The 115,343-nt window shown below is 62.4% G+C and carries 109 protein-coding genes and 2 pseudogenes (1 of these 111 running past the window's edge); 35 read left to right on the plus strand and 76 right to left on the minus strand.

Going from position 1 to position 115,343, the window contains the following annotated elements; translation table 11 throughout:
• Positions 1–377: 377 nt before the first annotated feature.
• Together NKI16_RS10375 and NKI16_RS10380 are read right to left on the minus strand one after the other, a co-directional pair.
• Positions 378–1,439 carry a tyrosine-type recombinase/integrase gene (locus NKI16_RS10375; RefSeq protein ID WP_245274606.1) on the minus strand — a complete coding sequence of 354 codons (1,062 nt, stop codon included), beginning with the start codon at positions 1,437–1,439 and terminating at the stop codon, positions 378–380.
• A complete protein-coding gene (locus tag NKI16_RS10380; RefSeq protein ID WP_352757347.1) occupies positions 1,436–1,867 on the minus strand; it encodes an excisionase in 432 nt (143 codons plus the stop codon). Before NKI16_RS10380 ends, NKI16_RS10375 begins: the two co-directional genes overlap by 4 nt.
• A 508-nt stretch (positions 1,868–2,375) precedes the next feature.
• On the opposite strand from NKI16_RS10380, the pseudogene NKI16_RS10385 reads away from it, so the two are divergent.
• Positions 2,376–2,687 (plus strand): annotated as a pseudogene (locus NKI16_RS10385) (ArdC-like ssDNA-binding domain-containing protein); the annotation flags it as partial.
• Here NKI16_RS10385 and NKI16_RS10390 read toward each other — a convergent pair.
• Positions 2,604–4,229, minus strand: a complete 1,626-nt coding sequence (locus tag NKI16_RS10390; protein ID WP_352922704.1) for an AfsR/SARP family transcriptional regulator — start codon at positions 4,227–4,229, stop codon at positions 2,604–2,606. The pseudogene NKI16_RS10385 and the gene NKI16_RS10390 overlap by 84 nt on opposite strands.
• Before the next feature lie 228 nt (positions 4,230–4,457).
• Here NKI16_RS10390 and NKI16_RS10395 point away from each other — a divergent pair, with 228 nt between their 5' ends.
• The 6 genes from NKI16_RS10395 (at position 4,458) to NKI16_RS10420 (ending at position 10,590) form a co-directional block, all read left to right on the plus strand.
• Positions 4,458–6,113 carry a vanadium-dependent haloperoxidase gene (locus NKI16_RS10395; protein ID WP_352922706.1) on the plus strand — a complete coding sequence of 552 codons (1,656 nt, stop codon included), beginning with the start codon at positions 4,458–4,460 and terminating at the stop codon, positions 6,111–6,113.
• On the plus strand, positions 6,113–6,541 hold the full coding sequence (locus NKI16_RS10400; RefSeq protein WP_023680785.1) for a hypothetical protein: 429 nt from the start codon (positions 6,113–6,115) through the stop codon (positions 6,539–6,541). The genes NKI16_RS10395 and NKI16_RS10400 overlap by 1 nt, the downstream gene beginning before the upstream one ends.
• A gap of 78 nt (positions 6,542–6,619) precedes the next feature.
• The gene (locus NKI16_RS10405) at positions 6,620–6,979 is read left to right on the plus strand and encodes a hypothetical protein (protein ID WP_031213365.1); all 360 of its coding nucleotides are present in this window, start codon (positions 6,620–6,622) and stop codon (positions 6,977–6,979) included.
• Between the two features lie 73 nt (positions 6,980–7,052).
• Positions 7,053–7,988, plus strand: a complete 936-nt coding sequence (locus NKI16_RS10410) for a phosphatase PAP2 family protein (RefSeq protein WP_198023675.1) — start codon at positions 7,053–7,055, stop codon at positions 7,986–7,988.
• 12 nt (positions 7,989–8,000) lie between these two features.
• Positions 8,001–9,446 carry a S8 family serine peptidase gene (locus NKI16_RS10415; protein ID WP_352839371.1) on the plus strand — a complete coding sequence of 482 codons (1,446 nt, stop codon included), beginning with the start codon at positions 8,001–8,003 and terminating at the stop codon, positions 9,444–9,446.
• A 37-nt stretch (positions 9,447–9,483) separates the two neighbouring features.
• A complete protein-coding gene (locus NKI16_RS10420; protein ID WP_352922709.1) occupies positions 9,484–10,590 on the plus strand; it encodes a hypothetical protein in 1,107 nt (368 codons plus the stop codon).
• A gap of 111 nt (positions 10,591–10,701) precedes the next feature.
• On the opposite strand, the gene NKI16_RS10425 is transcribed toward NKI16_RS10420, so the two are convergent.
• The 10 genes from NKI16_RS10425 to NKI16_RS10470 form a co-directional block, all read right to left on the minus strand.
• Positions 10,702–11,751: an L-idonate 5-dehydrogenase gene (locus NKI16_RS10425; RefSeq protein WP_352571217.1), complete on the minus strand. Its 1,050-nt coding sequence runs from the start codon at positions 11,749–11,751 to the stop codon at positions 10,702–10,704.
• Complete coding sequence (locus NKI16_RS10430; protein WP_023674276.1) at positions 11,748–13,154, minus strand: TRAP transporter large permease; 1,407 nt, start codon at positions 13,152–13,154, stop codon at positions 11,748–11,750. Before NKI16_RS10430 ends, NKI16_RS10425 begins: the two co-directional genes overlap by 4 nt.
• 3 nt (positions 13,155–13,157) lie before the next feature.
• Entirely contained in the window at positions 13,158–13,730 is a 573-nt protein-coding gene (locus tag NKI16_RS10435; RefSeq protein WP_352571215.1) for a TRAP transporter small permease, read from the minus strand.
• Positions 13,731–13,868: 138 nt separating this feature from the next.
• A complete protein-coding gene (locus NKI16_RS10440; RefSeq protein ID WP_502894239.1) occupies positions 13,869–14,843 on the minus strand; it encodes a sialic acid TRAP transporter substrate-binding protein SiaP in 975 nt (324 codons plus the stop codon).
• A gap of 51 nt (positions 14,844–14,894) precedes the next feature.
• Positions 14,895–15,614: a FadR/GntR family transcriptional regulator gene (locus tag NKI16_RS10445; RefSeq protein ID WP_352452148.1), complete on the minus strand. Its 720-nt coding sequence runs from the start codon at positions 15,612–15,614 to the stop codon at positions 14,895–14,897.
• A gap of 194 nt (positions 15,615–15,808) precedes the next feature.
• Positions 15,809–16,714, minus strand: coding sequence for a DMT family transporter (locus NKI16_RS10450; RefSeq protein ID WP_023674272.1), 906 nt, complete (start codon positions 16,712–16,714; stop codon positions 15,809–15,811).
• A gap of 88 nt (positions 16,715–16,802) precedes the next feature.
• Positions 16,803–19,403: a TRAP transporter permease gene (locus tag NKI16_RS10455; RefSeq protein ID WP_352839380.1), complete on the minus strand. Its 2,601-nt coding sequence runs from the start codon at positions 19,401–19,403 to the stop codon at positions 16,803–16,805.
• A 56-nt stretch (positions 19,404–19,459) separates the two neighbouring features.
• Positions 19,460–20,413 (minus strand): TAXI family TRAP transporter solute-binding subunit, encoded by a 954-nt coding sequence (locus NKI16_RS10460; protein WP_023674270.1) that lies wholly within the window; start codon positions 20,411–20,413, stop codon positions 19,460–19,462.
• Between the two features lie 93 nt (positions 20,414–20,506).
• On the minus strand, positions 20,507–21,838 hold the full coding sequence (locus NKI16_RS10465) for an aspartate aminotransferase family protein (protein ID WP_352839383.1): 1,332 nt from the start codon (positions 21,836–21,838) through the stop codon (positions 20,507–20,509).
• Complete coding sequence (locus tag NKI16_RS10470; protein WP_352839386.1) at positions 21,835–22,740, minus strand: MurR/RpiR family transcriptional regulator; 906 nt, start codon at positions 22,738–22,740, stop codon at positions 21,835–21,837. Before NKI16_RS10470 ends, NKI16_RS10465 begins: the two co-directional genes overlap by 4 nt.
• A 96-nt stretch (positions 22,741–22,836) precedes the next feature.
• Here NKI16_RS10470 and NKI16_RS10475 point away from each other — a divergent pair, with 96 nt between their 5' ends.
• Both NKI16_RS10475 and NKI16_RS10480 read left to right on the plus strand, forming a co-directional pair.
• Positions 22,837–23,685, plus strand: a complete 849-nt coding sequence (locus NKI16_RS10475; protein ID WP_352839388.1) for a beta-keto acid cleavage family enzyme — start codon at positions 22,837–22,839, stop codon at positions 23,683–23,685.
• Positions 23,686–23,852: 167 nt separating this feature from the next.
• A complete protein-coding gene (locus tag NKI16_RS10480; RefSeq protein ID WP_352571209.1) occupies positions 23,853–24,245 on the plus strand; it encodes a GFA family protein in 393 nt (130 codons plus the stop codon).
• A 384-nt stretch (positions 24,246–24,629) separates the two neighbouring features.
• On the opposite strand, the gene NKI16_RS10485 is transcribed toward NKI16_RS10480, so the two are convergent.
• Positions 24,630–24,995 (minus strand): DoxX family protein, encoded by a 366-nt coding sequence (locus tag NKI16_RS10485; protein ID WP_352571207.1) that lies wholly within the window; start codon positions 24,993–24,995, stop codon positions 24,630–24,632.
• Positions 24,992–25,354: a VOC family protein gene (locus NKI16_RS10490; RefSeq protein ID WP_031211108.1), complete on the minus strand. Its 363-nt coding sequence runs from the start codon at positions 25,352–25,354 to the stop codon at positions 24,992–24,994. Before NKI16_RS10490 ends, NKI16_RS10485 begins: the two co-directional genes overlap by 4 nt.
• Positions 25,355–25,742: 388 nt before the next feature.
• On the opposite strand from NKI16_RS10490, the gene NKI16_RS10495 reads away from it, so the two are divergent.
• The 3 genes from NKI16_RS10495 to NKI16_RS10505 all read left to right on the plus strand — a co-directional run bounded on the left by NKI16_RS10495 (position 25,743) and on the right by NKI16_RS10505 (position 26,931).
• The gene (locus NKI16_RS10495; RefSeq protein ID WP_352922712.1) at positions 25,743–26,210 is read left to right on the plus strand and encodes a hypothetical protein; all 468 of its coding nucleotides are present in this window, start codon (positions 25,743–25,745) and stop codon (positions 26,208–26,210) included.
• Entirely contained in the window at positions 26,170–26,391 is a 222-nt protein-coding gene (locus tag NKI16_RS10500) for a helix-turn-helix domain-containing protein (RefSeq protein ID WP_352922713.1), read from the plus strand. Before NKI16_RS10495 ends, NKI16_RS10500 begins: the two co-directional genes overlap by 41 nt.
• A 108-nt stretch (positions 26,392–26,499) precedes the next feature.
• Complete coding sequence (locus NKI16_RS10505; RefSeq protein WP_352571204.1) at positions 26,500–26,931, plus strand: VOC family protein; 432 nt, start codon at positions 26,500–26,502, stop codon at positions 26,929–26,931.
• Between the two features lie 142 nt (positions 26,932–27,073).
• Here the strand turns inward: NKI16_RS10505 and NKI16_RS10510 are convergent, their stop codons facing one another.
• From NKI16_RS10510 to ehuB, 5 genes are read right to left on the minus strand one after another with little or no spacing between them, the layout of a single operon-like run.
• Positions 27,074–27,805: a GntR family transcriptional regulator gene (locus NKI16_RS10510; RefSeq protein WP_023674261.1), complete on the minus strand. Its 732-nt coding sequence runs from the start codon at positions 27,803–27,805 to the stop codon at positions 27,074–27,076.
• The gene (gene ehuA, locus NKI16_RS10515; protein ID WP_023717024.1) at positions 27,802–28,581 is read right to left on the minus strand and encodes an ectoine/hydroxyectoine ABC transporter ATP-binding protein EhuA; all 780 of its coding nucleotides are present in this window, start codon (positions 28,579–28,581) and stop codon (positions 27,802–27,804) included. Before ehuA ends, NKI16_RS10510 begins: the two co-directional genes overlap by 4 nt.
• Complete coding sequence (ehuD, locus tag NKI16_RS10520) at positions 28,578–29,237, minus strand: ectoine/hydroxyectoine ABC transporter permease subunit EhuD (protein ID WP_023674259.1); 660 nt, start codon at positions 29,235–29,237, stop codon at positions 28,578–28,580. Before ehuD ends, ehuA begins: the two co-directional genes overlap by 4 nt.
• On the minus strand, positions 29,234–29,962 hold the full coding sequence (gene ehuC / locus NKI16_RS10525) for an ectoine/hydroxyectoine ABC transporter permease subunit EhuC (protein WP_023674258.1): 729 nt from the start codon (positions 29,960–29,962) through the stop codon (positions 29,234–29,236). Before ehuC ends, ehuD begins: the two co-directional genes overlap by 4 nt.
• 54 nt (positions 29,963–30,016) lie before the next feature.
• Entirely contained in the window at positions 30,017–30,886 is an 870-nt protein-coding gene (gene ehuB / locus NKI16_RS10530; RefSeq protein WP_023717021.1) for an ectoine/hydroxyectoine ABC transporter substrate-binding protein EhuB, read from the minus strand.
• A 237-nt stretch (positions 30,887–31,123) separates the two neighbouring features.
• On the opposite strand from ehuB, the gene NKI16_RS10535 reads away from it, so the two are divergent.
• The 6 genes from NKI16_RS10535 (at position 31,124) to NKI16_RS10560 (ending at position 38,546) form a co-directional block, all read left to right on the plus strand.
• The gene (locus tag NKI16_RS10535; RefSeq protein WP_352839393.1) at positions 31,124–32,314 is read left to right on the plus strand and encodes a M24 family metallopeptidase; all 1,191 of its coding nucleotides are present in this window, start codon (positions 31,124–31,126) and stop codon (positions 32,312–32,314) included.
• Between the two features lie 74 nt (positions 32,315–32,388).
• A complete protein-coding gene (locus NKI16_RS10540; protein WP_352571200.1) occupies positions 32,389–33,537 on the plus strand; it encodes a M24 family metallopeptidase in 1,149 nt (382 codons plus the stop codon).
• 10 nt (positions 33,538–33,547) lie between these two features.
• Positions 33,548–34,804 carry a sarcosine oxidase subunit beta family protein gene (locus NKI16_RS10545; protein WP_352571198.1) on the plus strand — a complete coding sequence of 419 codons (1,257 nt, stop codon included), beginning with the start codon at positions 33,548–33,550 and terminating at the stop codon, positions 34,802–34,804.
• Positions 34,805–34,817: 13 nt separating this feature from the next.
• Positions 34,818–35,099 (plus strand): sarcosine oxidase subunit delta, encoded by a 282-nt coding sequence (locus NKI16_RS10550; protein ID WP_352839398.1) that lies wholly within the window; start codon positions 34,818–34,820, stop codon positions 35,097–35,099.
• Complete coding sequence (locus NKI16_RS10555; protein ID WP_352571195.1) at positions 35,096–38,050, plus strand: sarcosine oxidase subunit alpha family protein; 2,955 nt, start codon at positions 35,096–35,098, stop codon at positions 38,048–38,050. Before NKI16_RS10550 ends, NKI16_RS10555 begins: the two co-directional genes overlap by 4 nt.
• Entirely contained in the window at positions 38,043–38,546 is a 504-nt protein-coding gene (locus tag NKI16_RS10560) for a sarcosine oxidase subunit gamma family protein (protein WP_352839400.1), read from the plus strand. The genes NKI16_RS10555 and NKI16_RS10560 overlap by 8 nt, the downstream gene beginning before the upstream one ends.
• Positions 38,547–38,611: 65 nt before the next feature.
• Here NKI16_RS10560 and NKI16_RS10565 read toward each other — a convergent pair whose 3' ends face one another.
• From NKI16_RS10565 to NKI16_RS10665, 21 genes are all read right to left on the minus strand, one after another.
• On the minus strand, positions 38,612–39,076 hold the full coding sequence (locus NKI16_RS10565; RefSeq protein WP_352571191.1) for a cupin domain-containing protein: 465 nt from the start codon (positions 39,074–39,076) through the stop codon (positions 38,612–38,614).
• Positions 39,077–39,263: 187 nt separating this feature from the next.
• The gene (locus NKI16_RS10570; protein ID WP_352678314.1) at positions 39,264–40,139 is read right to left on the minus strand and encodes an aldose 1-epimerase; all 876 of its coding nucleotides are present in this window, start codon (positions 40,137–40,139) and stop codon (positions 39,264–39,266) included.
• 5 nt (positions 40,140–40,144) lie between these two features.
• The gene (locus NKI16_RS10575) at positions 40,145–40,945 is read right to left on the minus strand and encodes a FadR/GntR family transcriptional regulator (RefSeq protein WP_352678312.1); all 801 of its coding nucleotides are present in this window, start codon (positions 40,943–40,945) and stop codon (positions 40,145–40,147) included.
• 2 nt (positions 40,946–40,947) lie between these two features.
• On the minus strand, positions 40,948–41,949 hold the full coding sequence (locus tag NKI16_RS10580; RefSeq protein ID WP_352922716.1) for an ABC transporter permease: 1,002 nt from the start codon (positions 41,947–41,949) through the stop codon (positions 40,948–40,950).
• The gene (locus NKI16_RS10585) at positions 41,946–43,466 is read right to left on the minus strand and encodes a sugar ABC transporter ATP-binding protein (RefSeq protein WP_352678307.1); all 1,521 of its coding nucleotides are present in this window, start codon (positions 43,464–43,466) and stop codon (positions 41,946–41,948) included. The genes NKI16_RS10580 and NKI16_RS10585 overlap by 4 nt, the downstream gene beginning before the upstream one ends.
• 96 nt (positions 43,467–43,562) lie before the next feature.
• Entirely contained in the window at positions 43,563–44,546 is a 984-nt protein-coding gene (locus tag NKI16_RS10590; protein ID WP_023674245.1) for a substrate-binding domain-containing protein, read from the minus strand.
• Positions 44,547–44,576: 30 nt separating this feature from the next.
• On the minus strand, positions 44,577–45,353 hold the full coding sequence (locus NKI16_RS10595; protein WP_352571181.1) for an SDR family oxidoreductase: 777 nt from the start codon (positions 45,351–45,353) through the stop codon (positions 44,577–44,579).
• A 5-nt stretch (positions 45,354–45,358) separates the two neighbouring features.
• The gene (gene dgoD, locus NKI16_RS10600; RefSeq protein ID WP_352756904.1) at positions 45,359–46,531 is read right to left on the minus strand and encodes a galactonate dehydratase; all 1,173 of its coding nucleotides are present in this window, start codon (positions 46,529–46,531) and stop codon (positions 45,359–45,361) included.
• A 207-nt stretch (positions 46,532–46,738) separates the two neighbouring features.
• Positions 46,739–48,244, minus strand: coding sequence for an aldehyde dehydrogenase family protein (locus tag NKI16_RS10605; RefSeq protein ID WP_352839408.1), 1,506 nt, complete (start codon positions 48,242–48,244; stop codon positions 46,739–46,741).
• Positions 48,241–48,729 carry a (2Fe-2S)-binding protein gene (locus NKI16_RS10610; protein ID WP_352839411.1) on the minus strand — a complete coding sequence of 163 codons (489 nt, stop codon included), beginning with the start codon at positions 48,727–48,729 and terminating at the stop codon, positions 48,241–48,243. The genes NKI16_RS10605 and NKI16_RS10610 overlap by 4 nt, the downstream gene beginning before the upstream one ends.
• The gene (locus tag NKI16_RS10615; RefSeq protein WP_352839414.1) at positions 48,726–51,875 is read right to left on the minus strand and encodes a molybdopterin cofactor-binding domain-containing protein; all 3,150 of its coding nucleotides are present in this window, start codon (positions 51,873–51,875) and stop codon (positions 48,726–48,728) included. Before NKI16_RS10615 ends, NKI16_RS10610 begins: the two co-directional genes overlap by 4 nt.
• The gene (locus NKI16_RS10620) at positions 51,872–52,738 is read right to left on the minus strand and encodes an aromatic ring-hydroxylating dioxygenase subunit alpha (RefSeq protein ID WP_352839753.1); all 867 of its coding nucleotides are present in this window, start codon (positions 52,736–52,738) and stop codon (positions 51,872–51,874) included. The genes NKI16_RS10615 and NKI16_RS10620 overlap by 4 nt, the downstream gene beginning before the upstream one ends.
• A gap of 14 nt (positions 52,739–52,752) precedes the next feature.
• Positions 52,753–54,126, minus strand: a complete 1,374-nt coding sequence (locus NKI16_RS10625) for an amidohydrolase family protein (protein WP_352839417.1) — start codon at positions 54,124–54,126, stop codon at positions 52,753–52,755.
• Positions 54,127–54,165: 39 nt separating this feature from the next.
• Positions 54,166–55,728 (minus strand): GMC family oxidoreductase, encoded by a 1,563-nt coding sequence (locus NKI16_RS10630; protein WP_352922718.1) that lies wholly within the window; start codon positions 55,726–55,728, stop codon positions 54,166–54,168.
• Positions 55,729–55,735: 7 nt separating this feature from the next.
• Complete coding sequence (locus tag NKI16_RS10635; RefSeq protein WP_352839423.1) at positions 55,736–56,344, minus strand: thiamine pyrophosphate-dependent enzyme; 609 nt, start codon at positions 56,342–56,344, stop codon at positions 55,736–55,738.
• Complete coding sequence (locus NKI16_RS10640; RefSeq protein WP_023674235.1) at positions 56,341–56,841, minus strand: thiamine pyrophosphate-binding protein; 501 nt, start codon at positions 56,839–56,841, stop codon at positions 56,341–56,343. Before NKI16_RS10640 ends, NKI16_RS10635 begins: the two co-directional genes overlap by 4 nt.
• 87 nt (positions 56,842–56,928) lie before the next feature.
• Positions 56,929–57,849: a LysR family transcriptional regulator gene (locus tag NKI16_RS10645; RefSeq protein WP_352839426.1), complete on the minus strand. Its 921-nt coding sequence runs from the start codon at positions 57,847–57,849 to the stop codon at positions 56,929–56,931.
• Positions 57,850–59,652 carry an adenine deaminase gene (locus tag NKI16_RS10650; protein WP_352839429.1) on the minus strand — a complete coding sequence of 601 codons (1,803 nt, stop codon included), beginning with the start codon at positions 59,650–59,652 and terminating at the stop codon, positions 57,850–57,852.
• Between the two features lie 32 nt (positions 59,653–59,684).
• Entirely contained in the window at positions 59,685–60,317 is a 633-nt protein-coding gene (locus NKI16_RS10655; protein ID WP_352839431.1) for a glutathione S-transferase family protein, read from the minus strand.
• A complete protein-coding gene (locus tag NKI16_RS10660; protein ID WP_352839434.1) occupies positions 60,314–61,036 on the minus strand; it encodes a Rieske 2Fe-2S domain-containing protein in 723 nt (240 codons plus the stop codon). Before NKI16_RS10660 ends, NKI16_RS10655 begins: the two co-directional genes overlap by 4 nt.
• Positions 61,033–61,335 carry a hypothetical protein gene (locus NKI16_RS10665; protein ID WP_023674230.1) on the minus strand — a complete coding sequence of 101 codons (303 nt, stop codon included), beginning with the start codon at positions 61,333–61,335 and terminating at the stop codon, positions 61,033–61,035. Before NKI16_RS10665 ends, NKI16_RS10660 begins: the two co-directional genes overlap by 4 nt.
• A gap of 223 nt (positions 61,336–61,558) precedes the next feature.
• On the opposite strand from NKI16_RS10665, the gene add reads away from it, so the two are divergent.
• The 8 genes from add (at position 61,559) to guaD (ending at position 71,232) form a co-directional block, all read left to right on the plus strand.
• Positions 61,559–62,599: an adenosine deaminase gene (add, locus tag NKI16_RS10670; RefSeq protein WP_352839436.1), complete on the plus strand. Its 1,041-nt coding sequence runs from the start codon at positions 61,559–61,561 to the stop codon at positions 62,597–62,599.
• A gap of 27 nt (positions 62,600–62,626) precedes the next feature.
• Positions 62,627–63,748, plus strand: coding sequence for a BMP family ABC transporter substrate-binding protein (locus NKI16_RS10675; RefSeq protein ID WP_352449822.1), 1,122 nt, complete (start codon positions 62,627–62,629; stop codon positions 63,746–63,748).
• Between the two features lie 115 nt (positions 63,749–63,863).
• Positions 63,864–65,468 carry an ABC transporter ATP-binding protein gene (locus tag NKI16_RS10680; RefSeq protein ID WP_352839754.1) on the plus strand — a complete coding sequence of 535 codons (1,605 nt, stop codon included), beginning with the start codon at positions 63,864–63,866 and terminating at the stop codon, positions 65,466–65,468.
• A gap of 2 nt (positions 65,469–65,470) precedes the next feature.
• Positions 65,471–66,523, plus strand: a complete 1,053-nt coding sequence (locus NKI16_RS10685) for an ABC transporter permease (protein ID WP_502897577.1) — start codon at positions 65,471–65,473, stop codon at positions 66,521–66,523.
• 10 nt (positions 66,524–66,533) lie between these two features.
• On the plus strand, positions 66,534–67,469 hold the full coding sequence (locus NKI16_RS10690) for an ABC transporter permease (RefSeq protein ID WP_023674225.1): 936 nt from the start codon (positions 66,534–66,536) through the stop codon (positions 67,467–67,469).
• Between the two features lie 7 nt (positions 67,470–67,476).
• Positions 67,477–68,877, plus strand: a complete 1,401-nt coding sequence (locus NKI16_RS10695) for an 8-oxoguanine deaminase (protein ID WP_352839439.1) — start codon at positions 67,477–67,479, stop codon at positions 68,875–68,877.
• Positions 68,878–68,900: 23 nt separating this feature from the next.
• On the plus strand, positions 68,901–69,764 hold the full coding sequence (locus tag NKI16_RS10700) for an aromatic ring-hydroxylating dioxygenase subunit alpha (RefSeq protein ID WP_352839442.1): 864 nt from the start codon (positions 68,901–68,903) through the stop codon (positions 69,762–69,764).
• A gap of 100 nt (positions 69,765–69,864) precedes the next feature.
• On the plus strand, positions 69,865–71,232 hold the full coding sequence (guaD, locus tag NKI16_RS10705; protein WP_352839445.1) for a guanine deaminase: 1,368 nt from the start codon (positions 69,865–69,867) through the stop codon (positions 71,230–71,232).
• Between the two features lie 77 nt (positions 71,233–71,309).
• Here the strand turns inward: guaD and NKI16_RS10710 are convergent, their stop codons facing one another.
• Both NKI16_RS10710 and NKI16_RS10715 read right to left on the minus strand, forming a co-directional pair.
• Positions 71,310–72,365, minus strand: a complete 1,056-nt coding sequence (locus NKI16_RS10710; protein ID WP_352783533.1) for an alpha/beta fold hydrolase — start codon at positions 72,363–72,365, stop codon at positions 71,310–71,312.
• Positions 72,366–72,703: 338 nt separating this feature from the next.
• Positions 72,704–73,288 carry a glutathione S-transferase C-terminal domain-containing protein gene (locus NKI16_RS10715; RefSeq protein ID WP_352839449.1) on the minus strand — a complete coding sequence of 195 codons (585 nt, stop codon included), beginning with the start codon at positions 73,286–73,288 and terminating at the stop codon, positions 72,704–72,706.
• A 461-nt stretch (positions 73,289–73,749) separates the two neighbouring features.
• Between NKI16_RS10715 and petA the strand changes: the two are divergent.
• The 5 genes and pseudogenes from petA (at position 73,750) to NKI16_RS10740 (ending at position 77,828) form a co-directional block, all read left to right on the plus strand.
• Positions 73,750–74,225, plus strand: a pseudogene (gene petA, locus NKI16_RS10720) (ubiquinol-cytochrome c reductase iron-sulfur subunit).
• A gap of 15 nt (positions 74,226–74,240) precedes the next feature.
• A complete protein-coding gene (locus NKI16_RS10725) occupies positions 74,241–75,536 on the plus strand; it encodes a cytochrome b (RefSeq protein WP_352922720.1) in 1,296 nt (431 codons plus the stop codon).
• 23 nt (positions 75,537–75,559) lie between these two features.
• Complete coding sequence (locus NKI16_RS10730; RefSeq protein ID WP_352839455.1) at positions 75,560–77,077, plus strand: mechanosensitive ion channel family protein; 1,518 nt, start codon at positions 75,560–75,562, stop codon at positions 77,075–77,077.
• A gap of 138 nt (positions 77,078–77,215) precedes the next feature.
• A complete protein-coding gene (locus NKI16_RS10735; RefSeq protein WP_352678261.1) occupies positions 77,216–77,524 on the plus strand; it encodes a pirin family protein in 309 nt (102 codons plus the stop codon).
• Entirely contained in the window at positions 77,460–77,828 is a 369-nt protein-coding gene (locus NKI16_RS10740; RefSeq protein ID WP_352678258.1) for a pirin-like C-terminal cupin domain-containing protein, read from the plus strand. The genes NKI16_RS10735 and NKI16_RS10740 overlap by 65 nt, the downstream gene beginning before the upstream one ends.
• Positions 77,829–77,895: 67 nt before the next feature.
• Here NKI16_RS10740 and NKI16_RS10745 read toward each other — a convergent pair whose 3' ends face one another.
• From NKI16_RS10745 to NKI16_RS10830, 18 genes are all read right to left on the minus strand, one after another.
• Complete coding sequence (locus NKI16_RS10745; RefSeq protein ID WP_352678255.1) at positions 77,896–78,327, minus strand: DUF1810 domain-containing protein; 432 nt, start codon at positions 78,325–78,327, stop codon at positions 77,896–77,898.
• A gap of 41 nt (positions 78,328–78,368) precedes the next feature.
• Positions 78,369–78,656 (minus strand): GNAT family N-acetyltransferase, encoded by a 288-nt coding sequence (locus NKI16_RS10750; protein WP_352724096.1) that lies wholly within the window; start codon positions 78,654–78,656, stop codon positions 78,369–78,371.
• Between the two features lie 48 nt (positions 78,657–78,704).
• Positions 78,705–79,376: a sensor histidine kinase gene (locus NKI16_RS10755; RefSeq protein WP_352839462.1), complete on the minus strand. Its 672-nt coding sequence runs from the start codon at positions 79,374–79,376 to the stop codon at positions 78,705–78,707.
• Positions 79,377–79,568: 192 nt separating this feature from the next.
• Positions 79,569–80,135 carry a CBS domain-containing protein gene (locus NKI16_RS10760; protein WP_352922722.1) on the minus strand — a complete coding sequence of 189 codons (567 nt, stop codon included), beginning with the start codon at positions 80,133–80,135 and terminating at the stop codon, positions 79,569–79,571.
• 8 nt (positions 80,136–80,143) lie between these two features.
• On the minus strand, positions 80,144–80,665 hold the full coding sequence (locus tag NKI16_RS10765; RefSeq protein ID WP_023674208.1) for a carboxymuconolactone decarboxylase family protein: 522 nt from the start codon (positions 80,663–80,665) through the stop codon (positions 80,144–80,146).
• Between the two features lie 267 nt (positions 80,666–80,932).
• Positions 80,933–81,580: an HD domain-containing protein gene (locus NKI16_RS10770; protein WP_352571134.1), complete on the minus strand. Its 648-nt coding sequence runs from the start codon at positions 81,578–81,580 to the stop codon at positions 80,933–80,935.
• Between the two features lie 51 nt (positions 81,581–81,631).
• Positions 81,632–82,033: a cupin domain-containing protein gene (locus tag NKI16_RS10775; protein ID WP_352449836.1), complete on the minus strand. Its 402-nt coding sequence runs from the start codon at positions 82,031–82,033 to the stop codon at positions 81,632–81,634.
• A 46-nt stretch (positions 82,034–82,079) separates the two neighbouring features.
• Complete coding sequence (locus NKI16_RS10780; RefSeq protein ID WP_023674205.1) at positions 82,080–82,838, minus strand: SDR family oxidoreductase; 759 nt, start codon at positions 82,836–82,838, stop codon at positions 82,080–82,082.
• Positions 82,839–82,905: 67 nt separating this feature from the next.
• Positions 82,906–83,697: an alpha/beta fold hydrolase gene (locus NKI16_RS10785; protein WP_352592496.1), complete on the minus strand. Its 792-nt coding sequence runs from the start codon at positions 83,695–83,697 to the stop codon at positions 82,906–82,908.
• 436 nt (positions 83,698–84,133) lie between these two features.
• Positions 84,134–84,883 (minus strand): glucose 1-dehydrogenase, encoded by a 750-nt coding sequence (locus tag NKI16_RS10790; protein ID WP_352678246.1) that lies wholly within the window; start codon positions 84,881–84,883, stop codon positions 84,134–84,136.
• Between the two features lie 113 nt (positions 84,884–84,996).
• A complete protein-coding gene (locus tag NKI16_RS10795) occupies positions 84,997–85,359 on the minus strand; it encodes a hypothetical protein (protein ID WP_352592493.1) in 363 nt (120 codons plus the stop codon).
• Between the two features lie 50 nt (positions 85,360–85,409).
• Complete coding sequence (locus NKI16_RS10800) at positions 85,410–86,390, minus strand: alpha/beta fold hydrolase (RefSeq protein ID WP_502894826.1); 981 nt, start codon at positions 86,388–86,390, stop codon at positions 85,410–85,412.
• Between the two features lie 560 nt (positions 86,391–86,950).
• Positions 86,951–87,634, minus strand: coding sequence for a response regulator transcription factor (locus NKI16_RS10805; RefSeq protein ID WP_352678711.1), 684 nt, complete (start codon positions 87,632–87,634; stop codon positions 86,951–86,953).
• On the minus strand, positions 87,624–88,013 hold the full coding sequence (locus NKI16_RS10810) for a response regulator (protein WP_023716983.1): 390 nt from the start codon (positions 88,011–88,013) through the stop codon (positions 87,624–87,626). The genes NKI16_RS10805 and NKI16_RS10810 overlap by 11 nt, the downstream gene beginning before the upstream one ends.
• A gap of 2 nt (positions 88,014–88,015) precedes the next feature.
• Positions 88,016–88,657, minus strand: a complete 642-nt coding sequence (locus tag NKI16_RS10815; RefSeq protein ID WP_352455787.1) for a response regulator transcription factor — start codon at positions 88,655–88,657, stop codon at positions 88,016–88,018.
• A complete protein-coding gene (locus NKI16_RS10820; protein WP_352678709.1) occupies positions 88,654–91,491 on the minus strand; it encodes a sensor histidine kinase in 2,838 nt (945 codons plus the stop codon). The genes NKI16_RS10815 and NKI16_RS10820 overlap by 4 nt, the downstream gene beginning before the upstream one ends.
• A 374-nt stretch (positions 91,492–91,865) precedes the next feature.
• Positions 91,866–94,994: a PAS domain-containing protein gene (locus NKI16_RS10825; RefSeq protein WP_352839468.1), complete on the minus strand. Its 3,129-nt coding sequence runs from the start codon at positions 94,992–94,994 to the stop codon at positions 91,866–91,868.
• Positions 94,995–95,398: 404 nt separating this feature from the next.
• Positions 95,399–95,851 (minus strand): hypothetical protein, encoded by a 453-nt coding sequence (locus NKI16_RS10830; RefSeq protein ID WP_352756351.1) that lies wholly within the window; start codon positions 95,849–95,851, stop codon positions 95,399–95,401.
• Positions 95,852–96,137: 286 nt separating this feature from the next.
• Here NKI16_RS10830 and NKI16_RS10835 point away from each other — a divergent pair, with 286 nt between their 5' ends.
• Positions 96,138–96,284: a hypothetical protein gene (locus NKI16_RS10835; protein ID WP_352678236.1), complete on the plus strand. Its 147-nt coding sequence runs from the start codon at positions 96,138–96,140 to the stop codon at positions 96,282–96,284.
• Here NKI16_RS10835 and NKI16_RS10840 read toward each other — a convergent pair.
• From NKI16_RS10840 to bglB, 7 genes are all read right to left on the minus strand, one after another.
• Positions 96,281–97,369: an ABC transporter ATP-binding protein gene (locus NKI16_RS10840; protein WP_352692168.1), complete on the minus strand. Its 1,089-nt coding sequence runs from the start codon at positions 97,367–97,369 to the stop codon at positions 96,281–96,283. The genes NKI16_RS10835 and NKI16_RS10840 overlap by 4 nt on opposite strands.
• Before the next feature lie 7 nt (positions 97,370–97,376).
• Entirely contained in the window at positions 97,377–98,429 is a 1,053-nt protein-coding gene (locus NKI16_RS10845) for a carbohydrate ABC transporter permease (protein WP_023674192.1), read from the minus strand.
• A complete protein-coding gene (locus tag NKI16_RS10850; RefSeq protein WP_502897578.1) occupies positions 98,426–99,448 on the minus strand; it encodes a carbohydrate ABC transporter permease in 1,023 nt (340 codons plus the stop codon). Before NKI16_RS10850 ends, NKI16_RS10845 begins: the two co-directional genes overlap by 4 nt.
• Positions 99,445–100,713, minus strand: a complete 1,269-nt coding sequence (locus tag NKI16_RS10855) for an ABC transporter substrate-binding protein (protein WP_352592478.1) — start codon at positions 100,711–100,713, stop codon at positions 99,445–99,447. The genes NKI16_RS10850 and NKI16_RS10855 overlap by 4 nt, the downstream gene beginning before the upstream one ends.
• An 89-nt stretch (positions 100,714–100,802) precedes the next feature.
• The gene (locus NKI16_RS10860) at positions 100,803–103,322 is read right to left on the minus strand and encodes a hypothetical protein (RefSeq protein WP_502897579.1); all 2,520 of its coding nucleotides are present in this window, start codon (positions 103,320–103,322) and stop codon (positions 100,803–100,805) included.
• Complete coding sequence (kduI, locus tag NKI16_RS10865; protein ID WP_352839473.1) at positions 103,319–104,152, minus strand: 5-dehydro-4-deoxy-D-glucuronate isomerase; 834 nt, start codon at positions 104,150–104,152, stop codon at positions 103,319–103,321. The genes NKI16_RS10860 and kduI overlap by 4 nt, the downstream gene beginning before the upstream one ends.
• Positions 104,149–105,249: a beta-galactosidase BglB gene (gene bglB, locus NKI16_RS10870; protein ID WP_352839475.1), complete on the minus strand. Its 1,101-nt coding sequence runs from the start codon at positions 105,247–105,249 to the stop codon at positions 104,149–104,151. Before bglB ends, kduI begins: the two co-directional genes overlap by 4 nt.
• 111 nt (positions 105,250–105,360) lie before the next feature.
• Here bglB and NKI16_RS10875 point away from each other — a divergent pair, with 111 nt between their 5' ends.
• The gene (locus tag NKI16_RS10875) at positions 105,361–106,428 is read left to right on the plus strand and encodes a LacI family DNA-binding transcriptional regulator (RefSeq protein ID WP_352839478.1); all 1,068 of its coding nucleotides are present in this window, start codon (positions 105,361–105,363) and stop codon (positions 106,426–106,428) included.
• Here NKI16_RS10875 and NKI16_RS10880 read toward each other — a convergent pair.
• Both NKI16_RS10880 and NKI16_RS10885 read right to left on the minus strand, forming a co-directional pair.
• A complete protein-coding gene (locus tag NKI16_RS10880) occupies positions 106,413–106,895 on the minus strand; it encodes a flavin reductase family protein (protein WP_023674185.1) in 483 nt (160 codons plus the stop codon). The two genes, NKI16_RS10875 and NKI16_RS10880, sit on opposite strands and share 16 nt — an antisense overlap.
• Positions 106,895–108,052: an LLM class flavin-dependent oxidoreductase gene (locus NKI16_RS10885; protein WP_352922726.1), complete on the minus strand. Its 1,158-nt coding sequence runs from the start codon at positions 108,050–108,052 to the stop codon at positions 106,895–106,897. Before NKI16_RS10885 ends, NKI16_RS10880 begins: the two co-directional genes overlap by 1 nt.
• Positions 108,053–108,277: 225 nt before the next feature.
• Here NKI16_RS10885 and NKI16_RS10890 point away from each other — a divergent pair, with 225 nt between their 5' ends.
• On the plus strand, positions 108,278–108,934 hold the full coding sequence (locus NKI16_RS10890; protein WP_352839483.1) for a GntR family transcriptional regulator: 657 nt from the start codon (positions 108,278–108,280) through the stop codon (positions 108,932–108,934).
• Between the two features lie 60 nt (positions 108,935–108,994).
• Positions 108,995–110,068: a Gfo/Idh/MocA family protein gene (locus tag NKI16_RS10895; protein ID WP_502897585.1), complete on the plus strand. Its 1,074-nt coding sequence runs from the start codon at positions 108,995–108,997 to the stop codon at positions 110,066–110,068.
• 30 nt (positions 110,069–110,098) lie between these two features.
• On the opposite strand, the gene NKI16_RS10900 is transcribed toward NKI16_RS10895, so the two are convergent.
• From NKI16_RS10900 to NKI16_RS10925, 6 genes are all read right to left on the minus strand, one after another.
• Positions 110,099–111,157: an ABC transporter ATP-binding protein gene (locus NKI16_RS10900; RefSeq protein WP_352839487.1), complete on the minus strand. Its 1,059-nt coding sequence runs from the start codon at positions 111,155–111,157 to the stop codon at positions 110,099–110,101.
• Positions 111,158–111,197: 40 nt separating this feature from the next.
• Positions 111,198–112,019: a carbohydrate ABC transporter permease gene (locus tag NKI16_RS10905; protein WP_023674179.1), complete on the minus strand. Its 822-nt coding sequence runs from the start codon at positions 112,017–112,019 to the stop codon at positions 111,198–111,200.
• Entirely contained in the window at positions 112,020–112,922 is a 903-nt protein-coding gene (locus tag NKI16_RS10910; protein WP_245274609.1) for a carbohydrate ABC transporter permease, read from the minus strand.
• 35 nt (positions 112,923–112,957) lie between these two features.
• Positions 112,958–114,295: an extracellular solute-binding protein gene (locus NKI16_RS10915; protein WP_352571379.1), complete on the minus strand. Its 1,338-nt coding sequence runs from the start codon at positions 114,293–114,295 to the stop codon at positions 112,958–112,960.
• A 61-nt stretch (positions 114,296–114,356) separates the two neighbouring features.
• Positions 114,357–115,016, minus strand: coding sequence for a GntR family transcriptional regulator (locus NKI16_RS10920; protein ID WP_023674176.1), 660 nt, complete (start codon positions 115,014–115,016; stop codon positions 114,357–114,359).
• Between the two features lie 39 nt (positions 115,017–115,055).
• Positions 115,056–115,343 carry the 3' end of a dihydrodipicolinate synthase family protein gene (locus NKI16_RS10925; RefSeq protein WP_031211068.1) on the minus strand. Its footprint extends 597 nt past the window's final position, so the window shows 288 of its 885 coding nt (coding positions 598–885); its start codon lies beyond the right edge, outside the window; it ends in the stop codon at positions 115,056–115,058.

Consider the following 115,343-nt stretch of genomic DNA (forward strand, 5'->3'; position numbering starts at 1 on the left):
TCGGAGGACAGCCAGCCGGCCAGATGTTCGAACATCGCCGCCACATCTCAGGTGGCCACCGCTTCCGCGATTACTTCATGTTCGTGCATCGGGCGCAAAGCGGTCATTTTAGGGTACGTTCCGAAGTGACATCACACCATCGATCGCCACCAAGGTAACGTTCAGGTCGATAGCCAGCGTTCGTTACAGAAAAGCCTTGGGTCTAAAGCTCGATCTGACACGGCGCGTTCACAAGCGGTTCTGTTGTTCGCTCAACCGCTCGCCCCGTGGTCGCTCAGACAGGAGGGACCTGAGCGCGCTCAGGATTTGAACCTGCGATCCCATCGTCCCGAACGATGTGCGCTACCGGCAAAGCCGCAGGTTCCCGGGTTCCTTCGTCACGCTCGCTCCGCAATGATTGCATTTCCTTTCGGGCTTTGTGTGGGGAACCTGTGGTGCGATCGGGCCAAGTTCACGTTTTCATCGCCACCTATCCTGAGCGAGGTTTTCGTCGCCTTGGCGGCGACGTGCTTCTTCGCGATCTTCTCGGCGGCGTCTGCCTGGAAGTCGGGATGATGGTGACCATAAGTATCGATCAGAACATCCACGGTGATGCCGAGAAAGCCCGCGGCCTGCCACATGTCGGCGCCGGCCCGCATCAGCCAGGTCGCAGCGGTGTGGCGAAGCGTGTGCGAAGTGACGTCGGGACCGAGGCCGGCAGCGTCGCGAGCTCTCCTAAAGCTCTTCTTGACCGACCCCACCGGCTTTCCATTCCACTCCACCACAAAGTCTTGCGATATCTTGCGACCAATATTTGCGCTCTTGCCGCGCGCCTTGGTCCTGATATCGAGATCTGTGCACGCCCAGCGGCGGAGATGCGCCAACAGCCTGTCCGGCAAGCGCACAGGCGGCTGGCGTTTTTTGGTCTTCTTTGCGCTATCGGCGCGGCGGTAAAAGATGCCGCGGTCGAGGTCCACATAACCACGCCCTTTGGTGGGACGGATGGCGGCACCGCAAACTGCGGCAGAGCGCGTTCCTGTATAAAGCGCGACAAGCATGAAGCGGGCGAGGTGTCGCCCGGTACGCCGGTCGCTCTCCTGGCCCTTCCATTTCTGCTTCATACGCCACGCGGCCCAGATAAGGGCGGCCGCCTCACTGCGCGTCAACCAGCGCTCGCGCGCACCGGCCTTGTCAGGCAGGACAATCGTCGGTGCGGCAGTCGTGTGGCCTTCCCTGCGGTAGTAGTTGATGGCCGCACGAAGATCCTCGAGTTGGCGGCGCGCAACGGCTTCGGTGGGACAGAACGCGACGTAGTCGCGGCAAAGCTTGCCGTTGATAGCGGCGAGCGTCTTTTCACCGAAGAAATCGAGGATGTTGTCCAGCCGAGCCGCCGTCTCTTCCGGCGCGGCATGCTTCGGTGCAACCTCTCTCAGGTAGACGCTGACGACATCGGCTATCAAGACATCTTCGGCACCGCGCGCTCGGTGGTACTTGCCGGCGATGTAGACCGCGAGCGCCTTTTCAGCTTCAGGTCCTGGATGGCCTTTTTCGCCGCTGCCAGCGCTGATGAACGTTGTTCGATCGCGGATAAACCATCCAGCTTTGTTTCGGAGTGTTCCGTCCTTTTTCCAGCTTTCGCCGCGCCAGACGAGGCGTGGCCCTTTCGACGCCCGCGGCATAGTTCCCTCATTCTGGTGATCGCCAGCAAGGTGACGTACTCCTTTCCTGCGATTAGCTCGGTTTCAAGTCGGCCGGCGTCACGTTCCTTGCGTAGGCCTGCTGCGCACATCGAGCCATCGGGAAAGGCAATTCGTGCTGCAATCGCGACGCGCAGGGGCGTGGTCTCGTCGAATTGTTCGGGGATTTTCAAAACGGAGCCCTCAGCCAATCTCTATGGTCCGATAGTTTCGCTCGGAAACAGACGGATCGCGGGTCGCATTGAGCACACTTTTCTGTCTCGCCATTCCGGATGCCCTGCCGCACGATCTTTTCTCTGAATATACGGCTGCGAAAAGCGCCGACTGGAGCGCCTGCGGCAAAGATGCTCCTTTGACCTGCTAATCGGAGCGGTTGCGCTGACGCGCACTCCACGAGCCTTTCGGCTGGCTCCCCACTTCCGTGGCCGGTGAAACCGCTCCTGACTGGCTTCGGCTATCTGTGCGGCTTCCGTTTCCATGGACTCACTGCCGGGTCGCTTGGGCCTACTCCCGTGCGCCCGGCTTAGTGGGTTCTGCTGATCGCCTCACGCTGCGGTTTCGAACGGTGTCTTCCACCTCGGAGTTGGTCAGCAACCGCAATCTTCGTTCGAGTCCATAGAGTTAGAGGGCCCGCGCTTGGCGCACTGACGGGTTGAAGGCTGGGAGAGAGGCTCCCGGCGCCCGGCGCGGAGACTAGCAATGACCAAGCATCGGCACCAGGCTGCCCCGACCCGGGCCAGCGTATATGACGATATCACCAACAAGATCATCGGCGAGCTGGGGGCCGGTCGGCTGCCCTGGGTTCAGCCATGGGGAATGGCAGCTGCGAAGGCGCCGCTCGCCATGCCGAAGAACGCCGCCACTGGCCGGCGATACTCTGGAATCAATGTCCTGATCCTCTGGGGTTCGGTGATCGAGCAGGGTTTTTCAGGACAGAGCTGGCTGACCTTCCGCCAGGCGCTCGCGCTTGGCGGTAGCGTCCGCAAGGGTGAGCATGGAACGACAGTCGTCTAACAGTTCGCGGGCCTCGTCCTTGAGGCCGAGATGCGCCAACGCAGCCCCATAATAGCGGAGTGTCGGGGGATACGAAATCTCGCGCCCCCCCGGTTCAAGCGCGAGAGCGCGACGCCCCTCGCGGGCGGCCGCTTCGAAATCACCCGACATCGCCTCAATCATGCACAGTGACGTCGCGAAGCAATATCGAAACGTCAAGTTCTTTCCAAGTATCTCTGCCTTCTTAGCCGCTGCCCTAGCCTCTGAATAACGTCCAGTATAGAAGTTTAGCATAGAGAATGCGTCGTAGTACATGACATTTTGTGTACCCGTCTGCCTTGCTTTTTCCAAATATTCTCCGGCAGTAGTGAAATCTTGAAGGAGGAACGCGTGTACGTGGGCGCATAGAGACAGGGCTGCGCCATTAAATGGATCAAGGTCCATAGCCACGCGCATGTCGTCCTTGCACTCTTCGATCGTAAGGCGATAGTCGTAGGCATGCGAACGGTCGTAAAGAAATACAGCCTGATACGCGCGCCAAGCATGAAAGATGCCCTGGCGGCTGAGTCCATTTGCTTCGGTCAGCGTCGCACGGCTGGCTCTGACGTCGGACGGGCTAAGGCTGAACATCTGCGCTGTAGCAGTCAGAAGCCGTTTTCGGCTGAGATGGGAATCGTCCAGCGCATCGAGCGAGAGAATGTTCCGGTGCAGGAGACGGTCAACACAGTTGGTTGCGAAGGCCTGAAGATCCCGCTCCAGTGCCAGCGTCTTTCCGCCAAGCTTTACCACCGTACTCATGCTGACCATAACGTCCCGGTTGGTCGAACCGACGCACATAATGGCAACCGCCAGAGTATCGTAGGCGCTCTCCGTCTTGATCAGCAGATCCAAGTCCTGCGCGTCGGCAGCACTTCGCGGCCCGTTGCGAGCGGGATCCGGGACGGAAACCCGAAAGCAGCCCGTTTCCTCAAGGCCGGAGATGACGGCCTGCCGAAAGAGTTCAGGCAAAATCATGGCGCCGACCGCACCATTGTGCCAAGCATCCAAGCCGATGCTCACGACCAGACGCCTGTCGGGCTGCGCGCCACTGCGTCGAGTGTCGTCGGCCCCCGGACTGGTCACTCTCGGCGCCGCCGTTTGCCGCTGGCTTCGCCTCTCGCGCAGCCATTCCTCGAACCCTTCCTCTCCAGCAATGTCGAGGCCTTCAAGAAGCGTTCCGTTCGTCTGAGCGCTTTCACCCTCGCCCAATGCGTCGACGTCACACCGGTCGAGCCGAAGGCAGACGGTTTCGCGATCGATATGAAGCAGATCGGCCAAGTCCCCCGCGAGCAGCGCGCGCAACGATGACAGCTCGCGTCGAAGGCTGTTTTGAGACTCCGTCTTCTCGCATCGCCCCCATAGCATGTCCTGCAGCGAGGCTCGGGAACGCTCCCCGTTCCGGGAAAACGCAAGAATCGCAAGCAAGGCACGTGCCTTCTTGCTCGGCACGGCAATCTGACGGCCGTGCATATCCTCAAGTCGAAAGATGCCCCGCAGCGTAAGCCGCGCGATGAGTTGCATGGCCATTTCCAGCCTACCCTCGAAACCCCGGCCATCTCTATAGCATAGACCGCAAAAGAATACACAATCTCACTCGATCGCGCGTTCAGTGATGGTCTTTTCACGCATTTTTCACGCAACAACGACGGAAATTCGGACGGTTTTGGAACGCGGGCATGGTCATTTCCCGCGTCGGCGGCGCACTGAAATCAAAATCTTGCTTGCGCTACCAAGATGGAGGCTAAAAAAATGTTAGATCAATTTGATCCGATCTTGTTCTGGAGCAGGGCTTCACTCGAAGCGCAACGCCAGGACTATACGTTCGGCGATGGAACGGGCATCGACGAGGCCGGAAAAGGCCGAACAAAGCTTGAACCGAAAGTGGGCGGGCCGACGCGTGCGTCCCGCGCGCTGGCAATCGTGCATATCGCCATGTACGACGCCCTGCTGATGGCCGATCCGGCTTCATTCCACAACAACCATCATCGGTTTGCTCGGCTGGCCGCATATCAGCCCATGCTCCCTGCCGCGCCTGCCGTGATCAGCCGTGAAGCCGCTGTCGCCGGAGCGGCGTCGGTCACGATCCGGCTGTTGTTCGAAGACGCCTTCGTTGAGCAGCTCGTTACGGAATACCGACTGCATCTGTATGAAAAGGGCCAGTCGGCGCAGGCGATCGAAAACGGGCTCGAGTATGGCGCTGCCATCGGCCGGATGCTCGCGGACGCTCGGTCCGCCGACGGTTCGGGAACACGGGATAGGCAATACCGCGCCTTCGGCCTACCAGGAACCTTCAGCCTTGACCCCTATTCGCCCCTGGGCGCCGCCGTGCTGGGTGCGACATGGGGTTTCGACGTTAGGCCCTTCGTCACCTACCCTGCCGGCGCGATACAGTTTGTCGGGCCAAGCGAGGCCCTTGGAGAGCGGCCGCCGCAGCCGGGCCAGACAGAGCCCCTGGGGGCGTTTCTCGAAGCAATGAACTGGCCGGCGGATCGCGACCTGGTCGCCGGCAAAGGCGCTGCTCCAGGGACCGACCGGTTGACACGAACAGCCGAGGAAACGCTCATCGGAACCTTCTGGGCCTATGACGGGGTTCGCGGGATCGGCTTGCCGCCGCGCCTCTACAATCAATGTCTTCACGCGATCGCGGAGCAGGCGAACTTCTCGACGGAGGCGTTGGCCGTTCTGCTGGCCATCTGCAACCTGGGAATGGCCGATGCCGGCATTGCCGCGTGGCGCGAAAAATTCACCTATCATGTCGCACGGCCGGCAACCTTGCTTCGCACCAACGAGGCCGGATTCAGGGAGGGTACCGCGTCCGTGCCGACCTTCGATCAGGCCAGGCTCTCAATGCCCGCCGGAGAGGCCGGCAAACCGGACTATACCTCCATCAAGGCATGGCTCGAATTGCCACCCGACACACCTTCGCTGGTCGAATCGGATGCGCATTGGGCCCCCCTCGGGGCACCACAGACGAATTCCGTCCCGCGTGGCGGCGATGGTCCGAAGTCACGAACGCCGCAGTTTCCGGCCTATCCATCGGGGCATGCGACCTTCGGTTCAACCTGCTTCGGGCTCGCAAGCGAGCTGCTTGAAGCTCTGGGCGGCGGCAAAGATCTCGTCTTTGCCTTCGTATCCGATGAGTATGATGGCCGCGCCATCGACCCGGACGGGTCCGTGCGTCCCCACCATGTCCGCCAGATGACGCTTGCCCAGGCAATCCATGAGAATGCCGTCAGCCGTCTCTATCTCGGTGTGCATTGGCAGATGGACGCTGTCGAAGGTGTGCGTCTTGGCCGCAACCTGATCGACGTCATGAAGTCCAACCCCGTTGGGCCTCTGCACGCGATCATCCCCGACGATCCTTTCGAGTCTGAACTCGCCGCCAAAGCAAAGGAGATGATGTGATGAACAACTTTCGCACGCGTATGGCGAACCAACTTAGTCATAGCCGCTGTGAAGATCCAGCTCGGCCGATCACGCCGGCCTCGTCAGAGACGTTAATCGTCGAGCTCAAGGACGACACGCTCTCGATCAGCGACACGCATCTGTTCGACTTCCCGAATAGCAAGCATGGGCTATTTGCCGCCAATAACCGCATTCACGCACGCAAGGTCAAACAGGACGGCGACGACACCGTGTTCGAAATGCTGGAAAAAATCGATCAGCCGGACGCCAAGCCGTTTCTAGTCCTTGCAGGCCGGCCGCATGACTGCCGCCTAAGCATCGGGGCCGACGGGATTCGCCGATTGCGAGCCTACGGCACCGATGATGGAAACGGACGCCTGAACTGCGGCGGGTGGATATTCGACGCCCTGCAGTCGTCTTCCGCCTGACATTCCCCAAATCAATGGACGCCATCGGTTGCGGTGGCGTCCACACCCGAAACGCGATCACTCTGTGGGAGAAATAAAATGGACAATTATCCGGTATGGGGACTTTTGATTGCTTTCAACGGAGCGACTATATTTCTTCTGCGCTCCGTATTCACAAGCATTGACTACAAATCGATTATGTTGGAGAAGAATATCCAGGACGACAACGGCGTAGCTCCTGTCGAGAGCTACAGTCGTGTAGCCGGCATGCTTGGGGCATCTTTGATGGTTACGCTATTCTGGGGCGCGAGCAACGTCGTCCTCTACTTTGCGATCGTGCGGCCCGATCAGGTTTCTGGAATCGTCACCAGTGTCGGGAATTTTCTTTTCTACGGCGCATCGCTCTTTCTTCCATACGCGGCCAACCAACTGAAGGCGATGTTCCAGAAGCCGGCATGACGACCGCTTGCAGAAATTATAACACGGGGCAGCCTTTTCGAAGAAGGCTGCCGGGCAAATGGGGGACAAAGAGATGGGACTTCAACCTGTTGACCAACTGGATTTTAGGATCAGTTCGAATATCGTCCTGACAAGACGCGGCGAAATCGGCTTTCTTCAAACAGACAACGCTCTCTTCACGGAATTTTTTAAAGATCTGCCCAATGCGAACAAGTTCGCTGCGGCCTTTGCGGGATCCCTATCGCGTTCCCGCAGCAGCTTCGAAGTCCTTTCGCGCTCACGGTCCCGCTCGCGGTCAAGATCGCGATCGCGATCACGTTCAAGATCAACTGCGCAGGTGGAGCGCGGCGGCGGCGCAGTCGGCGAGGTTCTCGCGTCCTGGGACGTCGTGAGGCGGCTTTACGCTGCGGGGATGTTGGACGGGACTTACCCTTTCGAGGCCCTGCAGATAAAACCGCCGCCGGGTCCGTCGGAAGCTGCCGCCGAAATTGCAGCGCTTCACGTTCACCAACTGAGCCTTGTCAACGATCGCGCCAGGCAGGAAGAGATCCTGTCGCAGGCCGACACATCCAATCTGTCGGACATCTTTGCCCCTCTCGGCATCGAAAGCGGCGGCTTCGACAGTACTGAGAGGATGATCGAACTGATCCTGCAGGTCGCCGAGCGCGTTGGCTACTTTTACAAGGCCGTCTTCAATCGCCAGCGACCGAACCAGGTGGACTCCCGGTTGAGGCCATTCATCCCCGTTCCGCCTCATGCGGCATTTCCAAGCAACCATTCGTTTCAAATGTTCTGCATCGCCGAGGTTCTCACGCGCCTGATACCGGAACATCCCGGCACAACCGAACTGTTCTTCGTTGCCGAGCGCGTCGCCGAAAACCGTGAGCACGCGGGGCTACATTACCGTTCGGATACGGAGGCCGGCCAGGCTCTGGCCAGGCAGTTCGCACCGTTTTTCATCAATTTGTGCAGCCGCGAGATGCGTCAAGCTCTCCTGGAATGGCACTGAGGGAGGGGAGCTATGGAACCGGACACTGCACCAGGACAGGAGCGGACCGAGTCCCCTCTTTTCTATCTCTGGCATCTTGCCAGCATTGGCTTGCTCGACGCGCAAAGACCAGGCGTTGTGCCGCCAATCTGGTCAAAGGGCCTGCCTGAGAGCCGGGTCGCCATTATCGACAGCGGCTGCACATCGAGGCATCCAAATCTGCCAGCTAGCTGCATCGAAGCCCGGCTGGACGTGGCGGTGTCGACCGACGGAGTAGTCTATCGCGAGGAGGACCGGCGCGCCGCCCGGGATGGCTGGCAGAACCTTGAAGCGACGATGGCTCCAATATTGAAAATGATCGCCGACGACGCCGTTCGCGACGATATTGCCCGGCGCATCAAAGCGATGTCCGAAGGGGAGCCCCGGCTTGTCAACGCTGCCGATCCGGCAGAGCGTTTTGCCGGACACGGCACCTCTTGCGCCGGTCTTATAGCAGGCCGGACACTGAAGGAGCCGCCGGCGGGGTCGGCGCCTGCGCTCGATGGCGCCGTTTTGCCGTACTTTGGCGTGAATCCGTTTGCGACGATTATTCCGGTCGCCACCCCCTACAGCCATGAAATCGCTCCACTTGTCACCGCGCTTCTGCACGCGGTCGCCTGTCGCGCCGATGTCATTCTGCTGCCGCGATCGGTGAACGATCTCGGCAGGTTGGCCAGAGGGAAGAACGCGTCTGGGACGGGTGTTCGCATGACGCGGTTCGACGACGACGAGGCGTTGGCCACCGACAAGAAGATCTTTGAGCATCTCCTGGCAGCGATCGCAGCGGATCGTCCGGTCATTCTCGCGGCCGGGAATGACGGAATGGCCGAACCGGCCTATCCCGCGGCATTGGCGACTGCGACGGAGGCACCCTTCGGAGCGACATCTCTGATCGTTGTTGGCGCGGGCAATCAGCTGGGGTGGCGTTCCGCCTACTCGAGCGGCACCTACGCTTCAGGCGTTACGATCTACGGCCCGAGTGACGACGAGGCTATGATCACCGACCATGTCGTACGAATTGACCTCGCCGCTGAGATGGGCAGCGCAATTGCCAGGTCGGTTGGGCCAGCACGTGCGAAGGCCGGAGCCGAATATTCACCCTTCAGTGTTCTGGCGATTGACGTACCTGCCCGCCTGGCCGGCGATGCGGACGTCATCGACGAAACAACACCCCTGCCGACCGGGCTTCTCTATACCCGCTTCGGCGGAACCTCGGCCGCATCGGCGCTGATTGCAGGTCTGGCTTCGTTGATTCAAGCGAAGGCACTTGCCGACAGCAGCAAACGACACTCCGGCAGCCAATTGCGCGAGCTGCTGCTGAGCAAACGTCCAGCTGAACTGGTGCTTACCTCATCAGGCTCGTCGCGCTCGAAACTTAATAAGGGAGACCAGCCACCCCCTTACGTCCAGATCAGCGACGTCGTGCCAAACAAACCATGAAGGCACGACTGTAAGTCGCGATTATTTGGAGGCAAGCATGGAAGACGGCACAGAGAAGGCAACGGCAGCGGCCGACCCGAGATCTGTATTCCCCGGCTCTGGGAGGCAATGTCCGAAATGTGACGAGCCGATCTCCTTAAAAGCCATTCGATGCCCTCACTGCCTGGCAGATCTCGGTAGAGGGGCAACCGGATGGCAAAAGGTGACACTTGGTGCAAAACTCGTACGCGACTGGATCGGGTTTCCTGCGGCAGTGGCTGCGCTATTAACTGCATTCTTCACCCCGACGGTCGCTGCCATGCTGAGTTGGTTCGACCAAGACAGAGCCTATGTGACGGCCGAGCTATTTAATCCCGACATTGTCAATGTAGGTCTAGACGATCGCGGAGTGAGCGACCAAACGGACAGGGTGACGCAATACATCTCTTTGATCCGCGTCGGCGGAAAGAATACCGGCTATTCTACCGCCTCGATCAGATCGAATTTTCGCTGCGCATTGCAGACCTCCGACGGCGCCGGCATGGATTATTATTTCGACTTCTATGACATTCAATCCCAGAGGAAGTTTTTTCCAACCTTGGACGCCGGACAGTCGATCATCACTTTCGGAAAGCTTACTGGTTCTCAAGAACACGATTCAGCTACGGGTATGAATACCTGTGAATTTTCTTATGTTGACCGGTACGGCCCGCGGCCCCCTTACATCGTGTCACTTTCCGACCGCGCAAGGTCAGAGATTGCAGGGCTCGCAATCGGAGATGAGCAAGCGGAACTACAGTCGCAATTCTGTGCTGGAATGGTGACGCAGATGCGGCTGAGCGACAAAACCATAGCCGACTGTGTAAACGACACACATGCAATCGCGATTGAGCCGATATATTTGTGGAAAAGCGCGGTCGCACGCGCAATGCAATTCTCAACGGCGTTCGGCACGATGACCGGCCAGCAGTCGAAACGTGCCGCGGGCGCTATCCTCGTCTGTAACGACAGCCCAGACAACTGCAAGCAGACAGATGCGAACATGTTGTCCGAAATGGACACGGCACTTAGTCGCTTCCAGCCGCCCATAACAACTTGGTTCTGCAGTTCAAAGCCAGGACTATCTTTGGCGGACTGCACACGGCGTGATTTCCCTCTTCCCTGAGCCGGCGTTCCATCTGAGCGACCCGTTCCACGAAACGTCAGCACAGAACAAGTGATTGAGTTTGACTGCCAACGTTCTCGCGCGGCTCAATGCGTTTGGGCCGTTTCCCGATCAGTCCGCAGTGAGCACGACCTTGACGCTTTGTGAACGGTCGGCGGCAAGAAGGAAGGCGTCGGGCGCGGAAGAAAGCGTGCGCTCGGCGGTCACCAGCTTGAGGACATCCACCTCCCCCGAAACGATGAGATCGACCGCCCGGCCGAACTCCGTGCCGAAGCGGAATGTGCCTTTGAGGTCGATCTCCTTGGCCATCACTGCATTGGCAGGCAGCGGGATCTGGCCACCGGGAAGATTGCCGACCTGGACCACCGTGCCGCCGCGCTGGACGCTGGCGATCGCCGCGGCAAGGCCGGCGGCAGTACCTGAAATCTCGAACGCCACATCAAGCGAACCGCCGGCAGCAAGCGCCTGGAGCTCGGCGTCGCCGCCGGAAAGGTCGATCGTCCTGTCGGCGCCCAAACTGCGGGCGAAGGCGAGCGGAGCGGCGGCGATATCGGCGACCGTAAGCTCAGCGCAGCCGGCAAGCCTGGCCGCAAGCATGGCCAAGAGACCGATGGGGCCGGCACCGAACAGGATGACGTTGCGGCCCCTGATGTCGCCCGCCCGCGCAACGGCGTGCAGGCTGACCGCCAGCGGCTCGGCAAGTGCGGCCGCCTGGTAGGCCACGTCAGATGGAACCTTGAAACATTGCGCGGGCGTGGCGTCGAACAGGCTGGCGAAGCCGCCCTGCATATGTGGCGTCTTCGATGCCGAACCCATGAAGTAGATGTTTTCGCAGAGATTGGCGCGCTCTTCCAGGCATCGCGCGCAATGCCCGCACCAGCGCGACGGATTGACCGCGACATGGTCGCCGACGCCCAGGCCGGGTGCCGCGCCGTTGATCTCGACGACTTCGCCGGAGATTTCATGGCCGAGGACAAGCGGCGAGGTGACGACGAAGTCGCCGGTCCGGGCATGGCGGAAATAATGCAGGTCGGAGCCGCAGATGCCCCCTGCCCCAAAGCGCACCCGCACCATGCCTGGTGCCAGCGGTTCGAGCGGATGCTCCACGACGCGCAGGTCCTGCGGGCCGAACAGCGTCGCCGCAGTCACCTGGCCGCTCACCGGATCAGTCCCATCTCGGTCGGCAGCCAAAGCGTGATGGCGGGTATGAAGGTGATCAGAAGCAGCGCCACGATAAGCGGCACCAGCCACGGCAGGATCGCCATGGTGGTGCGCTCGACCGAAAGCTTGGCGACGCGCGACAGCACGAACAGCACCATGCCGAGCGGCGGGTGCAAAAGCCCGATCATCAGGTTGAGCGTCATGATCAGGCCGAAATGCACCGGGTTGATGCCGTAGACGGCGGCGACCGGCAGCAGGATCGGCACCAGAATCGTGATCGCGGCGATCGTATCGAGGAAGCAGCCGACCACCAGCATCAGGATGTTGACCAGGATCAGGAAGACCCATTTGTTTTCGGTGAGCGCGAAAATGAAGTTCGAAAACAGCTGTGCCGCCTGGCTGACGGTGAGCAGCCAGGCGAAGATCGATGCGGCGGTAACGATGAACAGCACCGACGCGGTCGTTTCGATCGTGTCGAAGCTGGCCTTGGCAAGCAAACGCAGCGTCATCGTGCGGTAGCGCACCAGCCCGAGGAAAAGCGACCAGATCACGGCCGCCATCGCCGCCTCGGTCGGCGTGAACCAGCCCATCGTCATGCCGCCGATCAGGATGACCGGCGTCATCAGCGCCATGACCGCGGAGAAATCGAAATACCAGTCCGCGGCGATCAGCAGCAGCAGCGCGATGCCGACCGCGATGTTGATCGACAGGCCAAGCTGCACAAGCACATAGCAGCCAATCGGAAAGGCAGCCACCACCAGCACCTCGCCCGCCGCTTCGGCGAGCCGCCGAAGCTCGAAAGGCGTGTCGGAACCCCAGCCGCGATTGTACGCAAAGATGGCAACCGTAATCATCATCAGCACGGTCATGACCACGCCGGGCAGGATGCCGGCCATGAACAGCGCGCCGATCGAGACATTGGCCATCATGCCGTAGATGACGAAGGGCAGCGAGGGCGGAAAGATCGGCCCGAGCGTGGCGGAAGCGGCGGTAACCCCGACCGCGGCGTCGATAGGATAGCCGTGGTCCTTCATCGCCTTGATCTCGATGGTGCCGATGCCGGCGGCGTCGGCGAGCGCGGTGCCCGACATGCCGGAAAAGATCACCGATCCGATGATGTTGACCTGCGCCAGGCCGCCCTTCATCCAGCCGACCAGGGCAAGGGCGAAGGAATAGATGCGCCCGGTGACGCCGGCGATGTTCATGAGGTTGCCGGCCAGGATGAAGAAGGGCACGGCGAGCAGCGGAAAGCTCTCCACCCCGGCGATCATGCGCTGGGCTGCGATGATATCGGGCGCCACGCCGTAGATGACGAGGTAAAGGATCGAGGCGGCCGCCATCGAAACAGCGACCGGCACGCCGATGAGCATCAGGACAAGAAAGCCCCCTACCAGAAGCAGCATCGCTCAGACCCCCGCTGTCTCGAACGCACCGGGACGCTCGAGCACCGAATAGCCGCGCCGGTAATTGCCGATAAAGACCTGGATCGAGCGCAGAAGCATCAGCACGAAGCCCGCCAGTACGGCGTAGAAGAACCAGCGCCGCGGCAGGTTGACGGTGACCATGCGCTCATGCGCCACGATCGTGACGTAGCGCCACATCAGCCACGATCCGTAGGCGAAGAATGCGATGCGGACAATATCGACGGCGAGCGCCAGCCAGCGGCCGACACGCTCCGGCAGATAGTGGTAAAGCACGTCGACATGGATATGGCGCGAAAGGCGCACGCACATGGCGGCACCGAGAAAGACAACGACGACGAGCGCGTTGATGGCGATCTCCTCGGTCCAGGCAAAGCTGTTGTTCAGCGCATAGCGGGTGAAGAACTGCAGGAAGACACAGACGACCATGCCCCAGAACACGGCAAGCGTGACCCAATCCTCGATACCGTGGTCCGACAGGTCGACGTCGACCGGCACCTCCTCGAAGGCGTGCGCGATCTCTTCGACGGTGATCTCGGTGTGGTGTTCCTCGGCCATTGGCGCGGGCTCCCGAAGCTGGTGGGTCGTCAAGGATTGGAAAGGCCGTCCGGCGCAATTTGAAGCCGGACGGATGGGCAAGTGGCGAATCCGATTGCCGCCCTATCCTCTTGGTTGAGCATCCGATTTCCCGATGCCCTACTTGATGGCGCGGATCGCTTCCCAATCGGCCTTGTTGTAGCCGAACTCCTCGAAGGTGACCTTCTCCAGCACATTCTTCTCGAAGTCGGCACGGTCGACATCGGTTACGGTGATGCCGCGATCCTTGAATACCTGCACCAGTTCCTTTTCGCGGGCGACGATCTTCGCCGTGGCGCGGGCGGCGGCCTCCTGCATCACCTCGGTGAAGATCTTCTTGTCCTCGTCGGACAGCGAGGCCCAGCGCGACGCCGATATGATGGTGTTGAGATGATCGACGATGTGGCCAGTCAGCACGATGTTCTTCTGCACCTCGTAGAATTTCTTCGCTTCGATGGTGGTCAGCGGGTTCTCCTGGGCCTCGACCGTGCCGTTCTGCAGAGCCAGGTAGACCTCGGCGAAGGCAATCGGCGCCGTGTTGGCGCCGCAGGCACGCGGCATGGCCAGGTAGGCCGGCACGTCGGGAACGCGCATCTTCAAGCCCTGCATGTCGGAGCACTTGGCGATCGGCCGGTTCGAGGTGGTCTGCCGCGTCCCGTAATAGGTGGTGGCGACGATATGATTGCCGGTCTTGTCCTCATAGCCCTTGGTCAGGGCCTTGTAGACGTCGCTCTTTGTGTATTTCAGCAGATGGTCGGCATCGCGGAAAGTGTATGGGAAATAGGTGACGCCGATCGGTGGATATTCGCGCGCCGCGAAGCTCGATCCGGAAATGATGATGTCGACGGTGCCGAGCATCAGGCCCTGGTTGATGTCCGCTTCCTTGCCAAGCTGCGAGGCCGGATAGACGTCGATGGCGTAGCGGCCCTGGGTGCGCTTCTTGATCTCGTCGGCCGCCCACACGGATTCGGTGTGGAAGGGCTCCGTCGTCTCGTAGACATGCGCCCATTTCAGGACCGTTTCCGCCGAGGCCGACGCCATGGGTATAGCAATTGCGGCGATCGCACCGAGCAGAACTGCGTATTTTCTCAGCATCTAATTCCTCCCTGGTTGAATTTGACGGCCGGATCTCCCCCCGGCCAACTGCTATTCCGCAACCTCCTTGGCTGCGGCTCTCTCATCGAAATTGCGTGAGAATCTGATTTGGGACTGGCGCAGATGCTGCTGCATGGCGGCCTTGGCCCGCTCGGGGTCGCGCGCGGCAATTGCATCGCGCACGGCACGATGTTCCTTTGCCGCGACCTGCCAGGAATCGCTGGTCTCGAAATAGATTGACAGGCGTTCGAAGTACGGGTTCATGCGCTGGTCGAAAAGCTCGCCGATGAAGCGCACCAGCACCGCGTTCTCGAGAATGCCGGCGACAGCGGTGTGGAATTCCCGGTCGAGCGCAATGGTCATCTTGTTGGGGTGACGCATGGCCTCCATCCGGCGCAGCACGTCGTCGAGCCGTTCGATATCTGCAGGCCGGACATGGAGGGCCGCTTCGGCGGCGATCGCGCCTTCGACGAATTCGCGCGCGCGCAACAGCTCGAACGGGCCTTCCTCGACTTCGGGTTCGGAGGCGGCGGCGCTCGGCGGATCGGTGACGTAGATACCCGAGCCGACGCGGATGCGTATGCGGCCTTCGACCTCCAGCGCTATCAGCGCTTCACGGACTGTCGGGCGGGAAATTCCGAGCTGGTCGGCCAGATCCCGCTCGGTCGGCAGGCGGTCGCCGACGGAAAACTCGCCGGCATCGATCAGCTGCCTGAGCTGATCGGCTACCTGTCGGTAAAGCCGGCGTGGTTCAACGGCCTGGATCGGCATGCGCGTTTAGTTCCCTCCCGGGCCAACCCTGGTACATTGGTCTGACCCATTGACCGCAGCCTAAACTGACGACCAAGAGAGTCAAGCTGGATAAAAAAGACAGAAGAAGAAGGCGCCCTGACCCATCTATCCGGTGCACCTATGTGGCGCGGCCCGCGCAGCGGAAGGCGGCGCATTGCGAAGTATTGCATGCGTCAGCGCCGTCCTCCGCGAATGACCAGGACGTTTCCGGCGGCAACGAGGACGAGCCCGATGATCGCGTACGCAGTCCAGTCATAACCTTCCAGCGCCGTGGAGATCAAAAGCGCAAAGACGGGAAATATGACGGTCGCATAGCCGGCGCGGGCGCCGCCAATGCGTCCGAGCAGCGTCAGGTAGGCGGCGAAAGCCATGACCGTCGATATGACGGCGAGGAAGACCAGCGAGCCGATATAAGGGGCGGTCGTCGCGAACACGAACGGCTCACCAAGCAGGAAGGCCAGGAACGCCGACCACAAAGTGCCATAAAGCATGCCCCAGGCGCTCGTTGAAACGAGCGGCAGGTCGCGGCGCTGGTTTGCGACGGAGACGAGATTGCCGGCGCAGAAGCTCAGCGTGCCGCAGAGGCACAGGAGAAGGCCCACCAACGTGCCGCCGGAAAGCCCGTTGGCAGCGATTTCGGGAAAGAACATCAGCGCTATTCCGGCGAAGCCGATGATGCCGCCGGCGAGAATGCGCGGCGCCGGGCGCTCGCCGATGACCAAGGCACCGAGCAGCATGTTGATGACCGAGGCGAGCGAAAAGACGACCGAGAGCAAGCCGCTGACGAGATAGCCGGCGCCATAATAGAAAAACAGGAAGTTCGACGAGAAGATAAGGATGCCAAGCACAGCAAAGCGCAAATGATCGGCGATCGGAAAGCGGAGCCGCCGACCGGAAAAACCCGCCCAGGCAAACATCAGCAGCGTGGCGATGGCGAAGCGCCAGACCAGATTGACCTCGTTCGACACGCCGCTGCCGACCTGAAGTTCGATCGCGAACCACGATGCGCTCCAGGCAATGACCGTCAGCGCGTAAAGCCCGTAGTCGACGGGTTCGAAGGGGCGGTCGCGCGTCGTCATGCGCATTTCCGCGTTAGCCGGCTCCAGGGCGTCGTTTGGTTCTTTGGTTACCGACATGCTGGCCAAGACGCTTCCGCTCACAAGACGTTTACAGACCAACCGCCCGCCTTCGCCGCTTCTGGCCCCAGACGACGAGACCGAGCAACAGCAGAGCCGGAATGGCGAACCAATAGCGCGACGTCCGTTCCGCAGGGACAAGCACCTGGTTGATTTCGTCGCCGGGCTGCAGGCCGAATTTGGCCGCCTGGCTGCCCAGTCGCACGACGCCGACTGTCACGCTATCGCCAAGCGCACTGACGTCCAGGCCCGCAGCCTTCAGGCGTTCGGCCGATGAATTTGCGGGCCCGAGTTGTAGCCGAACCAGCTTCGATATCTCATCGCCGTTGAGGTTCAGTGTCGTCAGGCGCAGGCGAACCGCTCCGCCTTCGGCTGTCTCGTCGACGATACGGCTGAGTTCGGAGGCAGGCACTGCCCGATAAGGTTCGCTCACCTGATCGAGCAACAATCCCGGTCTGAACAAGATGAAACAGGCCACAAGCAACGCAATCGTCTCGTACCAGCGGTTGCGCACGAGCATCCAATTCTGCGTCGCTGCTACAAACGAGACCATGGCGAGCGTCGATGTGACCACCATCGCGACGAAGTCGAACGGCCCTTCGAGATCGATCATCAGCAGTCCGGTGTTGAAGATGAAGATGAATGGCAAGAGGCCGGTACGGATCTCGTACTTGAAGCCCTGAATGCCGGTCTTCACCGGATCGGCGCCTGAAATTGCCGCAGCAGCATAAGCCGCCAGCCCCACTGGCGGCGTCACGTCCGCCATCAGCCCGAAATAGAAAACGAACATGTGGACGGCGACCAGCGGCACGGCAAGATCGTTCTGCGCCGCCAAATCGACGATGACCGGCGCCATCAAAGTGGCGACGACGACATAGCTCGCAGTGGTCGGCATGCCCATGCCGAGAATGATGCAGATCACCGCGGTGAACAAAAGCATGACGATGAAGCTGCCGCCCGAGATGAATTCGACCAGCTCGGTCATTACCAGCCCGATGCCCGTGAGCAGAACCGTGCCGACGATGATGCCGGCCGTCGCAGTGGCAATGCCGACCGTCGTCATGTTGCGTGCGGCGGCGGACAGGCCACCGACCAGATCGTCGAAACCGTGAAGCCAATGCTGCGCCAGCGCTCGGTCCTTGCGGAAAAAGGCGGTGAGCGGCCGCTGCGTGACGATCAGCGCCATAAGGGCGACAGCGCCCCAGAATGCCGACAGGCCGGGCGACAACTCCTCCACCATCAGGCACCAGATCAGCAGGATCACAGGCAGCAGAAAATGCAGGCCGGTGCGCGCCGTCTCGCCGAAGTGGGGAATCCTGACGATCTCGCCCTCCAGATCCTCCAGCGGCAGGTCGGGATAACGCGCCCGGTAGGCGACAAGGCCGATGTAAACGGCGATCAGCGCGGCAGTGATCATCCAGGTCGCGGCCGCGCCGAAAACGATCTTCGTCCAGCCAATGCCGTAATAGACAAGCCCTGCGAGGACGATGAAGCCGCATACGCCCATCAGCCCGCGCAGCGCACCCTGATAGGCCGAATGGGCGCTGCGCGACGGCAGACCCTTCAGCCCCATCTTCATCGCCTCGATATCGACGATGTAGAACAACGAGCCGTAGGTCAGCAGCGCCGGGTAGAAGGCGTGCTTGACCACCTCGGCATAGGAGATGCCGACATATTCCGCGATCAAGAACGCGGCGGCGCCCATCACCGGAGGCATCAGCTGACCATTGACGCCGGCCGCGCATTCGATGGCGCCCGCCTTCACCGCAGAATATCCGACGCGACGCATCAGCGGGATGGTGAAGGTTCCGGTGGTCACGACATTGGCGATCGACGACCCGGAAATCATGCCGGTCAGGCCGGAAGCGACGACACCGGCCTTGGCCGGACCGCCGCGGTATTTGCCGAGCAGCGAGAAGGCAAGCTGGATGAAAAAGCCGCCGGCGCCGGCGCGCTCCAGCAATGTTCCGAACAGAACGAACATGAAGACGACGTTGGTGGACACACCGAGGGCAACACCGAAGACCCCCTCCGACGTCAGCCACATCTGCGAGGCTGCGCGCGATAACGTCGCGCCCTTGTGGCCGAGCAGGCCAGGTAGGTGAGGTCCGGCGAAGATATAGATCAGCATGATCGCCGCGATGACGGTGATGGCAGGCCCGACGGCGCGACGGGCGGCCTCGAGCAGGATGAGGACGCCGGCGATCGAGACGATCAGGTCAGCCGTAGTAGGAAGGCCCGGCCGATGGGCGATATCGCTGTAAAAGACCAACAGATAGAGGGCGGACGCCGCCCCGGCGATGCCTAGCACCCAGTCGGGCAGCGGCACCCGGCTGCGCGACGAGGTCTTGAAGGCCGGAAACGTCAGCATCGCCAGAAACAGGGCGAAGGCCAGATGGATGGAGCGGGCGATGCCGTCGCTGACGACACCAAAATTGAGCATGAACGGAAGGGGCGAGGCATACCAGAGCTGGAACAGCGACCATGCCAGCGATACGCTGAGGATCAGCTTCGCGGTGCGGCCGGTCGGCTTGCGCCCACCGGTGTCGGCTTCGGCGACGATCTCGCTAAGCTTGTCAATGTCGATAACGGGTTGGTCAGGCCCTGCCGCCCGCTGGCTTTGATCTGTCATCGTTCCCCACAATTATTTGCGATGCGAGGCGCCTGTGGCGCCTCGCATTGAAGGCCTCAGAGCCAGCCCTTCTCCTTGTAATAGCGCTCCGCGCCCGGATGCATTGGCGCCGACAGACCGGTCTTGATCATCTCCTTGGGATCGAGATTGGCGAAAGCCGGATGCAGTTTCTTGAAGTCATCGAAATTTTCGAAGACCGACTTCACCAGTTCGTAGACCACCTCATCGGGTGTGCTGGCATTCGTCACCACTGTCGCGCGGACGCCGAATGTCGTCACGTCGTCCGGATTGTTGGCGTACATGCCGCCCTTGATGGTGGCGACTGAATAGTACGGATGAGCTGCCAACAGCGCGTCCACTGCCGGACCGGTCAGCGGGATGAGTTTGGCGCCACAGGCCGTGGTCGGATCCTGGATCGCGGCGGAAGGATGACCGACGCCGTAGAAGAAACCGTCGATCTTGTTGTCGCACAGCGCGCTGCCCTGCTCGTCCGCCTTCAGCTCCGCGGCAAGCGAGAAATCGCCAAGCGTCCAGCCCATCTGCTTCAGCAACTCCTCCATGGACGAGCGGGTGCCTGACCCGGGATTGCCGACGTTGAAGCGTTTGCCTTTGAAATCCTCGAATTTGGTGACGCCGGCGTCCGGCCGCGCCAGCACGGTGAACGGCTCGGGATGGACGGAAAACACGGCCCGCAGATCCTTGAACGGCTTGCCGTCGAAATTTCCGGTCCCCTCATAGGCCTGGTATTGCACGTCCGATTGGGTCAGGCCGAAATCGAGGTCGCCGGTCTGGATGGAGTTGACGTTGAAGACCGAACCGCCGGTCGACTCCGTCGAGCATCGGATGCCGGTTTTCTGCCGGTCCTTGTTCATCAGCCGGCAAATGGCGCCGCCGACGGCGTAGTAGACGCCGGTGACCCCGCCGGTGCCGACCGTGACGAAGCGCTGCTCGGCTCCGACGGATGGCAGCGCCAGCAGCATGCAGGCCGCCGCGCCGATCAGGGTTTTCATTGAACTGTACATGGTCGCTACCTCTCTGGTGGGTGTCCCGGCCCGTCGCCGATGACGCGTTGGAACTAGTTGAGGCGGTCCGCGTCGTGCGGGTCAGGCCGCTGAAGCGATCGCAGCGTCGATCGCCTCACCGAGCCGTTCGACGATCCGATCGATATTCTGTTTGGAAATGATGAATGGCGGCGCCACAAGCACATGAACGCCCCGCACACCATCAATCGTCCCGGCCATCGGATAAATCATCAGGCCGCGGGCCATTGCTTCGCGCTTGATGCGGGCGTTGAGTTCAAGCCTCTGGTCGAATGGTTCCTTGCTGGCGCGATCAACCACCAGCTCGATTCCCCTAAATAGACCCCGCCCGCGAATGTCGCCGACGTGATCGTGGTTATCGAAGCGTTGGTGCAGGCGTTCGTCCAGCTGCGCGCCCATTGCGCTGACGTTGTCGAGCAGACCGTCACGCCGGATGACCTCCTGCACGGCAAGGCCGGCCGCCGCTGCCATTGGATGGCCCATATAGGTATGCCCATGCTGGAAGAAGCCCGAGCCTTGGGCAAAGGCATCGAAGATATGCCGGCCGAGCAGCACCGCGCCAATCGGCTGGTAGCCACCGCCAAGTCCCTTGGCGATGGTCAGCAGGTCGGGAGCGATGCCGTCCTGCTCGCACGCATGCAGAGTGCCGGTACGGCCCATGCCGCACATCACCTCGTCGAGAATGAGCAGCACGCCGTAGCGGTCGCAAATCGCGCGAATGTGCTTGAAGTAATCCGCGACCGGCGGCACCGCGCCGAGCGTGGCACCCACCACCGGCTCGGCGACAAAGGCGATGACCTCGTCCGGGCCGAGTTCGAGGATCTTGTCTTTGAGCTGCTGGGCGGCGCGCGCCGCATAGGCTTCGTCGCTTTCGCCATGCTTTTGATAGCGATAGGCGTAACAGGGGTCGATATGGTGGGTCTCGATAAGCAACGGCCTGAACTGGGCGCGGCGCCATTCGTTGCCGCCGGTGGCGAGAGCGCCGAGCGTATTGCCGTGATAGCTCTGCCGGCGTGCGATGAGATGGCGCCGTTGCGGCTCGCCTTTCTCGACAAAATATTGCCTGGCCATCTTGAGCGCGGCCTCGACCGCCTCCGAGCCGCCGCTGACTAGATAGACGTGGTCCAAGCCTTTCGGCGCGTCCTCGACCAGCCGATCCGCCAAGCGCTCCGCCACCTCGGTGGTGAAGAAGCTGGTGTGGGCGTAGGCGATGCGGTCAAGCTGGGTGTGCAGTGCAGCGATCACGTCGGGATGGCCGTGGCCGAGACAGGACACGGCCGCGCCGCCCGACGCGTCGATATAGGACTTGCCCTCGGCATCGAACAGTTCGATGCCTTGGCCGCGAATGGCGACCGGCAGCGTCGAGTGGATGGTTCGATGAAGAATGTGTGTCATCGACGGTCCCTCATGGGCATTTTCTTCGGCGGACGTTGGTTCAGATGGGTCTTGAGAGCGGCGCCCTGCTCATCGAAACGTCGCAGCGACTCAACAGCGCCCTCGCCTGCCTGCCCTGCGACAAGAGCACCGAGGACCTCGGCAACGATGAAAGCTGGCGTCATGGTGTGGAAAAAGGACGGGCTGCCGGTCGGCACGACGACTAGGTGATCGGCAAGCAGCGCCAAGGGCGCTACCCCGCTGTCGGTGATCGCAATGACCGGTACGCCGCGGCCGGCAGCGTACTCGACAAGCTCGATGGTGAAGCGCGTGTAGGGCAGGACGCTGGCGGCGATCAGCACGTCGTCCTTGGTCGCATGGGCCAGAGCGTCGCCATCGGTTCCGCCGATGCCGTGCAGCAGCACCGACTTCTCGCCGATCAGTGACAGGATGTAATGCAGATGCCAGGCGACTGCGTGGCTCGAGCGCAGGCCGAGGCAATAGACGCGCCTTGCCGCACTCAGCGCCCTGGCCGTCTCGACCAGACGGTCGATCGACCTGCCTTCGGCGAGATGGGAAAGCTGGCTGGAAATCGAATCCAGAATATCGGCCGCCAGCGCGTGGTCGCCCTTGAGCTTTTGGCTGGCCACCTGAAGGCCCGCCTTGCCGGCGAAACCGATTTCGCCGTCCCGGATCGCGGCGGCGTAGATATCGCGTACCGCCTCGTAGCCATCAAGGCCGAGATGCTGGGCCAGCCGCGTCATCGTCGCCGGCTGCACTCCTGCGTGCCGAGCCTGCTCGCGCATAGACAACAGCGCGACATCATACGGCTTATCAAGGACATAGCGCGCAGCGGACCGAAGCTGCGCCGACATGCCGTCGAAGGCACTGACGATCTGTCCAGCAAGCTCTCCCTGGTCCATGGATATTGCTAGCTCGCCAGACCAGCGATTGCAACGTCTGTTTCAGTGTGATCAAAGATCGATTCATATGAATCTTGTCACTCACAGAACGTCCCCATGAAGCCGGCCCATGGTCTCGACCGCATCGCCATAGCCGTCGCCCCGAACGGGGGACGTCGCAGCAAGGCCGACCATCCGGCGATTCCGCTGACACCAGCCGAACTTGCGAGGACGGCCGCGGAATGCGCCGATGCCGGTGCGGCTATGATCCACGTTCATGTCCGTGACAGAAGCGACAATCATCTGCTCGACGCCGACGCCTACCGCCAGGCGATCGCCGCCATCCGCGGTGCTGCCGGCGACCGCTTGGTAATCCAGATCACCTCCGAAGCGCTCGGTATCTATTCGCCGGCCCAACAGATGGCCGTCGTACAAGATGTAAAGCCGCAAGCTGTCTCCCTGGCGCTTCGCGAAATCGTTCCTGATGCCGGATCGGAACTCGCCTTCGTGCGCTTCATGGCCTGGCTGCACACCGAGGGGGTTGCGCCGCAGATCATCCTCTATTCGCCCGAGGAGGCCGTCAGGCTTTCGGACATGCAGCAGCGCGGACTGATCCCGTGGGCAAGCATACCGGTTCTCTACGTGCTGGGCCGCTACACGCCGGGACAGACGTCCGTTCCTGCCGATCTCTTGCCATTCCTTGCGGCGAACATGCCGCGCTTCGACCATTGGAGCGTCTGCGCCTTCGGCCGCAACGAAGCGGCGTGCGTGACCGCCGCCGCGTTGCTTGGCGGCCATGTCCGGGTCGGCTTCGAAAACAATCTTTTCCTTCCGGACGGCAGCATAGCCTCGTCCAACGCCGAACTGGTAGCGACCGTCGCACGCATACTCGCCGACTGCGGTGTCAAGATCGCCTCGGCCGCCGAGTTGGCGGCTCAATGGAACGCGCCGTTTCGTTCCATATGACAAACCAAAGCCTATTTTCGGCGGCAAGCTCGCGCAAGGCATAGAGAGGCGGCTGCAATGTCATCGCCACGGAAGAACGACGTGTCCCCGCCCGCGGCGCGGCGATTGCAACAACAGTGCCGGTCGTTGTAACCATTCCGGCCGCTTGATTTTGGAGGAGACGCAGCATGGACCGATTCACCGGCGGTTGCCTGTGCGGCAACGTCCGAATTATCGCGTCGGGGCGCCCATACCGGGTCGGCCTTTGTCACTGTCTTGACTGCCGCAAGCATCATGGCGCCCTTTTTCACGCTTCCGCGATTTTTCCTGAGGATGCGGTGACGATCGACGGCGAAACACGCGACTACGCCGGGCGGTTTTTCTGTCCCCGCTGCGGCTCCTCCATTTTCGGACGCACCGCAGACGAAATCGAAGTAAACCTGGGGTCCCTGGATGCGCCTGACCAACTGATGCCAACCTACGAAAGCTGGATCATCCGACGCGAGTCCTGGTTGCCGCCGTTTCCGCTCACGAGACGGTACGAGCGCGATCGTGACGCCACGGGTCGCTTTGAGGAATAGGTCGCACGAACGGTGCCGAGGAGGCAACGACATCAGAACACGGATTTTCAGGGACCGCCTGCTCACGCCGCTAAAAATGTGAACTTGCATGTTTACGAGGTGCGCTGCCTTCATCCACATTGCCCAAGGCATTCGTGAGCGCCTAAGGCGACCCGTGACAGCCAAGGCGCCGTTACCTTAGAGGAGGACCGCAGGGGATGGGACTCATCGTCGCCGCGATCTTGAAGTAGGCTTTGTACAGAGCGCCGCGTTCAATGCTGGCCGTTTGGGAGGTCACGCCGGAAGACCGGCCTTGCGGAAGCCATCAATGAACTGCTCAAGCAGCGCAGCGTCATGGAATGGCTCTGACGTGGTGTCCAGTGGCCCGCCGCCTCGAAACGATGATCACAGGCTAGTGGTCGCGGCGACAATCAACCCGCCCAAGACGGCAACATTGATGGTGAAGCCGGTACGAAGCGCTTCGCATTCATCACCGCTGTAGCGCCAGAAGTTGAGCGCCATGAAAGACGCCGCAATGGTGAATACGGCCAAGGCCGCGCCGGGAAAGGGTCCACCAAGGCCCGTTGCTAGGCAAAAGCCGCCTGCAATCTCCAGCACCGATCCGGCCGCGAGAAGAGGCCTGGGAGCAGGAAAGCCCCGCTCGGCCAGGGACGCTGCAACCGCCCGGAACCTGAGGAAATGCTCGGCGCCCGCCCAGATAAAGACGCTGCCGAGCAAAACCAATCCGAGGTGGTGGAAGAACGCGATCATTCCTTGCTGCCGTCCTCGGTGTAAACCGCAAGCTCGTAACCATCCGGGTCCGCGAAATGGAAGCGCCGGCCGCCCGGGAATCCATAGATCGGCCTGACGATCTTGCCTCCCGCCTGCTCGACCCGCTTGACCGTTCCCGGCAAATCATCTGCATAGAGGATGACGAGCGGGCCTCCTCCGGACCTCGCTGGGCCAGCGGCAAAGCCACCTGACAAGCGCCCGTCGTTGAACTCGCAATATTGCGGGCCGTAGTCGGTGAAGGTCCAGCCGAAGGCCTTTCCGTAGAAGTCGCGTGACCGCTGAATGTCTTTCACGTTGAATTCGACGTAGTCGATCCGTTGATCGTTGTTGTTGCTCATGACGCATACCTCTCGTGTGATGTACGACGCCGAAAGATAAGCACGCATCTCGCTTACCGGATTAAACGAAACGGCCATCGACGTATGGCTTCACACGGCGCTGCCGAGGCGATGCGCGTGGCATCACCCCTAACCTGCCCTCTTCATTCCGGCCGGAAGAAAACGACCGATTCTTGCAACCGTTCTCGATTGGAAGACGTTGTCGGTCGTGCAGATTGTTGCCTCGAGCGACGGCCGGGCGCAGCCGCTGCGCCGTAGGTTCACCGCCGCTAGTCCGAAGAGGAGCGAGATGAGCGATCCCGTCCCAGCACAGGCAACGGGTTCATTTCAGCAACGTCCAGCGTCGGCGCGGCTTCACGGGAGCTTTGCTTCGGTGTGGGTGCATCGAATGGACCCGGCGGGCGCACCGCCAATCGTCATCATGCCCGACGCAACGATCGATCTGCAATGGATCGGAGGCAGCTTCCGAGTTGCCGGCCCCGATAAGGAGCCGCAGACCGAGGTTCTGGCGGCAGACGAGGTCGTGATCGGCTTGCGCTTCCATCCTGCCACGGCGGCGGCATGGCTCGGCGTGCCGCAAATCGAGCTTGTCGGCCAGAGGCTGTCGCTCGAGGATTTGTGGGGCGCGCGAGCTCGCCGCCTCGCCAGCCGCGTGCGCGCTGGCGACAATCTCGAGGATCTGGCCTGCTCGCTCCAACAGGTCGTCGCCGAGGAGGCGGCCTCCCGCGCGCCAGACGTTCCCATGCAGGCGGCATATCGCTTGATTGAGCGCGGGCCGCCACCCGACGCGCGCGCTCGAGATGAGCGAAAGGACGTTGCGCCGGCGCTTCGACACGAGCTTCGGCTATGGCCCTAAGACGATTGACCGTATCCTCCGCTACCAGCACTTTCTGAGGCTTTCGAGCCACTCCAACAGCTCCACCGCCATGCTGGCGGCCGAGGCGGGCTATTCCGATCAGGCGCATCTTGTCCGCGAGAGCCGCCGCCTGACGGGAAGCACCCCGCGACAGATTCATCACCTGCTGCACAACGAGTGAAACCTCGGCGCGTTCTTCGACTTGGCGGCACGCTGTTGGCCGTTTTGTTCAAGTCTTCACTGTCGCCCGACTTTATCCTGGTATCTCCGACAACCAGAGGAGACTGCCATGAAACCGCGCATTTCGGTTTTGACTATCGCCGTCGCCGACCTCGAGAGTTCTCTCGCATTCTACCGCGACGGTCTCGGCTTGCCGACGGAAGGGATCATCGGCCGCGAGTTCGAGCATGGCGCCGTCGCGTTCTTCACGCTGTCCGGCGGGTTGAAGCTCGCGATCTGGGCTCAGGACGACCTCGCCTACGACACCGGCCTGCCCAAGGCGCCGATTACCTCGACCTCGTTCACAATCGGCCACAACGTTGTGCGCCGCGAAGAAGTCGATCAAGTGATGGATGAGGCCGCCCGCGCCGGAGCCGAGATCATCAAGCCTGCCCGGGACACGTTCTTTGGCGGATATGCCGGATATTTCCGCGACCCGAACGGACATCTGTGGGAGGTCGTCTGGAATCCCGCCAACATACCGAGTGAGGATCCTCTTTAAGGGCGGCGCCGGCCTGCAGTATCGAACCGCGTTAGTCATCGCCGGTGCTGGCAAATTCTGTCGGCATCGGGCTGGCGGCCATGCTTTCCCTGGCAAACGCAGCGCGACGGCAGTCCACCAGCAAAAATCTTACGGGGGCTGATTATGTAGCTCTATCCAGATTCGCCTCGCCTGCGTGACGCATCATGCGGCGGAAGCTCATTGAGATATGCGCCCGCCTTATGTGCCCGATGGACTCCCAGTCGCCGATTTCGGCCGCGGCAAGGACCTCTTCCATTTCGCGGCGGAACGCGGTGAATTCCTCGACAAGGCCCAATTGCGGCATCAGCTTCAGGACGACGCGCGCGACCTGAAAATACAGGCGCTCGCTGATCTCGCGCAGCGGCTGGTTGCCGGTCATGGCTGTGAGTTCGTAGAAAAAGTCCATGTTGAGGCGCAGGAAAGCGCGCTGGTCGGGATTGAGTATATCGGAATCGCAGCGCGCGATGAGCGCCCGTATCCGGTCGAGGTCGTCCGCCGTGCGCGGGATCGGCGAAAGCTTGCCGACGAGGAGCGCCAGCTCCAGGCGCAGATGATAGACCTGCTGTAATTCCTCGATGTCGACGTCGGTGACGATCGTGCCGACGCCGTGGACGGATTGAACCAGACCCTCGGATTCAAGGCGCGCCAGCACGCGCCGGACCGGCGTGCGGCTGATCTCGAATTCCTGGGCAAGTTCTTCCTCGGAAAGGTGGCTTCCCGGCGCATAATCGAGCAGGCAGATGCGGTCGCGCAATATCCGGTAGATGCGCTCGAACCGCTCCCGCGCGGAGAGCGGGCGCGGCGGCGCGGCGGTCACCGTCGTGGGCGGCTTGGCCTCTGTCTCGATCGTCACCCAGCCTCCAGGACAGCGTGCAGGAATTGCCGTGTCCGCTCGTTCTTGGGAGCACCAAACAGTTCGCTTGGCGGTCCCTGCTCGCAGATCTTGCCTTGATAGAAGAAACAAACGCGGTCGGAAAACTCCTTGGCGAAGCCCATCTGATGGGTGACCATCAGCATGGTGAGATCATGCTCGCGCCCGATTTGCCTTATCACCTGCAGCACTTCGCCGACAAGCTCCGGGTCGAGCGCCGACGTCACCTCGTCGAACAGCATGATCTTGGGCCGCATTGCCAGCGCCCTGGCGATGGCGACGCGCTGCTGTTGGCCACCAGAAAGCTGTGACGGATAGTGGTCCTTCTTCTGGGCCAGACCGACCAGCTCCAGCAGCTCGGCCGCTCGTGCCTCGGCGTCCGCCCGCTTCATTCCGAGCACCGTTATCGGCGCCTCGATGCAGTTCTGCATCGCCGTCATATGCGGAAACAGGTTGAACGACTGGAACACCATGCCGATCTTGGCGCGGATCTTGCGGATGTGGGCGAGATCGGCGGGAACAAGCTTGCCGTTCCTTTCCATATGGGTCAGCGGCTCGCCTTCGACCCAGATGACGCCGTCATTGATCGTCTCCAGCGTCATCAGCATGCGCAGCACCGTCGTCTTGCCCGAACCCGACGGACCGATGACCGAGACTTTTTCGCCGCGCGCTATTTCGAGATTGAGCCCGTCGAGAACGGTTAACGTGCCGTAGCGTTTCGATACATTGTCGAAGCGGACCATCGGTTGTTCAGTCATCGGGTGGTCCTCCGGTTGAGCAGCCCTTCGAGGGAGCGGATGAGCGCCGCCGAAACCAGGCTCATGGCAAGGAAAAACAGGCCGACCAGCGTGATCGGCTCGGTGTAGCGGAACGTTTCGGAGCCGATGATCTTGGCGGTCTGCATCAGTTCCATCACGGCGATTGCGGAAAGCAACGGCGTTTCCTTGAACAAGGCCACCAGATAATTGCCGAGCGCCGGAACGATCGGCGGGATCGCCTGCGGAATGATGATGTCGCGAAACGTCGTCCAGGACGAGAGATTGAGCGCGATCGAAGCTTCCCACTGGCCGCGATGGATGTTGTCGAAACCGGCGCGATAGACCTCGGAGCAATAGGCGGCGTAGTGGATGCCGATGGCCAGCACCCCGGCGGTGAAAGCGTCGAGCACGACACCGAATTTCGGAAAGACGAAATAGAGAAAGAATATCTGGATGAGCAGCGGGGTCGAGCGGATCAGCTCGACCAGCACCGAAATCGTCCAGCTGGTCCATGGCACGGCAATGCGGACAACGGCCAGCACCAGGCCGAGCGAGGCGGCAAGCGCAAAGCCGATCAGCGTCGCTTCGATGGAAATGACGGCGGCGCGGGCAAGCACCGGCAGGATTTCCAGGGCAAATCCCCAATCCCAGATCATGCCGCCTTCCCCCGCGCCAGTCCGAGCGACGCCCGCCTTTCAAGAAGCCGCATGCCGATGGTCACAACCAGCGACATTGCCAGGTACATCAAAAGAACGAGGGTGAAGATCGGAATGGTCTTGAACGTGTTCTGGTTCATTTGCTGCGCCTTGAAGGCGAGATCCGAAAGCGTGATCAGCGAGACCAGCGCCGTCGATTTCAGAAGCTCGATGAACAGATTGCCCCAGGGTGGGATCATCGCGACAAAGGCCTGCGGCAGGATGATCCGACGCAACATCTGCGGGCGGCTCATGTTCAATGCCGTACACGCTTCCCACTGCCCGCGGGCGACGGACAGGATCGCGCCGCGCACGCACTCCGATCCATAGGCGCCGACATTCAGGCCGAGCGCGAGCACCGCCACCACGAACGCGTTGATCGTGACGCCGAATTGCGGGAGCACGAAAAACAGCCAGAACAATTGCACCAGTGCCGACGTTCCGCGGAAGATCTCGACATAGACCGTGGCCAGCCATCTGAGCGGCGTCGGGCCGTACATCCTTGCAAGTGCCGCAAGCACGCCCATGACAATTGCCAGCAGGCTGCCGAGGACGGCGATCTCGATTGTCAGGACCGCGCCTTGCAGCAGCCCCGGCATAAACACTTGATATGATTCCTGTGTTGCCAAGGCACCGATCACGACAAGCGCGATGACCAGCATGGCAACGAGCGTACGGATACCCATGCGATTCCCCCAAGGAAAAAGGGCGGCGCTTTCGCGCCGCCAGCAGTTGGGAACCTATTTGCCAGCGCAGAGCTCTGCGGTGGTCTTGTTGGGGAGATAATCCTTGCCGAAGCCGAGTGGCTCGACCAGCGCGATATGCTCCGGCGAACCGAGGAACTTCTTCAGCTCGGCGTTGAAAGCCTCCTGCAGGTCGGTGTCTTCCTTTCGGAAGCCGAAGCCGCCATGACCTTTTACCGATTTGCCGGCGACCTCGCCGAAGGGCTTGGTCGATTCGACGCCGTCGGCTTTCTTGGCCATGTCGGCGATCGAAAGAGCGGTCAGCGCGGCCGCATCGGCGCGGCCCGACTGGACGGCGGCGACCAGGCTTGACTGGTCGGGCAAGGAGACGATCTGCCCACCGGCAACGCCCGCTTCCTTGGCGAAGCCGCCTTCGACGGCGCCGGCCATCACGGCAAGCTTGAGATCCGGATTGTCCTTGATGCTGGAAAAATCCTTGATGCCTTTCGGATTGCCTTTTGCCACCAGCATAGCCTCGCCGATGCCGTAGGACGGCTCGGAGTAGTTGATCTCGGCGCAGCGCTTCGGAGTGATGAACATGCCGGCGGCGATGATGTCGAAGCGGCCGGCCTTGAGACCCGGAATGAGCGAGCCGAATTCGGTCAAAACACCGTCGACCTGCGGTATGCCCATCTTGGCGAGCACCGCCTTGGCGACTTCAGGGGCCTCGCCGGTCAGCTTGCCGTCTGGCGTGGCGTAACCGAACGGCGCCTCGTTGGCGAAACCGACGCGGATGTAGCCGTCCTTCTTGGCCCGTTCGAGGGTGGTTTCCGCGTGAGCGGACAACGAGGTCAATGACGTCGCGGCGAGCGCGATGCAGGCAGCCGCCTTCACGACCATACGGCGCGATATCGATGATTTGAGCATGCTTTTCTCCCATTGGACAACTGTGGATGGTTCCCAGGGCGCGGCCTTCTTCGAGGTCGACGCCTGCTTGATCAGACGTATACAACTGCCCTAGACATTTCGCAAGCAGAGATATAGAAACCATGAAAATTCGACGATAGTTCGCAGTTAGCCAGCAAATTGACGTCGAGTTGTGCACAATTTGGCCTAGTTGCCATTTACAAAAGGCAAACGGCGTACCTGGAAGGCAGGATTTCGGTGGCGACCGCGAACGGCTTCGGGACATTCACGCAAGCGGAGTATGGGCAACGCCTCGCCGGCGTGAAGACACGCATGCAAAAAGCCGGCTTCGATCTCATCGTTTGTCAGGATCCCGCCAACATGTGCTGGCTGACCGGCTATGATGGATGGTCGTTCTACGTTCCGCAGTGCGTGCTCGTCCATCTGGAGGAAGACCGGCCGATCTGGTTCGGCAGGGCACAGGATGCCAAGAGCGCACGCCTGACCACCGGCCTGCCCGAGAAAAACATCGTGCCGTTCTCGGAACGGTTGGTGCAGCAGCCCGTCGAACACCCTTATGACGAACTCGCCCAACTGATCCGGTCGCGCGGTTGGGGAAAGGCCCGCATCGGCGTCGAGATGGACGCGCACTATTATACGGCGCGCTGCCACGCCCATCTGGTCCAAGGGCTGCCCGACGCGCACTTCGCCAACAACCACGATCTCGTCAACTGGGCGCGGCTGGTCAAATCCGAGGCCGAGCTGGTGCTGATCCGCGAGGCGGGTGCGATCTGCACGCATGCCATGAACCGCGCCATCGAGAAAATGCGGCCTGGCGTGCCGCAGAACCATGTCATTGCCGAAATCTATCACGCACAGATCATGGGCGTGCCCGGAGCGGGCGGCGACTATGCCGCGATCTGTCCGCTGATGCCCGTTGGCGAGGGCACCAGCACGCCGCATCTGACGTGGTCCGACGCGCCGCTGCCGGACAGCGGCCTCGCCATTCTGGAGATCGCCGGCGTGCGGCGCCGCTATCATGCGGCGCTGACCCGGACGGTACATTTCGGCAAGCCGCCGCAAGCCATCCTCGACATGGCCAAGGTGATCGTCGAGGGCGTCGACGCTGGCCTCGAGAAGGCGCGCCCCGGCAACACCGCCGAACAGGTGGAAGCCGCCTGGCAGGCAGTGTTGAGGAAGAACGGGCTGAAGAAGGAAAGCCGCGTCGGCTATCCGGTCGGGCTCGCCTATCCGCCCGATTGGGGTGAACGCACCGCAAGCCTTCGTCCCGGCGACACCACCGAGATGCAGCCCGGGATGTGCTTCCATTTCATGGCCGGCGTTTGGCTCGACGATTTCGGCATCGCCATCTCGGAATCCTTCGTCGTCACGGATCGCGGCGGCGAACGCCTCTGCGACGTGGCGCGCGAACTCGTCGTCATCGACTGACATGGCGGCCGGGAAACCGGCTGCCGAAAAGACCATGCCCGCCAGCAAGCCGGCAACAAGCACGAGGACGCCCGATGGACCGCAATCCGTTTTCCGAAGCCGAAATCGCTGGCCGCCTTGCCAAGGTCCGTACTGCTCTAGCCGAGCGCGAGCTCGACGGGGCGGTCTTCGCCTCGCCGGAGAACGTCTTCTATCTCACCGGGCTCGATCACTGGGGGTATTTTGCCCCTCACCTGCTGATCGTCCCGCTCCAGGGAAAACCTGTCCTGGTCACCCGCTCGATGGAAATGGTGACGATCGAGAAGCAGGTAAAGGCAGCGGAATTCCGTGGTCACTCCGACAGCGAAACGGCGGCCGACCTTGCCGCGCGGGTGCTTGCGGAGCTCGGCCTGTCCGGCAAGCGGATCGGTCTCGAATACTGGACGGCCGGCCTTAGCCATGGACTTGCCGTGGCACTCCAGATGCAAGCCGATGCCAAGTGGAGCGATGTCTCCGGTCTGATCGACAAGATGCGGCGGGTGAAGAGCGCCGACGAACAAGTGCTGATGCGGCGGGCCGCAAAGGTGACGGACGCCGGTGCCGGTGCCGCGATCGCCGCGATCTCGGATGGCGCTTCCGAACAGGAGGTCGCCGCCCAATGTGTTGCGGCAATGATCCGCGCCGGCGGTCATGCGCCGGGCTTCGGACCGTTCATCCGCCCGGCCGCGCGCCTGGGTGAAGAACACACGACCTGGGGCGACGGGATCTACCGCAAGGGCGAGCCGGTCTTTGTCGAATTGTCCGGGTGCATCTCACGCTACCACGCCCCGCTCGGCCGGCTCGTTCGCATCGGCCACATCAGCGACGAAGACGCCGCAATGGCGGAAGTGACCGCCAAGGCGTTCAACGCTGTCGTCGAGGCGTTGCGGCCGGGCGCCAAGGCGCGCGATGTCTACGCCGCCTGGCAGGCTGTCGCTGACGAGGCGGGTCTTTCCCACTATCGCCGCCATCACTGCGGTTATCTTGTCGGCGCCGGCCAGCCGCCATCATGGACCGGCGGCAATTCGGTGACCGGCTTGAGGCACGATTCCGACCTCGAGATCGAGACCGGGATGAGCTTCCACATCCTGTCATGGCTGATGGGCACCGGTCGCGGCGATGACTTCGTTTCCAACACGGTGCTGTTGACCGATGCGGGCGCCGAAGTGCTTACCCGCACGCCGGCCGGCCCGATCGTTCGATAGGCCTGCACACATGGCGCGCTACTCGGCATTTTCGATCTTGCGCAACGCGCTGTCCGGCCAGAAGAATTGGCAGCGCGCCTGGCGGGCAGCGGAGCCAAAATCGTCCTATGACGTGATCGTTATTGGCGGCGGCGGACACGGCCTCGCCACCGCCTTCTACCTCGCCGAGAACCACGGCATCCGTAACGTCGCCGTGCTCGAAAAGGGTTATGTCGGCGGCGGCAATGTCGGCCGCAACACCACCGTCATCCGCTCCAACTACCTGCTCGACGGCAACACCCAGTTCTACGAATTCTCGATGAAGCTCTGGGAGGGCATGTCGCGGGCGCTGAACTTCAATGTCATGTTCTCGCAGCGCGGCCAGCTCGTCACGGCGCATTCGGCCGATCAGCTCGACGGCTTCAGCCACCGCGCCAATGTCATGCGGCTGAATGGCATTGATGCCGATATCCTCGACCGCGACGAGGTGCGCCGTCTCGTGCCCTATCTCGATTTTTCCGACACCGCCCGCTTTCCGATCCATGGCGCTATCTTCCAGGGCCGGGCGGGCACGGCGCGCCACGACGCCGTCGCCTGGGGCTATGCGCGCGCCGCCGACGGCCATGGCGTCGACATCATCCAGAACTGCGAAGTGACCGGCTTCCTCCGCGACCGCGACAGTATCGTCGGCGTCGAAACGACGAAAGGCCGGATCGGCGCCGGCAAGGTCGGCCTCGCTGTTGCCGGTCATACATCCGTGCTCGGTGCCAAGGCCGGCCTTGAACTGCCGATCGAAAGCCATGTGCTGCAAGCTTTCGTCACCGAGCCGCTGAAGCCGTTGGTAGATCACGTCGTCGCTTACGGCGCCGACCATTTCTACGTCAGCCAGTCCGACAAGGGCGGACTGGTCTTCGGCGGCAATCTCGACGGCTACAATTCATACGCCCAGCGCGGCAATCTCGGTGTCGTGCGCGAGGTCGCGGAGGCGGCGATTGCATTGATGCCGTGCATTTCGCGCGTCCGGCTGCTGCGCCACTGGGGCGGCGTCATGGACATGACGCCCGATGCCAGCCCGATCATCTGCCCGACGCCGATCGACGGCCTCTATCTCAACGGCGGCTGGTGCTATGGCGGCTTCAAAGCGACGCCGGCGTCCGGCTGGTGCTTCGCCCACACGATCGCCACCGGCAAGCCGCATCCCTTGGTCGCGGCCTACGGGCTCGATCGTTTCCGCACCGGCCACACGCTCGATGAGGCCGGTGTCGGCCCTTCCGCCTGGCTGCAATAGGAGGCGGGACAAAATGCTGCGCATCGAATGCCCCTGCTGCGGCCCGCGCGACCATGACGAGTTCCGCTATGGCGGCGATGCCTCGGTCACGCGTCCGGCCCATGACGATCCCGATCCGGAGGCCTGGTACCGCTACGTCTATATCAGGACAAACCCGGCCGGCCCGCACCGTGAATTCTGGCAGCACGTGACCGGTTGCCGGCAATGGCTGGTGATCGAACGCGACACACGCAACCACGCGATCGCATCCGTCGACTTCGCCAGGAAATCGACTGTCAGGAAACAACCGGCATGAGTTCGAACCGCAAACGCCTGCCAGTGGGTGGCCGTATCCGTCGCGAGGTGCCGGTCAATTTCACCTTCGACGGCCGCAAGCTGATTGGGTATCGCGGCGACACGCTTGCCTCGGCGCTGCTCGCCAACGGCGTTACCCTGGTCGGGCGCAGCTTCAAATATCATCGCCCGCGCGGCATTTTTTCCGCCGGGCCCGAAGAGCCGAATGCACTGGTTACGCTCGGGAGCGCCGGCAGGCGCGAGCCGAACCTGCCGGCGGCGACACTGGAACTCGCCCACGGCATGGTCGTGGAGAGTCAGAACCGCTGGCCATCGCTTGCCTTCGACGTGCAAAGCGTCAACGGGCTGTTGGCACCGTTTCTGTCCGCCGGCTTCTACTACAAGACCTTCATGGGCCCGACGCGCCGCGCCTGGATGTTCTACGAACATTTCATCCGCAAGGCGGCCGGCCTGGGCAGGGCCGGCACCGACCCCGATCCCGACCGCTATGAGGTTCGTCATGCCTTCGCCGATGTCGCCATTGTCGGCGGCGGCCCGGCGGGATTGTCGGCGGCGCGGGCAGCGGCCGCGGCCGGGGCGCGGGTTGCGCTGATCGAGCAGGATTTTCTGCTTGGCGGCCAGCTTTTGGCGGAACCGTCCGACAGCGCAGCGGCCGCATGGCTGAGGCAGGCCGAGGCCGAGTTGGAGGGCTTCGAAACCGTCGCGCTGATGAAGCGGACGACCGCTTTCGGCAGCTATGACGGCAATGTCCTTGGACTGGTCGAACAGCGCGATCCAACCGATCCGCAGCCGAATGGCGAGGCCCGGCAAACGGTCACTATGCTGCGCGCCCGCTCGATTGTTTTCGCCACCGGCGCCATCGAGCGGCCGATGGTGTTCTCGAACAATGACCGGCCCGGCGTCATGCTTGCCTCGGCCGCCCGGACCTACCTCAATCGATTCGCCGTCCTGCCGGGCAAGAAAATCATTGTCGCCACCACCAATGACGGTGCCTGGCGCACCGCCTTCGACTATGCCGCAGCCGGCGCGGAGGTGACGGTTGCCGATCTGCGCGCCGTCCCGCCCGCAGCACTTGCCGCGGAAGCCGCACGGCTCGGCGTGGTGGTGCGGGCCGCAACGCGCATCGTCGACCTGCACGGCGGCCATGCCGTCAGGCAAGTAACGCTCAACGGGCCGGAGGGACAATCCTCGGCCGCCTGTGACCTGGTCTGCATCTCCGGCGGCTGGTCGCCAACTGTGCATCTCACCTCGCACCTGGGGAGCAAGCCCACCTACCGCGACGACATCGACGGCTTCGTGCCGGGTTCGTTTCCGGCCGGCCGGTTCGGCGCCGGCGCGATGATGGGAACTTATGCGACGGCCGATGCCATCGACGACGGTCATCGCGCCGGTAGCGAGGCCGCAGCCTCCTGCGGCAAGTCGGCGCCGGTGCCCGCTCCGTCGAAACTCGATCTCGACAAGACCGCCACGAGTTCACTTCGCGAGATCCCTTCCGTTGGACGTGGAAAGGCCTTCGTCGATTTCCAGATGGACGTGACGACCGGGGATATCGAGCTCGCCCATCGTGAGGGCTATGAATCGGTCGAGCACCTGAAGCGCTACACCACGCTCGGCATGGGCACCGACCAGGGCAAGACCAGCAATTTTGCCGCACTTGCCGCGATGGCCGCCCTGCGCAAGGCAACAATCCCCGAGACCGGCGCCACGACCTTTCGGCCACCCTATACGCCCGTGGCGATCGGGGCGCTTGCCGGGCGCGCCATAGGCCATCATTTCAAGCCGATCCGCCGCACGCCGATGCACGACTGGCACATGGCAAACGGCGCCGAGATGCTCGAGGTCGGGCTCTGGATGCGGCCCTATTTCTACCGGCAGTCGGGGCGTAACGTGAACGAGGCCTACGTCGCCGAAATGCGGACCGTACGTCAGGCGGCGGGCCTGATGGACATCTCCACGCTCGGCAAGATCGATGTCCAGGGCCCGGATGCGGCAATCTTCCTCGACCGCGTCTATGCCAACGGCTTTGCCAAACTGGCGGTAGGCCGCGCCCGCTACGGCGTCATGCTGCGCGACGACGGCATCGTCTTCGACGACGGCACCACGACGCGGCTGGCGGAAAACCGGTTCTTCATGACCACTTCGACCGCCAAGGCCGCCGATGTGCTGTCGCGTCTCGAATTCCTGCTCGACACGGCCTGGCCGGATTTGCGCGTGGCCGTTACCTCGGTCAGCGATGAATGGGCGGCGATGTCGGTTGCCGGGCCTGCCAGCCGCGCGATCCTCAGCGCTGCTTTTCCTAGTCTCGAGGTTTCCGACGCGGCGCTTTCGCATATGGGGCTACTCGAAAGCGAATGGGAGGGCCGTGCGCTCCGCATCCTGCGTCTCAGTTATTCCGGCGAGCGCGCTTACGAAGTCTATATCGGCGCCACTGCCGGTGAACAGCTTTGGAGCCGTCTGCTCGAGGCCGGCAGATCATTCGACCTGAAGCCTTACGGCGTCGAGGCGCTCGGCGCGCTGCGCGTCGAAAAGGGCCATGTCGCCGGACCTGAGATCGATGGGCGCACGACGCTCGACGATCTCGGCCTCGGCCGCATGGCCGGCAAACGCAGCGGCTTCGTCGGCGACGTCCTGCGACGGCGCCCCGCCTTCCAGGCTCCCGACCGGCAGCGCCTGGTCGGGCTGGAATGCATCGAAGAGGGAAAACGCCTGCGCGGCGGCGCCATCCTGTTCCTGCCGGATGAGAAACCCCATGGCCATGGGCGCGGTCGCGTCACCTCCGTCACCTACAGCCCCGAACGCGGCCATTATGTCGGACTGGCGCTGCTTGCCGGCGATGTCGCGGCAGAAGGAAGCGAGCTCGTGGCGGTCTATCCGATGAAGGCCGAAACGGTTCGCGCCCGCGTTGTCTCGCCGGTATTCATCGATCCGCAGGGAGAACGGCTGCATGGCTAGCTTGACCTCTTCTCGGGATTTCAGCCTGTCCGTGGCGGATTGTCCGCTTATCCAGATCGAGGGCTGGGACGCGACACTGAGACAATTCGAAAAGAGCGTCTCGGCGTCGCTCAACACGAAACTTCCCGCTTCGGTCGGAGAGACGGTTCGCCACAAGGGCCTTTTAACCATCCGCGTTGCACCTCGCCGCCTTTGGCTGGCTCTCGACGAAGGCACAGAAGCGCCAGCCCTTATCGTCGACCCCGATCTCGGCTGTTCCGTGCCCCTCGGGGAAGGTCGTGTTCGTTTGAAAATGGCCGGCCCTGGTATCGCAAGACTTCTGTCCGGCTGCATTGCCGTCGACTGGCACGCGCCGGCCGCCGCTCCGGGCCGCGCCGTGCAAACATCCTTCCATCACGTGCCCGTGCTCTTCCTGCGCACCGGCGAGACCGCGTGCGAACTCATCGTGCCGCGAAGTTTTGCCCGCAGCCTCTCGGATTGGATTGCCGGCGGCTAGCCAATACCGGTTCCTCGGGCAAGGGCCGGCTTTAGCGGCGATCCAAGCCGCCATCACGAAGCCATCTACTCTCTTGCCGGCCAGTCCTGCAGAAGCGTAATCCCAAACTTCGGCGCGGCTACTTTGAGCCGCTCGATATCGGCAGGCGTCGGCGGCCCCACCACCTCTCCCTTGCTGCGTTCATGGCCACCTTCGGCGAGAAACTGCTCGAACACACTTGGCGTGTCTATCAGGATATAGCGAACGAGCTGATTGCCGGGATTCATAAGCTGGTGCGGGATGCCCCGCTTCAAAAACATGCTCTCGCCGGGCGAGAGCGTTCGGACCACACCGCCCACAATTGCGGTCAAGTGCCCTTCGATGACGTAGACCGTCTCGTCGTCATTCGCATGAACATGGATTGGCGTTTTCGTGTGCCCGTCGCTTCTGTTTTCGAAGAGACTCAACAAGCCTCCCGTCTGTTCGCCGGAGACCAGTCGCTTCATGACGATGCCTGCGAGCACGAATTCCTTTGGTTCAACACCTGTCATCGATCCAATCCTGCCAGGCACATTTGGAGCGCCGCGACGTTCGGCAAACGTCGAACCGGCTCACGGGTTCCCGGTCGGTTGAGTCCCTTTTCCCAAACTCCGTTTGGACAAAAAGCCGGCTTCGTTCTCCCCGGACATGCTGTCGGACATCGACATCCGCCAATTCGAGGGCGCCGCAGACGTCCGTTTAACCGACGGCGAAGTTGCAACGGGCTGCCAGGCTCTCGCCGGGCCCAAGCACCGACAGTCCATTCCATTTGTCGATCGAACCACGATTGTGAGCATCGACAGCATGACTGACCGGTTCAAAACAGAAGAAGTCGCTCTCGTCCGATGGCGAATAGACCAGGTAGAAATTCAAGGGCGATGAAGCTTCAATCCGCAGGCTGCAACTGTGCTCCGGCCACGATATGGTAGCGACGCCGTTCCAACCGGCAAACAGATTGTTTATCCATCCACTCGGCAATACGACTGGGGCGCCGAAATCCCAGTCGGGATGGGTTTTGACATCCACAAACCGTTCAGGGAGGTGGTTGGGCAGTTCGAGGCAAACCTGCGAGGCCGGCGCATGAAGCGCGGTTCGTGCCGTTCTCGGGAACCATGGATGGATGCCAAGCCCGAACGGCAATCTGATCGAGGCCCGATTGACGATGCGAAGTTTCAACTCGAGCCCCTGTCCGGCCAGCGCGTAGCTCACCTCGGCGCGATATCGGTATGGGCCGGGCCCGTTGCTGATGAGCGACAGCTTTGCGTTGTCCTGCGTTACGCTGTCGACGTCCCACTCGCTCGAAAATCCATTGCCATGAATGGGAAATGGCTCGCCTGCAACATTGGCAGGCAGTTCGTGGAATTTGGAGTCGAATGTGAACCCGCCGCCCGAGATGCGATTTGACCATGGCAAAAGCAGGTTGCAGGCAAGGTCGAACGGTTTGCTGCTCCCGCCGTTTGGCCAAGGCCTGAAGAGCGGCACGCGTCCATGGTCCAGTCTCGCAAGACCTGCCCCAAGCGATGGGACGATTTCAGCGGACAGGTCTCCGCTTCTGATCTTGATCGTCCCGACCATCCGCTTCAGACGGTATCGGCCTTGGCAGCGGCGATCGGCTGTTGATGGCGGCCTTTGCGAGCCACTGCAAGAAGGTCGTTCGACGCGATCCCGATGAGCGCCTTCATCTGATCGTGTGCATCGTCGGCCCTCCGCATCCTGATTGCCTCCAGCACGTCGCCATGCGCGCTCAGCGTCTGCTGGTAATTAGCGGTGGCCGATGTGGTCAAGCGGAAGGAGAAGCTGAGGGCGGCCGCAAGCATATTGCCGAGATTGGCGAACACCGGGTTGCGACTGGCACGAAGGATGGCGGTATGAAACCTGACGTCGGCATCGAGACACGCAGCGAGATTGTCCTGCGGAGCAATGCGCATGGCTTCATAGGCCGCTTCGATGACTGCGAGATCGCCTGACGTCGCCATCTTGGCCGCAAGTTGGGCGGCAGCGGGTTCAATGACCAGCCGCGCCTCGATCAATCCGCGGACGAAATCGAGATCGGGCTCGATATCGCGCATCCATTCCAGAACCTGTGCATCCAGCCTGTTCCATTCGCTCGACACGCGCACACGCGTCCCGGCCCGCTTGCGTGCCTCGATCAATCCTTTCGCCGAAAGCGTCAGAAGAGCATCGCGAAGCGCGGTGCGGCTTGCCCCGTAGATAACGCAAAGTTCGGCTTCCGTCGGCAGGACGGAGTGCTGGGCGTAGGAGCCGGCGAGGATGCGCTGTCCGAGATCGCGTGCGATGCGATCCTTGAGCGATGACGTGGTGCCATCTGCGGCAGGAATGTCCTGCTTGCCTTGGCCAGTCGAAGCGATCGCCGCGTCCATCGTCATGTCCTGTTCAAGTGGTACTCGGCAATTACCACAGCAAGTATCAGCAGCGAGCCCTTGGCAAGCAACTGATAGAAGGTTGGCACGGACGTCAGTATCATTCCGTTGTTGAGGACGCCAATGATGGCGACGCCCAGCAGTGCGCCGACGATCGTGCCCTTGCCGCCCTGCAAGGCGCAGCCACCAAGAACGGCCGCTGTGATGGCCTCGAGTTCCAGGCCTTGGGATCCGGATACGGGCTGCCCGGAGCCGGTACGGGCAGCCAACAGAATCCCGGCCAATCCGGCCGCCACTCCACTCATGATGTAGATGCCGACGCGGTAGCGGTTGATGTTGATGCCGGAGAAGCGTGCGACAACGGGATTGCCGCCCAGGGCATAGATGTTGCGGCCAACGATCGAGCGGGCAAGGAAGAGATGGAACACGATCGCGGTCAGCAAGAGAATCCAGATCAGCAGAGGCAGGCCGAGGATTCGTCCGATCCCGATGAAGCGGAAAGTGTCGCTGAAAATCGCGATCGATTGCCCATTGGACATGATGAACGCGATGCCGCGGAAGATCGCCATCGTACCGAGAGTCGCGATGACAGCGTTGACCCGCCCATAGGTGATGATGATGCCGTTCACGAGGCCGGCAAGACCGCCCAGGACCAGGCCGGCAAGAATGCCCGCGGCGGGTGATCCGGTGGCCTGGATGGCCATTGCCGTCGATACTGTGGTCAGACCGACAATTGCGCCGACGGCAATATCGAGCCCTCCGGCGACAATAACCACGGTCTGGCTCATCGCCAGAACGCCCAGGATGGTAATGCCTAGACCGATGTTCAGCAGGTTGCGGCTGGAGAAGAACACGTCGCCTCTCAGGGTGCCGAAAATGAGGACGAGAATGGCGAGAGCAACAAGAAGGCTTATGTTGTGAATGCCGATGCGCTCTGCGATGCGCAAGGAAGCGCGCCTTTTGCCGGTTTGCGTTGTTGCTGTCCTGAGCTCAAGGCTGTTCACTGAATTTGTCCTCCAAGCGATGCTGCAGATTGAGGCATGGCATGTCTGAGGATCGTGGCCTCGTCGATGTCAGGGCGGGAAAGTTCGGCCGTGATCCGGCCTCCAGCCATAACAAGCACCCTGTCGGCCAGCCCGATCAGTTCCGGCATTTCCGAGGAAATCAGGATTATGCCGATGCCGCTGGCGGCGAGCTCGTCGATCAGGCGATAGATTTCCGCCTTGGCGCCGATGTCGATGCCGCGGGTCGGCTCGTCGAGGATGAGAAGCATCGGCTGCCGCGCAAGCCAGCGCGCGAGAACGACCTTCTGTTGGTTGCCACCGGATAATTTCGAAACCTGTTCGTCGAGGTTGGGCGTCTTGATCGACATCTTTGCTGCAAGCGGTGAGACGATCTCCAGTGCCTTGCGCCGGTTGAAGAAGCCGAAGGTCGACGTTCTGTCGGGCACGCAAAGCGAGGCGTTATCAAGAATGCTTCGGAACAACAGCAGCGCCTCGTGCTTGCGGTCTTCCGGGGCAAAGCCGATGCCCGCCACGATCGCTGCATGCGGACTGTTGGGGCCAACGGGCACACCATTCATCGTTATGGTTCCGTCGACGCGCCTATCATAGCCGACAATCGCCTTTGCCAGTTCGGATCGACCCGCACCCATAAGGCCGGCAATGCCGAGCACCTCGCCACGGCGGACCTTGAGGCTCACATCGGTGACGTGGTCGGTGGTCAGGCCCGTCACCTCCAGCAACGGTTGCCCCGATTGCCACGTCTCGCGCGTAAACAGATCGGCGATGTCGCGGCCCACCATGAGCTTGGCTATGGTCTGCTCGCTGGCACCGGCAGCGGGGGAATCATCGACCAGCCGGCCGTCCCGCAAGACGACAATGCGATCCGCAAGGTCGATGACCTCGTTCAGCCTGTGAGAGATGTAGACGATCGAAGTGCCCTCGCCGCGCAGCCGGCGAATTACTGAAAACAGACGGCGCGCTTCGTCGTCGGTCAGTGACGAGGTCGGCTCATCGAATGCGATCAGCCGGCCGCCGGCACGTATGGCGCGCATGATTTCGATCATCTGGCGCTGTGCCGGACCGAGTGTGCTGCAGAGTTGACGCGGCAGCATATCCTGCTGCATGCCGAAGGTCGCAAGCACCTTATCAGTCTGGTCCTCGAGCCTGTGCCAGTCGAGCAGGACGCCTGCCAGCCGCGGCAGTTCGCCGACGAAAATGTTCTCGGCCACGGTCAGGTTCGGAACGATCTCCGGCTCCTGATGGATGACGCGTATTCCGGCTCTGTGGCTGTCGCGCGGTTCGCTGAAAACGATCGGCGTGGAGCCATGCAGCACGGTGCCGGTGTCCGGTGCGAACACGCCCTCGAGAATTCGCATCATTGTCGACTTGCCGGCGCCATTCTCGCCAACCAGGGCAAGCACCTCTCCTAGCCGAAAGGCAATCGAGACATTGTCGAGCGCCTGCACGACGCCGAAGCGCTTCGATATCCTGTCGAGCGAGAAGAAATCCGATTGCATCAAAAGCTCCTCCCGAGGATCGGTTCCGTGTGCCCGCCGACGAACTGCCGGCCCAAAGAGCGTCATGCGCACTGCGGCGCATGACGCATATCTGGTTCAGTGGCAGAGCTTGGCTTTGTAGTCCGACGCAAAATTGTCGGCGGTGATGTATTCCGGGTCAGTGAAGGATTGAACGGGAAGCTTCGTTCCGTCCTTGATGGAGGCCAAGAGAATCTTCACCGCCAGCGCGCCATGATTTTCCGAATTGAGCCACATCGTACCACGGAACGCCGAGGGCTTTCCGGATCCGAAGGCATCGCAGGCGCGGCTCCCGTCGATGCCGATCCCCATGCCCTGGTCTGCGGAATAGCCGGCATTCTCCAGTGCTCGCGCACCACCCAGCACGCCGTCATCGTTGCATGAATAGAATATCCAGTTCGTGACGCTGGGATTGGCCGTCAATGTGGTGGTCATCACATCGATGGCGTTGACCATCGTATTGTCGTAGGGGACGCGAACGATGCTGCCCGGCTTGAAATCGGGCACCGCCTTCAGGAACGCTTCTTCCGCGCCCTTGTTGCGCTGCATGCAGGTATCGGCCTTGCGGTCCTCGATCGAGGCGATGCGCACCTCTTTGCCCGCCCAGCCTTCAGCCTTGTAGAGCTTGGCAAGCTCTTCGCCCACCCGCGCACCGATATTGTAAGCATTCATGCCGACATAGGGGACCTGGGTGCCATCCTGGTAGTAGATATCGTCGTCCACCGCCACCAAGGGAATTTTTGCGGCCTTTGCTTTCTCCGCGATGACCGGTCCCAGCGCCTTGTCGGGGACAACGATGGCGATGCCTTTCACGCCATCGCCGACCATCGTATCGAAGGTCGTGATCGTCAAATTGGCGTCGAACTGAACGTCCTGCGACACGAACGCGGCCCCTGCCGCCTCAGCCGCTTTCTTGGCGCCGCCGACTTCGGCGACAAACCATGGATGGTCTCCCATCTTGTTGATGTAGCCGATCTTGATGTCGTCTGCGCTTGCTGCGCCACTCATCAGTCCGGCAGCCAATACCGCAAATGTCGCCAAAGCCTTTGTTGTGGTTTTCATGAATATCCTCCCTGAGAGCTCTATTGGTTGCTAGTCGTGGTAGAGAACCGAGCGCCCACCATCGATGGTGATCGTCTCGGCATTTATGAACGGCGCTTCGTCCGAAGCGAGGAAAACCGCCGTCATTGCAACCTCGTCCGGCCGGCCAATACGCTTGGGCGGATGGAGGTCGTAGGCTCGCCGCTTCTCCTCGGCGGGGTTCGGGAATGTGTTCCAGTAGGCTTCCGCGATCGGCGTCTCGATGTAGCCGGGTGCTATCGCGTTCACCCGGATACCGCGTGCGGCATATTCGATGGCCAGCGAACGGGTCAGGCCCAAAAGTGCATGCTTGGCGACCGGATACGGGAACGTATGGGGAATGATCTGGAAGGCGTGACAGCTCGCTATGTTGACGATGGACCCCGAGCCCTTCGCCAGCATCGTCGGCAAAACCGCCTTGGCGCAGAACCACGCGGCCTGGAGGTCGAGCTTGAGGCAGCGCTCCCATTCCTCATCCGGCATCATCAATGGTTCGTAGAAGACGTTGGCACCGGCATTGTTGACCAGAACGTCGACGCCGCCATAGCTCGTGATCGTGCGGGCGACCATGTCCGCGACCGCGGATGCGTCCGTGACATCCGTCTCGACGAACAATACGTCGGCGCCTCCGGCACGCAGTTCGTCAGCGATCGCTTTGCCGCTTGCCGCATTCAGTTCGGCAATGACGGTCTTTGCCCCATGCATCGCAAAAGCCCGGGCGGTGGCGGCACCTATGCCTTGGCCGGCGCCCGTGACGATTGCGATCTTTCCTTGCAGCCGGCCTGCCATTGCATTCACCAGTCGACCACGGTGCCGTCCGGCATGACGGCATTGCGGGCATGCAGCACTTCCTGCTTGAAGGGGTGACGCGCGATCACGTCCTCATTGACGGTGACGCCAAGGCCCGGCAGTTCGGGCAGGTCCCAGCGGCCTGGTTTACGCCGAATTGGCCAGGTAACGACCTCGTCGTACCAGGCGACGGCACCGGACATCTCCTCCTGAATGACGACGTTTGGCGTCGATATGCCGAAGTGAAGAGCAGCCACACCGGCGATCGGACCGAGCGGGTTGTGCGGCGCAAGGCCGATGCCTGCCGTTTCCGCCATGGCCGCGATCTTCTTTGTCTCCAGCAGACCGCCAGTGTGGCAGATATCAGGCTGGGCAATGTTGAAGGCACGGGCTGCGATCGAGTGCGTGAATTCGCGACGTCCGATCAGCCGCTCGCCGGAAGCGATCGGCACGGCCGATCGCGCCGTGATATGCGCCAGTCCGGCAACATCTTCGGGCGGCACGGGTTCTTCTGCGAACATGATGCGGGCCGGCTCGATTGCTCTGAGGTAATCCATCGCAGCGTTAACCGATGCAGGGCGTCCATGGAAATCGACCATGATGTCGATGTCCGGACCTATGGTCTCGCGAAGTGAGCCAACCATATTGGCAACGGAGTCGACTGCCTTGGCGGGCGATACGTAGTGGGTGTAGGGAATGCAGACGACCTTGACCGCATCGTAGCCTGCTTGCGTCACGATGCGTCCGCGTTCCACGATCGCGTCCGCGGATCCGGTCTCATAGACCGCCTTCATGTCCCCGAGGCCGAGATGCGTATAGGTGCGCAGATAGTCGCGAACCTGGCCACCCAGAAGGCGCCAGACGGGGACGCCCAATGATTTGCCCAGGATGTCCCAGAGCGCGATCTCGATGCCGCTGACGGCAGACATTCCCTCGACGCCGAGACGCCAAAATCCGTGCCGCGTAAGTATCTGATAGCACTGCTCCACGTTGCGCGGATCTTGCCCGATGAGCAGGGCCTCAAGGTCTTGAAGCGCCCCAACGACGGCTCGGGTCTTCCATTCCAGCGTTGCCTCACCCCAGCCAAACAGCCCGGGCTCGTCGGTTTCGACCCGAACGAAGACCCAGTTGCGCATTTCCGCATTGCAGACGCGAGCCTTGATGGCCGTGATTTTCATTGGTCCTCCCAGACCTGCCGTCTTTTTTCATGGCAATATGTATGATTTATTATGGATAATATGGACGAGTCAAGCGCAACGTCGATGTGGACCAGCGCCGCCAAGGAACTGGTCCTCAGGAGGATCCGAGCAATTTTCGATCAATCCTTGTCCGCCGATGGAAGGGCTGTCAGCCGCCGATCCACGAATATCGCGGGAAAGGCGCGGCTAAATCACCGCGCAGACCGTTTTCGTCTCGAGATAGTTCTCCAGGCCCGGTGCGCCGTTCTCATAGCCCCAACCGGATTGCTTGTGGCCGCCCTTCGGCAATTCCGGCGAGAAGTAGGAATGGCAATTGATCCAGACGGTGCCCGACCGGATAAGTGCGGCAAGGCGATGCGCAGCGGAAAGGTCGCGGGTCCAGACGCTTGCGGCGAGGCCGTAGGGCGAGTCGTTCGCATGGCTTAACGCCTCCGCGACGTCATCGAACGGTGTCACGGCAACGACCGGGCCGAAGATTTCCTCGCGCATCATGCGCATGTCCGGGCGAACGCCGGTAACCACGGTCGGCTCGAAGAAGTTGTCGAAGCGCCGGCCGCCGGCGATGATCTCGGCGCCGCTGGAGGCACCATCGCCGACGTAGAAGGCGACGCGCGCAGCCTGGGTTCCGTTGACCAGCGGACCAAGGTCGGTATCCGGGTCAAGCCCGTGTCCGAGACGCAGCTTTCGCGCCTCTTCCGCCAGCCCCTCCACCAGACGGTCGTAGATCGAGCGATGCGCATAGACACGCGAGCCGGCGACGCAGACCTGGCCGGCATTGGCGAAGATCCCCCGAGCCACTCCGGGGATTGCGAGCCCCATGTCTGCATCGGGCATGATGATGGCCGGCGACTTGCCACCCAGCTCGAGCGTCAGCTTCTTCAGATTGCCGCGCGCTGCGGAGACGATCATCTTTCCGACTTCCGTCGAGCCGGTGAAGGCGACCTTATCGACATCGGGATCTGCAGCCAATGCTGCGCCCACGGTTTCACCGAGACCGGTCACGATATTGACGACGCCGTCCGGCAAGCCGGCTTCGATCATCAGTTCGCCGAGCCTGAGCGCGGTGAGCGACGTTTCCTCAGCTGGCTTGAGCACGATCGTACAGCCGGCGGCAAGCGCCGGGGCGAGCTTCATCGAGGCCATAAGCAGCGGCGAATTCCATGGCGTTATGGCTGCCACGACACCGATCGGCTCTCGCACCGTGTAGGCGAAAATCTTGCTGCCCACCGGTTGGTAGCTGATGGAGGTGGGGATGGTCGTGCCGAGGATTTTCGTGGCAAAACCGGCAAAATAGCGGAACTGCTCGGCCGAGGCGGGAATCTCGGCGAAGCGTGAGGTCTTCAGCGACTTTCCTTGGTCAAGCGTCTCGAGTTCTGCAAGCTCATCGGCATGGCGTTCAATCAGGTCGGCGATGCGCCACAGCAGCTTGCCGCGCGCCGACGGCGTCATGTCGCGCCAGCTCTCGCCCTCGAAAGCAGCACGCGCCGCAGCAACGGCGCGCCCGGCGTCATCGGCTGTGCCTTGCGCCAGCAGCGCGAGCGTGCCGCCGCTCGCAGGATCGGTCGCAGGCAAGGTTCCGCCATCGCTGGCGTCGCACCAGCCGCCGCCGATCAGGTGCTGCATTCTAGGTTTGGCCAGGAACGCCTTGACGCCTTCGTGCCTGGGTTCGCCGTTTCGAATGGTGATCGTCATGTCCGCATCCCGCGACCGAGTGCCTCGACCGCGGCGAGAGCACCGCGGATGATGGAATGATAGCCGGTACAGCGGCAGATATTGCCTTCGAGCGCAGTGCGGATCTGAGACTCGTCTGGAGCCGGATTCTCCAGCAGCAGAGCGGTCAGCGCAACAGTGATGCCGGGTGCGCAGTAGCCGCACTGGAAGGCGTTTTCGGCCGCCAGGGCCTGGCGCAGGACAATAGCTTCGGGAAGGTCGTCGAAACCCTCCGGCGTGATGATGGTGGCCCGGTCGAGTTGCCACGACATGAGCAGACAGCCATTGACCGCGCGATCGTCCATCAGCACGGAACAAGCGCCGCAGCGGCCGATGCCGCAAGCCATCTTGGCGGCAGTCATGCCGAAATGATCGCGCAGCAGGTCGATCAGGCGCAACTCGGCGGGCACGGCCAGCGCCTGGCGGCAGCCGTTGAGGTTAAAGGTAATCGCGATCTCGGCACTCACGCTGCACTCCTTTGCAGGGCGTCGAGTACCCATTCAGGATCGACCGGGATGAGCTCGGGCCAAGCCCCTGTGGCGTCCGCAATCGCGTTCACGATGGCTGGCGTCACGGCGCCAATGCCAAGCTCACCAACTCCGCGCGGACCGAACGGGTCGTCCTCGTCCAAATCCTCCAACGCGAAGGTCGCGAGGCTTTCCGGCGTGTCGGCAATGCCTGGCAGCATGTAGAAATCGAGGTTGCCGGCAAGATACCGGCCATCCCGCATCGCCGCGTTCTCAGTGAGGGTGAAGCCCAGCCCCTGGACGCCGCCGCCTTCGATCTGGCCAAGATAGGCGGCAGCATCGAGCATCGGTCCGGCCGCGGTGTGCTGATGGAGCTCGAGCACGCGTACCTGCCCAGTGATGCGGCTCACGGCAACGCGCGCCAGTGTCGCGCCGAAGGCGAAGATCAGGCGTGCATTGCCTTCCAGATAGTCCGATTTCGGAAACTCGAAGCTGACGGCAGCAGCTGGCAGCCGGTCGGGAGGCAACGCCTCGGCAAGCTCGGCGAAACTCATGAGCACTGAGCCGCTGTTGGAATGTCGCTCGACGATGCCGCCGGGCCCCAGCGCCAGCGTCCCGGCTTCACGGCAAAGCAGTTGGCCCGCTGCGGCCAGCAGGTCGCGCGCAAAAGCTGGTGCGGCGACTGCCGCGACCCGCCAGACCACGTGAGTGCCGCGCGAGGCGGTAGAGGAACCGGATTCGGGCGTCGCCGCCGTATCGCCGGTGACCGGCCGGACATCGTCGCGACCGCAGCCGAGCGCTCCGGCTACGGCGGCCTTGACCGAGGTGAGCAGGCCCTGTCCCATCTCGTCCAGGCCGTAGAGAGCTTCGATCATGCCATCCGCAGCCAAGCGCAACGCGCCTCCGGCCGGGTCCGGCGGCAGCGTGCCTAGTCCGTTGCCTTGATAGTTCATCGCCATCCCGACGCCGATCGTCTCACAGCCGTCGAACGACGGACCACGCGGCTTGGCCCAGATCGGGTCAGCAGCGGCGGCTTGCAGCATCTCGGCCAAACGTTCGGACGGCGCGACCTGCTGGCCGAGATGGCCTCGCGTGCCAGGCTCGCGCAAATTGCGGCGCCGTATCTCGATAATGTCGATGCCGGCGGCTTCGGCTAGCCGGTCCAGCTGGCACTCTACCGCGAAGGCCATCTGGTTGGCACCGAAGCCACGAAACGCGCCGCAGACGCCGTTATTGGTGTAGGCGAGCCTGCCCGAGCTGAGGACGTTGGGAACGACATATGGCCCGCAGGCGTGTTCGAGGGCCGTCTCAAGCACGCCCGGACCGAGCGACGCGTAGGCGCCGGCATCCGCGATCACATCCACCTGCTGGGCGAGCAGACGACCTTCGGGGTCGCAGGCGGTACGCATGTGGATGCGCATGGCATTGCGCTTGGTGCCCGCGATGACGGATTCCGCCCGGTCGAGATGCAGCCGCACGGCGCGTCCAGTCTTCAGCGCCAGCAGGGCCAGGGCCGGCTGCACGGTCAGCTCGTCCTTGCCGCCGAAAGCGCCACCAGTCGGGCTGGTGACCACCCGTATCCGCTCTTGCGGCATACCGAGGATGCGCGAGAGCTGCATGCGGTCGCGGCGGCCATGCTGCCCACCGGCAAAGACGTTCAGGGTACCATCCGTACCGACGAAAGCGTAGCCGCCCTCCGTCTCCAAAAAGCCGTGCATCTGGCACGGCGTTTCATAGACAGCCTCGACGATATGAGCTGCCTTGGCAAAAGTCGCGGCGGCATCGCCACGCGTGAACTCGAAGCTGCACTGCAGATTGCCTGAGGCGTGGACCGGCTCGGCTCCAGCGGCGAGTGCCTGTTGGGGATCGCTCACAATTGGCAGCGGCTCGTATTCGACGCTGACGAGAGCAAGCGCGCGTTCGGCAGTCTTCGTGTCAACAGCGGCAACGGCAGCAACAGCGTCGCCGAAATAGCGGACCTTGTCGAAGCACAGTGCCGGCTGATCCTGCACAACGATGCCGAAGGCATTGCTGCCGGCAATGTCGCGGTGCGTGACAACCGCCGCGACGCCGGGCAGCGCCTCGGCCGCGCTCGTATCGATGGAAACGATCCTTGCATGGGGAATGCCGGCGCGCCGAATGCGCCCGACCAGCATACCGGGCTCGCGATGGTCGGTCAGGTATTCAAGCCGGCCGGCGATTTTTGGCGCGCCGTCCGGCCGCTGGTACCAGCGTGCGCCGGTTTCCGATCGGGACACAAGAACCTCGGCAGGCGGCTTTCCGGACGGCACGGTCCGCCGGCGCGGCGAATGTGCTCCTTGGGACAACTTGCCGCCGAGCCCGAAGACCAGCGCATTCGCCGCGACACTGCGCCGATAGCGGTCGGACCGCCATGCATCATCGATCGCCGGCGCCTCTTCGAGAATTGCGGCGTGCAGCTTGGCCCAATCGATCTCCTGCAGGCGGCGGCTGACAAGCAGTGCTTCAGCGCGACTGAGCCGGGCCGCTTGCCCGCCGCCGCCGGCCGCGAGCCGCGCGACGGTGATGCGATCATACGCTGTCTCGACCAGCCCGGCGACACCGGCCACGCTTGGGGTGAATGCGGCGCGCAGGCCGACTTTGCGATGGGTCCAGCGAGCGGCAGTTGGCTGCGGTGGAACGATGACCGTCTCAATGAGACCGGCTGACGGTGCGTCGGCCAACCATTGCGCGAGCGGCACGACGGCGCGCCCAGCCGGTGAGACGATCTCCAGCTTCGCATCGATCGCGAGCAGGGCCGGCAGAAGGCAACCCGTCCGCCCGGCGACGTTGCCGCCCAGCGTTGCGAGATTGCGGACGGCGGGTCCCGCCGTGGCGCGGACTGCGGCTGCGAGCAGAGGCAAATTCTCGCCTATCGCCCGGTCACGCTCCAAGGCACCCAGTGTCGTCAGTGCGCCGATGCGAAAGCCGTCGCCGGCCGGTTGGATGCCCTTCAGGCAGGCGATACGGCCGATGTCGATGAGGCGCCGCGGCTTTGGCAGGCCCTTCGCCCAGCCGAGCTGCAGCGCCGTGCCCCCGGCGACCAGTTGCGACGCGCCCTCGCCTGCCAATGACAGCGCCTCGGCAACGGAGGCCGGGCGAAGCACCTGGAGACCCGGTCCGGTCATGTGGCTCCCGCAGTCGTGCCGAAACGGATGCCTTTTTCCTTCAGCCAGCGGCGGTAGGCGATGGAGGACCCGTCGGCGCGGGTCGGGATTTCCATCCGCGCCTCGAGTGGAAGGCGCAGCGGCCGCTGGTTCTCCACGATGATCCGGTCTTGCAGGAAGATGACCTGTTCGAAGTTGAGCAACGCCGTCTGCGTCGAAGCCGAGTCGACCAGATACATGACCGGCTGGGCGCGGCAGAGGTCTTCCTCGATGGGCTGAATGAACAGCGCGATCGCATCGAGCCGACCGGGCGCTCCGGGACATATACGGTAAAGCATGACAACGAATGGGCTCGGCACACGATAGGTTAGATGCACAAACGCGCCGGAGCTTTCCGTTGCGGCAATGCGCGGCTGGAAGAACGTGCAGTTGGTCGCCCAGACCTCGTCCACCTCGCGACGTATCTCGCTCAGATAGGCCGGCACTTCCGTGTGCGGCTCCGAACCGAGAATGTCGGTATGCACGAAGGGGAAATGCGCCATGTCGAGGAAATTCTCTACGACACGCAAACCCGACGCCCGCATCGTCACCCAGCCGCAGGGCACGTAGCGGCGGTCGGGTTCCGATGCCTCGGCGATCTTGAAGATTTCCTTCCCGGGCAGGCCCAGCGTCGTCCAGACGCAGCCGTAGCGCTGCCGGACGGGCAGCGCGGGGCCGCGGTTGCCGTCGTCCAGGACCTCCCGAACCGTGATTGCACCCGTGATGTCACGGACCAGTTCGATGTCCTGGCCGAGCAGCCGCGTGCGGCTCGGCGCGCCATCCAGATCGGCGACCGTCTCCACCGCGTACCAATCGTCCAGTGCCGCCCTGTCCGTCGTCTTCATCACCGAGGCCCGCCCTATTGAGTCCATTGCAGGCTGCCGCCGGAATTCTGGGCAAGGAAAGCGGCGCGCCGGGCGAACAGGCCAGGCGCGACGCGATGGATTTCGGCGATGATCTCGCGCAGGTCGCCGGTGCGCAGCGCGCCGTCCTCGGCCAGGATCTCGCCATCGACCATCGTCAAAGACACGTCGCTGCCGCGCACGGCATGGACAAGATTGTGATGGAAGTTGAAATAAGGTCCGTCGCGGAAGACCGGCGTCATGCGCGGCGTATCGGTGCGGACCGCGATGATGTCGGCGCGCTTGCCGACTTCAATCGAGCCGATCTCGTGGTCGAGACCGATCGCCCTGGCGCCGAGAATGGTGGCCATGCGCAGCACCTGCCAGCTATCCATGGCGGCGGCGTCGAAGTCCTTCAGCTTGCCCAGCAGCGAAGTCACCTTCATCTCTTCGAACATATCGAAATTGTTGTTCTCCTTCTCGCCGTCGGTGCCGATCCCGATAGGCACGCCGGCCTTCAGCATCTCGGCCACCAACGCGATGCCGCTTGCCAGCTTCATGTTGGAAACAGGATTGTGGGCCACCGAAACGCGGCGCTTGGAAATAAGCTCGATCTCTTCTCGATCGAGCCAGACGGCGTGGGCGATCATGGCGCGCGGCGTTTCGAAGAAGCCGAGGTCGTCCAGCGCGAACATCGGCCGTTTGCCGTAGCGCCGCTCAAATTCCGCGATCTCGATCTCGGCCTCGCTGCAATGTGTGTGGAAGCCGGTCTCGTATTTCCTTGCGAGTTCGATCGCCCGGCGCTGGCCGGCCTCGTCGGCATAAAACAGATGCTCCAGCCCGACCCAGACGTTGATGCGGCCGCCCGCCTTGCGATGCCAGCCCTCGATCATCGCCTCGTTCATGTCGAGCGTGTCGAAGTAGTTGTAGTCGGGATGCTCGCCGATGTAAGGCACGGCGACCAGGCGGTTGCCGATCGCCTCGGCCGCCCTGGCGCTGCCTTCCATGAACCGCCACATGTCGACGACGGTGGTCGTGCCGCCGAGCACGGATTCCGCGTAGCAGAGCCACGATGCCGCCTCGGCCTCGTGCGGCTGCAGCACGCGATGCATCGGATTGATATGGAGCGTCAGCCAGTCCCAAACCGGCAGGTGCTCCGCCGTGCCGCGCAGAAGACCGGAATGCGCATGCGCATTGACCAGCCCGGGCAAAAGCACCGCATTGTCGAGCTTCTTCACGGCTACGGCCGGATGAAGGGCGCGCAATGCAGCGAGTGCGCTGACCGCGGCGATACGACCATCCTCCACCAGCACGGCGCCGTCGGGCAACACGTGATTATCTTGATCCATGGTCAGCAGCGTGTCGGCAGCAAGGATGAGGCTTTGGGTCATCGCGGGTACTCCGTGTGCGTTCCGTCGTTCATGACGTCCTCAAGCTGCAGCGAGCAGGAAATCGGCGGCACGCTCGCCGATCATCGTAGCGGGCGCGTGGGTGTTGCAGGTCGGGATCGTCGGGATCACCGAGGCATCGGCAACATGCAGGCCGTCCAGCCCGTGCACGGCGAGGCGGCTGTCGACAGCCATCGCGTCGTCGCCCATCTTGGCGGTTCCGCAGGTGTGGAAGAACGTCGTGCACGCCTCGCGGATGAAGGCGATTGTCTCGGTGCGGGTCAGTCGGCGGTCAGGTGCGGCAAAGTTGCGGAAGACACCGGCGTTCGCCTTTGCAGCCGCCATCTCCATCACCATCTCGACCGCAGTGACCATGGCGTCGAGGTCTTCCGGTTCCGCCAGAAAGTTCGGTTGGATTTCGAGCGGCCCGCCGGGCTTGCCGTCGAGCAGCTTCAAGTGCCCGACGCTCTTCGAGCGCATGAGACCCGCACCGAAGGAAAAGACATCGCCGGATACATCGTAGCGCGCGCGTATCGCAGGTTCGGCGCTGTTGCCCTGGACCGGGAAGGCGTGGAGGTCGGATTGCGGCAGATCCAGCCGCGACTTCCAGTTGACCATCGAGCCGCCGCCATTGCCCACCATTGGTCCGATCGGTCGTTTCGCGCGGAAGACGCAGGCCTGCGCCAGCGGATGGTCCTGAAGGTTCCGGCCGACGCCCGGCAGAGCGCAAACGACTGCGATGCCAAGACGCTTCAGCTCGACCGGATCGCCGATGCCCGACAGCATCAGCATGCGCGGAGTGTCGATGGCCCCGGCCGCGAGCACCACGCTCTCGCGAGCGCGTGTTTCGCGGATTTCGCCACCGACGAGGTGCTTGACCGCGACGCATCGGCTGCCTTCGACCGTCAGGCCGATGGCCGCGGAACCGGTCAGCACCGTCAGCATCGGGTGATCGAGGATCGGCACGAGATAGCCCGTCGCCGAACTCCAGCGCTTACCGTCGCAGATGTTGAAATTCGCGACAGCAGCCCCCTCGTTGCTGGTGCCATTAGGGTCGTCGATCACCCGGATGCCGATCTCGTCCGCGCCGTCGATCAGCGCCTGCGCGACCGGGTGCAGCATCGCCGGCCGTTCGATACGGAGCGGACCGCCCGCACCGCGAAACTCGCTTGCGCCGTCCCGCCAGTCCTCGCAGCGCCGGAAATAGGGCAGCACGTCGGCGAAGCTCCAGCCCTTCGCGCCGCCGGCTTCCCAGGCATCGTAGTCATTCGGATGGCCGCGATACCACACCATCGCGTTGACGGCGCTTGAGCCGCCCAGCACGCGGCCGCGCGGGATGCCGATGGTACGGCCGTTCACGCGCGATGTCGGAGCGTAGTCATAGCCCCAGTCATAGGTGCCGCGGCCGAGCGGCACCCACTGGCCGGGGTCGTCGATCTTTGCGACCCCAAGACCCGCCGGACCGGCCTCGATCAAGAGGACGTCCGCACCGGCGTCGACCAGCCGTCGCGTCACCGCGCAGCCGCCGGAACCCGAGCCGACCACGATATAGTCGTAGCCGGACTTGAGCGCGCGTCGGGGGATGACGGATCGGATGGCGCCCATGGTTTCGTCAGTTGTGCTCGCTCGGGCCCATGATGACGATGCCTTCGCTCGCCTCGACGTGGCGGACGAAGATATACTTGTCCTCGCGGCCGTCACTGTGCTTGCGCTTGATGTCCGGCTGGACCGTTCCCGAGACCTTGGCGACCAACACATAGGGCGCATCTACGGCGAGCCCCCTTGCGCAATGCGCGTCGAACTCCTCCACCGTGCGCGCCGTATGGGCATTCTCGATGCCGGCGCCGCGCGCGATCGCGGCAAGGTCGACACGGCCCAGCGCCGTGTGGGTCGGCGGACCGCCGATCGACTGGTAGCACTCATTGTCCCAGACCACCACGAAGAGGTTCTTCGGCTGCTCGTTTCCGAGCGTGGCCAGGATGCCCAGGTTGAAGAGCAGGCCGCCATCCGTATCGAGCGAAACGACGCGGCGGTGCGGCAGGCCGGCGGCGAGCCCGAAGGCCTGCGGCGTGACGCAGCCGAGCTGCTGCTGGAACAGGCTGGCCTCGCGCATATGCGGCGCGGCGTTGTACCACTCGTCAACGCTGCCGCCGAGCGAAAGGATCACCAGCTCATCCTTCAATCGCGCGGCAAGCGCCTTCATGCAATCGAAGCGTTTCATCGCACCACCTCGCCGCCGAGCGCCACGGCCGAATGGTAGTAGGACGCATAGGACCAGGAATAGGCGTCGACGATGGCGCGTTCGATCTTCGCCTCCTCGGTGACGATCCGGTACGGCACGCGCAGCGCGTTCAGCACCGGCTCCATGGTGATGCCATGCGGGATTGCCCACCAGTTGTTCTCGCCAAGCTCGCCGCGATAGCTCATCAGCATCACGACCGGGATGCCGGCTCCAAGGCCCATGCGGGCCAGCGGCTCGACCGAGGCGCGCAAGCCGGAATTTTCCATGACCAGCGCCGCGCGCTTGCCCGACAGGAAGACCCCGCCGCAGATCGCCGCGCCCTCACCCTCGTTGGTGACGCGGATCGTGCGGATATCCGGATCGGCATCAAGGGCCGGGTAGAGCTCCTTGAACAGCGAATCGGGCAGGTAGCAGACGATGCTCACTCCCGCCCGCTTAAGCCCCCGAATGACCGCGTCGACCGCACTCTGCTTCATGACATCCCCTTCCGGGAAGTCTCGCAAAGCTCAGTTGTTCGAGATAGGGACAAATTACTCTCTTTATCGATGCGCAAAATGCAACAACTAGCCATGCAACGCCTCGACCATGCGGGCCAGCAGCGCCGCGAATGCGGAGGCCGCATCCGACATTTCGCGTTCAAGTCGGGCGAGCAGCATCAGTCGGTGCGGGTTCATGCGAGAATCGCGCAACGGTACGAAGACGAGCGATCCGTCAGCCACTTCCGGTTCGATGCCGAGCTTGGTGCGAAGCACCACGCCGAGGTTGAGGCGCACCATCTCGGTCATCAGTCCGATCGAGTTGGTCCGCGACCGTCGCGTGATGTCGATCATGGAGCGCCCGATCGCATCGTCGATCGAAATGCCCAAAGCAAGGCTGTTGTCCGAGACGATGACCTGTTCGCCGGCAAGATCGAACAGCTTCACTTCCTTGCGGCCGGCAAGGCGGCTGTCCGGATGAGCGACGACGCCCAGCGGCAGAGGCGTGCTCGCGATCTTGCGCACGTTGCGCGGCACGCGCACGTCGAAAGCAAGCGCCAGATCGCATTCGCCGTCGGCAACCGCATCGCAGGCGCGCTGCGACCCGGCGACATGCACATCGACCGATATCCGCGGATGGCGCTTCCAGAATTCCTTCAGCGCGTTCGGCACCAGCCCGCGCGCCGCGCTCTCCACGACTGCCACGGACAACGAGCCGCGGTTGAGGCCACTGAGATCGTTGATCTCGGACGAGGCGCGGGCCAACTCGGTGATGCTCTGACGCGCGTGGTAGAGCAGAAGCTCGCCTGCGCTGGTCAGTTTCAGTCGCTGGCGCACGCGTTCGAAGAGCGGTGTGCCCAGTTCGTCCTCCAGGCTCTTGATGACGCGGCTGATAGAGGATGGCGCCACGTTGAGCGCCTGCGCGGTCTGGCGCACCGAGCCCAGCCGCGCGACCATTTGGAAATAGTGTATGCGCGGTGAGACCAGGCCAAGTCGGAACGGATCCACTCAGGCGGCCTCGAAGGCGGGGACGATCTCCATTTCCGGCACCAGCACGAGACCCTTGTCGGTGATGCGGATTTCGGGGATGACCGAGAGCGGGATGAGGTTGAAGCCCATATAGGGGATGGAGCAGCCGGCCGCCTCCCATTCCCGCTTGAGGACCTTCACCTCCTCCGCGACCTCGGTGACGCGCTTGTCGGACAAAAGGCCGGCGATCGGCAGTTCGACCATTGCGGTCACTTTGCCGTTGACGACGACACAGACGCCGCCTTGCGTTTCCTCGATCGCCCGCAGCGCCACCTGCATGTCGGCCTCGCTGACGCCGGCGATAATGATGTTGTGGCTGTCATGGCCGACGGACGACGCGACGGCGCCGCGCTTGAGCGTGAAATTGCTGAGCAGCCCGTAGGCGACATTGCCGTCCGACTTGCCATGGCGCTCGACAACGGTGACGAAGCACAGGCCGTGGCGGTCGAAATGGCTCTGCCAGTCATTGGCCGGATCGAGCGCGACCTTCTGGTGGCCGAGCGTGATCCCCGGCAGCTCAGTGCGGATCGTGTGCGCCACCACCTTGCCGACGGGCAGGTCCGGCGTCAGCTTGATCTGCTTCGGCAGCTTCACCGTATGGTAGGCCGCGTCCGGATAGCGGTAGCGGGTCGAGAGGGCCTGGTCGAGCAGCGGCGTGATCTTGCCGTCATCGACGACGAGCTCGCCACCATACCACGTGCTGACGGGATCGAAGCCGTCGTCGAGCAGCACCAGGTCGGCACGGCGCCCACCACCGAGGCCTCCGATTTCGCCTTCCATGCCGAAGCGAGTCGCGCCATGCAGCGAGCCCATCGACCAGGCCTGCTCCGGCGTCATGCCGGCCTTCATCGCCTCGCGCGTCACCCAGTCCAGACCGAAGAGCATCAGGTCGTCAGCATCGCGGTCGTCGGTGCAGACCGCGATGCGCTTGTGCGAGGCTCCGAGTTCCGTAATCGTCTTGATCGCTGCGGGCAGGCTGTGCCACGGTGTCGTCGGCGGGCCGCCACGCAGGAACAGCCAGATGCCGGCTTCGAGCATGTCGTCGGCGATCTCGCGGTCGATCGCCTCATGGGTATCGGTGACGCCGGAGGCCGCATAGGCCGACACGAATTCGCGTCCATAGACGTGTCCCGACACCGGGCGGCCGCGTCTCAGCGCCGCAGCGAGGATGGCATGGCTGCGTTCATCGCCCAGAGCCACTGGCACGAAATCCATCTTCTCGCCGAGCGCCACGGCTTCCGGCCATTTGTCGAACAATGCGCCGATCTTCTCGGCTGTCAGGTCGCCACCGGCCGTTTCCAGCAACGGCGATGTCGCCGGGACGGTGCTCGGCACGGTCAGGAAAATGGACAATGGCGCCAGGCGCGCGTCCTCCAGCATCGCCTCGACGCCTGCAACGTCCATGACGTTGCCGATCTCATGGCTGTCGCAGAAGAGGGTCGTGGTGCCGTTGAGCAGCGCCGCCTCGGCATAGGCGCAGGCCGTCACCATCGAGGATTCGATGTGGATGTGCGGATCGACCAGGCCGGGGGCCACGATGCCGCCCCTGGCGTCATATATCCTGGCGCTGCCGCCCTTGTAGGTGCCGGCCGGTTTCACAGCGGCGATCCGTCCTCCCGACAGCCAGATCTCGCGGCCTGGAAGAATGCGCTCCGAATAGGTCGACAACACGCGTGCGCCGGCAATGACCAGATCGGGATCGGCTCGCCCGGAAGCGACACCGGCCAGTCGCCGGGTCATGGACGAGAGCGGCTGGACGGAAAAGCGCGTGAGAGAGGTCATTCTGTTGCTAGCCTCGTTCTCGAATGTTGGCGTCAATGGTAATCGGGGATGCCCGGCATGGTCATGAAGCCGGGAAGCGCGCGGAAGCGACGCGCCCAGCGGCGCAGCGCCGGATACTCGTCATGGTCGACGCCGAAATCGCGGCTCAGCGCAAAAGCCGGAAAAAGCGCGATGTCGGCGATGGTCGGGCGGTCCGCAGCGAACCATTCTTTTTTCTCGAAACCCCGCGCGGTCATATGGTCGTCCATGGCGCGGAGTGCGTGCGCGGCACCGGCCCGCAGCGCAGCCTCGTCGCCGGCGCCGAACATGGCATGGCGGCGCGCGGCGCTGGCAACGCCGAGATCGCCGGCCGCGAAGAAAAGCCACTGCATCACCTTGGCGAAATCCGAACCATCCGCCGGCAGCCATGCACCCGTTGAATCGTGGCTGCGCGCCAGATGGACAACGATGGACTCGGCGCCGAACATCGTCACCTCGTCGTCGCGGAGAATGGGCAGGCTGCCCGCCGGGTTCATGGCCAGGAATGGCGGCGTCTTCTGCTCCGCCCCCGGAAATGCATCGACTGCAACGGTCTGCCATTCCAGGCCGAGCATGGAAAGCGCCAGCCGCACCTTGTAGCAGTTTTCGTCCAGCTCGTAGTTGTAGAGCGTGATCCTCGCCATCATGCAGCCCGCGTCGTCGAGGTCGAGCCGGTACGCCCGGTCTCGAGATGATGACGCAGCTCGCTCGTCCAAGCGAAGAAATGCTTCTGCCCCTTGCCGGCATATTTTGCCGCCGGTCCGTCAATCGCGACATGCAGGGCCGATCGTTTGCCGGTCAGCTCTTGCAGGCCAAGAAGCAGCGTCTCTTCGCCGACCGTCAGGCTGAACAGCGTCCCGCTCAGCGCCTTCAGATCAGCGAGGCCGGATCCGCCGGAGGAAGATGCGGGCGGCATGGCCTGCACGACATCGATCACCATCCCGGCGGAACAGTCGAGATACAGGCTGCGGACCGGCACCACCTCCTCTGACAAGGCAGGCAGTTCAGGCAATGCTGCTGCCGGGTCCAGCGTCGTCCAGATCATGCCAGCCGCCTCGGCCGTGCTGTAGACCGACACGGTAATGGACGCCGGCACCCTGAGATCGGGGTGGGCCGGAATGTATCGGCACTGGCCGGCCGTGTCGTACTGCCAGCCGTGATAAAGGCAGGCGATATGGTCGCCGCGGACAAAACCGAAGCTCAGCTTCATGCCGCGATGCGGGCAGCGATCCTCCCACACATGCGCTGCGCCGCTGTTGTCGCGCCACACCACCAGTTCGTTTCCGCCAAGGCGGATCCCGGCCGAACTGCCCGGCTCGATCGATCCCGACAGCGCCACTGGGTGCCATCCAGCCTGTATCGTCATCCTGCGTCTTCCTCTCTGGAATATCCCCGAATTTCGGCCCGTTCGCAGTCCATCACCAGACAGTCGATTGGTCCCAGGCTACATGCCATCTCGAAGGCATCGATGAGATCGGGCTGGCCTGAAACCTGGACGACAAAAAAATCGTCCGCGGCTTCGTGCACCAGCAGATCGAGATTGAGCCGAGCGGCACGCCTGTCGGCGAACTCGCTAAAGCTCGACGACACCAGTTGGCCGACGAAGCGCAGGCGCGTTGTTTGAGGCGGAGGCGCAAGGTTCTGCGCTTCCGGTAGGTGCTTCATGCCTATATTTCTCCCGGCCTGCACATTTTTTAAGCAGTTTTAGAATGTGTCTAGTTAGGCATCATTTTTTGGCTTGTGCAAGCCCCGTTTCCCTGACATCTGTTGCGTATCAGGTGATCGGACAGTTGGAAAAAGCCGCGATTATCGAACAACTCGGCAGCCGTCCGTCGCCCAAGAAAACCAGGTGCGGCTTGGGATTGCCGGTCCGGGCGGGTGAGCGTCGATGTCGTTGTCAAGTTTCATTCAGCTTATACCCAAGGTCGAGTTGCACTTGCACCTCGAGGGTGCCGTCTCCACAGAGACATTCGCCGAGCTGGCGGCGCTGAACGCGGTGTCGCTGCCGGACGGCAGACCGACATCGGAGCTCTACAGCTACGGCAACCTGCTGGATTTCCTGAAGATTTACGATCTGGTTTGCGCCTCGATCAGGACTGCGGACGATTTCTCTCGCATCACCTTCGAGGCACTGGAGCGCTGCGCGAAGGCCGGTGCGCGCTACGTCGAACTGTTCTTCAGCCCGCATGCGCATCTGGCTCATGGCGTGGCCTATTCGACGATGCTCGAAGGCATCCTCGATGGCTTTCACTGCGCGAAGGAGCGCTATGGGCTTATAGCAAAGCTGATACCGGCGCATGCGAAGCCGCTCGGCGCGGCAGGTGGCGAGCGCTTCCTGGACATGGTTCTGGCCGAGCGCCCGGCTGAGGTGATCGGCATCGGCTTCGATTACGACGAACGCCCGAACCCACCGCCGATGTTTGCGCGCATCGTCGAGCGAGCGCGGGCTGCCGGGCTCAATGTCACCAACCATGCGGGCGAGGATGGCCCGGCGGACTATGTCCGCGACACCATCGACATTCTCGGCCTGAGACGGGTCGACCACGGCTACCATGTCGTCGACGACCCGGCGCTGATGGAGCAGTGCAGGGAGATGGGCATCGTCTTCACCTGCTGTCCGAGCACGACGCTGGCCACCACTGTCTGGCGCGACCTTTCCGCGCCCGACCACGCGATCCGCCGCATGATCGAGGCCGGGCTTACCGTGACGATCCACTCCGACGATCCGCCCATGTTCGCCACGACGCTCGACCGCGAATACGCGCTGATCGCGGAGAATTTCGCGCTCGGGCCGCCGGCACTGAAGCGGATCGCGCTGGCTGGCCTGTCCGCCGCATGGCTCGACGACGACATCAAGCAGGCATGGCTGGCCGACTGGTCGGCAGAAATCGACCGCCTCATGGAAACCGAACTGTCTCTCCCGAACTGAACACAACACGGAACAAAGGACCGACGCATGATCGACCTGCGCAATCTCTCCCGCCGAGGCTTCCTCAACATGGGCGCCGCAGCCGGCGCCTCGCTGCTCCTGCCGAAATCCGGCCTTATCACGCCCGCCCATGCACAGACGCCGCTCGCCGCCGTCGCCGAGGAAAACGCGGTCATCGCCTTCGGCCACACCGGTCCGGTGACCGATGAAGGCTGGACCTGGAGCCACGACCAGGGGATGAAGGCCGTGCAGGAAGCGTTCCCGAAGCTGAAGACGCTGTTCGTCGAAAGCATCCCCTATTCGGCCGACGCGACCCGCACCTTCCGCCAGTTCGTCTCGGAAGGTGCCAACATGGTGTTTGCCACCTCCAACTATGGCGACTTCCTCTACGACGTGGCCAAGCGTTCGCCGGACGTCGCCTTCTATGAATGCGATGGCCGCAACCCGCTCGAAAATCTCTCGACCTACTATCTCGCCCATTGGTACCCGACCTACGTCACCGGTGTCGCCGCGGGCCTGATGAGCAAGAGCGGCAAGCTCGGCTACGTCGCCTCCTTCCCTGTTCCGTCGGTCTTTTCCGGCACCAACGCCTTCCTGATGGGCGCCCGTTCGGTCAATCCCAACGCCACGGTGCAGACCATCGTCATCAACTCGTGGTTCGATCCGCAGGCTGCCACCCAGGCCGGCACCGCACTCATCGACAACGGCGCCGACCTTCTGTTCGGCATCATGGACGAAGCAGGCTATCTGCAGGTGGCCGAGCAGCGCGGCGCGAAGGCCGTCATGTGGAATACCGACATCCGCCGCTACGGGCCGAAGGCCTACGTCTCCTCGATCGCCATCGACTTCAAGAAATTCTATGTCGACCAGGTGCGCCTGCGCCTCGAAGGCAAGTGGACGCCCTCGCAGACCATCCTGCCGATGGGCGGCGGTATCGACCGCGATGCCTGGGGCGAGACGGTGCCCACCGAGGTCGCAAAGCAGGCCGATGCCGTGCGCGACAAGATTCTCGGCGGCTGGAGCCCGTTCGAGGGCGAGATCAAGGACACCAAGGGCAACGTCAAGGTGGCTGCCGGCCATCGCATGACCGAAGAGGAACTCTACAACTGGGATTGGTCGATCGAAGGCGTCAGCGGCCTCCAAGCGTGATCCCGAAAGATTGCAGAGTTTTCGGATAGACTATGCGGCAGAAGGCAAAGAGCTAAGCGGGATGAATGATTTTGTTCCAGTTCATCATGCTTCGAGCGAGCACCGCTACGGCGGCATGGAGGTGCCGTCCACCTCCCCGGGGCGTTACGAGCCTGGCTCCGGCGCGCCGCCGCTCGTGCTGCTCAAGGGCATCAGCAAATATTTCCCCGGCGTCGTTGCCAACCAGGATGTCGACCTGGACGTGATGCCGGGGGAGATCCACGCCTTGCTCGGCGAGAATGGTGCCGGCAAATCGACCTTGATGAACATCCTCACCGGCATCTATCAGCCGGATGCCGGTGAGATCGTCGTCGACGGCTATGCCAAGCGTTTCGCATCTCCAGTCGATGCGATCTCCGCCGGTATTGGCATGGTCCACCAGCATTTCAAGCTGGTGACCGCCTTCACGGTCGCCGAGAATATTCATCTCGGCTGGTCCGAAACGCCCAAGCGTATTGGCTCGTCGGTGCTCGAGGCGCGGACTGCCGCACTGGCCGACAAGCTGAACCTCGCGGTACGGCCATCCGCGCGCGTCGCCGATCTTTCGACCGGCGAGCAGCAGCGCGTGGAAATCCTACGCGTGCTCGCGCGCAATGCCCGTGTTCTGATCCTCGACGAGCCGACAGCAGTGCTTACTCCGGCGGAAGCGCGCGAGCTCTTCAAGGCGCTCAAGCAGTTCGTGTCCCGGGGCAATGCGGTGATCTTCATCAGCCACAAGCTCGACGAGGTCCTGGAAATATCAGACCGCATCACCGTGCTGCGCGGCGGCCGCAAGGTGGCCACCGAAAATACCGCGGACTGCGGCGAGAAGATGTTGGCGCGCCTGATGGTTGGCCGTGAGATCGTGCTCAGCAATCTGCGTGCCAGGCAGCCAGGCGCGGCCGGCATCTCCGCCGAGCCGGTGCTCAGCCTCAAGTCCGTCGTCGCGCGTGACGACGTGGGCGGCATCCTTCTCGACGAGGTTTCGCTCGACATCCATGCCGGCGAGATTCTCGGCATCGCCGGTGTGGCCGGCAACGGCCAGAAGGAGTTGACCCAGGTCGTCACCGGCTTGCGGCCGATCCACTCGGGCCAGATACTGCTCGGCGGAAAGGACGTCACGACCGCCGGCGCGGTCGATTACGCGAAGTTCGGCGTCGGCCACATTCCCGAAGACCGGCTGCACAGCGGCCTGGCGCCGGCGCTTTCAATCACCGACAACGCCATAATCCGCGAATATGCGTCGGCGCCTGTTTCAAAGGGCTTCGCGTTCCGACCGCGCCTTGCGGCAGCTCTCGCGCGCACGATCGCCGAAGCGGCATCCGTTGCGGTGCCCGATTTCGGCATGCCCATGCGCAACCTTTCCGGCGGCAACCAGCAGCGCCTCGTCGCACGCCGCGAGATGCGCATCGCAAGCAAGGTTCTGATCGCCGCCTATCCGAGCCGTGGCCTCGATGTCGGTGCGATCAACACGATGATGCACTACCTCGTCGAATTGCGCGATGCCGGCGTCGGTGTGCTCTTCATTTCCGAGGAGCTGGAAGAGCTGTTCAACCTGTCGGATCGCATCGCCGTGATGTTCCATGGCAGGATCATGGGCGCGGTGGAGACTGCCTCCACCGACATCGAGGAAATCGGCCTGATGATGGGCGGGCAGATGCGGTCCAGTGCTGGCGCCCAGGCCGCTGCCGGGAAGCACTGACCTTGGCGATCAAGCTTCAGCGCGTTCCATCCGCGCAGCCCTCCGTTGCCTTTGCGGCACGTGCCCTGGCGATCGTGCTGGCGCTGGGGGTCGCCGGCCTGGTTCTGGCCGCTCGCGGCAATGCTCCCGTCGAACTCGCCTGGGAGGTGCTCAGCTCGACTTTTGGCTCGAGCTTCGGGCTGGAAGACGTCGGACTTCTGGTCACTCCCCTGATCCTGACCGGCCTGTCGGTCTGGGTAGCGCTGAGAATCGGCGCCTGGAACATCGGCGCGGAGGGCCAATTCTATGCCGGCGCCTTCAGCGCCACGGCGGTCGCGCTGTTCATTCCCGGCCCGACCTGGCTGATCCTGCCTGTTATGTTCACCGCTGGCGCGCTCGGCGGGCTGCTCTGGATACTGGTGCCGACGCTGGCGCGCGCCTACGCCGATGTCAGCGAACTCATCACCACCCTGCTTCTGAATTTCGTGGCGACGCTGATGGTCTATTACGTCGCCACCGGCCCATGGCTCGACCCGAGCGGCCATGCGCTCGCGACCACCGCACGTCTGCCGCATGACGTGCCTGAATTCTGGGGTATCGTGCACTACGGTTTCCCGCTGGCGATCCTGCTCACCTTTGTCATCGCAGGACTGCTCAACTACACGCGCTGGGGCTACGAGGTAAGGATCGCTGGGTCGAATCCAAGCGCGGCGCTTTATGCGGGCATGCCGTTCCGCCGCCGCCTGATCGTCGTCCTGCTAATGTCGGGAGCGATCGCCGGCATCGCCGGTATGCTGGAAGTAGCTGGCACGGTGCATCGCCTGCAGGGCGGCATCTCCAACAATTTCGGCTATCTCGGCATCATGGTCGCGGTGCTGGCGCGCGGTTCCTCACTTGGCGTGCTCGCAGGCGCGGCTTTGATGGGCGTCATCCTGAATTCGGGCATCATCCTGCAGACGCAAGGCATCACCGTCTCGGCCGTGCTCGCCATCACCGGACTGATCCTGTTCTTCACCGCGATCGGCAACGAACTCGCTCACTACCGCATCACGCGGACCGAACCGGCCGCGAGCTGAGGAAACACCCATGGACATGATCGCCGGACTGATCCAGACCTCCATTCTCGCCGGCGGCGTGCTGGCGCTGGCGGCGCTGGGCGAGACGCTCTCCGAGCGCGCCGGCGTCGTCAATCTCGGCGTCGAAGGGCTTATGGCGCTCGGTGCAATCACTGGCATCGCGGTCGTCGTCGCCACGCCGCACCCTATGCTCGGCTTCGTCCTTGCGCTTGCCGTCGGTTTCCTCGTTGGCTGCGTCTTCGCTCTTGGCACCGTCGTCGTCAAAGCGAACCAGGTGTTGTGCGGCCTGGCGCTGACGCTGATGGGCACCGGCATGGCCGCAACGATCGGTCGTGCCTATTCCGGCATGCCGGCGCCGGCGACCTTCGCGCCGATCGCTATTCCCTATCTTAGCGACATCCCGCTGCTCGGTCGCGCGATCTTCACGCAGAACATCCTTGTCTACCTGATCTACATCGTTCTGCCGGTTGTGCTGCACTACATCATGTTCCGCACGCGCCACGGGCTGAACATGCGCGCGGTGGGCGAAAACCCCGCGGCAGCCGACGCCGCCGGCATTTCGGTGCAAAGCATCCGCTTCTGGTATGTCGCCGCGGGCTCGGCGCTGGCGGCCGGCGCCGGCGCTTACCTCACGCTTGCCTTCGTTCCCTCCTGGTCGGAAGGCGTCGTGGCCGGCCGCGGCTGGATTGCCGTCTCTCTCGTCATCTTCGCAGGCTACCGGCCCCTCAACGCCGTGCTGGCCGCTCTGCTGTTCGGTCTCATCACCTCTCTCGGCTTCGTCGGCCAAGCACGCAACTGGCCGATCGCGGCGCCGATCCTGTCGATGCTGCCCTATCTCGGCACCATCGCCCTGATCATCGTGCCGGTGCTTGCCTGGCAGCGCATGCGCCGGGTAATGGCCGCGCCGGCTGCTCTCGGCGAACCCTATTTCCGCGACATGCGTTGAGACCATCATGCCCCGCCTGCTTGTCAAGAACATCGATCTGCTCGCCACCTTCGATGGTACGCGCCGCGAGATTTCCGACGGCGCCTTGTTGATCGACGACAACGTCATCGAAGCGGTCGGTACCACCGCGGAACTCAGTGCCTCCAGTGCCGACGAGGTGCTCGACCTATCGGGCCATGTCGTCATGCCGGGCATGGTCAACACGCATCATCATATGTACCAGAACCTCACCCGTGTGATGGCTCAGGACGACGAGCTGCTTGTCTGGCTGAAGACGCTCTATCCGATCTGGGCCGAGCTCGACGACGATGCGATAGGCGTCTCGGCGCGCGTAGCGATGGCCGAGCTCATCCATTCGGGCTGCACGACCAGCTCCGATCACCTCTACATCTTGCCCAACAATTGCACGCTCGACGCGACGATCGGTGCGGCCCGCGATATCGGTCTGCGTTTCCACGCTGCGCGTGGAGCCATGTCGCGCGGCGAAAGCCAGGGCGGCTTGCCGCCGGATCGCTGCGTCGAAAAGGAAGAGGATATCCTGAAGGATGCCGAACGGCTGATCGGCAGCTATCACGACGCGTCGCGACATTCGATGAGCCGAATCATCCTGGCTCCTTGCTCGCCGTTCTCGGTGACTCCGGAGTTGATGCGCGATGCGGCATCGCTGGCGCGCAGCCACAAGGGCGTGAACCTGCATTCGCACCTTGCCGAAGAGCTTTTCGAGGAGAAGTACTGCCTCGAAATCTATGGCAAGCGGCCGGTCGAGTTCGCCGAATCCGTCGGCTGGCTCGGTGACGACGTCTGGTTCGCCCACTCGATTTTCATGACCAGCGACGAGATCGACCGCTTCGCCGAAACCGGCACCGGGGTCGCCCATTGCCCGTCGGCTAACATGCGCTGCGGCCAGGGCATCGCGAAGATCCGCGAGATGCTCGACAAGGGCGTGAAGGTCGGCCTTGGCGTCGACGGCTCGGCCTCGAACGACACGTCGAACCTGTTCATGGAAGCGCGGCTGGCGCTGATGCTTCAGCGTGTCGCGCCGCACCACTACCTCTCCGAAAAGCCCGGCGGCCGCGGCGGTTTCGGCGGCACGCCGACGGCGCTGTCCGCGCGCGAGGCCCTCGAAATGGCGACGCGCGGCGGCGCTGCCCTGCTCGGTCGCAATGACATCGGCCATCTCGCGCCCGGCATGTGCGCCGACTTCATCGCGGTCAAACGCAGCCAACTCGGCCTTTCCGGGACCGAGCGCGACCCGCTCGCCGCGCTGGTGCTTTGCGGACCCTTCAAGGTCGACTATTCCTACATCAACGGCCGGCAGATTATCGCGAGAGGCGACTTCGCCTCTTTCGATGTCGAGGCGGCGATGGCCGACCACCGGGCTGTGATGGACCGCATCTATCGGCAGTGAGATAGCACAGGAAGGACGCAACAATGACCATTAAGCGAGCTGCGGAGCAGGCGGCCCTCGATCAATGGTATTGCATTGACGCGCTGAACGAGATTCCGGTCGGCACGATGGCGAACCGGCTTCTGGGCATCGATCTGTTGGTAGCCCGCGATACGGCAGGCGCGGTCAATGTGTCGCGTGCCGGCGACGGCAGCCAAGTCCCGGCCAGGGAACGCTACGGCTATCTATGGATCACGCTCGGCATGCCGGCCGGCGATGTGCTGTCGATCCCGGAGGCCTATGAGGACGACCGCCGGCCTGTCGTTTGCGGAGCGATCGCGGTAAAGGCGTCCGGCCTTCGCATCGTCGAGAATTTCCTCGACATGGCGCATTTCCCCTTCGTCCATACCGACATATTGGGCGCCGAGCCGCACACGGAAGTGCGGCATTACACAACCGAAATCCGCCGCGACGTGGATGAGGTGTGGGCGACCAACTGCGAATTCTTCCAGCCGCAGGCGGCACTCTCGGCGACCGGTGGCATCATGACCCAATACATGTACCGGGTCGCCAATCCTTTCGCGGTGATGCTCTACAAGACCTGCCCCAACTCGGCTACCCGGTGGGACGTGATCTGTCTGTTCGTGCAGCCCCTCGATCCGGACCGCTGCCGCGCGCACCCCGTCATGTTCCTGATCGACGACGTATCGACCACGACCGAACTGGTGCAGTTCCAGCAGCTCATCTTCCTGCAGGACCGCATCATCCTGGAGAACCAGCGGCCACTTCTTTTGCCGCTTGAGCCGCGCGCGGAAATCCCGACGCGGGCCGACGGCTCGTCGATCGCCTATCGCCGCTGGCTGAAGGAGAAGGGCATCACCTACGGCACGACGGCGCAAGCGGCATGAGCGGCAGCCCTTCCGATATTGTCATCGGCATCGACGGACAGGCAATCGCGCTCTGGCGCTTCACGACGGCAGTGCGTAGCTGTTCTTCGGCGGAGGACAGGTGAGCGACCTGAGCGGCAAGACGCTTCTGGCCAGCGGCTTTCACGCTCCGGAGCGCGGGCTCGTGGAAGAGTTGCGCCATGCCCTGATCGCAATCGATCAATCAGGCATCATCGCCTCGGTGCTGCATCCGCATGATGCCGGCTATGACGAGGCGCTGGAGGCCGCGCGCCGAACCGGTTCGCTGGCGACCTTGCCGGCGCAGAGTTATCTGCTGCCCGGCTTCGTCGATCTTCACGTGCACGCGCCACAATATCCGCAGCTCGGCCGGGCTCTGGACGTGCCGCTCGAGGTCTGGCTCCACAAACACACGTTTCCCCTGGAGGCGCGCTACGCCGATCTCGCCTTCGCGCGGCGCAGCTACGGCCTGCTGGTCGACGACCTGATCGCTAACGGCACGACCACAGCGCTCTACTTCGCAACCATCCACCAGGACGCGACAAGGCTGCTCGTCGACATTTGCCTCGAACGCGGGCAACGTGCGCTGGTCGGCAAAGTGGCGATGGACAATGCCGACGAGTGCCCGGCCTATTATCGCGATACCTCGGCGGACGCGGCCATCGATGGCACGCGCGCTCTGATCGACTACGTGCATGGGCATCCGGACAATGCCACGGGACGGGTAAAGCCGGTCATTACGCCGCGCTTCATCCCCTCCTGTACCGACGCCGCCCTCGAAGGGCTCGGCACGCTTGCGCAGGAATACGGCTGCCATGTGCAGACGCATTGCTCGGAGAGCGACTGGGCGCATGGCTACGTGCTGCAGCGCCACGGGATCAGCGACACGTCGAGCCTTGATCGCTTTGGCCTGCTGCGCGCCGGCAGCGTGCTCGCGCACGCCAATTTCATTACGCTTGCCGACATGGAGACGATCCGCGTGCGCAAGGCGGCCGTGGCGCACTGCGCCGTCTCCAACGCCTACTTCGCAGGCGCCGTGTTCCCGTTGAGGGCGGCCCTCGAGAAGGGTGTCAAGGTCGGGCTCGGCACCGACATTTCCGGGGGACCGAGCGCCTCGATGTTCGATGCGATGCGCGCGACGGTCATGTCGTCGCGCATGCTGGAAACCGGCACCGACCCGGCGCTAGCGGCCGAGACGCGCGGCACGGCCGGAACAGCACGCGTCGACTTTCGCGAGTCCTTCCACCTGGCGACGGCAGGCGGTGGCGCGGCACTCGGCTTGCCTGTGGGGCGATTCTCGCCTGGCTACCATTTCGATGCGATCCTGGTCGACACCGCCGCGCCCAGAGGCACAATTCACCTGTGGGACGAACTCGACGACGGCGACGGCATCCTTCAGAAGATCGTCTACTCCGCTTCCAGGGCCAACATCGCGTCGGTCTGGGTCGGCGGGAGAGCTGTTCTCGCCTAAGCGGACGGGAGGCTGTGCCGAGAACCAGGAATCTTCCCGTGTTATTCCTTACGGTCGGGGCACGTCATGGATTTTGATCAGTATTCGCCGACGTCGATGACAGACTGGGCAAAGGCTTGCGGGGCTTCTTGAGGCAAGTTGTGGCCGATACCGCCGGTGATGATCCGGTGCGTGTATCTGCCCGAGAATTTCTTGGCGTAGGAACTGCTGTCGGGATGGGGTGCACCATTGGCATCACCCTCAAGGGTAATGGTCGGCACTGTGATCACGGGAGCTTGGGCCAGCCGGTTTTCCAGAACGTCATATTCCGGCTCGCCCTGTGCCAGGCCGAGCCTCCAGCGGTAATTGTGAATGACGATGCTGACGTGATCCGGGTTGTCCAGTGCTGCGGCGCTGCGCTGGAAGATGTCATCGTCGAAATTCCACTGCGGCGAAGCGAGTTGCCAGATGAGTTTGGCGAAATCGCGCGTGTATTTCTCGTAGCCGGCGCGGCCGCGATCCGTGGCGAAGTAATACTGATACCACCATTGAAGCTCCGCCTCCGGTGCCAGCGGCACCATGCCGACCCGCTGATTTCCGATGAGATAGCCGCTCACCGAGACGATCGCCTTGCAACGCTCAGGCCAGAGCGCGGCAACGACATTGGCCGTTCGGGCGCCCCAGTCGCAGCCGGCGATCGTGGCCTTTTCGATCCCCAGCGCATCCATCAGGGCGATCGCATCCGCGGCGAGCGCCGACTGCTGGCCATTGCGCATCGTCTCGTCCGACAGGAATCGCGTAGTGCCGTAGCCGCGCAGGTAGGGCACAATCACGCGGTACCCCTTTGCGGCAAGCATAGGAGCGACGTCGGTGTAGGTGTGAATGTCATAGGGCCAGCCATGAAGCAGGATCACTGGAGCACCTTCGGCAGGCCCCAGCTCCGCATATCCGACGCTCAGTTTTTCGGCATTGACCTGTCTGAGCGAGCCGAATGATTCCGGCCTGGCTTGCGTCGCGGACGCCCTCGCCTCGACCATCCAAGTGGCTGCCGGCGCGCTCAAGCCGAGTTCGGTGGCGGCGAACGTCATTGCTGTCGCACCGACAATGCGCCGGCGGCGATGATCGACCGTGTCGGGAGCCTTACTCGCATTCATGATGAAGCCTCTATGATGGCCAACAAGCGGGAACAACTAGACCGGCCGCCGCATCGGCCGACAGGAAATATTGCGCTTATTTCGACGGTGACTGCGGCGAATCCAGTATTGCAACCACTCGGCCAGGGGGCAGTGCGGCGAGCTCTGACTGAACGTCGGTAAGGTCCAGCGTTTCCTCGATTTCCCTCCTCAGAAATTCGAGACGTAGGCCATCCCCGCGCTTGGAAGCGGCTGGATGTAGCATCCGCAGGAACGGCAGCATGAGAATGACTCCTGATCTTCTGTTTGGGCGAGAGGACATGTTGCATCTGATCTTATGCTCGAAGTCGCCCTCGGCTTCAGACGAGGCCCTCGCGATCCATTGCGATGCGCACGGCCGGTCGGGCAGCCATTCGGATGCGAAGGGCTTGCAAAGGCGCGGGAAGAGGGACGTGGAAGCGGGCCGCCCAAAGCAGCATCACGAAAAGATAAAAATCCGCGACGCTGGGTTTGTCGCCGAACAGATAGTCGGTCTCGAGCCCGTCAGCGAAGAACTCGAGTTGGCTCGTAATCGTCGCGCTCGCCCTGGCCTTTTCGGCATCGCTGCTTTGGTGCCACATCGGCCTGAAGCTTCGGTGTATTTCAGTTGAGACGTAGGTCAGCGCTTCGAGAAGGCGGGTACGGCCCAACGGCCCCGCCACTCCCAGTGGCGGGTATTGCGACGCAATCCAGTCGAGGACGGCGATATTTTCCGTCAGCGTTTCGCCGCTATCCAGCACGAGGGCTGGAACATAGCCCTTGCGCGTGACGGTAGTGAAATCATCCCCGGAGCCTGTCCGTTTGGTCTTGAGGTTCACACTTTCGCGCTCGAAGGAAACACCGGCCTCTTCCAGAGCGATGTGGTCCGCCAGGCTGCAGGCGAGAGGGCTGTAGTAGAGTTTCACCGCTTTTCCCTTTTCTGAACCCGATTGAATCCCACAATTGGTCGTCGCCGAGCGGAAAACCTGCCCCGCGCCACGCGAGACAACCGCTCCAGAAACTCGCACTTGGCGGAGACGACGACTACGACACCGACAGCCAGGCGTGCCTATGCCGAGGTATGGTCGGGCTGAAGTTCGGGATCGCCGTGCGCAATGCCGGGGCGTATGCCAGCTCAGTGGCCAACGTTTATCTGGAGGAATCCAGAACCTTCCATGATGGCATCGCCAGCCCGGCCAGTCCTTCGCTCAGGAAATCCTAAACGAAAGTATTGGACGCACGTGCCGTTTGCACGATGGCTCACACGCGGCCACGGCCGGCATATTTCACGCGACGTGAGCAGACTGGAAGGGCGAAAGCCGTGGCCTGCTTTTGCTCGATTGCCACCAACGCGATGACGCAGCTTCCAACAATAGGAGTCGCCATCATGGCCGACCTTTCCGAAACCCCCACAGCCGAGCACACATTGCGCGTCGAAGCGCCCGCCGCGATCGAGGTCGACGTCTCCTCGCTGACGCCGGGAACGTCGCTGATCGTCGACTGGCACGGCAAGCCGGTGGTCGTGCGCAACCGCGCCGAAAAAGAGAGGAAGGACGGCGAGGCAGTCAGTCTCGCCGAGCTCAAGGATCCAATTGCCCGCAACGCCAACCTGCCGGCCGATGCGCCGGCAACCGACGCCAATCGAACTATGCCGGGCAAGGAAGCCTGGGTGGTGATGGTCCAGGTCTGCACCCATCTCGGCTGCATCCCGCATGGTCAGGAAGGCGATTTCGACGGCTGGTTCTGCCCCTGCCATGGTTCGCAATACGACACCGCGGGCCGCATCCGGAAGGGGCCGGCACCGAGAACATGGCGGTACCGGTGTTCCAATTCGTTTCCGACACCAAGATCCGTATCGGCTGAGGCGAGCGCATTTCGATGAGCGGCGACAAACACTCGACCTATACGCCCAAAACCAGAATCGAACGTTGGTTCGATGCCCGCCTGCCGCTGCCGCGGCTGGTGCACGACAGCTTCATTGTCTATCCGGTGCCGCGCAACCTGAACTATGCCTATACGTTCGGCGGCATTCTCACGATCATGCTGGTTTCACAGATCCTGACCGGCATCGTGCTGGCGATGCATTACGCTCCTGATACGGGGCTGGCCTTCAATTCAGTCGAGCAGATCATGCGCGACGTGAATTCGGGCTGGCTGCTGCGCTATCTCCATTCCAACGGCGCGTCGTTCTTCTTCATTGCCGTCTACCTCCACATCTGCCGCGGGCTCTACTATGGTTCGTACAAGGCGCCGCGTGAGCTGCTGTGGGTGCTCGGTTGCACCAACCTCCTGCTGATGATGGCGACGGCCTTCATGGGCTACGTGCTGCCTTGGGGACAGATGTCGTTCTGGGGCGCTACTGTCATCACCAGCTTCTTCACCGCCGTCCCACTGATCGGCGACTGGCTCCAGCAGCTTTTGCTCGGCGGGTTCGCGGTCGACAATCCGACGCTGAACCGCTTCTTTGCGCTGCATTACCTGCTGCCATTTGTGCTTGCGGGCGTGGTGACCTTGCATATCTGGGCGCTTCACGTCGTCGGCCAGAACAATCCGACCGGCATCGAGGTCAAATCGAAAACTGATGTCGTGGACTTCACGCCCTATGCCACCGTCAAAGATGCCTTCGGCATCCTCGTGTTCCTGTTCTTCTTCGCCTATTTCGTTTTCTACCTGCCGAACTACTTCGGCCATCCCGACAATAGCAGCATCGCCAATCCGCTGAAGACGCCGGCCCACATCGTCCCGGAATGGTACTTCCTGCCGTTTTACGCGATCCTGCGGGCCATCACCTTCAATATCGGGCCCATCGATTCCAAGCTCGGCGGCGTGCTCGCGATGTTCGGCTCGATCGCGGTGCTGTTCCTGGTGCCGTGGCTCGACACCTCGAAGGTGCGCTCGGCGGTCTATCGGCCCTGGTACAGGGTGCTCTTCTGGCTGTTCGTTGCCAATGCCCTCTTTCTCGGCTGGCTCGGCTCCCGGCCGGCGGAAGGCGCATACGTCGTCATGTCCCAACTGGCGACGCTTTACTATTTTGCGCTCTTCATCATCGCCATGCCGGTGCTCGGGCTGATCGAAAAGCCGCGACGGCTGCCGAATTCGATCACCGAAGCAGTTCTCGAAAAAGACAAGGCCAGCGGCAGAGGCCCGATCGCCGGGCCGGAGACCAAACATTGAACTTGGCATCGCGGGGATCGTTCATGAGCTGGTGGAACTCTCCTCTGGTCTACATCGTGTTGCTCGGCCTCGCCGGGATCGTCGTTTGGTCCCTCATCCCCAGACGCTTCGCCAATGCGAAGCTGGTCGTCCAACTCGGCTTTTTCCTCGCGATGTCGGCCATGGTTCTCGATCTGCGCGTCGTGCCATACGAGACCGCAGGGGACAACGAGACAACCGGAGGAGCGATCCTCATCGGCTCGGTCAAGCTGCTCTGGTGGGTTCACCTTGCCTGGGCGCTAATCGGATTTGTCCGTATCTACCTCGTCTTCGAGCGAAAGCCGCGCGAGGCACGTCTCCTGCAGGACGTCGTGGTCGGTGTCGTCTACGCTGGAATGTTCCTGTCGATCCTGGCGTTTGTCTTTGCAGTGCCGGTCGGAACGCTCATTGCCACGTCGGGCGTCTTTGCCGTCATCCTGGGACTGGCGCTCCAGAATACGCTTGGTGACGTATTTTCGGCGATCGCGCTTAACCTCGGCCGCCCTTACGTGCTTGGAAACTGGATCATTCTGGGCGACGGAACCGAAGGCCGCGTTGTCGAGACCAATTGGCGGTCGACCCAACTTCTGACCCCGACACACAATGTCGTGGCGCTGCCAAACAGCCTTCTCGCCAAGATCGGGGTAACAAATCTAAGCGGTCCGGACGAGAGCCATGGACTTGCCGTAACCGTCAAGGTGGCGCCAACGAAGACGCCGGCGATCATCGTAGAGCTCATGCGCACTGTCTTGCTGAGCTGCAATTCAATCCTCCAGGAGCCTTCGCCTTCGGTCACCATCAGAAGCCTGGATGCCGCTGCTATCGAGATCGAGTTGTTTTTTCGCGTCGCAAGTATCGACCAGCGAAGTGCCGCTCGGAACGAAATCTTCGATCTCATTTATCGCCATTCAAAGTCGACCGGCATGCTGCTGGCGGAGCCATTTTCGGGCTCGATTGCCATGACCAACCGGCCGGGCCACGAGATGGCGGCCTCCCAAGGCTTCACCCCGATCGAACTCATCAATTCCATACCGGTATTCTCGGCGCTAACGGATACCGAGCAGGAGTCGCTCGCCAAAGCGGCCTCGGTTCGCACCTATCATAAGGGCGAAATCATCGCACGACAGGGAGAGATGCTGCCGTCGCTCATGATCGTACGGACGGGAGTCATCGTCCGGCAAATTGGCGAGGGCGATGATCAACTGCAGGAGATCGGCCGGCTTGCACCTGGCGATTTCTTCGGCGAGACCGGCTTGCTCGCCGGCATTGGCGAGATGTCAAGTTTGCGGGCAATGACCCCCATCACGGTTTACGAGATAGACCAGAAAAACTTTGCGCCGCTGCTGCACGACAGGCCCGAAATGGCCGAAGATCTTGCCGCGATCCTGTCGATGAGGGTGTCGGCTCTTAATGAAAGCGGCATCGCCGGACAGCACCACGCGGGCTCCAAATTCGCGCTCCTCAAAGCCATTCAGACAGTCTTTCGCGCCGCTCCGTTCAAGCGCGTTCGAACACCTGGCTGATAAGGCATGCAGAAGGACAGAGATCCATGACCATCCGCCAAAGCGATATCACAGGCATCGATACACCCATCCAGCCGGCTCCGTGATTTTGCGGACGGACTGAAGATAAGGCGCGTATTGCCGTCCTCGAATCGCCTGATGATCGGGCCCTTCATCCTGTTCGACCATTTCGGCCCCGCTATGTTCGACGCAGGTCACGGTTTCGATATGGGACCGCATCCGCATATCGGCGTTGCGGCCGTGACCTACCTGATCGATGGCGAGATCGTCCATCGCGACAATTTGGGTAAAGTGCAGACCATCCGTCCTGGCGAGGCCAACTGGATGACGGCCGGGTCGGGCATCGTCCATTCCGAGCGCACGCCACCGGACGTTCTCCGACATGGTCTATGCCGAAATTGTGCTCACGAGCGGTGCGCGCTACCAGGTGAAACCCGAACACCGTGAGCGTGCGATCTACATCCTCGCCGGTGAGGTTGGAATTGTCGGCCAGCTCGGTACGTTTCATGAGGCCGAATTAGTAGCTCTGGCGCCCGGCGCTGAGATTGTGCTCCAGGCGCCTGCCTTCCATGCGGCGAGACTGATGCTGATAGGAGGTGAGCCCCTGGCCGAGCCACGTCATATCTTTTGGAACTTCGTCTCCTCTTCAGCCGAACGGATCGAGCAGGCAAAGGCGGATTGGCGCGAACGCCGCTTCCCCGGCGTGCCGGGAGAGCACGAGCTCATGCCTCTGCCAGATGGCAGCGTGTGAGGGATAAGGCAGCGGATGGTGACCTCAGCGCCGCGACAGCTTTACGCCGGGTGGCGCAGGCAGACCACTACGACATCAAGTAGAGATCGTTCATCGTTTCCTCATCGAGCAAACCGTCGAACCAGACGTCGAAGATTGTCTCGAGCAGGAACTCGTCGTTGCTTGCTTCGGAAAACAGCGTGAGGGACGCGTGCAACTTCTTCGCATCAACCTCACCGAAGACAGCGCGAGCGCTCAGGCCGGAGAGCCGCTGCAGGGTGCCAACGCATTCCCGATAACGGCCTCCAAGGATCGGAAATGAGAGATAGGCGCTGGCTTCGTCGAGCGATGTGATTGCATATGGCTCAGGCGCAGTACCGCTTCGCCTGGTGGCCAACCTTGGGAAGATGAACTCCATATAGGGAGTGCACATCATCCCTCGACGTAGAATGGCCAGCGCGTCGTCGTAGACCGGATCCTGTGCGCTGACGAACCTCTGCAAATCATACTCGTCAGGCATTTGGATATATCCTTGGGAAACCCTCAACATTGGTGCCCTGACTAGCCGTCGACGACATCAGCATAGTCCGGGTGCTTGGCGAAAAAGCGGCTCATGAAGGGACATTTCAAGATCGCTTTACGGCCGGTTTTGCGGAGCAGTTCGAAGGTCCCTTGGGCCAATCGCGACGCGATCCCTTGTCCGGAAAATTCCGACGGGACTTCGGTGTGTATCAGCGCGACCATCCCGCCCTCGAGCCGATAATAGGCCGCCGCAAACATATCGCCGGCGATCGGCAGCTCGAAACGGCGCTGTTGGACGTTTTCAACGACTTGTGCATCCATCTCCATCTCTCGATTGTATGTCACGTCTGTCACCGGAGGGAGATTGGTCGGCCGCTATCGCATCGCCGGCAATCGCAGGGTGACGGTCGTGCCTGCCCCGAGCGTGCTCTGAAGGGCGATGCTTCCGCCTGACTGCTCGACAAAGCGCTTCACCATCGGCAAACCGACGCCGCCGAGGCCTTCGCTTTTGGTGGTGAAGAACGGATCGAAGGCGCAGACCATCGTCTCGCTGGTCATCCCGACACCGTTGTCCGCGACACGGATATCTACCTGACCGGCGGTAGAGCTTTCAGAGGCCAAGCCGGCATCGATCGAGATGAAACCGCCGTCAGGCATTGCATCGCGCGCGTTGAACAGAAGATTCAGAACCGCATTTTGCAATCCAAAGCGGTCGCATCTCACCAAAGGCAGGTCGGACCCAACCCGAAGCTCAAGACCGAAATTGGCATCCAAGGCGCTCCGCACGAGGGTTTCGATCTCAGCCAGGCAAGCACCTACGTTTGTGCATTCGATTTCCGCGTGGCTCTCTCGGGCCAGGCTGATGGTTTGCCGGACAAGGTCCCCAGCCCGTTCCAAAGCCGTTTTGGCGCCGGCAATTACAGGCCCAAGCGCCGGAGCCGCTTGGATGCTCGGATCGCGGGCCAGGTGGTTCAACGCCGACGACGCGACCTGAATGAGATTGCCCAGGTCATGGACGATGCCGGCCGTCGACATTTGCACGGACATACTACTTCCAGAACCATCGGACGGGCTGTCGAAGACATCTCCTTTTATGTCCTGACGAAACATTTCATGCCCCCGCTTGGCTCAGTCGACACTCATTTGCTTCAATACGCTATAATTTACGGCATTTATTGTCCATTATATCTAAGAAGACTCCGATACATACTTTTGTATATCCAAACGATAGACCAAGCTCTATTGATAGCCGATCCCGCTGATGTAGTTGGCAAGCAGCCGTTCCTGCAGTTCCTCTTGTTTGAAAAGCGCCTTCATCGCATCACGGATATCGAGGACGCCTAGCGGTTTCGAGTCAGCCCCGAGCACCGGCACATTCTGCAGGCCTTGCGCGGCCATGGTCTGCCAGACTGAATGAAGATCATCATCGGGACCACAGGACACGATGGACCGGCTCATCAATGCCGCAATCGGCGCCTCTGTTGGCCCTGAATTCGCCAGATGGCGGACAAGGTCGGACTTGCTCAGCACGCCTGCCGCCTCCCCACTGCCGTGGCACACCACGACCAGGCCTATTGCGGGCCTGGAAAGTGAGAGTGCCGCACTGCGGAGTGGAGCGTCGACATCGACCACCATGAGACGGGCCGATATTACTGGATGCAGACTGTCAATTCGCATGACGCCCTCCTGAGAGCGCCTCTCGGCCGCGGCCGGGAGGCTGGGATCGGTTACAGTGTCGGTCGCCGAGCTCGGCGCCTTCGCCCGGCCGGTCAGAATGGCGCACAAACAAGCGCCATTCTGACCCATTCCAAAGATTAGCTCAGTGCTGCTTTGCTCAGGCCAAACTTCGCATCGCCCGAGCCCGGGACGGGTTTGAAGCCGATGTTCAGACGGTTCCAAGAGTTGACCGCCATGACAACGAAGGTCAGATCGGAGATTTCCTTCTCGGAAAGCTGCGACCTGACCCGATCGTAGATCTCGTCCGGGACACCCTGCTCGGGCAGCTTGGTCAAGACTTCCGTCCATGCCAAGGCTGCGCGCTCGCGAGGAACGAACAAGGTCGAATCCCGCCAGGCTGCCAGGTGGTAAAGGCGCAGTTCGCGCTCGCCATGGATCTTCGCCTGTTTGACGTGCATATCGAGGCAGAAGGTGCACCCGTTCAGCTGCGCGGCTCGGACTGCAACAAGGTCGCGGATCGGTTCTTCGATCGACCCCTCTCGCGTCGCACCAAGAAATTCAATAAATTTCTTCAGAAGTTCCGGCGACTGCTCGGCATAACTCGCGCGTTGGGCGACGGCTTTTCCTTTCGGAGCGACCGGTGACGCTGCAATATTCATTACTTGTCTCCTTGAGGTGTTTGCAATCCATTTGCAGCGTAAGGATGACCGGTGAGCCAAACTGTTGCTATCGTTCCGATGATATGTATTGCCACTCGATTGGATTGGGGCGCCTAAACCGAAGTATAGGAGGTGGAAATTGGCACCTGACCGCTGCCCTCGGCAATTCGCTTTGGCGCAGGCATGCGACGGGCGCACAGCGTTTGGGTCACTTGAAGGGCGAGGCTGAACCGACCGGTGTCGATAGAACCTGGATCGAAACTGCGTTCACTCTTCGAAGGGAGCGTTCATCACAAGATCAACTGCCGAAGTCGCCTTGTAGCCTGAAACAAAGCGCTGGCCGAAGTCCCGGGCAAAGTTGTCGTAGGTGGTTTCCGGCCTGACCTCGGCGATATGGCAAAAGCATCGCGTCATCCGTCGCTTCATTTGGAGGCGTGGAAACTCACCGATGATCTTTGCAATCTCGGCTGACGAAATGAGGCTGTATTGCAAGCCGACGACATCGAGACAGATGCCGGCTGTGCAAAGCGCCACCTCAGCCTCCTTGTAGAGGCCGATTGACGGCGTCGAGTTGAGGGCGACGCTGTCCCAGATCAATTGGGCGCGCCGCTCGTCGAAGCCGCCCTCCCGAACGAAGGTGCGGGCAAGATCGGCGCCTTCCACTTCGAAACGGCGCGGCCCGGCGAAGTCCTCATTGAGCGTGACGTCATGCAACAGGGTTGCAACGGCAACAACCTCCGCGTCGTGCTGGATATTCTGAATCTGTCCGATCCGGGCCGCGAAAAGCCAGGATCGGACCACGTGGTTGAACAGGTAGGGTTCACATCGCTGGCGGGCATGTTCGATCGCTCGGCCAACAAGCGGAGTATCGGGGACCAAAATCCCCGCAAGTGTGCGGATGGCGATCGAATTCATGTCACTGACCGTCCCTTCGCGTACGCCCCGATGGTCCCGGGGGCTACGATTTCATTTCGCGTTCGTCGTAAGTTCCGTCTCGCTGGTGTCGACGACGAAAATAGCAAGCAGACGAGCGCCTTCCGTCTTGCTGGCGTTTTCGCTGACGGCATGACGGTCGCCAGGGAATTCCGAGAAACTCTCGCCGGCGCGATAAGTCTTCACCGGCCCGTCGTTGACCTGGCTTCGGATCGCCCCCTCCAGGACCGTGGCATAGATGAACGCGGATTTGGGATGGGTATGGGCCGGCGACGTACCCCCAGGCGCGTACTCGACGAGCACGGCTTTCATGCTCTTGCCGGGCACGTTTGGAAGAGCCTGGTCGTAGACAAGCTTTACGCTGGCGGCGTCATTGGCCATTGCTGCGGTGACGGAAGCGGAGGTGAGCGCGGCGCAGAGAAGTGTTTTGATCATGTCTGGTCTCCTTGTGGTGCGAATGGCGGGCCTATCCGATGATTACTTACTTCGGTGGTGTGTATCGGCTGAGCCAATCATCGAAACGCACGGCGCCGATGCGCGCGTTCTCGCCGGGCACCAGCGTTCGATCGTCGATTGCCACTTGGCCGTAGTAGAGCGCGCCGGGGTCCGGGACGACTTTGCGCGGGTCGTTGGTGGCCTTCAGGAAGCGCTCGACAAGTTCGCTCATGCGAACACGCTCCGGGCCGGCAATTTCGATCATGCCGTTCAACGGCGCGGCAAGCGCGACGTCCGCCATCGCATCGGCAACATTATCAGCCGCCATGGGTTGGAAGTAGGCCGGCGACATATGAATGGTATCCCCGACGGCGCCCGTGTTTGCGATGGCGGCGGTGAATTCGAAGAATTGAGTGGCGTGAACGATGGTGTAGGGAATTCCGGACTCCCTGATCAGCTTTTCCTGAAGCAACTTGCCGCGGAAATAACCCATGCCCTGCAGCCGGTCGGTACCGACGACCGACAGCGCCACGTGATGACGGACGCCGGCGGCCGTTTCGGCGGCAAAAAGATTACGCCCGGATGCCTCGAAGAACTCCAGGGCAGCCTTTTCCTCGAACGACGGCGAGTTCGCGAGGTCGACGACGACCTGCGCACCGGCAAGCGCGGCCGCCAGACCCTCTCCCGTAACGGTATTGACGCCCGAATTCGGCGACGCCGCAAGCACGTCGTGTCCTTTGTTTCGCAGTCTCTCCACGGTCTTTGAACCGATCAGCCCGGTTCCGCCGATGACGACGATCTTCATGTCTGGTCTCCTGGTGTTGCGTGTCTATTTTTCGTTGCTCGATCGGATGCTGGGCGTTTCCGGCCTGCTACTGACTGACCGATGCAGCAGCATCCTCGATGAGTGACGTGACCTCGTCGGGATGCGAAACCATGAGCGCATGGGACGCACCCTCGATGACGACGGTCTTTACCGCATGCGCACGCTTGGCCATGAAGCTCATGACGGCTGCCGGGATGTTCCGGTCATCCGAGCCGTAGATCATGTAGGACGGCAGCGTCTTCCATGAGGCGACGCCCGAGGCTTCAGCCAGAGCCGCCTGCGCAACAGGGCGTTGAGTGGCAGCCATCAGCAAAGTCTGCTCTTGCGGAACGTCGGCGGCGAACTGGGCGCGGAACTTGGCCGGCTCGATGAAGAGGTCTTGTCCGCCGTCCGGCAACGCGACTGGAGCAAGCGCGCTCCCCAAGGTGCTGCCGGGAAACATGCTGGACAACGTAAGGCTCGATTCGCCGGTATCCGGCGCGAAACCTGCCACGTAGACCAATGCCTTCACATTGGGATTGCCATTGGCGGCCTCGGTGATGACAGGCCCGCCGTAGGAATGCCCCACCAGCACGACCGGCCCGGAAACCGACCGGACGATGGCTGAGACTGCTTTCGCATCGCTGGCAACGCCGCGGAGCGGATTAGCTGCGGCTATCGCTACATAACCGTCTTTGCTGAGCTTGGTGATGACTGCATCCCAGCTCGACGATTCCGCGAAGGCGCCGTGCACCAGTACGATCGTCGGCTTGGGCTGAGAATTCGCGGCCTGCGCCATCCCGCCGCCCGACGCGGCAAGCGCTGCGGTGAGGGCCAGGACTCGAGTTATGTTTCGCATTTGCTTTCTCCCGTGTGGCCTGTGGTGACCAATGCTCAGGAGAATGCGCCGACGCGGCCCGCCAACCTATTGTGCGGAAGGGTCTGTCATACAATGCCAAGGTGCAGGGTAGGTCACCAGGGAGATCAGGTGCCCTGCAGCATGATTGAGGTATCTATGCGGGGTGTGCATTGGCGGCGGTCGCCGGAACAGACACTGAGGGCGCGCGGCCAGAGAGTTGTGTTTGCAAGACGCCGCTGCCGCCGTGGCGAGAGCCTGGCGCGGTCGATCCGTTGAGCGCTGGTGAGCCGGCCGGATCGAACACGGCGGCAAAGCCTCCTCTCGTCAACGACATAGTTCCTGGCCTTCGGCCCGCATCGCCAAATGCCTTGGTATGGGTCAAACAGCCGGACCGGCGTTATTCGCCAGTCTATTGGCGCGACATCGCAGTCGTGGCTCAGAGCACTGCCATCCCGCCGTCGACCCGCAGATTGATGCCCGTGACGAAACTGCTCGCGTCCGAGGCAAGGAACAGGGCGGCTTTTGCCAGCTCTTCCGGCTGCCCCATCCGGCCCAGGGGTATTGCCTCCGCCATCGCCTTTTCAAACAGCCCGCGCTGCTCAAACGGTACGCCTAGCTTATCGAGAATAGCCGTATCCACCGGACCTGGGCTGAGCACGTTGACCCGGATGCCGCGAGACTTCAGTTCGATCGCCCAACCGCGCGCAAAGGCATTTATGGCCGCCTTCGAGCCCGCGTAAACAGCATGACCGTCCAGAACCTTCTCGCTGGCCAGCGAGCCTGTGAGGATGATTGCGCCGCCATTCCGCATGACCGGAGTCAGCTTCTGGACGCCGAAGAAGACGCCTCGCGTATTGACGGCAAATTGCGCATCATATTCTGCCTCGGAGACGTCGGCCGAGTGCGTGATGGTGTTTATGCCGGCGTTCGCCATATAGATGTCGAGCGCCCCGAACCTCTGGCGGATCTGTTGCGCTACCTCGTCATGGTGCGACACGTCGGCCACATTTCCCTGAATGCCCAGCGCGCCTGCCCCGATCTGTGCGACCGCTTCCTCGACCGCCTGCCGCCGGCGGCCGGTAATGACGACTTGCGCGCCCTCGGCCGCAAAGATTTTTGCAGCCGATAGTCCGATCCCGCTGTTTCCGCCGGTGACCACCGCGATCTTGCCCGAGAGTGCGCCCATTTCGTTCCTGCCTTCGAAAAATAGTGCCGGTGCTGCTGCGATAGTCGCAACTGCTGGCCAAGAAAATTTCACGCCGAATTGAGACCGCCAAAATGAGCGGCAATCGCAAACGGCTACCGATTGATAAACTCCGGGCGCTTAGCCAGTTTGACGTCTTGCAGAGCGCTTTGGCCTTCAAGGCAGAACAAGCGCGCGGCGGCGACCCCCGACAGCGCGACGTAGTGTCGAACGCCGGCGATCGCCTCCGCGCTGCACAGGCGCAGTTGCCCGAGCGGCAGCCGTGGCGCAGCATATGTTTCGCGCCTCTGCCAGCGCTCCAGCTCGATGGCGCAGTGGTTCGGTTCCACAATCCGGGACATGAGCCGACAGAACCAGCATTCAGGCCACCGCTCGGCTATGCGAGCGCACAAGGTTTGACCTGGCGCGCCACCCGAAATGCGGTTCAGGGCGCGCGAAATATTGCCAAAGGTGGTCATCGGCGGCTCCAAGGAATTGCGGACAACATGCGGTCGTGACTGAGGGCGTGCTATCCTTTGATGAAGGCGAGCAGATCAGCATTGACCTGATCTTGGTGCGTGGCCGTGATCCCGTGGGGCGCGCCGGGGTAATAGATATCCTTTGCGCCTTTGATCAATCGGGCCGACTTGACTGCCGAGTCCTTGACGGGGACGATCTGATCGTCTTCGCCATGCAGGACGAGGGTTGGTACGTCGAACTTCTTGAGGTCCTCGGTAAAATCGGTCTCGGAGAACGCCTTGACGCTTTCGTACGCGTTCACGAGACCCGCCTGCATGCTCCAGAGCCAGAACTGATCCAGAGTCCCCTGGGAAACCTTGGCGCCCGGCCTGTTCGCGCCATAAAACAACGGTGCGAGGTCCCGGTAGTACTGCGAACGATCCTTGACGAGGCCAGCCCTTATGCCGTCGAATACCTCGATTGGCAGACCTTCCGGATTGGCCGGCGTTTTCACCATGATCGGCGGAACAGCGGCGATAAGAACAGCCTTGGCCACCCGCTTCGTCCCGTGCCGTCCGATATAGCGAGCAACCTCGCCTCCTCCGGTGGAATGGCCGACCAGCGTGGCGTCCCGGAGATCCAGCGCCTCGATCACGGCTGCAAGATCGTCCGCATAGCCGTTCATGTCGTTGCCGGACGTGGCCTGGCTCGATCGGCCATGGCCGCGCCGGTCATGCGCAACGACGCGAAAGCCGTTATGGGCAAGAAAGAGCATCTGGCCGTCCCAGGCGTCGGAATTCAGCGGCCAGCCGTGCGAGAACGTGACGACAGGACCCTTGCCCCAATCCTTGTAGTAGATTTCGGTGCCATCCTTGGTCGTGATGGTGCTCATCGTCTTGGTTCCTTTGATTGAGGGGGAAGAGGGAAGGTTTTGTTTTCGGCTCGTTGCCGAAGCAGCGCGGGGCAGTCCGGCGGCAACCGTAGAGATCAGGCCTGCCAACAAGACATCGCGGCGAGATCCGCCGACGGAGAAAAGTCCGTCTTTGTTCATCATGTCCATCCATGTGCTTTGAACATCCTGCTCACCATCACGACCGTCGAGTCGGCATGTGCGGTCGCGTTCGGGGAGGAGCGAGCGAGGAGCGGTAGAAACGCGACGGTCGTGATGGCTTGCGAGGAACAGGATGCACCGATCCGGGCCGCGAACCTACTCTACGGAAGCATCTGTCATACGATGCCAAAGTGCAGGGCAGGCACGCCGAAGATAGGGCCGGGCTAAGGCAAGCTCTTATAGACACACGTCAATTTAGGCTTGGGTAGCGGCGCGGGGACCGACGCGGCATGGCCGGCGTCAGTTGCTGATGCATGAAATGTTGCGAGTTTGTCGGTCAGACTGGCGCCGCCAAAGAGCGCCGCTAAGTGGTAACCGATGTTTGGCGCGGGCCTTGCCGCGAAACACCCAACAGGACCACCGATGTACATCAGGATCACCCGCAGCAGCACGAGCGTACCAGAGGCAGGAAGGCCTGGGCGCGCTGAGAAAGCACCTGAAATGGCCGGGCGCGCCGGGCGATCCTATTGGATGGGGCATGGATCGGCTTGTGCCAAATTCTAGACCTCGCGCATCGGCGCGGGCAGCGTTTCCCACGCCCGGATCAGCTCACCGATGGAAGCGGCTTCCATCTTGCGCATGACATTGCCGCGGTGAAGCTTGACCGTCACTTCACTGATGCCGAGGTCGAAGGCGATCTGCTTGTTGAGGCGTCCGCGCGCCACTTCACGCAGGACCTCGCGCTCGCGCGGCGTCAGCGTCTCGACGCGCTCGATATTGCGCTTGACGATCACGGCATCCGCCCGCCGCTTGGCATCCACCGCAATGCCGGCGATCACAGCGTCAAGCAGCGTCTGATCCCGCACCGGTTTGGTGAGAAAGTCCACGGCGCCGGCCTTCATCGCCTGGACAGTCATCGGGATGTCGCCATGCCCGGTCAGGAAGATGATGGGTTTGGGGTTGCCGTTTTTCGCAAGATGGTGCTGCAGATCGAGACCGCTCGTCCCCGGCATGCGCACGTCGAGGATTAAGCAGCCGGGGCTCTCCAACACGTCGGCGTCAAGCAATTCACGGGTTGAGGTAAAGCACACCGGCAGGAAACCCGCCGACAGGATCAATTCAGACAGCGCCTCCCGAACAGAGGCATCATCATCGACAATAATGACCAGCGGCTGCTCGGCTTCAGCCCTTCGCTGCTGTGATGATGGCGCCGATCTCGGTAAGGGCAATTGGTCAACTCTCATGTTTAGCCTCCGTTTCTGGGTTGCGTAAAGCGTCGCCGATCGCCGCAAGCAGTGCCTGGCCATCGAACGGCTTGCGGAAAAGCCCGCCAATGCCCTTGGCGCGGTGCTGATCCACTATCTCGTGGCGGCCGGTGATCAGGAACACAGGCAGGTCCGGACGCGCCTTCTTGACCAAGTCGCGAAGTTCAAAGCCGTCCATGCCGGGCATCCCGATGTCGGTGATAAGCATGTCCAATCCAGACAGGCCGCTGACCAGCAACGCCCCCGCCGACGAGAAGCTGCGGGCCACATAGCCGGCGGACTCCAGAAGGTCCTCCAGCGACTCGAGCAGTCTTGGGTCATCGTCGACAATCGCCACGACAGGCCTCCGCTTGCTCACCCTCAGCTCCCCCCTGCCCTGCGCGAGTGCGTGATCGGTATTCCCAATCGCTCGGCGATGCGCACTAGGTCGGCGAGCGACGCCGCGACCATCTTCTGCATGACGTTCCTTCTATGAATTTCCAGCGTAACTTCGCTGATCCCCAGTTCAGCGGCGGCCTGCTTGTTGAGCAAGCCGCTGACCACCAGCGGCAGCACCTCACGTTCGCGCGGCGTCAGCTCGAGATAACGTTGCTTCAACACGCCCAGCTCGGCGCGCTCCGATCGCTGTACCCGATCCTGGGCAATCGCCGCATGGATTGCGGCCATGAGGTCTGCATCGCTGAAGGGCTTAGTCAGGAAATCCACGGCGCCGTGCTTGATCGCACGCACCGAGGACGGGATATCGCCATGTCCCGTCAGGAAAACGATCGGCGGATGATCGCCCTCGGCAATCTGCCGCTGCAGATCGAGGCCGTTAATATCCGGCAACTCGATATCGAGGATGAGGCAGGCAGAGACGTCCGGCTTGTCAGCGCGGATATAATCGCCCGCCGATCCGAACGCTACGGCACGCATGCCATGTGCGGCCAGCAGCTCACTGAGCGCCTCCCGGATGCGTTCATCGTCATCTACGATGAAGACAATTTGGCCGTCCGTCGTCATGACGCCGCTTTCGCTTCAATCGGCAACGTGAAGATAAACGTCGCTCCACGTGGTTCGTTCTTCTCGACCCATAAACGCCCGCTGTGCGACTCGATGATCGAACGGCAGATCGCCAGTCCCATGCCCATCCCTTGCTCTTTCGTGGTAAAGAACGGTTCGAATATCCGGTCGGGAAACTCGACGCCCCGGCCGCGATCTCTGACTTCGGTCTGGACAACATCCCCGATATGGCGCACGCGGATGCTGATAACTCCGTCATCCGCACCAGAGTCCATCGCCTCCATGCCGTTGCGGATGAGATTGACCAGAACCTGCTGGATTTGGACGCGATCGAACGCGACTAGCGGAATGTCGCTTCCGACATCAACGCTGATGCGAACGCCCCGCCGCATCGCTTCCTCGGTCACGAGGTCGCGTGCCTCTGCGATGACACTGCTGAGCGTCGCATTGGTCCTCGTCTCGGTGGATTGCTTGAACAGCGCGCGAATGCGGCCGACGACGTCCGCCGCCGAATTGGCGTCCCGTATAATGCGCTCGGCCGTAATCTTCGCGCGTTCGACGTTCGGCGGGACGGCGCCCAGCCAACGGTGGCATGCATGGGAATTGGCGACGATCGCGGCCAGCGGCTGATTCACCTCGTGCGCGATCGAAGCGGAAAGCTCGGCGAGACTTGCAGCCTGAGTGGCTTGCGCGAGTTTGTCGGAGGCTTGTCGCAGCGCTTCCCGCGCGCGCACCTCTTCGTCGATGTCGAGGGAAACTCCGTACCATTGCACAACCGCCCCGTCTTCATCACGCCGCGGCTCGACCCTGCACTCCGCCCAGCGATAGCCATCTGTTTCGCGCCAGCGAAACCGCATCGCGGAACCGCCGCCTGTTTCGAAACAGCTCAGCAACGTGCGCAGCACCTCGGGAGCATCTTCGGGATGAACCAGTTCTTGCAGCAATTCCTCGATGCGCGGCTCTCCGAGTGTTTCGAAATTGGCGATGACGGCGCGGAAATGGTCCTGGTACCGCTTGTTGAAGTAGACCGGCCCGCCGGTCGGCACCGCGCTCCAAATGCGGACCGGCACAGCGTCGATCATCTGCTGAAGCTGCAATTCGCTCCGCCGCAGCGCCTCTTCGGCTTGCATCTGATCGTCTATGTCGTGACAGAGGCCGTACCACTGCACGATCAGGCCAGCGTGATCGCGCATCGGCTCTGCCCGGCTCGACATCCAGTGATAGACGCCATCGGCGCGGCGCAGGCGATACCTCATGGAGAAGCGCTCGCCGGTAGCAAGGCAGTGACTGAGCGTATCGCCGAATGCTGCTGCGTCGTCCGGATGGACGGTGGCCGCTATCATCGCCGCCAGCCGGCCGATGCCCTGTTTGTCCAAATCCGTTACGTCAAGGCCGAGAAAGTCGACCATTCGCTTGTTGAAAAAGGTCGGCTCGCCGTCCGGCGTCAGGCGCCAAACGTGGCTCGGAACCATGTCGACAAGCTGCGAGAGCTCCCGCTCCCGGTCGCGCAATGCCTCCTGCGCGCGCACCTCATCGTCGATGTCGATGCTGGCCGTGTACCATTGGACGATCGCTCCACTCTGGTTCCGCAGCGGCTCGGCGCGGCCCTCCCTCCAGCGGTACACGCCGTCCGCGCGACGCAGGCGATACCTTATGGGATAGGGTTCGCCGGTGGCGAGCGAGCGGCTGAGCCATTCTCTCATCCTGGGTCCATCGTCGGGATGGACGGCTGCCGCGACTACGGTCGCCAGGCGGCTCGTGCCCGGCTTGTCCCAGCCCGCGATGTCGTTGAGGCCGATATAGTCTGTCGTGCGCTTGCTGAAGAAGGTTGGTTCGCCGTTGGGCGCCATACGGGCGATGTGAGCGGGGATCATTTCGACCAGCAACGAGAGTTCTCGCTCCCGCTCCCGCAAGGTCTCCACACTTTGGCGCAAAGTGAGCACCGCCGCCTGATGCTGCCTGGAAATGGCGGCCACGACGAGCGCCGAAAATGCAGAGATGGCCAGAAAAAGCTGCAGCATGATCTGGTTGTGCTTCTGGGACTCGGGATCGCCGGCAAATTGGCTGGCGCCGGATATCGTGAATACCGCCGTGATCAGAGCAAGAACGGTCAATGCTACGGCGGCGCCTCGGAACTCAAAGCGCACCGCGGCCCAAAGAAGAGGCGGCATGATGATGTAGGCGAAGGGCAGATAGCCGCTCAAGGAAAGGGCGGCGATACCAAGAAAGATCAGCCCCAGGACGCAAGCTTCCATCCACCGCGCCGCCGAGAGCTGCGCCTTGCCGCGCCAGTTCTGGAACACGACCAGCGCCAGTGGCGCTACGATCAGGACTCCCGTCGCGTCTCCGATCCACCACAGCGGCCAAGCCGTCGCAAAGGTTTGCGATTGTATGCCAAACCACGCAAGCGCCGCACTTCCCACCGTCGCGCTTGCAACTGGCGCAACTCCAGCGGCCAGTGCGACGAATGCGAGAACGTCCCGCAACGTTTCCAGCCGAACTGCGCGCTTGCAGGTCTGGTTCACAAGCCATGCGCCGGCCACCGCTTCAAGAGCGTTGCCGGCAAAGATCAGGAAGGCCGCGGGCAGCGGAGTGTGGAACCACAAGAAGTTGCTGAACAGTTCTGCCACACAGGCCCCCAGCACCCACCACGGCCAGCTATACCTGGAGGCGAAGACAAGCGTAGCGATGAAAAGCCCGCTCGGAGGCCAAATGGAAATCCCTGTTCCAGGTATGATTGCGAGCGACTGGGCGAAGCCGCAGCCCAGGACATAGGCCGTAATAAAAAGCCCCAGATGCAAGAATTGGGGACGGTGCGACCAGGCGCGCGACAACCCGCCTCTTTCAAGATCGCTGATCAGGTTGCTGCGAATCAGGCCCGGTTCATTCGTCGCGAAAGGTCGGCCACTTCCCGGTCCGGATCGGTCCAAGTCATGCGTTAACGCGTGCGTTGCGCTGGAATCGGTCTCGCCAAGTGAGTTGGGCGCTATCGTCATCGGGTGCCCCTGACGGACAAACAAACTCTGGAGATTGTCGGTGCTTCGTGTAGCACTTGCTCTTGATAGCTGGACTGGGCTGACGGACTCACGTCGCCACCCTAATCCCGCCACGCCCCAACCGCACCTCATGGAAATCCATGCATTGCACGGGGCGGCGGCGCCCCTTCACCGAGAGCCGAAAAAACCAAGCGCTTACTGAGCGCCGCCAGTTATTGCGCAGCTTTCGCTTCAACCGGGAGGGTGAAGATGAATGTCGCCCCACGCGGCACGCTATTCTCCGCCCAAAGGCGTCCGCCGTGAGACTCGATGATCGAACGGGAGATCGCGAGCCCCATGCCCATTCCGTTCCCTTTCGTTGTAAAGAACGGCTCGAATATCTTGTTGGGACGTTCGATACCCGGGCCTCGGTCGCGGACCTCGGTCTGGATCGTGTCCTCTATCCGGCGCACGCGCATTCCGAGAACCTTGTCGCCCGCCGTGGTGTCCATCGCCTCCATGCCGTTGCGAATGAGGTTGACCAGGACCTGCTGAATCTGGACGCGATCGAACGCAACCAGCGGAAGGTTGCTTTCGACGTCGATGTCCATGCGAACGCGACGCCGCATGGCTTCCTCGGCCATAAGATCACGTGCTTCGGCAACGACGCTGGGGATCGGTGTGCTGGTTCTCATTTCAAGCGAAGGTCTGAACAAGGCACGGATGCGGCTGACGACATCCGCCGCCGAGTTGGCATCGCGGATGATACGCTCGGCCGTGATCTTCGCGCGCTCGACGTTCGGGGGCTCGGCGGACAGCCAACGGTGGCATGCGTTGGAGTTGGCGACGATGGCGGCCAGCGGCTGGTTCACCTCATGAGCGATGGATGCGGAGAGTTCGGCAAGGCTCGCCGCCTGGCTCGCACGCGCAAGTCTCTCTTGTGCCAGCCGAAGCTCCTCTTGTGTCCGCATCTCATTTTCGATGTCGAGGCAGATAACGTTCCACTGCACGATGGCGCCTTCAGCGTTGCGCATCGGCGCGGCGCGCGTCTCGACCCAGCGATATTCACCATCGAAGCGCCGCAGACGGTGCCGTCGCGCATACGGCTCGCCTGTGGACAGACAATCGGCATATCTCTCTTTGACACCTGTCAGGTCGTCGGGATGAACACCGGCGTCGAGTGTGCCAGCCAGCCGGGACTTTCCCGCTTCGTCCAATTCCTCAAGATTGTATCCGAGGAATTCGCGGAGCTGCTGGCTGCGATATATCGGTTCGCCATCCGGCGCGGCGCAATCGATCATTGCCGGCAGCGTTTCAACGAGCTGCCAGAGAGCCCGTTCTCTCTCGCGCAGCGCCTCTTCGACGCGCAGCTGATCGTCGATGTCGTGCGTAAGGCCGTACCATTGGACGATGCGTCCACCCTGGTCCCGCAGCGGCTCCGCGCGGCCCTCCATCCAACGATAAACGCCATCGGCACGGCGCAGGCGATACTTCATGAAGAATCGCTCGCCGGTGGCAAAGCAGCTGTCGAGTGCTTCCCTCAGGCTGGCTGCATCGTCGGGATGGACGACGGTGGCAATGAAGGCCGCCAGCCGGCTCGTGTCCGGCTTTTCCGCGTCCGCTATGTCCAGGCCGAGAAAATCTATCAGGCGCTTGTTGAAGAAGGTCGGCTCACCGTTGGGAGACAGCCGCCAGAGGTAGCTCGGAACCATGTTGACGAGTTGCGAGAGCTCTCGTTCCCGGTCGTGCAACGCGGCTTGCGTGGTCACCAGGTCATGGATGTCGACGCTCACGCCGTACCATTGGAGAATGCTGCCATCTTCGTCGCGCAGCGGCTCGGCGCGAGTCTCGGTCCAGCGATAGCCGCCGTCAGCCCGCCTCTGGCGATATCTCTGAACGTAAGGCACGCCCGTTGCGAATGAATGGCGGATCGCCTGCCGTGCGGTGTCGATATCGTCTGGATGGATCACGCTCAGCGACGGCGAGCCGTCCGGGGCGGTGATGTCGTGGAGCGTGGCCCCGGTTACATCGGTGAACCGTTTGTTGACGTAGGAAGGCGTCCCTTCCCGTGTCGTACTCCAGATCAAAGCGGGCACGGTGTCGATCAGCTGCTGGAGGCGCCGCTCACTTTTGCGCAACGCCGCCTGCGCGCGCACCTCATCGTCGATGTCAAGAGAAACCCCGTACCACTGCACGACCGTTCCGTCGTCATCGCGCCGCGGCTCGACCCTGCACTCAGCCCAGCGATAGGTGCCGTCCTTTTCGCGCCAGCGAAACCGCATCGCGGAGCCGCCGCCAGTTTCGAAACAGGTCAACAACGTGCGCTGCACCTCGGGCGCATCTTCGGGATGAATCACCTCGTGCAGCAACGTTTCGATGCCCGGCTCGCCGAGCACATCAAAGTTCGCGATAACGGAGCGGAAATGGTCCTGGTATCGCTTGTTGAAGTAGACCGGCCCGCCGGTCGGCATCACACTCCAGATGCGGACCGGCACCGCGTCGCTCATGTGCTGAAGTTGCTGCTCGCTCTGCCGCAACGCCGCTTCGGCGTGCATCTGATCGTCTATGTCGTGACAGAGGCCGTACCACTGGACGATGCGGCCAGCGTCATCGCGCATCGGCTCCGCCCGGCTCGACATCCAGCGATAGCCGCCATCGGCACGGCGCAGGCGATAGCGCATCGCGAAGCTCGCACCGGTAGCGAAGCAACCACGGAGTGCATCGCCGAATGCTGCCGCGTCGTCCGGATGAACGGCGGCCTGTATCATCACCGCCAGCCGGCTCATGCCCGGTCGGTCCAGATCCGCTACATCGAGGCCGAGAAAGTCGACCATGCGCCCATTGAAGAAGATCGGCTCGCCGTCGGGATCGAGCCGCCAGATGTGACTCGGGACCATATCCACGAGCTGCGAGAGTTCCCGCTCCCGGTCACGCAATGCTGACTCGGCCCGCTTCTGGTCCTCAATGTCTATTGTCGTGCCGTACCATTGAACGATGCGCCCCTGGCTATCGCGAAATGGTCGTACTGAGCTTCGAAACCAGCGATAGACGCCATCGGCGCGCCGCAGGCGATGCTCGGTATCATAGGGATCGCCGGTTTCGAGGCAATGCCGCCATCTGGCGGCTACAGGATCATAATCGTCGGGATGGACGGCTCGACGCCAGCCGAAATCATCGTCGTCTTCGGAAGTGTTGAGATCCTCATGCATGTTGCCGAGGAACGCCAGCGTGTTTGGGCTGACATAGGTGAATCTTCCGGCGGCATCGGCTGCCCACGCGTGGCCGGGCATGCTCTCGATGATTTGCAGCGCAAGCGTTGCTTCGGGGTCGATTTCGCCAAGTGAGTTGGACGCTGATGTCATTGGCTTCTCCTGTCGGACAAAAAAGCCTGGGGACGGTCAGCGCTTGATATAGCACTTGTTTTCAATATCTGGACAGGCGAACTCACCGCCTAAATCTAGTTCCGCCATGCCTCGGCTGCATCTCATGGAAATCCATGCATTGCGCGGAGATATCGCCGCTACGGGGACCCTAACGATGGCCTCGCGCGAGGAGCGACGCGGATCGATGCATCAACACCTACCACTGGGAATACGAGCCGGACAGGTAAGACGCTCGGCTGCCTCTTCGTCGGCTGCAGAGTGAAACCGGAAAAACCTCTGCATTCGTCATCCCTGTCTCGTCCGGTTAAGACGGCTCATGAGATAATCTGGAAGCCTCTCCCGACCAATAGATCTGTTCCAAAGTATAGGGCGTGGACGCGGTTTTAGTTCTGCGGAGCGGCTTGGCGGCCGAGCAATTGTTTGGCGACAATGAGACAGGGCGCAGCGACCGCGAACAGCAGGACGAGCGCGAAGAAAGCTTCGTCGAACGAGATCGTGGCGACCTGCTTCTCAAGCGCGCGCTGCAGCAGCGGCAGGGCGGCCTTTGTCGCCGCAGTGCTGTCGACACTGTTCGCCAGAGCATTCGCAGTTGCTCTCAAGCGCTGGTCTACGGCTGGATCGCCATTGACGAGGTGGGACGCCAGTATCGTCCGGTTGTGGACATTCTGGTGATCAATATACGTTTGCAAGAGGGCTGTGCCGGTCAGACCGCCCACCTGCTTGCCGAAGTTGAATAGCCCGATGCCAAACGGCAGCGCATTGGCGGCAAGGCCCTGCAGCGTAACCAGCGCCAGTGCCACGAACAGAAGGCCGAGGCCGAATCCTCGCAGCAGCAAGGGTCAGGTCCGGTGATCCGCTACCGCTCGTCGAAGCGGACAGCAGCCACATGGCGCCTGCGAAGAGCAGAATGCCAAATGGCGCAAGCGTGATCGGGCGCATCCCGGTCCTTTGGATGACGAAGCCGGACAACAGAACCTGATCGGTAGTTCGTACTGAACCTCAGCACAGGTCGTATTATCAGTCAGCCGGATTCCTCAGGCGCGCGAACGTGCCGGCGCGGACCTCCGTATTGCCGAAGACCGCCTACGAGAAATCCACTTTGAAGTAATTCCGGATCATCCCGTGGCAGCAATGATCGCAGAGAGCGCCCTCTTGAAGAGTTCGGTTGTCTTAACGTTCACCTATTTTGAAAAGCGCGCGCAACACGCGTTCGCTGTGCGGCAGTTGCGACGGTTCATGAAAACAACCCGCTATCTTGCCGCCGGCTAACGCGGTGCGACACGCAGCCCGGCGGCATCGAAGAGATGCATGCGCTCCGGCGGCAGAGCGAGGTTGATCGGCGGCCCTTGCGTTTCAACGCCCTGCTGCTTGAGAACGGCGATAAGTTTGCTGTCGCCGGCAATGGTGGCGTGGACAACTGTTTCCGGTCCCAACGCCTCGGCCAGCGTTACCCGCGCTTCCACCGATCCCTTGCCGCCATTCGAAAGTTGGATGTCGTGTGGCCGGATGCCAAGCGTCGCGTCGTCTCCCGGTTTCAGCGCGACCCCGTCGACGGCGATCGAGGCCGACAGCCCGCCTGGACCTTCGACACGCACCTCGGCGCCGCTTGCCGAACGCACCTTCACCGGCAGCAGGTTCATCCGCGGCGCGCCGATGAAGCCGGCGACGAACAGGTTGGCCGGCGCGTTGTAGAGATCGAGCGGCCGGCCGACCTGTTCGATCCGCCCCGAGCGCATGACCACGATGCGGTCCGCCAGCGTCATCGCCTCGATCTGGTCATGGGTGACGTAGACCATCGTGGTTGCCAGCCGCCGGTGCAGGCCCGCCAGTTCAGCGCGCATGGTGATGCGCAGTTCGGCATCGAGGTTGGACAGCGGTTCATCGAGCAGAAAGGCGGTCGGATTGCGCACCACCGCACGGCCGATCGCCACGCGCTGCTTCTGGCCGCCCGACAATTGACCGGGCCGGCGGTCTAGATAGGGAGCAATTTCCAGCATGCGCGTCGCTTCCGTGATCCGCGCGTCGATCTCGGCCTTCGGCATACGAATGTTTTCAAGCCCGAAGGCGAGGTTCTGGCGCACGCTCATGTGCGGGTAGAGCGCGTAAGACTGGAACACCATCGCCAGACCGCGTTGCGCGGCCGAAACGTTGGTGACGTCGACCCCGTCGATCTCGACCTTGCCGTCGGTCGGCCGATCGAGCCCGGCAATCAACCGCAGCAGCGTGGACTTGCCGCAACCCGACGGGCCGACGAGGACCAGCATCTCGCCGTCACCGACGTCGAGGTTGATGCCGTGCAAGATCTTCATCTTGCCGTAAGCGCGATCGATGTTGGTCAGCGTTATCCGTCCCATGACATCCTCACTTCAGCCCGGTGCCGGCAATGCCGGAAGTGATGTAACGCTGCAGGAAGACGAAGACGAGGACGACGGGGATCATCGTCACCACGGTCATCGCCAGGATGTAGTGCCACTGCACGTTTAGCTGGCCGGCATAGGTGTTGAGGCCGACCTGGAGTGTGTAGAGTTCCTTGCGCGACAGCACCACCAGCGGCCACAGAAAGTCGTTCCAGCGCCAGACGACCGAGAAGATCGCCAGCACGGCGAGCGCCGGTGCTGCAAGCGGCAATACGATGCGCCAGTAGATCTGCCATTCGGAAGCGTTGTCCATGCGCGCCGCATCGAGCAGCTCGTCGGGGATGGTCAGCATATATTGGCGCAGCAGGAAGACGCCGGTTGGCGTCGCCACGGTCGGCAAGATCACGCCCCACAGCGAATCGAGCAGTCCGACGGCGCCCACCACCGAATAGAGCGGCACCAGGATGACCGACAGCGGCACCATCAGCGTACCGACGATCACAAGCATCGTCAGATCGCGACCGCGGAACTTGTATTTCGACAAGGCGAAGGCGGCCATTGAATTGGTGAGCAGCGTGATCAGCGTTGCCATTGCCGTCACAAAAACCGAATTGCGCAGATAGCGCAGGAAGTCGAAATGGACGAAGGGCTCGGTGTAATTCTCCGTCGCGAAGCCGATTTCGCGCACCGGCTGCCGGTCGGCGATGTTGACCTTCACGATATCGTTCGGCGCCTGCGGATCCACCATTTGCGCCACGATGCCGATGCGCCGCACCTCGGCCAGCACCTTGGTCGAACCATCCGGCAACTTCACCCTGTAGAGGGTCAGCGGCTTGTCGTAGCCTTCGACCCTCGCGTGTTGGCTGACATAAGGCATTATGGTCGGCGGGAACTCGGCAAGCTGTGCCGGCGTCTTGAATGACGAACCCACCAGCCAGACGGCCGGGCCGAACATGATGACAACGCCACCGAGCAGCCACAGCCAGCTCACGATATCCGTCCAGTGCCAGCCGCGACCGCCGCGCCGGCGGGTCAGGAATGTCATCACGCCGCTCATTCGCGGGCTCCTTTCCGCTCACCCCGGCGTCCGACCTGCAGCTGAACCAAGGTGAGCACGACCAGCACCAACCCCATCAGGATCGAAGCCGCCGAAGCCAGCCCCGGATTGCGCAGCAGGGAGGCGAAGCCGATCTCATAGATGTACTGCGTGATATAGAGGGTCGAGGTTCCCGGCCCTCCACCCGTCAGCACATAGACTTCGTCGAAGATCTGCACAGCGCGGATCAGCGCCAGTACGATGACGACAAGCAGATTCGGCATCAGCAGCGGCAGCGTGATGCGCCAGAACACCCGCGCCGGCTTCGTGCCGTCCATCTCGGCCGCTTCGTAAAGGTCGCGCGGGATCGCCTGCAATCCGGCAAGCAAGATCAGCGTATAGAAGCCCATATGTGCCCAAACCGAAACGCTGACCGCGGCGGTGAAAGCCCAGAAACGGTCTGTCAGCCAGTTGTGCGGCTCGCCGCCCAGATCATGGACGATCAGGTTGAGCAGGCCCTGGCGCTGCAGGATCCAACGCCAGATCAGGCCGGTGACGACGGGCGACAGCAGCACCGGAAAGAAGAACACCGCGCGCCAGAAGCTGCGCCCGACGATCTCGCGGTTGAGGATCAACGCTGTCGCCATCGACACGACCGTCATCAGCGCCACCTGCACGACGACGAACAGGCCGGTATTGTGCACGGCCTTCCAGAAGAGATCCTCGTGGCAAGTGGCAGTGTCCAGGTAGTTGCCGCAATCGAGCAGGCGCTGATATTGCTCGAGCCCCACATAGGTTCGGTCCTGCAGGAAGTAGGCCGTTCCCGACGTGGCCGAATAGAAAAAGTTGATGATCATCGGCACCAGGACGAAAATGCCGAAGATCGCCATGTTTGGGGCGAGGAAGAACGCGGCCATGCCGCCGGTGCCCGTCGCTCGCTGCCAGAACTTCAGCGGCACGTTGACGATCGACGCCAGCCACACGACCGGCGCCGCGAGGGCGGCGCCAATCCATGCCTTCAGTGTCGCGGCGGCGATCACTTCGCCTCGGCAACCTTGTCGGCGATATCCTGGTCGATCCTGCCCCAGGCATCGTCGAGGCTGAGCTCGCCGGCCATCACCTGGCTGACGCGCGTCACCAGCGCGGCGAAGTAAGCGTTGGCCCACTTCCACGGCGGCAGCGCATCGGCCGCCGGCAGGGTTTCACCCGCCGCCTTGACGAACTTGTCGAGCGCCGGACCGACGTTCTTGTCGGCCGAGACCCATTTCAGCCCGCCCTTGTCTACGACGCCCTTGTGCGCGGGCAGAAACAGCGTGCGCTCGCTGAACTCTTTTACCACGTCTTCACGGGCTAGATAATCCATGACCTTGGCGACGTCCTTGGGATTCTTCGTGTATTTGATGGCGACCAGCGCCGCGCCGCCCTTCACGCCCGAACAGCCTGCGGTACCGCAAGGCGAGCCGGTCGCCACCCAGTCGAAACTGTCGCCGATCTTGGTCGATAGATTGGCGACCTGCCAGCTGCCCGAATAATAAAACGGGATCTGGGCGTTGATGAAGTCGTCGGCGGCCGCGCGATAGGTCGAGCCTGCCGCCGAAACCCAGGTATCCTTCAGCATCAGGCCCTTGGCGGTCCAGTCGACGAGCCTGCCGACGAAAGCCTTGGTGCCGTCGTCCACTTTCGCCGGCATGCCATCGGGGCCGATATAGTTCGCTCCGAAGGAGACATTCGGGCCCGAAATGCGGTGACCGGAACGGTCGATGGCGAAGGCAGCCGGAAGCTGCTGGCTCTTCGCCACCTCGGCGGCGGCGTTGATCCAGTCGTCCCAGGTCGCCTTGTCACCGGGCAGCGGCACGCCGGCCTGTTCGAACAGCGTCTTGTTGGCGAAGCCGCCGGTGAGCGTGAGCTGGGTCATGAAACCCGGGATGGCGTTGGAGCCGTCGGGGCGCATCCAGTCCAGCGTGTCAGCGAAATTGTCCTCCCAATATTTCGGATCGGCCACCAGTGGCCTGAGATCGAGCCAGTGCTGGGCAAGCTCCTTGATGTTGGTGACGCGGGCGATGTCCGGACCCTGGCCGGCTTCGAGCTGGATGGGCAACTGCTCCTGGATCACCTTGTAGGCGACGTTGTCGAGCGTGACGTGGATGTCGGGATTGTCCTTCATGAAGCGGTTCAGAATGTCCTGGATGACATCGCCCTCGACACCGTCCGAATACCACATGATGCGCACGTCGCCGGCAAACGCGCTGGTCGATGCGAGCAGGCTGACCGATAGCGCGGCCAGCAAAGTGCGGGTCTTATTCATGCTTCGTCTCCTCCTTTAGCGGGGCGGCGCCCCGATGGTTCAAGCCTGCTACGCCCTCCTCCTCTTGAGCGTCGCAGCCGATCTCCTCCCTACTCTCTGTGCTTCATGCGCATCGCCTCACCGCGCACGGTCCAGTTGGCCGGATCGAGTGTACGTCCCTCAGCCACGATCCTTGCGTCGGCGAGGAAATGCACCGTGCCGTATTCCGGATCCTCGACGATCAACTCGCCGTCGATACCTGGCCGCACCGACAGGTCCCCAAAAACGGCAGTCCAGGCGTCGAGGGCCGGCCGATTGGCATTCCGGTCACCGAGGCGAACGATCCATGTCGTCCTGCGTCCCGCCGCCCGCAGCTCGTTGCCGGCGGTCGGGCCGGCCACTACCTGCATGAGCGGCACATCCGTCTTCAGCATGACGAAGGCGTCGCCCGATTGCGCGAACGCCCGATCGCCACCCACTTGCACGGCATCGAAGGCACGTGCGGGGAACCAGGCGTGCGTGAAGTCGGGCTGTTCATCCGAGCAGGAGAAGCTGACGACTGCGAGGTCGCGGTATTGGTGAAGCCGGGGCAACGTGCCTGAGCCACCCCAATATGATGGTCTGCCATATCCCGACTGCAGCACTTCGCCGGGGTGGTTGATCCAGATCTGCGCATCCGGATTCTTGCCCAGCCGGGCGTGAATGACGGTCTCCTGATAACCCCATTGATTCCAGCGGTAGCCAGCGGCGCTGCCCATCGCATGGTCGCGCGTCTTGTAGTGGTAGAGCCGCGCGAAGCGATCTTGTCCCTGCGCAAAAGTCCATTCCCACGCCGTATCGTCGGTGAGGGAAGCAATTGCTGCCAACCCGTCCGGAACGCTCAAATCGTGATCCCGCAGGCACAATGCCAGCTGCGGCAGCGCGTGAAAGCGCATGCCGTAGTTGCCCTTGCCCCAAAGCATGCGGCAGATGCCGGATAATTCCAGGGAACGCGCGGCGCGCAGCGTGTGCTCATAGGAGCGGCCCTGCGCCCCGGTGAGGATGCCGCGATGCGCCGAGCGGGCGACTATTTCAAGCAGGCGTATGATTGCCTTGCCGGCACGTTCGGCGATGTCCTTGTCCGGGGCCAGCGCGTAGAGCGCGCACAAGCCCTTGAGGTCGATCGGGAAATAAGGCGCCGAGTTGAACTCGGCCATCTCCCATGCCTCGAAATGGTCGAGCCAGGCGCGTACACGCGCGGCTCCAACCGCGGACTGTTCGCGGCCAAGGCGGCCCGACCGCACGAACCGCACATCAGGCAACATACCCCCAGCAATATAGGCGGCGGTGTGGAAGAGCAGCGCGTGGTTCTCGGAGAAGTACCACTGCACATCATTGCCGGGCTCGTCCATCCAGTAGCGATAGCCGAGGATGGCGTTGTCGACGCGCGCGCGCAGGCTCGCTTCCAGCCGATCGCCATAGGCCTTGCGGCACCACAGCAGCGGCACCAGGATGAAGTCGGCGCAATCGTGACAATCCTCGATCGCCGGCAGCGTGCCGGAGATCATGGCGTCGGTCTCGGCGCCCTGCCGCCCGATCGCCAGGCGCGCCAGCGCGCGCACCGTATCGGCCTCGGCGTGACCGGCGACCTCGCGCAGGGCTTCATCGATCCGCGCGGTAAGCGTTTCCGGCGCATCGCCCTGACGGCGCGCGTGGCATATCTCGACGCCGAAGACACGCGATACGGCATGGTCTGCGACCGTCAGCGCCACCTTGAAATGGCGAAAGTCGGCCGGCAGCTGCTCGGTATCGGCGATCGGCAGCCGCGTCTGGCCCGCCGGCAGATCGAAGGCGAAGCGCACCGGCGTCTCGATCGACATGAAATCGCCTTCGATCTCGATCTCGACTTGCGCGTCGCGCGGCAGGGCCACGCCGGTGACGAGCGCCACCTCGCCGCCGTCATAGGCGGGACGGTCGAAATGCATGTCGTCAAGGGCTGCTTCCATCGCATCGGCAACGCCGCTCTCGACTTCGATCGGCAATGCCACCGAAGCAGCCGGACCGGACAGATAGTCGAGCTGGAAATAGTAGCGGGCGTCGCGCTCGGCGAGATCGTCGAACCACACGCGAATGTCGTTACGGCCGGCCCGCAGCGCGATCTTGAAGTGCTCGGCACTTTCCAGATTGCGGCCGTAGGGCGCCATCCAGCCGGCTTCCTCGCCATTGGCAAAGAGTGTGGCGCCGCCGCATGTGCGCAGCCGCACCAGCGCCTCGCTAGTCGAGGCAGCCTCGATGGTGGTCTCGGCCCAGGTTCCAAGCACCGTCGGCCGGAACCAGAAGCCCGATAGGTCGATGCGCGGCGAGGCGAAGGGCAGCCAGATGCGCTCGGCGCCGAATTCGGCGCTGACCTGTGGTCGCTTGCCGCGTCGTTCCGCTGCGAACTGCGTGCGGCACGGATATTCGTGGGGAATGAAATTCTTGTGCTTGGTCAGGAAGAAGAAGGGATCCATCTCGCCTTGCATGGGCTGGTCGGCCACGTCGTAGCGTTGCTCGGCGATAGACCCGAGCCGCCAATAGACGATTGGCTGCCCCGCCATGAGCGGCCGGCGCAGCGTAAAGTCCGTCCGAACGCTTTGCGCGGCCTCGCTCATCGCAAATCCTTCACGGCAACTGGATCGACATCGGTGTAGGCCTGGTTCTCGCCGGTCATGCCCCAGACGAAGGCATAGGGGCCGGTGCCGGCACCCATATGGATAGACCAGGCAGGCGACAGGACGACGTCGCCGTCAGCGACCATCAAGTGGCGCGTCTTGTCTGGCCGACCCATCAGATGGATTAAACGGTCGGCCTCGGCGAGATCGAAATAGCAATAAGCTTCCATGCGCCGCTCATGCAGATGCGGCGGCATGGTGTTCCACACACTGCCCGGCGCGAGGTCGGTGATCCCCATCAGCAAGAGGCAGGACGGGGCCACTTCGGGATGGATGTACATACGCAGCGTGCGCCTGTTCGCACGGGCCTCCTCGCCGAGCACAAGCGGCCTGGCTTCGCTGCTGACGATGAGACGGTGCGCAATATCGGCGCCGGCCGGCACCGAGTTCATGTAGAAGCGTGCCGGCCTCTCCGGATCGTCGCTCTCCAGCGTCACCTCACGCGCTCCGCGTCCGACATAAACGATGTCGCGGTTAGCCACGTGAAAGCGCCGGCCGTCCACCGCGACCGTGCCATTGCCGCCGAGATTGGCGATGCCCATCTCGCGCGCGTCAAAGAAGAGCGGGGTGCCGACTTCGGCCCCGTTGCCGAATGCCAGCGGGTTGGCCAGCGGCACCGCGCCACCGACGATCATGCGGTCGATATGGGTGTAGACGAATTCGATCGCGCCAGGCCGGAACAAGCCGTCGACGAGGAACTCGGCCCTCAGCCGGTCCGTGTCCATGCCGGCAATATCGCCCGGCGACGCGCCATAGAGCGTCCGCATCATGCCGCCTCCACCTTCGACTGCAGATGCCGCGCCCCTTCGGTCAGGCACAGAATGGCCAGCGCCTGCCCGTAGCCCGTCGGATGGATGGGTATATCGCGATAGAACTGCAGGTCGGCGCCCATGCGTGTGCCATAGGACACGTTCGCCACCACACCTTTGTCATCGATGTTGGCCACCACGGCTTCCAAGGCGCGGAGCCCGGCGGCACGGCACTCTGTCGAGCCGATTCCGAGCCGCGCGGCCTTCATCAACCCGTAGCCGAAACCGGCCGTGGCGGAAATCTCCTCGTAAGACGTCGGGTCGTCGAGCAGAGTGTGCCATGCGCCCGAACCTGCCTGCACCTCGAGCAGAGCGTTGATCTGCGTCTCCAGCACGCCGAGCAGATAGGCCCGGACCGAAGGCGCAATTTCGGCGAACTCCACCAGTTCGAGAATACCGACGGTAATCCAGGCATTGCCTCTCGCCCAACGCGCGCGGGCGAAATTGTGCCGTCCCGCGAACGTCCAGCCGTGAAACCACAGCCCTGATGCCGGGTCAGCGAGATAACGGGCGTGGACCAGGAATTGCCTTTCTGCTTCCTCGACGAAGCGACGCTGGCCGGCAGCCTGGCCGTAGGATGCGAGGAACAGCGCCACCATGAACAGCGTGTCGTCCCACAATTCGTCGTCGTTGACCCGGTCCGAAACATCATGCTGGAAACCGCCTTCGGGCGTCCGCGGCAAGGCGGTGGCCACCCGCTCGGCCCATTCGCGCAGCACCGGCTCGAAGCGCGGCTGGCGCCGGCGCCGCCACAATTCGCTTAGCGCCAAAAGGGGCGCGGTGGTGTTGACGTTCATCGCAGGGAGACCGGCAGCGATGCGTCGGTCGTACCAGGCCTCGATCGTCTGCAGCAGCCGATCGTCGCCGGTCTGCGCCCACAGCCGAACCAGCCCGTAGAGCCCGACGCCTTGCGGCCATTCCCAGCTGTCGAAGCTGACATAGTCGCCCGGCGTGCCGTCGAGATTCGGCTCATGGAACCGCCCGTCATGACGCAAGCCGGTCATGCCGGCCACAAGGCTGGCAAGCACGGAATTCAGGCGTTCGGCCGATAGCGGCATCACTCCTCCCGTTTCTCCCGCTTCATCCGAATTGTTTCACAGCCATTTTTCTTGCGCAATCTGAAAATTTTTTGCATTAATCGGATGACTTTGCCGGAGATGACGGAGCGGATGAATATCCAGGGCAAGCGCGGCCGCCCCAGCCGCCGCATTCGACTTGAGGAGATCGCGGCGCGTTGCGGCGTGTCGGTCAGCACCGCCTCCCGTGCGCTGAGCGGTGTCGGCGGCGTGAGGGACGAGCTTCGCACCAGGATCATCGAAACGGCGAAGTCGATGAACTATGCCATTCCCGCCTCGGTTGCCGGCCGCAAGGTCATCCTGGCCGCAAGCAGCGTGGCAATGGTGGACAGTGCCCGCAATCAGTTCACCTACCATGTCCTTGATGGACTCAACGAGCGCGCCCGGTTGCTGGGCGTCGAACTCGTGACCCGGCCGGTTTCGGCGCCCGAGGACGAAATCGCGCTGCTGCGTGAATCCGAGCGGGACGACAGCGTCGCCGGCTGCCTGTTTCTGACGCTGGACGATGAGGATGTGCTGACGCTGACAGCCGGATTCGCCAAGCCGATCGTGCTCGTCAACGGCGACGATCCCTCGATGCGCCATTCGAGCGTGACGCCCTGCAATCGCTCTGCCGCCATGCTTGCGGCGCAGCATCTGATCGGTCTCGGCCACCGCCGCATCCTGTTCCTGATGCGGCGTGGCCGGCGCACGATCGAGCGGCGCTATGAAGGTTGGCGCGACGCGCTGATCACGGCCGGCATTGCCGGCTTCGACGACTTCGTGGTCGAGGTGCAGGACTGGCTGCCGGAACTTGCGAGCAGGGCCGTGACCGAGCGCATCGCGGCCCGCGGCCTCGATTTCACCGCCGTGCTGACGGCCGGCGACAGCCTGGCGTTTGGTGCCATCGCCGGCGTCCAGGAGGCCGGATATTCGGTGCCTGGCGATGTGTCCGTGGTCGGTATGGACGACTTGCCGCTCGCTGCCTTCTGCAACCCGCCACTGACGGCGATGCACATTCCCATGCGCGAGATCGGATCGGCGGCGCTTAGCCTGCTGCTCGACGACATGGCCCATTCGGGGTCGCCGCCGCGCCGCGTCGAGCTCGCCTGCAATCTCGTGGTGCGCCAGTCGACGGCACCAGCCCGGAGCGGCGCCGGCGGTCATCAACTGGCCTCTTGAGCGCGCGACTTGCCGCCAGCAAAGAGCAGCGGCAAACCCTCTTGCGTCTGCAGTTCAAGGACACGTCCAAGCAGGATCATATGGTCGCCAGCCGGGAAGCGGTCGGCGACGCTGCATTCGAACCGCGCCAGTGCGCGCGGCAGCAATGGCACGCCGTGCTCGCTCCACGACAGGTCAAGATCCGCAAAGTCCGTCCCCGACTTCGAAAAACGCCAGCACAGATCGATTTGATCTTCCGCCAGCACGTGAATGGCGTAGTGCGCGGAATTGGCGAAGGCTTCGAACCGGCGCGAGTGGCGGCCGATAGACCAGAGCACCAGCGGCGGATCGAGCGACACGGATGAGAAGCTGTTGGCAGTGATTGCGACCGGGCCGTCGGCCGTGCCGGTGGTGACGACCGTGACGCCGGTGGCGAAGCGCCCGAAGGCATTGCGCAAAAGGCGTGGATCGCACACGACATGCTCCATCAGCGGCGCTCCCCCGTTCCCAATGGTGTCGCCGGGGTCCGTTCCGGCACACGGCCATAGGCGTGCGGGAGCGAGCATGTCTTGAGCTGGGGCAACACCTTGGTGCCGAAATGACGCGCCTCGTCGAGATGCGGGTAGCCGGAAAAGATGAAGGCGCGGATCCCCATCTTCATATACGTCTCGATTTCCGACAGAACCTGATCGGCCGAGCCCACGAGCGCCGCGCCGCAACCAGAGCGCGCCCGCCCGACGCCGGTCCACAGATGCGGCTCGACATAGCCTCCGGCATCGGCGATCTGGCGGTTCCTGGCTTGGTGCGATACGCCGAGCGATCGGGCGTCGAGCGCGCGCTCGCGGATCGCCCTGCCCTGCTCGTCATCCAGCTTCGAAACCAGCTCCCGGGCATATTCCTTTGCCTCGGCCTCGGTATCGCGCACGATCATGTGGACGCGCAGGCCGTAGTCGAGCGTCCGCCCATGGCGCTCGGCGCGTTCGTGGACGGCCTTCATGCGGCCGGCAAGTTCCTCCCTGGTTTCCGGCCACATCAGGTAGACATCGCACTGTTCGGCGCAAAGCTCGAGCGCGTCGGGCGAATAACCGCCGAAATAGAGCAGCGGGCCGCCATTTTGCTGATAGGGCTTCGCTGGCGCCGTCGAGAGTCCTTTATAGCAATAGACCTCGCCCTCGAAATCGATGCTGTCCCTGGTCCAGGCCTGGCGCAGGATCTGCACAACCTCGCGCGAACGCTGATAACGGTAGGCGCTGTCGGCTGTCTCGCCCGGAAAGTCCGACGAAATGATGTTCACCGTCAGCCGGCCTTCCAGCATGTGATCCAGCGTCGCAATCGTGCGCGCCAGCATGATCGGCTGCATCTCGCCGCAGCGCACAGCGGCGAGCAGATTGATCTTCGAGGTGATCGGCGCGCAGCCGGCTACGAAGCTCAGCGTGTCCTGGCCGACCTGATAGGACGACGGACACAAGATGTTGCGGAAACCTAGTTCCTCGGACGTCTTCACGATCTCGGAGCAATGCGCCCAGCTCGAGCGCAACGCGCCGTCCGGCACACCGAGATAGCGATAGTCGTCCGAGCAGAGTGCGGCGAACCACGAGACTTCGGCTGCATCGAGATCCGGCGAGGTGATTGGGACGATGCTCATTGCCACTCTTCAAAAAAGAAGCCCGGGCCATTCTTCAAAGAGGTCCGGAGCTGCGAATAGGGCTTGCGTAGCATTCGTTTTGTTGTAGATCAATACTGTATCAATTTGAGCAAACCCGAAACCGGGATGTGATTGGAACGCGGGATGCATTTGACAAGGGCTGACCCCGGCCACCGATCCAGCCAGATGCGTGGGCCCTTGCCTGTGCACTTGCAGACCAGCGAAATGCTGATCCGCGAAATCGCGGCCGGACGGCTGGCCGACGGGGCGCGGCTGCCGCCCGAGCGCGAGATGGCCGCGAGCCTCGGGATTGCCGTCGGGACGCTCAGGAGGGCGCTGGCAGATTTGACCGAAAAGGGCCTTCTCGACCGCATCCAGGGCTCGGGTAACTATGTGCGGGCGCGCGGCGACTTGCTCGGGATCTATGCCTTTTTTCGCCTGGAGCGCATCGGCGGCGGCGGCCTGCCGAGCGCCGACGTGCTGTCCGTCGAGCGGCTGCGCAAGCCCGCCGACCTGCCGCAATTCGGCAGCGCCGGCGAAGCCCACCGTATACGCCGGCTGCGGCGGCTCGACGGCGAGCCGGCCGCGGTCGAGGAGATCTGGCTGGACGTCAGCCGCGCCGAGCGGCTCAAGCGCCAGGATTTGTCGGAATCCCTCTATCTCCACTACCGGCTCGCGCTCGGCTTTTCGATCGTTCGCGCCGAAGACCATGTTGCCGTCGCACCCGCGCCGGACTGGGCCCCGCTCGAATTCAGGCCACCGCCGGGGACGGTCGTGGGGTTCATAGAACGTATCGCCTGGGCTGGCGACGGCGCCAGCGCGGAATATTCCCGCAGTTGGTTCGATCCGGGCGCGGCGCGGTACGTCACGCGTTTCAGATAGGCCGGAGGAAGACGCAGCGTGACCAGATCATCGATCGGCTACGGCATCATCGGCTGCGGCATGATGGGCCGCGAGCATATCCGCAATGTCGCTCTGTTGCCCGACGCGCATGTGGCCGCGATCTTCGAGCCGGACCCCGGCATGTTGGCGGCGTCGCTGGCGACGGCGTCGGGCGCGCGATCGGCGGCATCGATCGCCGAACTGCTGGCCATGGATGAGGTGGACTGCGTCTTGATTGCCAGCCCCAACCACCAGCACCTCGGTCAGATGGAGCAGATCGCCGCACTTCGACCACTGCCGGTACTGGTGGAAAAGCCGCTCTTCACCGAGGGCGCCGACGAGGGGCGGATCGCGGCGTTGAAAGCTCGGCTTCCGCTCGTCTGGGTGGCCATGGAATATCGCTATATGCCCCCCGTCGCCGTATTCGTCGAGCAGGCGCGCCGCGCCACCGGCGGCATCCGCATGCTGACGGTCCGCGAGCACCGCTTCCCGTTTCTGGCCAAGGTCGGCGACTGGAACCGCTTCAACCGCAACACCGGCGGCACGTTCGTCGAGAAGTGCTGCCACTTCTTCGACCTGATGCGGCTGATCCTCGGATCGGACCCCGTCCGCGTGATGGCGAGCGCTGGACAGGCCGTAAACCATCTCGACGAACGCTATGGCGGTGAGAGGCCTGATATCCTTGACCATGGTTATGTGCTGGTTGACTTCGCGAGCGGCGCGCGCGCCATGCTGGAACTCTGCATGTTTGCCGAGGGCAGCCGCTACCAGGAGGAACTCTGCGCTGTCGGCGGCGACGGAAAGATCGAGTGTCTGGTCCCCGGACCAGGCCGTTTCTGGCCGACCCACCTTGGCCCTGCGCCAGTGCCCCAGTTGATCGTCAGCCCGCGCAATCCGCCTGGACCACGACTGCTGGAGATTCCCGTCGACCCCCGGCTGCTCGAGGCAGGCGACCATAACGGTTCGACCTATTTCGAGCACGCCCGCTTCACCGCTGCGGTGCGCGGACAAGGCAAGGTTGAAGTGACCTTGCACGACGGCTGGTGGGCCGTCGTCATGGGTCTCGCCGCCGAGAGATCGGCCCGCGAAGGCCGCGCCATCGAACTCGCCGGTGAATTCGCCTTGCCGACCTAAGGCCGACCACGCATTCAGCGGACCACCGAGTCAGATGCGCCGACCAGTTTCGGCGTCGAACAGATGCGCACAGGCGCGGTCGATTTCGATCCGCACTCCTTCGCCTTGCTTGAGCGCAAGCCTTTCTCGGAACAGGCAGGAGATTTCTTCACCGGAGCAGTCGACCCTGGCGAAGATTTCCGAGCCGGTCGCCTCGAGAAGCGTGATCGTGCCCGGCACGCCTTGCCCCGTCGCCCGGATATGTTCCGGGCGAATGCCGTAGACGAGTTCGCGTCCTGCGGCATCCGCCGGCTGGGCGCCTTCCGGCAACGGCAGGATCAACCCGCCGGCGCTGCGGAACACGCCCTCCTCGATGCGGCCGGCGATGAAGTTCATGGCGGGCGAGCCGATGAAACCGGCAACGAAGAGGTTGGCCGGATGGTCGTAGAGGTCCAGCGGCGCGCCGATCTGCTCGACCAGGCCGTCATGCAGCACGACGATCTTGTCGGCCATCGTCATGGCCTCGATCTGGTCGTGCGTGACATAGATCGTCGTGGTACCCAGCCGCTGGTGCAGGGCCTTGATCTCGCCGCGCATCTGGACGCGCAATTTGGCATCGAGGTTGGAGAGCGGCTCGTCGAACAGGAAGACCTGTGGGTCGCGTACGATCGCGCGGCCCATCGCGACGCGCTGGCGCTGGCCGCCCGAAAGCTGGCGCGGATAGCGGTCAAGCAGCTTTTCCAGGCCGAGGATGCCGGCTGCCTTCCGGACCCGGCCAGCGGTGTCGGCCGGGTCGGCTCTCTTGATCTTGAGGGCAAAGCCCATATTGTCGGCCACAGTCATATGCGGATAGAGCGCATAATTCTGGAACACCATGGCGATGTTCCTGTCCCGTGCCCGCAGATTGTTGACCATACGCTCGCCGATGGCGATCTTCCCGCCGGAGATCGTCTCAAGGCCTGCGATCATGCGCAGCAGCGTCGATTTTCCGCATCCCGACGGGCCGACCAGGATGACGAACTCGCCGTCGGCGATATCGACGCTGACGTCGTGAATGATCTTGGTGGCCCCGAAGGCCTTCTGCACGTTGTTGATCGTTACCGATGCCATTGGATCTTTCCTGGAAAAAGAGTGATGTCAGGGCGCGCCCTCAGCCGCCCTTGACGGCGCCGGCGGTCAGCCCCGCGACGATCTGCCTCTGCGCGAACATGGTCAGGATCAGCACCGGCAACGTCACCACCAGCGCCGCCGCGGCGAGCGGCCCCCAGCTCACCTGCTCGTAGGACAGCATGTTGTAGACGGCGACCGGCAGTGTGCGCGTCTCACGGCTGGCAAGCACCACGCCGAAGACGAAATTGTTCCACGAGAAGATCACGGACAGGATGAACGCGACGACGATGCCCGGCTTGGCGATGGGCAGGGCAACCAGCCGGAAAACCTGCCAGGAGCTGGCGCCGTCGATGTTGGCCGCCTCTTCCAGTTCCATCGGCGTGGTCTCGAAATAGCCGATCATCACCCACACCACGATCGGCACCGTCACCACCAGATGGATGATGATCTGCGGCCACAGCGTGCCGAGTATCCCGATCCATTGGAACAGCAGAAACAGCGGGATGAGATAGGACAGCCCAGGCGTCATGCGGGCGATCATGATGACGACCGCCGATCGTTCAGCCTTGAGCCGTGCGATGCCATAGCCGGCCGGTACGCCGATCAGCAGCGCCAGCAAGGTCGCCGTGCCGGTCACCAGAACCGAATTCCAGAGATAGAGCAGGAAATTGTTCTCCTCGAACACCTTTACATAGTTCGACCAGGCGAAGCGTTCGGGGATCAGGATCGGCGGATAGGCACCGTTGTCGATCTCGAATTTCAGCGACAGCGAGATCATCCAGAGGAAGAACAGGATCGCCGGCGAGACGAAAACCAGGGCAGCGAAAAACAGACCGATCTGGTTGAGCAGCCGTGAACTCATCTATTTGCCCTCCGTATCGATCCACTGCGAGCGTTGGCGCAGCATCAGCAGGACAAACGACAGGGCCACGATGACAATGAAGAACACCACGGCCATGGCCGAGCCGTAGCCGATATCGTAGTAGGAGAAGGCGGTGTTGTAGAGATAGATGTTGATGGTCTCCGACGCCGTTCCCGGCCCGCCCTGGGTCATCGCGTAGATGATGTCGAAGCTCTTCAGCGCATCGATGGTGCGGATGATGACCGCGATCATCAGGAACGGCGCGATCATCGGCAGAGTGAGATAGCGGAATTGCTGCCAGGCATTGGCGCCGTCGATCTCGGCGCTTTCGAAGGGCTCGCGCGGCACCGAGGCCAGCCCGCCAAGCACGATCAGCATGACCAGCGGCGTCCACTGCCAGGTCTCGACCGCAACCAGCGACGGGATGACCGTGTTGGCGTTGAATATCCATTCCTGAGCCGGGATGCCGACCAGCGACAGCAGGTAGTTGAGCACGCCAAGCTGAGGATGGAACATCATTGTCCAAACCAGTGCGACGGCAACGGGTGTCGCCATCATCGGCATGACGAAGACGCCGCGCAGCAAGCCGCGCAGCGGAAACCTGGCATCGAAGATCAGGGCGGCCAGAGTGCCCAGCAGCATCGGCGCTGCAACCGAGAGGAAGGTGTAGGTCAACGTATGAACAAGGGATTCCCAGAAACGTGGGTCGCTGGCCAGGCGGAGATAGTTTTCCATCCCGGCAAAGCTCCGCGACTGGCCGAGCGTCCAGCGATTGACGCTCATCCACAGGGTGAAAGCCCAGGGGAAAACGATGACGGCGCCGACGACGACGAGTGCGGGGACAACGAAAGGCCAGTAGTTGGGAGCCAGCCGGATCGTCTGGCTCCCGTCGATAACCGGCATCGTCACCCCGGTCTGTTCTGGGGTGGTGGCCGACATCAGCCCTGCTCGCTCCTGTCGAGAACCGGCTGGAACTGTTCGGTGGCCTTCTTCAGCTCCGCGGCTGGATCGGCGCCGGCAATCATGTTGGTCAACGCCACGCCATAAATGTCGCGGAATTCCGTGACCGGGATGATGACCGGCAGTGCCAGCCGACTGATATTGCCCGAGCCGACCACGGCATCAAGCCAGCTTGCCGGCATGGTGACGCCTTCGCGCACCTTGGGATCCTCCAGCACGGATTTGCGGAACGGAACGCCGGCGCCGGCCTGCAACAGCCGTGCACCCATGGTTGGCGACACCGCCCACTGGCAGAACAGATAGGCAGCCTCCTTCTTCTCGCTGGCGGCGGTAACGCCAATCCCGTCGCCGAAGGTGCCCGAGGCATGCGCCTTGGGACCCTTGGGCATCACGCCATAACCGACCTTGCCGACCACCCTCGATTTTTCCGGATTTTCCATCGGCGGGGCAAAACCCACGCCGTCGAGCCACATGCCGATCTTGCCCTGCAGGAAGGCCGACTGTGCTTCGGCCCAGTTGAACCCGGTAACGCCCGGAGGGGCGGACTTGGTCATCAATCTTTGATAGAGTGCGGCAGCCTCGATCGCCTCGGGAGCCTCGGTGCGCAGCTTGCCCTTGTCATCTAGCGGCGTCATGTCGTAGCCGAGCATCAGCGACGTCCACACCGGCGTGTTTGCGTTCTTGAGCCCGCGGGCGACGAAGCCGTATGTATTGGTCGAGGGGTCGGTCAGCGCTTCGGCGGCTGCCGCCAGTTGCTCGAAGGTCTCTGGGTATTTGAGGCCCTTGGCCTCGAACAGCTCCTTGTTCCAATACAGGATCCAGTAGTCCACCGAGAACGGTAGCGAGCGCAGCACGCCCTGGCCGTCCTTGGCAAACAGCATGCCGGCTTCGGCGAAGTCGCTTTCGACCAGCGCCGGGTCGGTGAGCGACGGATCGGCGAGATAGCCGGCGATATCGGCCAGCCAGCCACCCTTCTCGAACTGGCGCTTCTGCACGTGGTAGCTCAGATGCACGACGTCGAAGCTCGGCTTGCCCGAGCTCAACTCGATCACCGTCTTCTGGCGCTGCTGCTGCTCGGGCGTTGCCTCGGCATTGACCTTGATGCCGGTCAGTTCCTCGAACTCGGCGAGATATTTCAGGATGGTGTCGCTGCGCGGGCTTTTCACCAGATTGACGTCAAGCGTCGTCCCGGCAAAGCGTTTCCAGTCAACGCCTGCGGCAAAGCCGGGGCGAAGCCCCACAAGGCCGGCAGCGGTTAGCGCCGCGGTTCCGGCAAGGAGTTGCCTCCTGGTTGGGTTGAACAGATTGGACGACATTTCTTCCTCCCGGTTGCTGTCGTTGTGGATGCGCCGCGAACCGCGGCGCGGCTATATTTCCTCAGATCTGGAGCGCCAGCCGGCGCGCATTGTCGATATGCAGACTGATCGCTTCAACCGCTTTTTGCGGATTGCGGCTCTCCATGGCTTCGATGACCGCCAAATGTTCGCGCATCACCGGCACCACACGACCGTCGATGCGGAAACGCTCCTGGTGGATCAGCCGGATTTTCACCGAGTTGACCAGATAGGCCTTGGCGATAATCTCGTTGCCGAGCGCATTGATGAAGGTGTCGTGCATCGCCCAGTCGATGTTCTGAGCCTTGGCTTCCATTTCCGGCGTCGGCGCCTGCCCGAGAGCTTGAGCCAGCATCTCTTCATGTTCGCGCCGCATGCGGGCAAGTTCGGCATCAGAAGCGCTGGTCGTGAATAGCGCCACTGCCTCGCGTTCCATGAACAACCGAAACTGAAATGCCTCGCGGATCAGATTGATGTCAATATGCGCGATCTGCATGCCGCGCTGCGGGATGGTGGTCAGCAGTCCCTCGGCCTCGAGACGCGGGACGATCTCGCGAATGGCACCCAGCGGCAGCCCGGTGAAAGCGACCAGTTCGCGCTGTGACACGAACTGCCCCGGCCGCAGATCGCGGGCCAGCAAATGCCGCGTGAAGCTGGCATAGGCCTTCTCCCGGAGAGTGATCGGTTCGCTGCCGTCTTCCACTTCAGCTCGCTTCCTTGTCGGTCAGCCCGGCCTTGTCGGTCAGGCCGCCTCTGTCGCAAACAGCCTGTCGTAGGCAGCGGCAAGCTGCCGCTGTCCCTGCGGATCGATCGCCTCTAGGGGCGGGCGGACCGCCAGCCAGCGCTCGTCGCCGGTCTTGCGCGCGACCATGACCTTCACCGCCGGCGTGACCGGGTATTTGAGCAATTCGAGCACGAAGTCTTCGACGCGTGGGTCGTCGCCCCCGTTTTCGACCATTGCCCGGATTTCGCCGGTAACAAAATTAGCCATGCCGGAAATCGCGCCCTGTCCGCCGCGGCGCACGCTTCT

Origin of the sequence: Mesorhizobium sp. M0698 (assembly GCF_040320455.1) — a bacterium.
GTDB lineage: Bacteria > Pseudomonadota > Alphaproteobacteria > Rhizobiales > Rhizobiaceae > Mesorhizobium.

Coding starts and splice junctions, on each gene's coding strand:
- NKI16_RS10390 (WP_352922704.1), bottom strand. CDS start 4,229: ATGCAACTCATCGCGCGGCTTACGCTGCGGGGCATCTTTCGACTTGAG.
- NKI16_RS10395 (WP_352922706.1), top strand. CDS start 4,458: ATGTTAGATCAATTTGATCCGATCTTGTTCTGGAGCAGGGCTTCACTC.
- NKI16_RS10400 (WP_023680785.1), top strand. CDS start 6,113: ATGAACAACTTTCGCACGCGTATGGCGAACCAACTTAGTCATAGCCGC.
- NKI16_RS10405 (WP_031213365.1), top strand. CDS start 6,620: ATGGACAATTATCCGGTATGGGGACTTTTGATTGCTTTCAACGGAGCG.
- NKI16_RS10410 (WP_198023675.1), top strand. CDS start 7,053: ATGGGACTTCAACCTGTTGACCAACTGGATTTTAGGATCAGTTCGAAT.
- NKI16_RS10415 (WP_352839371.1), top strand. CDS start 8,001: ATGGAACCGGACACTGCACCAGGACAGGAGCGGACCGAGTCCCCTCTT.
- NKI16_RS10420 (WP_352922709.1), top strand. CDS start 9,484: ATGGAAGACGGCACAGAGAAGGCAACGGCAGCGGCCGACCCGAGATCT.
- NKI16_RS10430 (WP_023674276.1), bottom strand. CDS start 13,154: ATGCTGCTTCTGGTAGGGGGCTTTCTTGTCCTGATGCTCATCGGCGTG.
- NKI16_RS10435 (WP_352571215.1), bottom strand. CDS start 13,730: ATGGCCGAGGAACACCACACCGAGATCACCGTCGAAGAGATCGCGCAC.
- NKI16_RS10440 (WP_502894239.1), bottom strand. CDS start 14,843: ATGCTGAGAAAATACGCAGTTCTGCTCGGTGCGATCGCCGCAATTGCT.
- NKI16_RS10445 (WP_352452148.1), bottom strand. CDS start 15,614: ATGCCGATCCAGGCCGTTGAACCACGCCGGCTTTACCGACAGGTAGCC.
- NKI16_RS10450 (WP_023674272.1), bottom strand. CDS start 16,714: ATGACGACGCGCGACCGCCCCTTCGAACCCGTCGACTACGGGCTTTAC.
- NKI16_RS10455 (WP_352839380.1), bottom strand. CDS start 19,403: ATGACAGATCAAAGCCAGCGGGCGGCAGGGCCTGACCAACCCGTTATC.
- NKI16_RS10460 (WP_023674270.1), bottom strand. CDS start 20,413: ATGAAAACCCTGATCGGCGCGGCGGCCTGCATGCTGCTGGCGCTGCCA.
- NKI16_RS10465 (WP_352839383.1), bottom strand. CDS start 21,838: ATGACACACATTCTTCATCGAACCATCCACTCGACGCTGCCGGTCGCC.
- NKI16_RS10470 (WP_352839386.1), bottom strand. CDS start 22,740: ATGGACCAGGGAGAGCTTGCTGGACAGATCGTCAGTGCCTTCGACGGC.
- NKI16_RS10475 (WP_352839388.1), top strand. CDS start 22,837: ATGAAGCCGGCCCATGGTCTCGACCGCATCGCCATAGCCGTCGCCCCG.
- NKI16_RS10480 (WP_352571209.1), top strand. CDS start 23,853: ATGGACCGATTCACCGGCGGTTGCCTGTGCGGCAACGTCCGAATTATC.
- NKI16_RS10485 (WP_352571207.1), bottom strand. CDS start 24,995: ATGATCGCGTTCTTCCACCACCTCGGATTGGTTTTGCTCGGCAGCGTC.
- NKI16_RS10490 (WP_031211108.1), bottom strand. CDS start 25,354: ATGAGCAACAACAACGATCAACGGATCGACTACGTCGAATTCAACGTG.
- NKI16_RS10495 (WP_352922712.1), top strand. CDS start 25,743: ATGGACCCGGCGGGCGCACCGCCAATCGTCATCATGCCCGACGCAACG.
- NKI16_RS10505 (WP_352571204.1), top strand. CDS start 26,500: ATGAAACCGCGCATTTCGGTTTTGACTATCGCCGTCGCCGACCTCGAG.
- ehuA (WP_023717024.1), bottom strand. CDS start 28,581: ATGACTGAACAACCGATGGTCCGCTTCGACAATGTATCGAAACGCTAC.
- ehuD (WP_023674259.1), bottom strand. CDS start 29,237: ATGATCTGGGATTGGGGATTTGCCCTGGAAATCCTGCCGGTGCTTGCC.
- ehuC (WP_023674258.1), bottom strand. CDS start 29,962: ATGGGTATCCGTACGCTCGTTGCCATGCTGGTCATCGCGCTTGTCGTG.
- ehuB (WP_023717021.1), bottom strand. CDS start 30,886: ATGCTCAAATCATCGATATCGCGCCGTATGGTCGTGAAGGCGGCTGCC.
- NKI16_RS10540 (WP_352571200.1), top strand. CDS start 32,389: ATGGACCGCAATCCGTTTTCCGAAGCCGAAATCGCTGGCCGCCTTGCC.
- NKI16_RS10545 (WP_352571198.1), top strand. CDS start 33,548: ATGGCGCGCTACTCGGCATTTTCGATCTTGCGCAACGCGCTGTCCGGC.
- NKI16_RS10550 (WP_352839398.1), top strand. CDS start 34,818: ATGCTGCGCATCGAATGCCCCTGCTGCGGCCCGCGCGACCATGACGAG.
- NKI16_RS10555 (WP_352571195.1), top strand. CDS start 35,096: ATGAGTTCGAACCGCAAACGCCTGCCAGTGGGTGGCCGTATCCGTCGC.
- NKI16_RS10560 (WP_352839400.1), top strand. CDS start 38,043: ATGGCTAGCTTGACCTCTTCTCGGGATTTCAGCCTGTCCGTGGCGGAT.
- NKI16_RS10565 (WP_352571191.1), bottom strand. CDS start 39,076: ATGACAGGTGTTGAACCAAAGGAATTCGTGCTCGCAGGCATCGTCATG.
- NKI16_RS10570 (WP_352678314.1), bottom strand. CDS start 40,139: ATGGTCGGGACGATCAAGATCAGAAGCGGAGACCTGTCCGCTGAAATC.
- NKI16_RS10575 (WP_352678312.1), bottom strand. CDS start 40,945: ATGGACGCGGCGATCGCTTCGACTGGCCAAGGCAAGCAGGACATTCCT.
- NKI16_RS10585 (WP_352678307.1), bottom strand. CDS start 43,466: ATGCAATCGGATTTCTTCTCGCTCGACAGGATATCGAAGCGCTTCGGC.
- NKI16_RS10590 (WP_023674245.1), bottom strand. CDS start 44,546: ATGAAAACCACAACAAAGGCTTTGGCGACATTTGCGGTATTGGCTGCC.
- NKI16_RS10595 (WP_352571181.1), bottom strand. CDS start 45,353: ATGGCAGGCCGGCTGCAAGGAAAGATCGCAATCGTCACGGGCGCCGGC.
- dgoD (WP_352756904.1), bottom strand. CDS start 46,531: ATGAAAATCACGGCCATCAAGGCTCGCGTCTGCAATGCGGAAATGCGC.
- NKI16_RS10605 (WP_352839408.1), bottom strand. CDS start 48,244: ATGACGATCACCATTCGAAACGGCGAACCCAGGCACGAAGGCGTCAAG.
- NKI16_RS10615 (WP_352839414.1), bottom strand. CDS start 51,875: ATGACCGGACCGGGTCTCCAGGTGCTTCGCCCGGCCTCCGTTGCCGAG.
- NKI16_RS10620 (WP_352839753.1), bottom strand. CDS start 52,738: ATGAAGACGACGGACAGGGCGGCACTGGACGATTGGTACGCGGTGGAG.
- NKI16_RS10625 (WP_352839417.1), bottom strand. CDS start 54,126: ATGACCCAAAGCCTCATCCTTGCTGCCGACACGCTGCTGACCATGGAT.
- NKI16_RS10630 (WP_352922718.1), bottom strand. CDS start 55,728: ATGGGCGCCATCCGATCCGTCATCCCCCGACGCGCGCTCAAGTCCGGC.
- NKI16_RS10635 (WP_352839423.1), bottom strand. CDS start 56,344: ATGAAACGCTTCGATTGCATGAAGGCGCTTGCCGCGCGATTGAAGGAT.
- NKI16_RS10640 (WP_023674235.1), bottom strand. CDS start 56,841: ATGAAGCAGAGTGCGGTCGACGCGGTCATTCGGGGGCTTAAGCGGGCG.
- NKI16_RS10650 (WP_352839429.1), bottom strand. CDS start 59,652: ATGACCTCTCTCACGCGCTTTTCCGTCCAGCCGCTCTCGTCCATGACC.
- NKI16_RS10655 (WP_352839431.1), bottom strand. CDS start 60,317: ATGATGGCGAGGATCACGCTCTACAACTACGAGCTGGACGAAAACTGC.
- NKI16_RS10660 (WP_352839434.1), bottom strand. CDS start 61,036: ATGACGATACAGGCTGGATGGCACCCAGTGGCGCTGTCGGGATCGATC.
- NKI16_RS10665 (WP_023674230.1), bottom strand. CDS start 61,335: ATGAAGCACCTACCGGAAGCGCAGAACCTTGCGCCTCCGCCTCAAACA.
- add (WP_352839436.1), top strand. CDS start 61,559: ATGTCGTTGTCAAGTTTCATTCAGCTTATACCCAAGGTCGAGTTGCAC.
- NKI16_RS10675 (WP_352449822.1), top strand. CDS start 62,627: ATGATCGACCTGCGCAATCTCTCCCGCCGAGGCTTCCTCAACATGGGC.
- NKI16_RS10680 (WP_352839754.1), top strand. CDS start 63,864: ATGGAGGTGCCGTCCACCTCCCCGGGGCGTTACGAGCCTGGCTCCGGC.
- NKI16_RS10690 (WP_023674225.1), top strand. CDS start 66,534: ATGGACATGATCGCCGGACTGATCCAGACCTCCATTCTCGCCGGCGGC.
- NKI16_RS10695 (WP_352839439.1), top strand. CDS start 67,477: ATGCCCCGCCTGCTTGTCAAGAACATCGATCTGCTCGCCACCTTCGAT.
- NKI16_RS10700 (WP_352839442.1), top strand. CDS start 68,901: ATGACCATTAAGCGAGCTGCGGAGCAGGCGGCCCTCGATCAATGGTAT.
- NKI16_RS10710 (WP_352783533.1), bottom strand. CDS start 72,365: ATGAATGCGAGTAAGGCTCCCGACACGGTCGATCATCGCCGCCGGCGC.
- NKI16_RS10725 (WP_352922720.1), top strand. CDS start 74,241: ATGAGCGGCGACAAACACTCGACCTATACGCCCAAAACCAGAATCGAA.
- NKI16_RS10730 (WP_352839455.1), top strand. CDS start 75,560: ATGAGCTGGTGGAACTCTCCTCTGGTCTACATCGTGTTGCTCGGCCTC.
- NKI16_RS10735 (WP_352678261.1), top strand. CDS start 77,216: ATGATCGGGCCCTTCATCCTGTTCGACCATTTCGGCCCCGCTATGTTC.
- NKI16_RS10740 (WP_352678258.1), top strand. CDS start 77,460: ATGGTCTATGCCGAAATTGTGCTCACGAGCGGTGCGCGCTACCAGGTG.
- NKI16_RS10745 (WP_352678255.1), bottom strand. CDS start 78,327: ATGCCTGACGAGTATGATTTGCAGAGGTTCGTCAGCGCACAGGATCCG.
- NKI16_RS10750 (WP_352724096.1), bottom strand. CDS start 78,656: ATGGAGATGGATGCACAAGTCGTTGAAAACGTCCAACAGCGCCGTTTC.
- NKI16_RS10755 (WP_352839462.1), bottom strand. CDS start 79,376: ATGTCCGTGCAAATGTCGACGGCCGGCATCGTCCATGACCTGGGCAAT.
- NKI16_RS10760 (WP_352922722.1), bottom strand. CDS start 80,135: ATGGGTCAGAATGGCGCTTGTTTGTGCGCCATTCTGACCGGCCGGGCG.
- NKI16_RS10765 (WP_023674208.1), bottom strand. CDS start 80,665: ATGAATATTGCAGCGTCACCGGTCGCTCCGAAAGGAAAAGCCGTCGCC.
- NKI16_RS10770 (WP_352571134.1), bottom strand. CDS start 81,580: ATGAATTCGATCGCCATCCGCACACTTGCGGGGATTTTGGTCCCCGAT.
- NKI16_RS10775 (WP_352449836.1), bottom strand. CDS start 82,033: ATGATCAAAACACTTCTCTGCGCCGCGCTCACCTCCGCTTCCGTCACC.
- NKI16_RS10780 (WP_023674205.1), bottom strand. CDS start 82,838: ATGAAGATCGTCGTCATCGGCGGAACCGGGCTGATCGGTTCAAAGACC.
- NKI16_RS10785 (WP_352592496.1), bottom strand. CDS start 83,697: ATGCGAAACATAACTCGAGTCCTGGCCCTCACCGCAGCGCTTGCCGCG.
- NKI16_RS10790 (WP_352678246.1), bottom strand. CDS start 84,883: ATGGGCGCACTCTCGGGCAAGATCGCGGTGGTCACCGGCGGAAACAGC.
- NKI16_RS10795 (WP_352592493.1), bottom strand. CDS start 85,359: ATGACCACCTTTGGCAATATTTCGCGCGCCCTGAACCGCATTTCGGGT.
- NKI16_RS10800 (WP_502894826.1), bottom strand. CDS start 86,390: ATGAACAAAGACGGACTTTTCTCCGTCGGCGGATCTCGCCGCGATGTC.
- NKI16_RS10805 (WP_352678711.1), bottom strand. CDS start 87,634: ATGAGAGTTGACCAATTGCCCTTACCGAGATCGGCGCCATCATCACAG.
- NKI16_RS10815 (WP_352455787.1), bottom strand. CDS start 88,657: ATGACGACGGACGGCCAAATTGTCTTCATCGTAGATGACGATGAACGC.
- NKI16_RS10825 (WP_352839468.1), bottom strand. CDS start 94,994: ATGACATCAGCGTCCAACTCACTTGGCGAAATCGACCCCGAAGCAACG.
- NKI16_RS10840 (WP_352692168.1), bottom strand. CDS start 97,369: ATGGGACGGATAACGCTGACCAACATCGATCGCGCTTACGGCAAGATG.
- NKI16_RS10845 (WP_023674192.1), bottom strand. CDS start 98,429: ATGAGCGGCGTGATGACATTCCTGACCCGCCGGCGCGGCGGTCGCGGC.
- NKI16_RS10855 (WP_352592478.1), bottom strand. CDS start 100,713: ATGAATAAGACCCGCACTTTGCTGGCCGCGCTATCGGTCAGCCTGCTC.
- NKI16_RS10860 (WP_502897579.1), bottom strand. CDS start 103,322: ATGAGCGAGGCCGCGCAAAGCGTTCGGACGGACTTTACGCTGCGCCGG.
- kduI (WP_352839473.1), bottom strand. CDS start 104,152: ATGATGCGGACGCTCTATGGCGCGTCGCCGGGCGATATTGCCGGCATG.
- bglB (WP_352839475.1), bottom strand. CDS start 105,249: ATGCCGCTATCGGCCGAACGCCTGAATTCCGTGCTTGCCAGCCTTGTG.
- NKI16_RS10875 (WP_352839478.1), top strand. CDS start 105,361: ATGAATATCCAGGGCAAGCGCGGCCGCCCCAGCCGCCGCATTCGACTT.
- NKI16_RS10880 (WP_023674185.1), bottom strand. CDS start 106,895: ATGGAGCATGTCGTGTGCGATCCACGCCTTTTGCGCAATGCCTTCGGG.
- NKI16_RS10885 (WP_352922726.1), bottom strand. CDS start 108,052: ATGAGCATCGTCCCAATCACCTCGCCGGATCTCGATGCAGCCGAAGTC.
- NKI16_RS10890 (WP_352839483.1), top strand. CDS start 108,278: ATGCTGATCCGCGAAATCGCGGCCGGACGGCTGGCCGACGGGGCGCGG.
- NKI16_RS10895 (WP_502897585.1), top strand. CDS start 108,995: ATGATGGGCCGCGAGCATATCCGCAATGTCGCTCTGTTGCCCGACGCG.
- NKI16_RS10900 (WP_352839487.1), bottom strand. CDS start 111,157: ATGGCATCGGTAACGATCAACAACGTGCAGAAGGCCTTCGGGGCCACC.
- NKI16_RS10905 (WP_023674179.1), bottom strand. CDS start 112,019: ATGAGTTCACGGCTGCTCAACCAGATCGGTCTGTTTTTCGCTGCCCTG.
- NKI16_RS10910 (WP_245274609.1), bottom strand. CDS start 112,922: ATGCCGGTTATCGACGGGAGCCAGACGATCCGGCTGGCTCCCAACTAC.
- NKI16_RS10915 (WP_352571379.1), bottom strand. CDS start 114,295: ATGTCGTCCAATCTGTTCAACCCAACCAGGAGGCAACTCCTTGCCGGA.